The organism is Microtetraspora fusca, from assembly GCF_001570365.1.
Lineage (GTDB): Bacteria > Actinomycetota > Actinomycetes > Streptosporangiales > Streptosporangiaceae > Microtetraspora > Microtetraspora fusca.
This window is the reverse complement of sequence record NZ_BBYK01000043.1, coordinates 40,677-156,019: the sequence shown is the minus strand read 5'-3', so window position 1 is coordinate 156,019 and position 115,343 is coordinate 40,677. Positions and strand designations below refer to the sequence as shown.

The following is a 115,343-nucleotide window of genomic DNA, read 5'->3' as shown; positions in this document are numbered from 1 at the left end:
TACGACCGGGACCAGCACGACAGGGATCCGTATGACAGGGATCCGTATGACCAGGCGACGCGCTCCTACGACGCGCCGCCCCGGTCCGGGGACCCCTCCGGCGGCGGGTACGACCCGGGGGAGCCGGTGTACCAGTTCCCCTCGCCGGTGCCGGGCCGTCCGGCCTACCGGTTCGATCCCGAGCCCTACCCGCCGCAGGGCCAGCAGCAGCCGCAGCCGGGCCAGCCGCAGGCCGCCCCGCCCACCGGAGTGGACCCGAACGACCCGCTCGGCCTGGGCGCCCCGGCGTCGCGCCAGACCGACCCGTCGCTGACCCGGCCCTACATCCAGGACCCGATCTACAGCACCGGCGAGCAGGCGCGCCCCGAGCCGCGGGACGAGCGCGACTGGTGAGGGGGACCGCCCGGCGTCCGTGACGAGCGCGCGAGTACGCTCGACGATTGATGGACATCTCGACGGTCGCCGGGCTGGTCCTGCTGGCCGTCGGCGCGCTCGTGGTCGCCGGGATCGCCAGGAGACGGGACCTGTCGGCCCCCTTGCTGCTGGTGATCGTCGGACTGGTCCTGTCGTACGTGCCGGGCGTGCCCGAATATCGGCTGAACCCCGACGTCGTCCTGCTGGTCTTCCTCCCGCCCCTGCTGTACTCGGCGGCGCTGGACAGCTCCTATCTCCGGCTGCGGGACACGGCGCGCGCGGTGGGCCTGCTCTCGGTGGGCCTGGTGCTGTTCACCACCGTCGTGATCGGCATGGTCGCGCACCTGATGATCCCGAAGCTGCCGCTCGCGGCCGCCTTCGCGCTCGGAGCGATCGTGGCACCGCCGGACGCGGTCGCCGCGGTCGCCATCGGCCGCAGGCTCGGCCTGCCGCGGCGGCCGCTCACCATCCTGATCGGCGAGAGCCTGTTCAACGACGCCACCGCCCTCACCGCGTTCCGGGTGGCGGTCGGCGCGGTGGTCGGGACGGGCGTCGGCCTCGTCCAGGCGGGTGGGGAGTTCCTCTACGCCGCCGGTGTCGGGGTGGCGATCGGGCTGGCCATCGCGTACACGGCGGGGCTGGTGCTGCGCAGGTTCACCGACGCGCTCGTCACCAACGGGATGTCGCTGCTCCTGCCGTACGTCGCGTACCTGGCGGGGGAACTGACGCACGCCTCCGGCGTGATCGCCGTGGTGATCGTGGGCCTGTATCTGGGCTATCGGATGAGCCACTATTCCTACGGGACCCGCCTGCTGTCCAACGCGGTCTGGCAGGTGGCCGACTTCATCCTGGAGTCGATCGTCTTCATCCTCATCGGCCTGCAGCTCCGGCCGATCCTGCTCGGGCTGGAGGGGGAGAGCCCGGCCCGGATCCTGACGTACGCGCTGGTCCTGCTGCTGGTGGCGGTGGTGACACGGGTCGTCTGGGTGATCCCTGCGACGTACGTGCCGCGGATCCTGTCCAAGAGGATCAGGCGGCGCGAACCCGTCCGGCCGCCCTGGCGGTACGTGGTGGTCCTGAGCTGGGCGGGGATGCGGGGCGTGGTCTCGCTCGCCGCCGCGTTCGCCCTGCCGCGGAACTTTCCCGAGCGCAATCTGCTGCTGTTCGTGACGTTCGTCATCGTGATCGGCACGCTGGTCGTCCAGGGACTGTCCTTCCCCTGGCTGATCAGGAAGCTGGGCGTGTCCAACGAGCGTGAGCGTTACCAGGACGACCTGCACGAGGCCGCCGCGCAGCAGGCCGCCGCCGACGCCGCGCTGGCCCGGCTGGACGAGATGATCGCGGATGGCGTCCTGGACGTCCACGAGGAGGTCGTCGAGGTGCTGCGCGCCCGGACCGAGCGCAGGGCGATGCACGCCTGGGAGCGGCTGGGCGGCGGCACCGGACCGGAGGGGGAGGAGACGCCGGCGTCGCTCTACCGGCGGCTGCGCCGCGAGATGATCGACACGGAGCGAGATGTGATCATCCGGCTCCGCGACGAGCGCCGCATCGACGACGAGGTGCTGCGGCGGATGATGCAGGAGCTCGACTTCGAGGAGGCCACCCTCGTCCGCGACTGATCGCGGAGGCGCGACCTGAGGTCAGGCGAGGCCGCCGGGTGAGTCCATCAGGTTGTCGAGGTAGCACCAGCGCCAGTTCTCGCCGGGCTCGAACGATATGATCACCGGGTGCCCGGTCTCCCGGAAGTGCGCGGTGGCGTGCCGTCCGGGGGAGGAGTCGCAGCATCCGATGTGCCCGCAACGCAGGCACTTGCGTAGATGGACCCAGTGCATCCCCATAGCGAGGCACTCGGCGCAGCCCTCGGGCGTCACCGGCGCCGGGGAGTCGGCGCCCTCCAGGTGTTCACACGTCGCCATGGGTTCCTCCGATCTCTCCGCGTCCGCCGGTCGCCAGGCCTGTCCTGTCACCGCGGCCGTCCTCGGGTCTCCGGTTCCCGATGTCGCCGCTCGTCATCGGACACGCCCCGCGAAGGCCACTCGGGGTGGTGTGCTCCTCGTGCCCGCCAGGGATCTCGCTTTCCGGGGGTTTCCCTATTAAGTCCTCGGAAAAGCCGGGTCACGATCTCCGGCATGGATGTCGATCACACCTGTAACGGTGTCCTCGTTTCCGGCATTCCATCATAACTAAGGGGGAATGTCGCAAAATATCCTTCGCTTCATGGATGGGCATGAACCGGATCCGCGATTCACGCTGGCCAACGAGCGGACGTTCCTCACCTGGCTCAGCACCTCGCTCGCGATGAGCGCGGGCGGCATCGCGATGGCGGCGGTCCCGTCCCACATCTTCGTGGACTGGATCAAAACCCTGCTCGCCGTCGTGCTCGTGGTGCTGTCCGCCGTGACCGCCGTCATGGCCTACCCCCGGTGGAGGCGCGTCCAGCGGGCGCTGCGCCGTCAGGACCCGCTGCCCCCGCCCGCCCTCGCGCCCCTCTTCGGGTACGGCGTGGCCGGGGTGGCGGTCATCGCCCTCCTGCTGATCGTGCTGGCATGACGGACACCGAGGCGGGCGCCGACCCGACCTTGGCGAGCTGGGACCCGGGGCTCCAGAACGAGCGCACCCGGTTGGCGTGGGTCCGCACCGCCGTGGCCCTGTGCTCGCTCTCCCTCGTCGCCACGGGCGTCACCGTACGGCACGGCATGGGCGGGGTCGAGCTCGCCGCCTTCTCCTTCGGCGCGCTCTGCGGCACCGCGCTGCTCGTCCGTGTCGGCGCCCGTTTCCGCCGGTTGCAGCGGGCGCTGCACCTGGGGCACCCGCTGAACTTCATGACCGACGCGCTGCTCGCGTGGTGGGGCGTCCTGGCGGTCGTCGCGGGCGCCGCGATCTTCGTGCTCTCGCTGTGAGCGCGGCGCCCGCGACCGGCGGCGCGGGAGTCAGTCGGCGGCCATGGCGATGGTCTCGGCGACCTCCTCGTGGCGCTCGGCCTCCTCGCGGGCGAACCGCTCCGCGTCCAGCTTGTCGGCGATATCCTCGTCCTGCTTCATCAGCGCCTCGAGGCTCTGCCCCGCCATCTCCAGGACGCCCATGTCGGCGTAGGCCTGCTGCAGGCGCGGGCTCCACAGGCCGATGTCCTTGACGCACGGCACGATCCGGCTGAACAGCAGCGAGCGGAACAGGCGCAGGTAGTCCGACTCGTCGACGTAGCCCATCGCCTCGTCGACCTCCTGCTTGGACAGGTCGAGGGCCTCCCACGTCTCGCGCCCGCGCAGCCGGTCGCGCATCAGGTAGCAGCCCTCGATGACGAAGTCCTCGCGCTCGCGCCGCTCGGCCTCGGAGAGGTTCTTGTAGTAGTCGCGCAGCGCCATCCGGCCGAACGCGACGTGCCGCGCCTCGTCCTGCATCACGTACGCGAGGATCTGCTTGGGGAGCGGCTTGGTGGTGATGTCGCGCATCACACCGAACGCGGCCAGGGCCAGGCCCTCGATCAGCACCTGCATGCCGAGGTAGGGCATGTCCCAGCGGGAGTCGCTCAGCGTGCTGTCCAGCAGGGCCTTCAGATGCTCGTTGATCGGGTAGGCCAGCCCGACCTTCTCCTTCAGGAAGCGGGCGTAGGTCTCGGCGTGCCGTGCCTCGTCCATCGTCTGGGTCGCGGCGTAGAACTTCGAGTCCAGGTCGGGCACCGACTCCACGATGCGGGCCGAGCAGATCATCGCCCCCTGCTCGCCGTGCAGGAACTGGGAGAACTGCCAGGCCGCGCCGTGCAGCCGGACATCCTGGCGCTGCTTCTCGCCCATCCGCTCCCACAGGCGAGTCCCGTAGATCGCGATCGTGTTGTCGGGCAGGCCGAGCACGTTGTACGGGTCGACCTCGATGTCCCAGTCGATGCGCTTGACCGAGTCCCACTGCTTGTCCTTGCCCTTCTGGTAAAGGGCGAGCATCCGGTCCCGGCCGTCGTCGTATTCCCAAGTAAACCGGGCCGAACCGGCCATCTCCACATCCCATGTGGAGAGCTCGGCGGGGATGGTGTAAAGCTCGTGGGTCGACACCTTGACCTCCCGTCTACGTACACCGTACGTCCCGACCGTGTCACGTACGCTGTACGTCGTCAATGCCCTGGGGGAGAATCGCTGCCATGTCGACCCTGAACCGGGCGAGGATCGTCGCCGCCGCCGTGGAACTCATCGAGCGCGAGGGCGCGGACGCGATCTCCATGCGCCGGATCGCCGCCGAGCTCGGGGTCGGCGTCATGTCGCTCTACAACCACGTGCCGAACAAGTCCGCCCTGCTGGACGGCGTGGCCGAGGCGGTGCTCTCGGAGATCGAGTTCACCGACGACCCGTCCGCCCACTGGACCGACCGTGTCCGGATCCAGGCCCGGGCGTTCCGCCAGATCGCCCACCACTACCCGCGCTGCACGATGGTGGTGGTGAGCCGCCAGCTCAGCTCCCCGGCCGGGATGATCCCGGCCGAGCGCGCCCTGGCCACGCTGCGCGAGGCCGGGTTCGACGGCGAGGAGGCGGTGCGGATGCTGCGCATGTTCATCGCCTACATCGTCGGCTCGCTGCTCCGCGAGGTCGGGGTGACGCCCACGTTCGCGCCTGTGCGGCCGGACGTCCCGGTGGCCGTGGCCGACCCCGCCCTCTTCCCCGAGCTGTACGCCCGCACGTCGGAGCTCGCCGCCTGCGACCACGAGGCGGAGTTCGAGTTCGGGCTGGAGCTGCTTGTGCAGGCCATGGCCGTGCGGCTCGGCGAGCGCGGCCTGACCGGCCGCGAGCAGGCGTGACATCACCCGGAACGCCGGCGGGCGCCGCCTCCACGCGAACTCAACGGCGCTCACCGGGCCGCCGAGCGGCGACGGTTCCGCCCGTTGGGCGGAGCCGTCGCCGGTGAGACCTCGACGGACTTCAGTAGACGTCGAAGACGACGTCGACCCAGTAGTTGCTGGATTGATAGGTGTTGACCGGGAAGGTGTTCGTCGCGCTGTAGCTGTACACGCCGTTGCCGCCTTGCGCGCCGTCCGCGAGCCCGATGAGGGGCTCGTTCGTGTACTGCGTGGTGAAGTACGGGCGCGACACGGAGTAATAGCCGGACGTGGTGTGGTACGAGGCGATGTACGTCGTGTTGGCGGCGATGGGGACGGGTGAGTTGAAGAACACCTCCTGCCAGCCGGAGGCGGTCTCCCCGAGTGACGTCGTGCTGGCGAGCAGCTGGCCGTCGCTCGTCCAGAGGCTCACGGTGTGGGTCCCCGTGTTCAAGGGTCCCTTGTAGAACCGGATGCCCCGGATGCTGCCCTCGGTGAGGGACGAGAATTTGACGCCGAGTGCCACGGCCTGCGGGTCGGGTTGGCTCACGACGGCCGGGTCCGCCCCGTTGTCCCACAGGCTCGCCGACGGGGTGAACATCACGTCGACCCAGTAGTTGGTGGCCTGGTACGTGTTGCCGGGGAACGTGTTCGTCGAGCCGTAGGCGTATACGCCGTTGCCGCCCAGGTCGCCGTCCTGCGGGCTGACGAGCGGCCCGTTGGCGTAGGCGCCGGTGAAGTAGGAGTTGGTCGTCGAATAATGTCCTGATGGCGCGAGGTAGGACACCACATACGTGGTGTTGGCGACAATCGAGACCGGGGTCGAGAACGTCACCTGCTGCCACCCCGACGCCGTTTCGTTGGTGAACGTCGCGCTGGCGAGCAACTGCCCGCTGCTCGTCCACAGGCTTCCGATGTGGGTCCCCGTGTTCTGGGAGCCCTTGTAGAAGCGGACGCCGGTGACCATGCCGGTCGTGACCGCCTGGAACTTGACGCCGAGCGTGACGGCCTGGGAGTCCGGACTCGACACGACCGCGGGGATGAAGGTGTCGTCCCACAGGCTGCTCGTCGGGATGAAAATCACGTCCACCCAGTAATTAGTGGATTGGAAGGTATTGGTGGGGAACGAGCTGGTCGCGCCGTAACTGTAGACGCCGTTGCCGCCGCCAGCGCCGTCCGCCAGGGCTGTGAGCGGCCCGTTCTTGTGCGGGGTAGTGAAATACGGGCGTGTTACCGAATAGTGCCCCGACGGTGCGAAATACGAGGCGACATAGGTCGTGCCGGCGGTGATGGAGACAGGAGTGGCGAAGTCCACCTGCTGCCACCCGCTCGACGTCTCGTTGGTGAACGTCGCGCTCGCCAGGAGCTGGCCGCTCGAACTCCAGAGATTGCCGGTGTGCGTTCCCGTGTTGAGCGCGCCCTTGTAGAACCTCATGCCCCTGATGACGCCCGCCTGGCTCGCCTGGAACCTGACCCCGAGTTCCACCGAGCCGGCATCGGGGGACGAGTCCAGAGCGGGCACGTCGGTGGGGGAGAAGATCGTGCAGGCGTCGCACGCCGTGACGACGTTGACGTTCACCGTGGTCGGAGCCGTCTGGAGGTTGCCGATGTCGTCCACGGCTCGGACGCTGATCGTCGCGGGGCCGGCGGTCGTGGGCTCCCAGCGATACTGCCAGCTTGAGCGACCTGTCGCCGGATGCCACGTGGCGCCGCCGTCGACCGACACCTCGACACCCGCCACCACGCCGCCGCCGGTGTCGGAGGCCGTTCCCTGGATGACGGTGGTCGTCAGAGTGTCCACGATGCTGCCGCCCGCCGGGTTGGTGATGGTGGACGTCGGGGGGCTGGTGTCCGTCGACGCGGTGGCCGGGACGAGCCCGGGCTGGAGGCTGGCCGGCTGGGGTCCCATGTCGGCGAGAAGGTTGACCGTGGCCTGCTGCATGTTGACGTCGGTGGGCGACCCGGCCCTGTCGTGCACGGCGTCCAGTCCCCACGCCCACTGGGTGGTGCCCGCTCCGAAGGTCAGCGCGCCGTTCGAGGCCTTGTACAGCGTCAGAGCATGGGTCGCGGTGCCGGGGCCGTACGCGCTGCCGAAGTTGACCAGGTAGGTGCTCGTCACGGTGACGGACGTCCTCGAATACTTGACCGGGCCCGGGGGCTCCACCCCGTTGTCGGGCGTCACGTCCCATTCGTAGCCGAGCGTGCCCGCGGGGAAGACGGCGGTCTGACCCGGCGGCAACGACGCGATGGACGTGTTGCGCCACAGTCGCATGTCGCCGAACTCGGCGGGGACGGTCATCGAGTTGTTCGCCGTGCCGTTCACCCGGAACCACGTGCCGGTCACGGCGTTCTCCGGCCGTCCGCCGTCGGAGGGAGGCGAGAAACGGGGGTCGCGCCAGGTGCCGGTCCACTGCGGACTCGGGTCGATCTTGGCGTTGGCCGTCGTCTCCTTGTAGCAGACGAGCGTACGGAACGGCGTGGCCGAGCCGTCGATGCTGGTCTCCCACCTGGTCTTCCAGAACATCTCGTTCCCGGAGAAGAAGGCGAGGTCGACGCCCTGGTTCTGAGCGGCGACGACGTTGTTGCGCATCTCGTTGGACCAGTACTCGTCATGGCCGCTGGACATGTACATCTTGTGGCCGAGCAGCTGCGCCGGGCGCATGGCGGTGTCCACGTCGGTGGTGTAGCTGACGTTGTAGCCGTTGGCCTCGATCCATCGGATCATGGGGTACTCGGAGTCGAAGAAGTAGCCTTCCACCGATCCGTTGCAGCAACTGCTGCCCCGCGTGGTCACCGGCCGGTTGTAGCTGACCTTGTAGGCGCGCCCGGCGGAGGTCGGCGCCAGGTAGAGGCTCCCGCCGCCGAAGGTGTTGTACGCCTGCCACGTGGCGTCGGAGGTCTGCAGCAGGATGTCCGACCCGCGCTCGTCGTCCCGCACCACGAAGATGATCTGGCTCGCGCCGGTCGTGCCGTCCGTCCTGACCAGGTTGGCGAGATAGACGCCCGAGACCGCAGTGGAGGGCACCGCCCACGATGCCGAAACGGCCCAGTTCCCGCAGTCGTACAACCCGGTCGACGTGTCCGTGACGCAGGTCGGCTGGGTCTGCGGCAGGGTGGCCGAGGGGGTGATGGTCGTGATCTGCCGCGCGCCGTTGCCCCCGTAGTAGCCGACGCGGTAGATGTCGACGCGATAGGCGGTCGCGTTCGTGTTGACCTTGAACTGGATCGTCTGCCCGTGGTCGACGCTCATCTGGGTCGCGAAACCCTGGATGTTGCTGCTGCCCGCTCCCGGGACATCCCACTGGCTCGGCGGGGTGCCGGGCAGGCTGTTCTCGACGCAGATGACCGAGGTCGGCGGGTTGCAGGCCGCCTGGAGGGCGCGGGTCTGGGCGCCGGCGCTCTCGGCCGCCGCGCCTCGGGCCGCTTCCCGGCGCAGGGCCGTCGCGAAGCCGGTCCTGCGCGCCTCGTCGCGACTCCATGCCGCGGGGAGTGCGGTGCCGGCGCCGGCCACCGTACCCGTGTGGAGAACGGGCCCGCCCTGCGCGGCCGGCTCGGCGGAGGAGGACGAGCCCAGCAGAGTGATGACCACGATCAGGCCGAGACCGAAGGCGACCAGGAACGCCCGGAGCAGTCGCCGGTCGGATGACGCTTTTTTCGTAGATTCTGGCATGCGCATTTCCATTTCACTGCCCGGCGCGGCCAGGAGGTGAATGGAAATGAGCGGGGCCGGCGCCGGACGTATGGTTTATGCGAGAAACTCGGAGAGTTTCCCGCAATGGGGAGGGGACGGGGCCTTCTCCGGAAAGCCGTTTTTCCGGTTGACCGGACCGCGAAGAGCGGGCCGGGGGGACGTGGATGGGGATGCCGTGTAGCGGATCTCACGGCCCCCCGCATACGACCGGAGCGTCAGGTGATGTCGAATACCACGTCGACCCAGTAGTTGGTGGACTGGTAGGTGTTCGTGGGGAACGCGTTGGCGGCGCTGTAGGTGTAGACGCCGTTTCCGCCCTGGTCGCCGTCCTGGAAGGCGATCAGCGACCCGTTGCTGTATTGGGAGGTGAAGTAGGGGCGCGTCACCGAGTAGCTTCCGGACGGCGTGAAGTACGAGGCGACGTAAGGAGTGTTCGCGGTGATGGGGACGGGGGTGGGGAAGTTCGCCTGTTGCCAGCCGGAGGCGGTCTCGTTGGTGAAGGTCGCGGTGGCGAGTCGCTGGCCGTCGATGGTCCACAGAGTCGCCGTGTGAATGCCGGTGTTGAGCGGCCCCTTGTAGAACCGGATGCCCCTGATCGTGCCGGCGACGACGGCCTTGAACTTCACGCCCAGCACCACAGCCTGCGGATCGGCCTGCGTCGCGACCGCCGGGGTCGTGGAGTTGCTCCATAAGCCGGCCGACGAGACGAATACGACGTCGACCCAGTAGTTGGTGGACTGGAAGGTGTTCGTGGGGAACGTGTTGGTGGCGCTGTAGGCGTAGACGCCGTTCCCGCCCTGGTCGCCGTCGGCCAGTGCGATCAGCGGGTCATTGTTGCGGGCGGATGTGAAGTAGGAGCGGGTTACCGAATAGTCTCCGGAAGTCGTGTGGTAGGAGGCGACGTAGGCGGTGTTCGGGGTGATGGGGACGGGGGTGGGGAAGTTCACCTGTTGCCAGCCGGACCCGGTCTCGTTGCTGGAGGTCGCGGTGGCGAGTTGCCGGCCGTCGATGGTCCACAGGCTCGCGGTGTGAGTGCCGGTGTTGTTCGCTCCCTTGTAGAAGCGGATGCCGGTGACCGTTCCGGCCGTGGTGGCCTTGAACTTCACCCCGAGCACCACGGCCTGCGGATCATTGGTCGACGACACGGCAGGGGTTGCCACGCTGTCCCAGAGCGAGGCGGTCACCACCTGTGTGATCGGCGCCGACTTGCTGGGGGCGAAGTGGATGATCGCCTCGTTGTCGGGCGTGTTCCCGCCCAGATAGACGGCTGTGATCGAGTGCTGTCCCGCGGGGAGCGACGACGTGGTGTAGGTGACCGACCCGACGCTCTGGTCAAAGACGATCGCGAGCACGGTCGTGCCGTCCTTGAAGGCCACCTGGCCCGCGGGAACGACGGAGCCGCTGACCGCGCTGACGGTGGCGGTGAACGTCACCGGCTGCCCCTGCGCCGAGGGGTTCTGCGAGACGGTGAGCGTCGTGGTGGTCGGCGGGTTGTTCGGTACGGCGACGAGGGTGGGCGGCAGGTCGTTGTTCGTGCCCTGGATCTGGACGTCCGCGCTCAGGGCGAGGATCCGGCCGGAGATCGACGCGCCGAAGCCGAGCGCCGCGGTGCCCTGCGTGAGGACGTTGCCACGGAACGTGCAGTATTGGCCGAAGTTCGTGTTGCCGGTGAACTCCCAGAACACGTTGTTCTCCTGGGCGCCGTTGACCAGGTTGATGTTGCTGGTGTTCGCGGCGGCCAGTGTGCTGCCCCGGAAGATGAAGACCGCGTCCGGGTCGCTCTGCGCATCGAGCGTCAGGGTGCCCGTGATCGTGAAGTTGCCGCTCGACGTGGTGTAGAGCCCCGGGGTCTGGGTCGTGCCGCCGAGCTCCGCGTTCACGTTCGCGGCCCCGCTCCGCCCGGCGATGTCGTTGTAGGCGGCCGTGGCATCCGACCTGGCGTTCGCGGAGCTCGTGTCGTTGATGTGGATGGTGCCGGTGACGGTGCCCGGCGGGAATCCGGAGACCGATCCACCGGGGCTGACCCCGAGGTCTCCCGTGAGGCTGGTCTGGTTGACGTTCCTGACGAGGGTGGTGCCGAGGACGGCGTAGGTCGACGCGGAGCCGAGGGTCACCGGTGCCTGGACGGCCCCGGCCGCACCGGGCAGGATGACGATCGCGCCGAGCGCGAGGACCGCGGCGATCGCGGCCGCGAGCAGCGGGCGGCGGCCGCGGACGGCGCGCAGGAAGCGCGTTCTCGCGTGCGCGCGCTGTGCGGGCTCCGCCGCATCGGGGGGCGGGGGAGGGGCGTCGCGATGAGATGCGGACATACGAGTCAACTTCAATCTTTGCCATGCCGGCTCTTGCGGCCGGGCGCCGATGGCTGCAGAGATATGAAAATGCGGCATTTGCCGTTTTTGGCCACCGATGTTCGGTGGGGAAGCTCCTCCGTGCGCCGCCCGCGCGGCTTCGGGAGAAAAGCGGCGGGTCGCGGTTGACTCCGACATTACCTCCGGAAATTCCTGATCGCCAGAGGGTATGGTCATGATTAACTTCGCGTCGGGAATTACGAATTTTCCTGATATTTCGTAATTTGGGGTATCGCAATATGATCCGAGCGCGATTCATGACCTTGTAAACGGAATGATCACGGCAAGAACGTGATCGTGCAAGGGGGTTTCGGCGGCGGGTCCCGGGAAGCGCTGTGCGACTTCGCCATCGGGAGATGAAGCCGGCCGGGGGACGGCGGCGGAGCGGAAGCCTGGCCTCGGTGCGGGACGAGCCCGGTTCGGCGATGGGGGAGAAGTCCTGACGCGCCGCTCAATCACGCACGCGACGACGGTGAAAGTTCGAGGCTGTCCTCGGGAAGATCGAAACAGCCTCACGGAAAATCAAGGGGAAGCGCCCGAGCCGCGGCCCCGGGCGCTTCCCAAGGAGTGAGCCCTTCCCCTGGTCACTCCTCGGTTGTCAGAGGTTTCACATCACCTGAGCTTCATTACGCGTCGTGATGATCGGAACACTCAGTACCAGTTGTGGGACTGGAAGTGTCCCCATGCCCCGCACGGTGAGCCGTACCGGGTCCTGATGTATTTCAGCCCCCATCTGATCTGGGTCAGCGGATTGAACTGCCAGTCGAGGCCGGTCCCGCTCATCTTGTTGCCGGGCAACGCCTGCGGGATCCCGTACGCGCCGGAGTAGGGGTTCTCCGCCCGGTGGTTCCAGCCGCTCTCCCTCGTCCACAGGCTGTCCAGGCACTGGAACTGGGTGCCCGGCCATGACCGCCGAGCCACGAGCCGGAAGGCGTACGCCTTGTTGAGGATCGCCGGCGCCGTCACGCTCACCTTGGGCTTGACGGCCTGGGCGCTGGTCCTCCAGACGGCGGTGTGAACTGTCGTTATGCCGCTCACGGAGGCGGCGTCCGCCTGGCGTTCGGCCGCCTCTGCGGATCCCGTCAGCGCGGGTTCGGCGGCGGTGCTCCCCGCCGCGGATTTCCCCGCGGTCGCCTCCGCGGACGTCTCCGCGGAGGCCTTAACCGTGGCGGCGGCGGTCCGTCCGGTCTGCTGGGCTTGCTCGGCGCTGGCGGCGGTGCCGCTTCCCACGCCTCCGACCACCGAGACCGCGATCATCGCGACCGCAGTGTTCCGTACCAGAACTCTGTTGCTGACTCTGTTGCTGTCCAATTCGGTCCTTGTCGTCGGGTCGCGTGCGGAACGCGGGGCGCACGTGGGCGCCCCGTCCGGCGGTCCATCACCCATGGCGTGGGCACGGCCGTCCGCTCGGCCTCACCGGATCCAACGTGCACTCCCGGGCAGGCGCCGCGACGGGCTCTTCAGCCGGATTGAAGTAGCCGCCGCGGCCCGACTCGGTGAACTGCGACACGCTGGAGGAAGTTGTTTGCCGCTCGCCCGCCGACTTCTGGAGCTCCTGAGAGAACTCGCTGGACATGCGGTCGCGGGAGCGGGGACGGCGGTTCCGTAAGTTTGATCGTGGCTTGGGGTTTGCCGCTCGCACCCGCTCTGACCAGCGCATCCGCCACCCGCTCGACGGTGGCGTGACCGGGCCGCGGTGGAACTTTTACCCGCCTCCGTCGCGTCTCGCCGAACGGTGTTCTAGGTAAAGTCGGCGCCATGAGCATTCTCGAGATCCCGGTGCGGACCCTGGACGGGACGCAGACCACCCTCGGCGGCCTCCTCGGCGGCCGGGCGGCCCTGGTCGTCAACGTGGCGTCGAAGTGCGGGCTGACCCCGCAGTACGCCGGCCTGGTGCGCCTCCAGGAGACCTACGGCGGGCGCGGCTTCACGGTCGTGGGCGTGCCCTGCAACCAGTTCATGGGCCAGGAGCCCGGCTCGGCGGAGGAGATCCAGGAATTCTGCTCCACCACGTATGGCGTGGATTTCCCGCTGCTGGAGAAGATAGAGGTCAACGGCGACGGCAGGCACCCGCTGTACGCGTCGCTGACCCAGACGCCCGACGCGGAGGGCGCCGCGGGCGACATCCAGTGGAACTTCGAGAAGTTCCTGGTGGACGGCGCGGGCGAGGTGGTCGAGCGGTTCCGGCCGCGTACGGAGCCCGAGGCGCCCGAGGTCGTCGCGGCGATCGAGAAGACCGTCTCCGCCTGACACCCTCCGCCTGACATCGGCGGCGCCCGGCCCGCCGGGGGCGCACCTCTGGGTTACCCGTGTGCCTCCGGCGGGCGGCTCCCGACGCCCTCCACGGGCCGTCGCCGTAGGGCCCGGAGAAACGCGTCCATGATTTCCTCGCCGGAGTGTCGATCCGGCCAGACGCCGCTCGTATGAGAGGTAGAAGGCCGGGCGGGGACCGGCTTGGCCGACAGGATCGGTCGTACATCCGAGGAGGACAGTCAAATGGTGCAGTACCTGCTGAACGTGTACCAGCCGGACGCAGAGTTGCCGGCGCCCGAACTCGCGCGGGTGATGGAGAGGGTCACCGCCTGGGACAAGGAGGTCAAGAACGCCGGCGCGTGGGTCTTCACCGGCGGACTGCACCACGCGAGCACGGCCACCGTGGTGCGGGCGAAGGACGGCGACGCCCTGCTCACCGACGGGCCGTTCGTGGAGGGCAAGGAGCACATCGGCGGGTTCACCGTGATCCGCGCGACGGACCTGGACGCCGCGGTGGAGTGGGCCCGCAAGCTGTCCGAGGCGGCCGGACTACCGATCGAGGTCCGGCCGATGCAGACCGTGGACTGACCCATCCGATGGAGCCCGTTTCCATCGCCGAGATCGAGCGGGTCTTCCGCGCCGAGTACGGCCGCGCGGTGGCCGTTCTGGTCCGGGCCCTCGGCGACATCGATGTCGCCGAGGAGGCCGTGCAGGAGGCGTTCACCGCGGCGGCCGACCGGTGGCCGCGCGACGGCCTGCCGCCCAGCCCGGCCGGATGGATCATCACCACCGCGCGTAATCGGGCGATCGACCGCATGCGCCGGGAGTCCACCCGTGCCGAACGGCAGGCGCAGGCGGTCGCCCTGCTCACACCGGACGGTCCACCGCAGGAGAGCCCCGTGCGCGACGAACGGCTCCGGCTGATCTTCACCTGCTGCCACCCGGCGCTGGCCGTGGACGCGCGGGTCGCGCTCACCCTGCGCCTGCTGGGCGGGCTGACCACCGCGGAGATCGCCCACGCGTTCCTGGTTCCCGAGCCGACCCTGGCACAGCGGCTCGTACGCGCCAAGAACAAGATCAAGAGTGCCGGGATCCCCTACCGGGTGCCTCAGGGCGCGGACCTGCCGGAACGGCTGAAGTCGGTGCTCGCGGTCATTTACCTGATCTTCAATGAGGGCTACACGGCCAGCTCGGGTGAACGGCTGTCGCGTGCCCACCTGTGCGAGGAGGCCATCCGGCTCGGCCGCGGGCTGGTCGAGCTGATGCCGGACGAGCCGGAGGCGCAGGGCCTGCTCGCGCTCATGCTGCTGACCGAGTCCCGCCGCGCGGCCCGTACGAACGACGACGGCGACCTGGTGCCGCTCGCCGACCAGGATCGCGCCCGGTGGGACCGGGCCCTGATCGCCGAGGGTCAGGCACTGGTACGGCGGTGCCTGCGCCGCGGCCGGCCGGGGCCGTACCAGATCCAGGCGGCGATCAACGCGGTGCACAGCGACGCCGCCGAGCCGGCCGACACCGATTGGGGACAGATCCGGCAGTTGTACGACCAACTACTCGCGTACACCCCGACGCCGGTCGTCGCGCTGAACCGTGCCGTCGCGGTGGCCGAAGCGGACGGCCCGGCCACCGGCCTCGCCCTGGTCGACGATCTGGACGACTCCGGGCTGGAGCGGTTCCACCTCTATCACGCCATCCGCGCCGACCTGTTGCGCCGCCTCAGCCGGTGCGCGGAGGCGGTGGCCGCGTACGAGGCGGCGATCGCCCGCACGGACAGCGAGCCCCAACGCGCGTTCCTTCAGCGGCGACGGGCATTGACCGACCGGTGCCTCGGCGACCCCGTGGCCGGCCCGGAGGGAGGCGAGCGGTGACGGAGAGTCGCCGCGATGCGGGCGGCCGACGGCGGACATCGGTGAGGGCACTGGGCGGCGACGCCGTGGCGGGACGGCCCTGACACGCCGCCCCGGCGGAGACGGCGGCCCCCGATGGTTCCCGCGCCGTGATTCGAACCAGCCAGGGCCCGCTATGTCAGGGTCGGCCCGCACGGAGGAACCGCAGCAGCCGGTCGAGCGGCCAGGTGTTGATCACCTGATCGGGGGTGAGCCAGCCGCGCTGCGCGGTGGCCACGCCGTACCGCATGTTGGCCAGGTGGGGCACGGCGTGCGCGTCGCTGTCGACGGCGAAGAGGACGCCCTTGCCCGACGCCCGCCGGACCAGGTCGGCGGGGAGATCGAGACGCTCGGGGAAGGCGTCGATCTCCAGCGCCGTGCCGGTGCGGGCGCAGGCGATGAACACCGTGTCCCAGTCGGCGTCCACCGGCTCCCGCCTGCCGATCACGCGGGCGGTCGGATGGCCGATGATCTTGACGTGCGGGTTCTCGCAGGCCCGCAGCAACCGCCGGGTCGTGTCCTCGCGCGACTGGGTGAAGTAGGAGTGCAAGGAGGCCACACACAGGTCGAATCCGGCCAGGAACTCCGGCGGCCAGTCGACCTTCCCCTCCGGGTCGATGTTGAGCTCGGTGCCGTGCAGCAGCCGCATCCCGCCGTACGCGCCGTCCAGCTTCCGCACCTGCTCGCGCTGGGCCAGGGCCTTCTCGTCGGTCATCCGCTGCATGTAGAGCTCGGGCGCGTGATCGGTGATCGCGAAATAGGCGTATCCGCGCTCCGCCGCCGCGGCGACCATCTCCTCCAGTGGCGCCAGCCCGTCGGTCAGGTTCGTGTGCGTGTGCAGGTCGCCGCAGAGATCCGTCTCGGTCACGATCCGCGGAAGCTCACCGCGCAGCGCCGCCTCGATCTCGCCGCTGTCCTCGCGCAGCGTCGGCGGGATCCACGGCAGCCCGAGCATGCCGTACACGTCCGCCTCGTCGGTGGACGCGATCTTCTCCCCGGTCGTGACGTCGAACAGGCCGTACTCGGACAGCTTGAGCTTCTTGTGGACGGCGATCTCCCGCGTCCGGATGTTGTGCGGCTTCGATCCGGTGAAGTACTGCAGGGCCGCGCCCCAGGAGTCGGCGGGCACGACCCGCAGGTCCACCTGGAGGCCGGCGACGGTGCGGACCGAGGTCTTGGTGTCTCCGTGCGCGATCACCTCGCCGGTGGTGGGGAGCCGGGTGAACGCGTCCATGAGCGCCGCGGGCTCGCGCGAGGTGGCGAGGACGTCGATGTCACCGATGGTGTCCTTCATCCGGCGCAGCGACCCCGCGTACACGCATCGTTCGCATCCCGGCACCCGGCTCAGCGCCGCGACGATCTCCTCCGCGAGGCTCATCCCGACGCCGAGATCCACCCGTTCGCCCGCCTTGTGCATCAGTTCGATGCCGTGCAGGAGGTTCTCCTCCGTCTTGGCGCCGAACCCGTGCAGATCGTGCAGCATGCCTGCCCTGATCGCCCCCTCCAGGGACTCGATCGAGTCGATGCCCAGCTCGTGGTAGAGCATCATGGCCTTCTTCGGGCCGAGCGAGGGAATCACCGTGAGCCTGCGGACGCCCGCCGGGATCTTGCTACGCAGCTCCTCGAGCTGGTGGATCGCCCCGGTACGCAGGAACTCCTCGATCTTCGCCGCGATCGACGTGCCCACGTTGGGGATCCCGCGCAGCTCACCGGCGTCCATCTTGGAGATGTCGCGGGCGTAGCCGCCGACCGATCGGGCCGCCTTCTCGTACACCCTCACCTTGTAGGCGTCGCCGCCCGTGATGGCGATGAGGTCCGCGTACTCCTGCAGCAGGTTCGCGACCTGGTCATTCGAACGTTCCACGGCTGACACCCCCGCCGGGGTTCGACATGGCTTTTCTCCAGAATCGGCCGCCGAGAGCGGGGGCAGATAGGGCTGAAGGTCCCGTATGGGACGGCGTCCCGGAGCAGTGGGCGCATCCCGAAAAGCGGGGCGACTCGCCGCTGAGCTGGCTGTCTCGTGACCAGCCAGAGGCCATGGCCGATCCACGGCGGCCGACGGCCCCTACCGGCGCGGCCTCCTGGGACCGCAGCTCGCCCGGACGACCAGCTCGGACGGCAGCACGACCTCGCGTGGCCGGCGCCCCTGGCGGAGGACCAGCTCGGCCGAGCGGTACCCGATGTCCTGGGCCGGCTGCGCGATGACCGTGAGCGGGGGAGAGCACAGCTCGGCCCAGGGCACGTCGTCGAACATGATCAGCGAGACGTCGCGCGGCACGCGCACGTCCAGCTCCCTGGCGGCCAGCACCGCCGCCTCGCCCAGGATGTTGCCTCCGGCCAGTACGGCGGTGACGTCGGGGTGGCGCTGCAGCAGGCCCGCCGCGGCGGCGTAGGCCGAGTCGCGGCTCGCCCGCGCGTGGACGACGAGATCATCCTCCACCGGCACGCCGAGCGCCGCGAGCGCGCCGGTGAAGGCCGCCACCCGCTGGGACTGGCCGCGCCGGGCCAGGAACGCGATCTTCCGGTGGCCGAGGCCGGTCAGGTACTCCATGGCGGTGCGCACTCCGTCGCGGTCGTCGGCGAGCACGGCCGGCACGTCCGGTACGTCGGGGTCGGCCCGCCGGCCCGCGAAGACGACGTTCACCCCGGCCCGGAGCACGGGGTCCCACACGTCGCCGTCGCCGGACGGCACCGCGATCACGCGGTCCATGCTCTGCTCGATGAGCGTGCCGATCAACTCGCTCTCCCGCTCCGGGTCGTCGCCGGTGACGCCCACCGTGACCGGCTCGCCGTACGAGCGGGCGCAGGACAGCACGCCGTCGGCGAGGCGGGCGTAGAAGCTGTCGGTGATATCGGGAACGAGCAGGCCGACGCCACCCGTGCGGCGCCGGCGCAGGTTCCGGCCGAGCGCGCTCGGGTGGTAGTCGAGCCGCGCCGCCGCGGCCAGGACCCTCTCCCGTGCCCCGGCGCTCGCCGACCCGCCCGACAGCACCCGCGAGACGGTCGCGACGCCCACACCGGCCGCCTCCGCCACGTCCTTGATCGTCGTACGCCGCTGTCCCGAGCTCTCCATGGAAACGATTCCAGCATATTTCCATGATTATCGCGAGTCTCGGAACGATAACGAGCCCCGCGTGACAAGCAGATTGGGTTGACAGGTCCCGATCTGTCCGGTGTGATTCCTGAAAACGTATCCACTTCCTGCGGTCATCCCCAGGAGAAAGCCCAGCCCGCATCGGGGGGGACCCGCGACTGCAGGACGGGGCGGAATCGTCAGGAAGCGACGAAGGACTGAGATGGCTTCTATCGTTCTGAACGGCGTGGACAAGATCTACGCGGGTGGCGTCAAGGCTGTGAACGGCCTCAACCTGGAGATCAGGGACGGCGAGTTCATGGTGCTGGTCGGACCCTCCGGCTGTGGCAAGTCCACCGCCCTGCGCATGATCGCGGGCCTGGAGGACATCAGCGGCGGCGAGATCGTCATCGGTGACCGCGTGGTCAACCACCTGCCGCCCAAGGACCGCGACATCGCGATGGTCTTCCAGAACTACGCGCTCTACCCCCACATGACGGTCGAGGAGAACCTCGCCTTCGGCCTCAAGCTCCGCAAGATGCCCAAGGCCGAGATCTCCAAGCGCGTCAACGAGGCCGCCAAGATGCTGGGCCTGGAGCAGTACCTCAAGCGCAAGCCGGCCGCGCTCTCCGGCGGTCAGCGCCAGCGTGTCGCCATGGGCCGCGCCATCGTCCGCGAGCCGCAGGCCTTCCTGATGGACGAGCCGCTGTCCAACCTGGACGCCAAGCTCCGCGTCTCGATGCGCGCCTCGCTGAACCAGCTCCACGAGCGTCTCGGCGTCACCACCGTCTACGTCACCCACGACCAGGTCGAGGCCATGACGCTGGGCCACCGGGTCTGCGTCCTGCGCGACGGCCTGCTCCAGCAGGTCGACACCCCGCAGAACCTGTTCGACAACCCGGTCAACCTGTTCGTCGCCGGCTTCATGGGCTCGCCGTCGATGAACTTCGCCTACGCCGAGCTGGTCCGGGACGGCAGCGGCGCGGCCGTCGCGTTCGCCGGGTACAAGCTCCCGGTCCCGGACTCCACCTTCACCGAGAAGCCGGGCCTGGACGGCTACCTCGGCAAGAAGATCATCCTCGGCATCCGCCCGTCCGACTTCGAGGACGCGAGCGCCGCGAACGGCAACGCCGCCGGCTGGGCTCGCATCCCGGTCCGCGCCAACGTGACCGAGGAGCTGGGCTCGGAGATCAACGTGCTGTTCACGATCGACGCCCCGCCGGTCGAGCACAAGGACACCGTGGCCGCCCAGCACGACGGTGACGAGGAGGAGGCGGCGGCCCTGCCGCTCGCCGGCGACAAGTCGCTGTGGACCGCCCGCGTCAACGCCCGCAGCCACGTCCGCCCGGGCCAGAACGTCGAGCTGGTCGTCGACACCCACAACCTGCACTTCTTCGACGTCGACTCCGGCCTCGCCATCGGGCACGAGGCCAACGTCGGCCGCTGAGCCGTACGGCTCGCCTTCCCGGGGCCCTCGCCGCCTTCCCCTCTTGCGGCGAGGGCCCTTCGGCGTCTCCGGGCGCCCGGCTCACCAGGGCTGGTCGATCGGCACCCGGGGCGCCAGCCAGGGGAACACGACGTACCAGAGCAGGCCGGCGGCGATCCCGACGAGCGCCAGGAAGAGGAACAGCCGCACCGGCACGCCGCCGGGCAGCCGCCGCCAGAGGGATCCGTACATGTCAGGGACGCTCCTATGGTCACGCGGTGGGGTCAGGCTCGGCGCTTCTCGCGGTCGGCGAGCAGGCCGTGCACGATGAGCCGCTCGGCCGCGGAGTACTTCGGGTTGCACGTGGTCAGGGTGATCAGCGCTCGGGTGGGCCGTTCGGCGGGATGTCCCGGCACCGGCGCGACCACGTCGAGCCGGGTGGGGAGGACGACCTCCTTCTCGGTGACCCGGTAGGTGTACCGGGCCTCGCGGGTGTCCACCACGATCTCGTCGCCGCGATTCAGCTCGCCGATGCGATTGAACGGCGCCAGATACGTCGTCCGGTGGCCGGAGACCACGAAGTTCCCGATCTCGCCGGGCATCGCGGTGCCCGGATAGTGGCCGGGCCCCTCGCGCAGGTGCTCGGCGTCCACGCCCTCGACCACGGCGTACTTGTAGTCGGCGCCGAGCCGGGGGATCCGGATCAGCGCGACGGCGCCGCCGAGCTTGATCGCGCCGAGGGTCCGTTTCCCCTTGTGTTCGTGGACGCTCCGCTGGATCTCCTGCTCGAACTGCCGCTGCAGGACCCGTTGGTGCTCCTCCGTGTAGGAGCCGGTGCCCCAGAGCAGGTACGCGCAGAACATCAGCAGCACGACCCCGGCGGTGATGCCGAGTTCGCTGACGAATCGGATGGCGGCCCTCACGGCGCTGTCGGTTTCCGCTGATCACGCACGCGTCGAGTATCGCCGGGCGGGAGCGCCGAGAGGTGGCTCCGGCGGGGCGTTGGCTGATTCTTTAGCGACGCCGCCGCGTCGGTGACATGTCGCTTTCCGGGCATTTTGCGGCATTAATCCCCGGAGAAACCGCCGTGCATCGCGATAGGCCATGCGATAACCGACCTGTAGCTATAAAGCCCGCGAAAATGGACGAGGAGACCCGCCGGTAAAGGGGGTAGGGCGGGTTCTCCACGCGCCGACCGGTTCCGTGCCACCGCGAGAAGATGATCGTCAACAATTCGAGAACGCTCGGTGATCGCTGGGTAAGAACCCCGCGCCCGCCGGAGTGCTTCTCCGGCGGGCGCATATAAAGCTTACGTGGCGAGCCTGTCCCGGTATTCCGGGGGAAATCGCCCATCGCGTGACCTCTTATCCTCAGGGAGTCCTGAATGGCGCGAAAAAATGCAATACCTATTCTGTTGTCGATGATGGCCGCCGGGGCGCTGTCGTTCGGACCCATGGGGGTGGCGAGCGCAGAAGCCGCCCTGCCGGTGCCGAACGGCGTCGTGCTCGGGCAGCCGTACCCGCCGCTACCCAACCTGCACGCGAACGTGCACCAGACCATCCACCAGCAGCAGGCGCAGAGCCACCGGCAGCATGGCCGACAGCACCAGCGCAACCGGCAGAACAACCGGAACAGCAGCTGGTCGAGCAGCAGCGGCAACTGCAGCCCCAGCTGCGGGGGCTGCAGCGGTTGCCAGGCCAAGGGCGAACTGCCGATGACCGGCGCGCCCGTGGCGGCCCTGGCCACCGCGGGCGGGGGACTGCTGGCGGCCGCCGCGGCCGGGCTCGTCCTCACCGCGAGGCGTCGCCGATCCGCCCATGCGGGTCGTTAACCGTCGCCGGATCGCCGTCTTCGGCCTGACCCTTCCAGCCGCCGGCCTCGTGTTGGCCGGCGGCTGGTCGGCGTATCTCGGGCTGAGCGCGCGGGATCACCTGGAGGCCGCGAAGACCGCGCTGCTGCTGGCGCGCGACACTGACGACCCTCGGCAGATGGCCGGACCACTGGCGGACGCGCGGCGGCACGCGGCCGAGGCCCGGCAACTGACCAGCGGCCGCGACTGGTGGCTCATCGCGCACGCCCCCTTCGTGGGCGACGCGGCGGCCACCGTCGGCGGGCTGGCCGAGGCCGTCGCCGAGATCAGCGACGTGCTCGGCGGGGTCTACCAGGAGGCCGCGCCGTTCATGGCGGCGAAATCCCTGTCGGTGCACGACACGCGGCAGGTCCTCGACCGGCTCGCCGCCGCGTCCCCGACGCTGGACGACGGCGTCGCCCGGGTCGCCTGGGCGCGGGACCGCCTCGCCGCCACGCCGGCCGACACCGGGGTGGGCCAGTTGGACCAGGCCAGGGAAACGGTGCTGGAGGAGGCCGACCGGCTGCGCGACCGGCTCCGCTCAGCGGCGGACGCCGCCGCGCTGCTGCCGCCGATGCTGGGCCACGACGGCCCCCGCCGCTATTTCCTCGCATTCCAGACCAACGCGGAGTCGCGCGCGACCGGCGGGCTGATCGGCGCGTACGGCATCCTCAGCGCCGACCGGGGCAAGGTCGGCGTCACGCGCCTGTCCGCGGACAACGGGCTGGAGAGCCCCAAGCCGGTCATCGACCACGGGGCCGCGTACCGCGCACGCTACGGGCCGAGCGCGACCTCGATGCTGTCCGTCTCCAACCTCTCGCCGCACTTCCCGTACGCCGCGGCGACCTGGACGCGGCTCTGGGAGCGGCGGTTCGGCCAGCGGTTGGACGGCGCCATCGCCACCGATCCGATCGGCCTCTCCTACCTCCTGGAGCTGATCGGGCCCGTCACCCTGCCGGACGGCGAGGCGGTGACCGCGGGCAACGTCGTCGATCTGACCGAGCGGACGGCCTACGAGCGCTACCCGGACCGGGGGGACCGCAAGAAGTTCCTCATCACGGTCGCCGGCGCCGTCAGCGAACAGATCGGCAAAGCGCTCGCCGATCCCCAGCGGCTCCTGCCGGTCCTGTCCCGGCTCGTGGACGAGCGGAGGATCCAGGTCTGGAGCAGTGACGCCGCCGTGGAGCGACGGCTGGCCGCCACGCCGCTGGGCGGCGTGCTTCCGGGCCGGCCGGGTCCCTTCGCCGGGCTGGTGGTCAACAACTCGGCCGGAAGCAAGCTCGACTACTACCTCCAGCGGTCCGTCACCTACGACCTGGGCGCGTGCCAGGCCGACGGGACGCGCGCCACGACGGTGCGCGTCCGGCTGGACAACGACGTGCCGCGCGGGGCGTTGCCGGATTACGTCACCGCCCGGCTCGACTCGCCGCAGCAACGTCACGCCCCGGGCTCCAACCTGCTCTGGGTGTCGCTGTACGCCAGCCCGGGCGCGAGGCTGAGCGGGGTGCGGTTGGACGGCCGGAAGAGCGGCGTCATCGTCGAGGCGGAACGATCCCATCCGGTCTACTCCACCTTGCTGGAGTTCGCCCCCCGGCAGGCGCGGACGCTGGAGTTCAAGCTGGTGGAACCCGTCTCCGCCACGCCGCCGGCGGTTCCCGCGCAGCCGCTCGTCCAGCCCCAGCGCACCAGGATCACGGAGAACGACCAGGGGTGCCCGGCGCCGTCGTCGTGACGGGTGGCGATGCCGGAAAGGGTAAACCCCGGCGTGCCATGGAGAGCCGCCCGGCGACGACGATCTACCGTCGCGTTCATGGAGGGTACGCGCGAGTCCGGAGAAATCACCGATCCCGCGGGGAGGGCGCTGCTCAGGAGGCGCAGCATGTGCCGGGCGATCATCGGGTGCGGCGTCACCTGCCTGGTCCTCTCCGCGGGTACGCTCGCGGGCGGTCACGCGCTGCTCGGTTCGTACGTGCGGAGCGTCAAGGGCGGTCCTGAGGCGTTCACCCGGTTTCCCGCGGAGAGCGGGCGCTACAGCCGGACCGTCGCCCGGACGGAGGGGGAGGACACCGGCCCGAAAGCCGCCGGGATCGCCGCCGGCGAGGCCCTGCGGCGCAAGGCCGCGAAGAAGCACGACGAGCCGGTGGCGGACGGTCACGACGACGGGGAGAGCTGGTGGCGCCCGGTGGCTCCCCACCAGGAGTGCTCTCCGTTCCTACGGACGCACAGGATCCCGTGCCGGGACACGGCACGATGACGATCGACAGCGCTCGACGACCCGCGCGGCCGGGCGCTGCGGTTCCAGATGGGGGAGGCGGTGCCGCCGATGGCATCACAGGCCGACGTGGAAGCCGATGAGGGCTTCCACGTCCTTTTCGTGTGCACGGGCAACATCTGCCGCTCGCCGATGGCGGAGCGGCTGGCCCGGGCCGCCCTCGGAGCGGGCTCGCCGATCCGGGTGACCAGCGCGGGCACCCGCGCCGCGCCGGGGATGGAGATGCCCGAGCGTGCGCGGCAGGCGCTGGTCCGGCTCGGCGGCGATCCCGGCGGGTTCGCCTCCCGCCCGCTGACGGAGGAACTGGTCACCGGCTCCGATCTCGTGCTCGCGGCCACCGCCGAGCACCGGGCCGAGGTGGCGGCCCTGCATCCTCCCGCCGTCTCCCGGGTCTTCACCATCGCCGAGTTCGGCGTGCTGACCCGCAGCGTGCCGGCCGAGGCGATCACCCGTCACGAGGATCCCGTACAGCGGGCCCGCACGCTCGTGGCCGAGGCCGGAGCGCGCCGCGGGCTGGTCCGCGTGGACCAGCCCGATATCGCCGACCCCTTCGGTCGCTCCCGGCGCGCCTACCGTGTGGCGGGACGGACGATCGCCGACGCGTTGTCCGTCCCGCTCACGCTCCTCACGCGTTCACCGGCGTCTTGACGTCCGAGGAGTATCCGTATCCGTAGCCGTAGTACTGCCCGATCTTCGCCGGGGTGAAGTTCAGCACCGCGCCGACCAGCCGGGCGTTGACCGATGTCAGCAGCTCTCCGGCGCGGACCACGTTCTCGCGCCGGGTCTTGCCGTATCTCGCGACGAGCAGCGTGGCGTCGCAGACGGCCGCGAGCGCCGCGGCGTCGGTCACGGGCAGCAGCGGCGGCGCGTCGACGAGCACCATGTCGTAGTTCTGGGTGAGCTGGGTGAGCACCGTGAGCATGCCCTGTGAGCCGAGCAGCTCGCTGGGGTTGGGCGGGATCTTCCCGGAGGGCAGCACGGAGATGCCCGGGTCGCCCCACGTCTGGATGACGTCGCTCAGCCCCCTCTTGTCGATCAGCACGTCGGTGAGCCCGACGCCGCCCTCGATCCCGAGGTAGCTCGGGATCCGCGGCCGCCGCAGGTCGGCGTCCACCAGAACCACCCGCCAACCGGCCTGCGCCAGCGTGATCGCGAGGTTGACGGACGTCGAGGACTTGCCCTCACCGGGCAGGGAGCTGGTGATGAGGAGTGATTTCGGCGGCCGGTCGACCCCGATGAACTGAAGGTTCGTCCGCAAGGAGCGGAACGCCTCCGCCCTGGAGGAGTGGCCCGTCTCCCGGACGATGAGGGGATACCGCCCGGCGTCCCGCTCGTAGCCGATGATCCCGAGGATCGAGGTATGCGACGTTTCCTGCAGCATCTCGATGGTTTTGATCGTCGTGTCCAGCCGGTCGCGCAGGACGAGCACACCCAGTGCCAGGAGCAGCGCGAGCAGCAAGGCGACCGCCTGGTTGGCCAGCGGATTGGGACTGATCGGGACGTGGGGGACAGTCGCCCGGTCGACCACCGTGACCTTGACGGAGGGCCGGCTTCGCGGGGTGGGCCGTTCGATCTGATCGACCAGCCGAGGGAACCCGTCGCCGAGGGCATTGGCGGCCTGCGCGGCGCGCACGGGGTCGCTGTCGACCACGGTGGCGCGAAGGAAAACGGTTCCTGGGATGACCTCTGCCGTGACTGCCGACTGGAGACGGTCAACATCGGCCGGAGTGGTGATCTTGCTGATCATGCGCCGGCTCGTCAACAGGCTCGCATAGGACGTGATGCGCTGGGCGGACAGCGCCCCTGACTGGAACGCGTTAGACATGTCCGACTCCTTCACGGTGCCGGACGCCATCATCGTGATGGATGCCACGTACGTGGGCGGCGTTCTCGCCGTGAGCACCGCCGCGCTGACGCTCCCGAGGATCAAGGACAGCACGATGAGCGGCCAGCCCTTGCGGATAAGGCGTAGGTAATGGAGGAGTTCCACGGTCTAAGGTCGCCTTTCATATGTGACTTTAGGAGGTTGCTGGGGTCGCGAGTAGATGGGCACCCGCTGTGGCAGGGTGATGAGGACGAGGGCCGAGACGATGGCGGCGATCACCGCGACGATCGGCGAGATCCAGTGCAACGCGGTGGCCAGGCCCAGCGTCCCGCTCGCCCCCGCGACCGAGGCGAGCAGCAGCGCCGTCAGCCTGGCGCCGAACCCGAGCCGGCGTAGCCGGTGGGACACGTGGTCCGCCCCTCCCTGGAACACCGAACGGCCCGCCCTCTTGCGCGACAGCGTCACCACGCCGGTGTCGACGGTGGCGACGAAGGTCGGAAGCAGCACCCCGGCGATCACCGTGCCCGTTCCCTCGCCGGTGACCAGCAGGGCCGCCAGGCAGGCGGTGGTGAATCCGATGAACAGCGATCCCGCGTCCCCCATGAACACCTTCGCCGGCGCCCAGTTGTGCGGGAGGAAGCCGAAGCCGGAGGCCGCCAGGGTGACCAGGAGCAGCCCGGTCCCGTACTCGCCGCGCGCGAACGCCGTCACGGCGAGGGGCGCGGCGCCCGCCAGCATGATGGCGCCGAGAGCGCCGTCCATGTTGTCGAGCAGGTTGAAGGAGTTGGTGATGACGACGATCCACACGACGGTGATCGGCACGTCGAGCCAGGTCCCGGTGATCGACGCCACGACCCCGCTGAGCACGACCCCGGTCGCCGTCACGGATTCGACCACCAGTCGCGTGGTCTTGGGCAGCGGCGAGATGTCGTCGACGAGGCCGAGCAGGGCGATCGCGATCCCGCCGATCATGACGGCGGTCGTGCGTGGATCGGAGAAGCCGAGCAGCCCGAGCGCCGGCACGACCGTGCCCAGCATGATCGCGATGCCGCCGAGGTAGGGCACGGGCCGGACGTGCGTCTTGTAGCCCCCGGGCCGGTCGGTGATGCCCCAGCGCAGCGCCAGGCGTCCCAGCGCGTGGGTGCCACCGGTGGCCAGCAGGAACGCGACCGTCCCCGTGCCCGCGACGGTGACGCCGTTCACCGCTGGGATGCCTCGGCGCGGGCCTCGTCGATCGTCTCCCGCAGGATGTCGTCGAGCGTCCGCGTGGGAGCCCAGCCGGTGAGCGTCCGGAGCTTCGTCGTGTCCGGCACCCGCCGCGTCATGTCCTCGAACCCCCGCTCGTACGCCTCGGCATAGGGGATGAGGTCCACCCGGGACGTGCTGCCCGCCATCTCGCTGATCAGCTTGGCCAGTTCCAGGATGCTGACCTCGTCGCCGACGCCGATGTTGAAGGTCTGCCCCACCGCGTCGTCGTTGTCCAGGAGCAGCAGGAGCGCGCGGACGACGTCCTCGACGTGCGCGAAGCACCGGGTCTGCGTGCCGTCGCCGTGCACGGTGAGGGGAGCGCCGCTGACGGCCTGCCTGACGAGGCGCGGGATGACCATGCCGTACGCGGGGCTCTGTCGCGGCCCCACCGTGTTGAACAGGCGGACGATGATCGCCGGCAGGCCGCGCTCCTTGTGGTAGGCGTTGGCCAGGATCTCGTCCACAGCCTTGGCGGTGCTGTACGCCCAGCGGGCCACCGTCGGGCTGCCGAGGATCCGGTCGGCGGACTCGGCGAGCGCTCCGCCGGAGTTCTTGCCGTAGATCTCGCTCGTGCTGGTCACGAGGATCTTGCGGCGATAGCGGTGGGCCGCCTCGATCACGATCTCGGAGCCGCGGATGTTCGTCGTGAGCGAGCGCAGCGGCTGCTCGACGATCAACTTGACCCCGACGGCGGCCGCGAGATGGACGACCACGTCGCACTGATGGACGAGCTCGTCGACCACCAGTTCGTCCAGCACCGATCCCTGGACGAAACGCAGGTTCGGGTGCGGGGTGAGGTTTTCGAGCCGGCCTGTCGACAGGTTGTCGAGAACCACGACCGAGTCACCGCGGGCGAGAAGCGCGTCGCTCAGATGAGAGCCGACGAAACCGCTCCCTCCAGTAATCAGGTACGTGCTACTTGGTGATTTGGCCACTGAATTCTCCTGGGACATATTGCGATGAGAGGGTGAACAGATCGGCGGCGCGCGGGAATCAGGCGCGCCCGCCGGCGGTCTTCTCGAACCACTCCACGGTCAGGCGCAGCCCCTCCTCCAGCGGCACCGGCCGCACGTCGGGGAACAGGTCGAGCAACAGCCGGGGCGACGCCTGCGACTCGCGGATGTCGCCGACGCGCGGCGGCAGGAACGTCGCCTCGACCGGGTGGCCGAGCACCGCGGCGATGGCGTCCTTCAGGGACAGCAGCGAGATCCGGCTCCCGTACGCGAGGTTGACCGGGGTGTCGCTGCCCACCCGGCGGACGACCGCGTCGGTCAGCACCTGCGCCACCGTGCCGACGTAGGTGAAGTCGCGCGCCTGCGTGCCGTCGCCGTGGACGGGCAGCGGTTCGCCGGCGAGCGCGGCGGACACGAACGCGGGGATGACCGCCGCGTACGCGTGCCCGGCCGGCTGCATGGGGCCGTACACGTTGAAGAAGCGGAAGGGCAGCACCCGCAGGCCGAAGCTCTCCGCGAACGCCAGGGCGTAGGCCTCCGTGGCGAGCTTGCTGGCGCCGTACGGGCTGAGCGGCCGGGTGGCCAGGTTCTCGTGCTTGTACGGCTCCGAGCTGTTCCCGTAGACGGACGACGAGGACGCGAGGATCACGTGCGGCCGGGTGGCCCGGCACGCCTCCAGGACGTGGAGCGTGCCCGTCGCGTTGACCGTGTGCGAGGCCAGCGGATCCAGCAGCGACCTCGGCACGGAAGGCAGCGCGGCGAGGTGCACGACCGTGGTCACGGACGGGACGAGCTCCGCCAGCAGTCCCCGGTCCAGGATGCTGCCGGTCACCAGCTCCACCCCGATGTCCTCGACGTTCCGCCGGTCTCCGGTGCTGAGATCGTCGAGCACCGTGACGCTCTCGACCTCGGGCCGGTTGATGAGCGCACGGCACAGGTTCGCGCCGATGAACCCGGCGCCGCCCGTCACAAGGATCCTCATGTGTTGGTTCCCTCCGGTGTAAGGCGGTGCCGGGAGGCGCCGCGAAGTGATCGGTACAGGGCCTCCGTGTCGGCGACGAGGCGTTCGACGCCGAAGGCGCCCGTCGTCCAGTCGCGGGCCGTCGCGCCCATCTCGGCGGCGGTGTCGGGATCGGACAGCAGCCGCACGACGTGTCCGGCCAGCTCGGCGGTGTCGGGCGCGGCCAGCAGCCCGGTGTGCCCGTCGCGCACCACCTCCGCGACGCTGCCGACGCGGGTGGCGACGACCGGGGTCCCGGCCATGCCCGCCTCCACGAGCGTGAGCGGCGTGCCCTCGTTGTCGGAGGTCAGCAGCACGACGTCGGCCGCCGCGTAGACGGTCTCGACGTCCTTCCGCCAGCCCACCATGTGGAAGGAGTCCCGGTCGTGGGCGATCCCGTGCTCCACCTCCTCGCGCAGGTCGCCGTCGCCGCACATGACGAACCGGCAGCCGGGAACGTGGGCCAGCACCGCGCCCGCCACGTCGAGGAACCGGTCGGGCCGCTTGATCCGGGTGAGCCGGCCCACGTAGGCGACGACCGGCGCGTCGTGGGGGAGCCCCAGCTCCGCGCGGGCCTTCTCCCGGCTCGGCACCGGGCCCAGCCGTACGCCGGGCGGGATGACGAGGTACTGCTCCGGGCGGCCGATCCCGGCGGCGAGCAGTTCGTCGCGCACCTGGGTGCCGACGGTCACCAGCCGGTCCGTCATCGCGGCGAGCGCCTTCTCCGTCCGCACGTAGAGGCCCAGCTTGAGGGGGGAGAAGTACCCATGCAGCAGGTGGCCGTGGAAGACGTGCACCCGCGCCGCCCCCACGCCCGACAGCCGCGCCGCCGTACGGCCCAGGGCGCCGGCCTTGGCCGTACGCGTGTGGACGATGTGCGGACGGAACCGTCGCATGGCGCTGACCAACCGGAAGAGAGCGCGGATGTCGTCGCCGGGATTGATCGACCGGCCCAGCCCGCGCACCCGGTGCACCCGTACGGACGTGTCGCGCAGGCGCAGATGGTCGCCCTCGTCGCCGTCGACGTAGCCGGTGTAAAGACGGTGGTCGAATTCCTCCGGGTTCAACCCCTCCGACAGCCCCAGCACCTGCGTGGCAGGGCCGCCGACATTCATCCGGGCGATGATTTCCATGACACGAATCCGGCTGCCCGTCTTCATCGGACTCCTTGCTGACAAGCCTGCTTCACGCCGGAGAAGCTAACTTGGCCGCGAGGCTTCCCAACGGTGCGCTCACTGTGGCGGCGAAGAGTTTCCGAATTCGCTACCCGAACATGATGAGCGTCCCTGACCGGCGGGCCGACCTGGGCAACCGTGCACGTCGTACGCGTACGAACCGCGACGGCCGGCGTATGGATGGGCCGCCCGAGTTCGGCGGAAAGGAGAGGTCAAGGGGGCGTGTTTCGCTTGTCCCCGGCTCTCCCGACGATTTTGCTTTCCACGTCCCCCGGCGCGCACGGCACGTCGCCGCGATAGGTCTCCCGCACCGCGAACCGCGATTCCGGATGGCGCGGACAAAGGATCGGTAGGTGAAGTCATATGGGCTGTCATTCAAATTCCCGCTGTGGTCACGACGATGTGACGCGCCGGGCGGGCGCGCGGTGAGCGATCTGCGCGTGTGCGAAGTCGTGAAGACCCTGAACGTGGGAGGCGCGGAGGTGCTGCTGGTCGAGCGGCTCCTTGTGGCCCGGAAACGAGGGTTGAACTGCGGTGTGAGCTATACGGTGATCTGCCTGCGGGCGTCGACCGATGAGCTCATCGAGCGGTTGCGCTCAGCCGGGATAACAGTCATCGACCTGAGCGCGTGGCCGCGTTCGCTGGTCTACGCCAGGCTTGTCACCACGGTCCGCCGGATCGCGCCGCATGTGCTGAACGTGCATTCTCCGGCGCCCGCCATCGTGCTCCGTCCGTTCCTCAGGTTCGCCAAGGGCCGGCCCGCGCTCGTCTCGACCGTCCACAGCGAGTGGTGGCCCAAAACGATGTACCTCGACCGGCTCACCCGAGGGCTGGACGACCGCACCGTGGCCGTGTCACCGCAGGTGGCGCGGTCGCGCGCCGTCATCGGGGCCCGTCACGTGCTGACCCGCATGCACGGCGTCGACGTGGGGGAGCAGTCGCGATGGGCCGCCCGGGCGAGCGCCGTGCGGCGCGAGTTCGGCGTGGACGAGAACGCCTTCCTGTGCGCCTGCGTGGCCAACTTCCGGCCGCAGAAGAACCACAGCATGCTGCTCCAGGCGGCCGGCGAGGTGGTGCGGACCCGTCCGGACGCCGTCTTCCTGCTCGCCGGCGACGGACCGCTGCTGGACGACATCACTCGCGAAGTGGGGGAGCGGGGCCTCGGCGGTCACGTGCGCGTGCTCGGCCCGGTTCCCGACGCCAGAAGGCTGGTAGCCGCGGCCGACCTGCTGGTTCTCAGCTCCCACTATGAGGGCCTGCCCGTCGTGGTGATGGAGGCGCTCGCGGCGGGGGTGCCCGTGGTCTCCACGGAGGTCGGGGGACTGCCCGATCTGATCATCTCGGGCCGGAACGGGCTCCTGACCGAGCCGGGCTCGCCTGAAGCGCTCGCGAGAGCCGTGCTCCAGGCGATGGAGCCGCGGACGCACCGTGATTTGCGGGCCGGAGCCCTGGCCAGCGTGGACAGCGTCGACATGGCCGGCACCGCGGAGTGGTTCGAAGAGCTTTACCAGGACCTGGCCAGGAGCGTGAAAGCCTGATGTGCGGAATCGCGGGGATCGCATCGACGACGGCGCCCGATCCGGAGTTGGTCCGCCGGATGTGCGATGTGATCGCGCACCGCGGCCCCGATGGCGCGGGCTTCTACAACGACGACCGGGTGGCGCTGGGGATGCGCCGCCTGGCGATCATCGACGTGATGACCGGTGACCAGCCCGTCCACAGTGAGGACGGGCAGGTCGTCGCCGTCTTCAACGGCGAGCTGTACAACTTCGCCGAGCTGCGGCGGGATCTGGCCGACCGCGGGCACACGCTGCGCTCGACCGGCGACTCCGAATGCCTCGTGCACCTCTACGAGGAGTACGGCGCCGACATGGTCGATCGGCTGCGGGGGATGTTCGCCTTCGCGATCTGGGACCGGGCCCGGGGACGGCTCGTGCTCGCGCGGGACCGCGTCGGAAAGAAGCCGCTGTACTGGCGGTCGGACGGCGACACGATCTGGTTCGGTTCCGAGCTCAAGTCGCTGGAGCAGGATCCCGGCATGTGCCGTGAGACCGATCCGGTCGCCCTGCACCATTACCTCTCCTATCAGTACGTTCCGGCGCCGTGGTCGATCTACCAGGGAGCGCACAAGCTCCCGCCGGGCCACGTGCTCGTCTGGGAGCGGGGCCGCGTCACGCTGCACCGCTACTGGACGCTCGACCCGGCCACCCGCGAGGTGGCCGACGAGCGCGAGGAGGAGGAGCGGCTGCGCGAGCTGCTGCTGGAGGCCACCAGGATCCGCATGGTGAGCGAGCGCCCGGTCGGCGCCTTCCTGTCCGGCGGCATCGACTCGTCGGCGGTCGTCGCCGCCATGGCGATGCAGAGCCGCGAGCCGATCAAGACGTTCTGCATCGGGTTCGAGGAGGACAGGTACGACGAGCGCCACAAGGCGCGGATGGTGGCGGACCGGTACGGCACCGATCACCACGAGATGGTCGTCACGCAGGGCAAGCTCGACGTGCTGCCGCTCCTGGCCGCGCAGTTCGACGAGCCGTTCGCCGACTCCTCGGCGATCCCGAGCTTCTACGTCGCCCAGCTGAGCCGCAGGCACGTCACGGTCGCGCTCAACGGCGACGGCGGGGACGAGTCCTTCGGCGGTTACCAGCGCTACGCCCTCATGAACATGGCGCGGCGGATCCCCACGCTGCCGCGCTCCCTGGCCGCGGTGGGCGCGAGGCTCGGCGCCGCGATCGTGGAGCGGAGCGACTACGGCACGTTCCAACGTCGCCTCGGCCGTCTCGTCAAGTTCGCCGCCGAGCCGCCGTCACGCCGGTACGCGGGGCTGATGTGCTGCTGCACCGAGGACCAGAAGTGGCGGATCTACAGCGACGAACTGCGCGTCCTGCTGTCCGAGGTCGACAGCGGCGCCCTGGTAGAGGATCTCTTCCTGGGCTCGCGCGCCGGGACGGACCTCGGCCGCGCGCTCGACGTCGACGTCCTGACGTATCTCCCGGGAGATCTGCTGGTCAAGGTCGACACCACCACGATGGCCCACTCGCTGGAGGGCAGGTCCCCGTTGCTGGACCACCACCTGATGGAATGGGCCGCGGGTTTGCCCGCCTCACTGAAGGTCCGTAACCGCCAGACGAAGGTGCTGCTGAGGCGCGCGGTCGAGCCGTGGCTGCCGCCGGAGCTGCTGCGCTACCCCAAGCAGGGGTTCGGCGTCCCGCTCGCGGCCTGGCTGCGCGGCGAGTTGCGGGAACTCGCCTGGGAGGTGCTCACCGACGGCACCGCGCGCGGTCGGGGGCTGTTCCGGCCGCGGGCCGTGCGCGATCTGCTGCAGCGGCACATGGCGGGAGCGGACCACAGCGCCATCCTCTGGTCCCTGGTGCAGTTCGAGCTCTGGCACCGGGCGCGCGCCGTTCAGGGGAACCGGCTCGCCGCGGCGGGTGCGGGAGACGCGACCGGCTCGTGAGGGGCTGACAGCGAACGAATGAGGGGCACCGCGACGGCGGTGCCCCTCATTCGTGTCGTACGCGTCTCATATGCGTCGTGCGGAGTCACGCGGGTCATCCGGGATCTCGTAGACCGCGAAATCGCCGGAACGGAACCGGAAGGTCGCGTAGTTCGCGATGTCGTGCGCTCGACCGGCGTTCCGCTCGTCCGCGAAGAGCCAGCGCACGCCATAGTCTGCTCGCAGCCGCTGGATAGATTTGCGGGAGGGTGTGAGAAACGCCTCGTCATTCGATCGCAGTCGTGCCGTGTCCCAGAAACGCGTGCACTCCGGACCTTCCCCCGGCCGCAGACGGTCCCAGTTCGTCCTGGTGTACGCCCATCCTTCGACCAGCACGCGCCGCTCGGTCAGGGCACTCACCCAGGAATGGCGGAGATCGCAGGAATCCGGCGTTCCCCAACGGGAATGATCGTTCGTGGCGACAAGGTCATCCGGATTCGAATGATCGCGCAGCCATCGTCCAGCGGCCAGGGCGCCCTGTGGAATGGCCGCCTCCACCACTGGCCCTGGCGTTCCCGCCGCTCCGGCTACAGCGGGTGCGTGCAGCACCGACATGACGCGCGCGTGCGCCTCCGCCGGCAAACCTATCGCGGCGACCATCGACAACGTGAGGGCACAACCCGTACGGCCCCGTTTCACGATCAGGATGATCGCCGTCGGCGTGAGAAGCGCCAGGAGTACGACGTAGGGCAGATACACGAGCATGGCCGGCTGGCCCGGGCGTAGCGGTATCTCGACGCCGCAGAGGAAGGGGATCAGATAGGCGGCGGCGGCGCCGGCCCCGGCCGCGGAAGCCGCCGTGACGAGAGACACGCGCGACCTGCGAATGGCGACGACGATTCCGTACACCGAGGCTATGGCCATATAGGGGTACGTCGCCCGAAGGAAATAGAGCTGATTGAGGTGGAGGTTTCCGAGCAGGAGGGCCGCGCCGAGGCCGGCGGCACCCATGCCGGTCATGACGACGACGGCGGGACGCATGAGAAGACGGGGTCGGCTGAGCAGGCCCAGGACCCCGCACCAGGTGACCACCCAGCACATCAGATACACGAGTGTGAGGCCGGTCATGGCTGCGGGAGGCGCGTCGTCGGCCAATCCCGTGAAATCTCGCCAAAGGTGTGTGGTGATGGAGAAGGGGGAGACACTCACTCCCTGCCGGGCACCCTGGAACAGCACGACCTGCGCGTAGAGAAGGCATGCCGCGGTCATTCCCAACGCAATGAGCGGGGATCGTGGCAAGCCGCGCCTCCTCGCCGCCTCCACAGCCGTGACCGCCACCAGCCCCGATGCCAGCAGCGGAAGGTACGTCGCCTTCGCGCCCATCACCCCGACGAGGAATACGGCGAGCAGCAGCCATTTTCCGTAGCGTCGTGCGTCCCCTTCGAGGAGATCGATGAGCAGGAGGGCGACCGGCGCGAACAGGACGGCCCCGAATGTTTGGCTCGGGCTGATCCACGCCGCGTCCTGAATGCCGCCCCACGTGAATATCCCGTTGCTGCCGAGATAGAGGCTGGGAGCGGCCAGGAATATCGCCGCAAGGACGGCCAGGAGCGCCCCGGGTCGTGAATTCATGACACGGAGGGCGATCGCGCTCACCAGCACGATGAGTGCCGCCAGCATGGGCAGCATGGCGAGGCGGAGCAGCAGGATGACCGGCTCGATTCCGGTCGCCCAACTCGTCGCGGCCATTTCCGCGTGGACGAACCAGTGATAGAGAAGCGGCTCTCCGGCGACGGCCGGGACCGTGGGCGGCATGTGATGTTTCAGCTCACCGATCAACGAGAGGTGAAACGACGCGTCGACATTGGCCAGGCCGAGCGCCGGCCAGGTCACGGCGTTCGCTCTGAAGAAGGCCACCGCGCTCCAGGCGACCAGATAGCTGATCGTCAGCGCGATCGACCACGACCACCACACGGGGGCGCTGTGCCGGGCTGACCCTCTCCAGTGCCGGCGCAACCGGGGGACGGCGAGGAAAAGCGCGTACGTGGCAACGGGCCAGGCCAGGACGAGCAACGGCAGGCCGGCCGCGCGCGCGGGGATGTACGTCAGCAGTTCGAGCGTGTAACCGAGTGCCAATCCCAGCGCGATCTCCTCCGCCAGGGATCGGGCGCCGCCGTACAACGACCGGATCACCAGTACGCCGGGAATTGTCAGGCCCAGGGCGATATAGGTGACGAATACGGCGATGTCCGGGACGGAAACGCCGTAAAAACATAGCGCGGCCACGGTGAATGAGCCGAGAAAAGTCGCGGGCAGCCACCGCGACATCAGAATGCGTCGCGAAAAGCGGGCGGGACGTGGCCGCCGGGCCGAATGCGTATTCGGCCCGGTGGTTCCTGGGAATTCGCCGGATTTTGCCTTTGGAGCGTTTATGAGCGGGCCCGTGTCCATGGGCGGTACCGTAATGGTTCACGCCGGACCGGCGAGAGCGGACACGTTCTGTTGGTTTCTTCGTTGTTAAAGATTGTGCCGCCGGGGCCGAATGGCTACTTCACACCGCGCACGACGTATATGCCGCGATGGCGCTCGATGGAGACCTCGCTCAGCGCGAGATCCCTGGTCCACCGCTCGAGGCGGCGGCGCGTCTGCGGGCTCTCGTACCGGGGCGCGAGCCAGTCGAACGTGTCGAGCACGGACCAGTTCCGCAACATGCGCCGGTCCTTCAGGTTCAGGTAGCTGAGGTTGGCGACCGGCACCAGCCGGGCCAGGTACGGCCCCGCCTTCGGCACCGAGTGGAGCGCCATGGACAGCGGCAGCAGGCGCGGCGCCGTCTTCTGCACGAGGGAGTAGAGCGCGGCCGGAGGCATGCGCCGGGTGAACGGGCGCAGCAGGTGCCGCGGATGCGTGTAGGCCACCATCGCCGCGTACACGTCCACGCAGAACCGGCCGCCGGGACGCAGGTAGCGGAACATGGTCTTGAACGTCCGCTCGACGTCGGGGGTGTGCTGGATGACCCCGAAGCAGAGCAGGTAGTCGAAGGACTCCTCCGGGAACGGCATCTCGTAGATGCTCGCCTGCACCAGCCGCAGGTTGGGGAAGCGCCCGTTGGAGGCGGCGTTGGCGTGGACGGCGCTGGAGATGTCGAAGGACGTGACCTCGGCACCGGTCTCGCAGAGAACCTCGGTGAACCGTCCGGCGCCGCTGCCGCACTCGAGCACCCGCCGGCCGCGCAGTTCCCCGGCCGTCCACCGGCTGGACCGGAAGAGCCGGTCGCGGGATATCGGCAGACCGGAGTGCGAGTCGAGTTGGGTCAGCCGATGCTGGTTCCACTGGTATCCGAACCCGTTGGCGTAGTTGTCCGCGGGGACAAAGCGTGGCACCCCGCGGTCGACGGGGTACGTCGTCTGGCACGCGTCGCACCGCAGTCCGCCTTCGGCGCGGAGATCGCCATGACAGCGCGGGCAGCGAAGCTCGGACCACCATGCTCGCGGCGTGTCCAGGCCGGCGGAAGCGTGTTTCGAGAGAGTCATTGGACACCTATCGGTGAGACGGGAAGGACCGCGGTGGCGTCGCCGTCCGATCGCGAATTGTGAGGATCATCGTACGGAGCGTCACCTTCCGGGGGTGGGTGCTCAGCCGGTGTGTCTCGAGGTGAACCGCGTGATGGTCGCCCGGCCCGCGCGGCATGGATCCGATTCCCCAGGAGGGCACCTCGTCACACTCTCTGGAGGGGGCGAGCCGGCCGCTCCACCGGGGCGGGCGCCTCCGGCCGGGGGGCGGTGACGGGGCCCAGCATCGCGAGCCAGAAGCCACTCCCGAGGGCGGCGAGAGCCAGCGTCCCCGCCGCGAAATGGAGCGCGGTCGCCGCGGTGACGGATGCCGAGCCGGACGCCGACCAGTGCGCCAGGAGGAGGGCGGCGACGAGAAGGGCCGCCTCGGCAGTGAGATAGGTGAGCCGCCAACCCGGCTTCCCCACGCCGAGCGCGAGAGTGTTGGACCAGCACGCGATGCCTTTGACGCACGCGGCGCCGAGCAGCAGCATCGCCACCGCGCCCGCGTCCGCGTACTCCGCTCCGTACGCCATGGCGATGACGGTGCCGATCAGTGGGAACGCGACCAGGGCCGTCACCGCCCCGCTCACCGAGAGCAGCAGAGAGGTACGCCGGACGATTCGTTTGATGAACGCCGGCCCGGCCCCCTGCGCGACGGCCTGGGTGATCCGGGGGTACAGCATCGTCGTGACCGGGATGGTCAGGTTGGCGTAGAAGCGGCCGGGCGCCATCGCGATTTTCAGGACGGTCACGAGCGACGGCCCGCCGATGAAGCCCGCGATGGTGAGGATGCCCGTGTCGGAGACCCCGGCGACGGTGGTCCCCACCGACGTCTGGAAGGTGAACGGGATCAGCCCGGCCGGCAGCCGTGCGTTCCCCGTCACGGGCCCCAGTGCGGACACCGTCGCCCGCGTCGCGGTCAGGCAGATGACGGCGGCCATGGCCAGTGCGCCCACCGCCTGCCCCGCGAGGTAGAGCAGGGGACCGCCGACCCACAACCCCACGAGCGACAGGCCGAAGGACAGGAACGCGGCCAGCACGCGCAGCATGCCGAACCTCCGCAGCCGGTTCGCCAGCGCGAGCCCCGCGCCCGCCGTCGCGTACGGGACGATGGCGCCCCGTCCGACGACGGCGAGGGCGAGCATGAGCGCGAGACCGCCGGAGACGAGGCCGAGCAGCCGGGCGGCCAGGATCGCCACGAGGGCGACCACCGTCGCGGCGAGGCCGATGCCGGTGCTCCAGCGCAGCAGCAGGAGGAAGAGCGCCGACCCCCTGCCGCTGCGCTGCTGCTCCAGCGGGACGAACCGCTGCGTCGCGTCCTCGAGGCCCGGGTTGGACACGAGAAACCAGAGCCCGGCCACGGACTGGGTGAAGATGACCTGACCGGAGGTCTGCGCGCCGGTCATCCGGACCAGCGCGATCAGGCTGAGCGTGGGGAGCACGGCCTCGCCGAGCCCGGCCGAGCTCAGCGACGTGAAGGTCAGCAGCTGTCGTCCACCCGGGAGCCGGACGTGGCGCGCGGATCGACCGCGAGTGGTGACGGACATGCCGAAATCCCTTCAGGCCCGGACGGACAAGATCAGACGGCTGCGGCCTATCGCGGTGCCGGTCATCGCGCCGCCAGGACAGGCATCCGAGGCGTGGTGACCATCTCGTACCAGCGCTCGATCCGCGCGGCGACCAGCGGCCAGTCGAGGTCCTCGGCGGCGCGGACGCCTCGCTCGCCCAGCCGTCGGCGCGCCTCGTCGTCGTCCAGGAGAGCGTGGAGCCGGGCGACCAGGTCGGACGCGTCTCCTGACCGGAACGTCCGATAGGCGTCCCGGGGGACCACCGGGTCGAGCGTGGCCTCCGACGAGACGAGGACGGCGGTGCCGAGCGCCAGCGCTTCCAGCGCCGCGTTCGGGATCCCCTCGCCTATGCCGCGCAGCCGCTGGGAGGCGTGCACGAGGACCTCGGCTCGGTTCACCAGCGAATAGATGCGGTCGGGGGAGAGATGACCGGTGAACTCGATCCCCGGGCCGGTGGCGGCGAGTCGCCGCAGGCGGTCGCGTTCCGGTCCGTCTCCCGCGATGACGAGGCGGGCGTCCGGACGTACGGCCCGCACCCGGTGGAACGCCTCGATGGTCAGCTCGTGGTTCTTCACCTTCACCAGCGAGCCCACGCTGACGATCAGCCCGCGCTCGACCCGGCCGCTGTCACGGAATCCGGTGAGCCGGCCGACGTCCAGACCGGCCGACGTCATGCGGATGAGACGGTCCGGGACGCCGATGGCGTGCAGGTCCGCTTTGGGGCGGGTCCCCGCCACGATGAAGCCGCCGACATGGCGGAACGCCCAGGGCATGATCGGGCGGTGGCGCATGGTGAGGGCGCCGTGAATGTGGAGCATCAGCGGAATGCCGAGGCGCCGGGCGGCGGAGCCGAGCGCGAGCGCCTCCCGATGATCGCCGTGCAGGTGGATGACGTCGGGCGCGGGAACACGGGGGAGCGCCTCGGCGCACTCCATCGCGAAGGCGATCTCATCGAACTTCAGGGACACCGCCCGGCTGGCCCTGGTGCGCGCCACGGGCATCGGTTCCGCCCCTCGCGGAAGCTCGCCGCGCCGGTGCGCCACGATCACCTCGCGCCCGCGGAGCACCTGCGCCCGGATGAGTCGTTCAACATGGAGCTCCATGCCGCCGGGCTCCGGCGGCAGTCGATATCCGATGTGCAGAATTCTCATGGCGACTTCCTGTGATGCGTGTCAGGGACCAACAGCCGGCGCCGCCCACGTCGGCCGCGCAGCCGGTGGGGGGAGGTGGATCGCACGGGCGCCGGCGGATGTGACGACCTCGGCGGTACGGCCCGGGCCCGGCCTGAGAGCGATCTCTCCGGCCGGGCCGGCGGCCCTTGTGCGGGGCAGGGATCAAAGGCGCGCCGATGTTGTTTCCATGAGCGCAAGCCTGGTGATCCGATCCGCCCGAACGGGCTCAGGCGCAGCCTCTCGATCGTTTTCTTGCAAGTCCTTTGACAGGTGCTAAAGAGGAACCGGCCAGGCCGGGATCGGGCTGAGCGGCGCCTTACCCCACAGCGGTGCGGCGCCGTGCCGGTCCGGTGGCAGGCGGTGTGAGAGGGCCGGACGGGGCCTGGCCAGGGCGCTGCGGAGTCCGGGTCCAGGAGACCGCGGACAACAGACTCACGATCATGACGATCGGCAACCGCTGTCGGAAGATGAGACCGATGTTGGACATGCTCGTCGCGTACACCACCGTGCAGGGCACGATGAAGAGAAGCAGGAGCAGCAGGGCTCTTCGGTCCTGACCCCACAATTGTCGTGCTCCTCGCACCGCGCAGAAGAGCAGGTAGTACCAGATCAGTGTTTCGATTTTCGCGAGTTGCAGCACCATGCTTCCTCCCGTCCAAGGGAAGGGAGACAACAGGGTGTAGAAGAGTTTCGGCAGAAACGCGCTCCATGGGTTTCCGCCGTCGTCGAAGACGACCCCGGAGCCTGTGTCCGCGTTCGCGAGGCGGACCGCCTCCGACTGGCCGATTTCGAGCTGTGCCTGCATCGTTTCGACGGCAGCGTTCGGAGCAGCTTCCGGGAAGAACGCGAAGGATGCCAGCAGCCCGGCGACAAGGGCGAGGGTGCAGAAGGGGAGAGCGCGTCTGGCCCCGACGAAACCGAGGACGAGCGGTAGCGCGCACATGAACACCATGTAGGGGCGTACGTTCCACAGAGCCCACAGCAATGGTGCGAGCAACAGCACTTTCCGGATGTCGAATCTCTGCACGTTCGACGTGGCCAGCCCCAGGCACGCCACGACCAGGAACACATTGAAACCGTCTTTGAACGTGTCCGACGTGTGCAGCAGGAACGCCGGCATGAACGCCATGAGGACGAGGAGGCGGTAGGAGGAACGCTCGTCGGCGCCGATGAGCCTGGCGAACCTGTACATGACGATGCACAGAGCACACGCCATGAGCGCTATCACGGACGTGCAGGCCAGGAGAGCCGGGCCGCCGCACACATAGATGATGAGCGCGAAGACGTTGCAGGGCACCGCCACGGAGTAAAGGTTGGGGATCTGGTCGGAGGTGACGAACTGGAAGCCCTCACGTTCCCAGTACGCGACGATCTCCAGTGCCCTTTGCCCATAGGTGTAGTTATCGCCCCCATACGGCAGCAGGCTCCGCACGACCAGAACGTGGATGACCAATCGCGCGACGAAGGCCAGGAGCAGCACCCGTAAGGCCCGTCGTGCCACGTGTCCATGCAGGCAGGACTGCACGAGGAAGACGAGTATCGTCGCGGCCACCGCGACAATTATGTACTCCACAAATAATCACCCGAATGATGTTGTGGCGGGGACGTTCCGTGACGCCCGGCCACTGTAATCGGGGGAGTCTGAACGGTGCTGAACACATGCCCGCCTGATATTTTCAAGTCCCCGTAAAGAATCGAAAGCGCGTGCGGCGGGTAACGACGGCGCGGCGCTGGGGACACGTGAACGGTTCCTCGTCCGCAAAAACGGCCTCGATGACAATAAAGGCCTGGTAATGAAACGGTGGTCAGGCGGTGTCGGCACCGCTTCCCGGCATGCGTGTCGCCAGTCTTGCGGCCATGGAGACGATCTCGCCCGTTGACCCGGGCTCACCCACGCCTGCGCCGCTCGCGGACGCGGGCGGATCCGCGGACGGCGGACGGCTCGCCGGCCGACGCCGGGGGGCGGCCGCTTTCCTGACGTCCCGGTGGCGGCCCGCGATCGCGACGTCCGGGCTCAGCGTCGCGGTGCTCCTCCACTATGGCGTCTCCCTCCGCGACCTGGTCGTCTTCACCGCATACGTGCTCCTCTGCCTCACCGTCCCCGGCGTGCTCCTGATCCGAACTCTGTACAAGGGCCGCCGTACGCGCGTCGAAGAGATCGCCCTCGGGCTGGCCCTGGGCTACGCCGTCGAGATCTTCACCTACATCGCCGCCCGCGCGGTCGGCCTTCCCCTGCTGGTGCTGGCCTGGCCCGTCACCACCTATGCCGTCTTTCTCGCCGTCCCGCGCCTGCGCCGGCACTGCAGAGTCGGACGGCGCACCTACCTGACGACCCCCCTCTGGTTCTCCTGGTCGCTCGCGCTGCTGGTTCTCTATCTGATCGCGTGGGGTGCCGCCTCCTATTTCGCCGTGACGCCGCTCACCTGGCCCGCACTCGCCTCCTCCCCGCCGGACGTGGCGTTTCACCTGGCGCTGACCGGTGAACTGAAGCATCAGATGCCGCCGACCGTGCCGATGGTCGCGGGAGAGCCGCTCTCCTATCACTGGTTCGTTTACGCGCACTTCGCGGCGTCGAGCTGGATCACCGGCGTGGAGCCGCTCGTACTGGTGACCCGCATCGGCGTGCTGCCCATGCTGCCCGCTTTCGTCGTGCTGATCGGGATGACCGCGCGACGTGTCACGGGCTCGTGGGCCGCCGCACTGGTCGCCACGGTGGGTACGATCCTGGTCGGGATCCCGACCTTCTTTTTGGGGCCGAACGGGTCGTTCACCTGGGGAGGAGTGCCGGACCTCGCGTGGACGAGCCCCACGCAGACTTTCGGGGCGCTCCTGTTCGCCCCGGTCGTGCTCCTGCTGATCGACGTTCTGGAGCGGAGGAGCACCGCGAGCGCCTGGATCCTGCTCGCGATCTTCCTTCTGGCGGTGATGGGGGCCAAGGCCACCTACCTGCCCATGCTCGGCGCCGGGCTCGTGGCGATCATGATCGTCGAGGTTGTGAGACGCCGGACGTTGTCCCGGTCCGTGCTCGTCGCCCTGGTGATGACCGCCGCCTGTCTTCTCTATGCCCAGCTCGTGCTGTTCGGCGGCGCCCGCCAGGCCGTGCTCGTTGCACCGCTTTACTTCCTACGCACGTCCTGGGAGGAATGGCGCGGGCTGACCGAGGTGGCCGAACCTTCTGCGGGCGCACTGATCGGCGTCACGTTGGTGTTCTTGCTGTGCTGGGTGGCCATGTGGTCGGGAACTCTCGGACTGCTGAGCCGGCCGGGATCCCTCGCGCGCCGCAGCGTGATCCTCATGCTCGGCATTGGCGCCGTGGGGCTCGGCACGGCACTCATGCTCGGGCATCCCGGCCGCAGTCAGCTCTTCTTCATGTACGGTGCCTACCCCTACCTGGCGATCGTTTCGACGTACGGGCTTCTCATGCTGGTGCGACGGGCTGGGGTGCCGCGCAGGACGGCGATCTGCTCGGCCGCGGTCGGGATCGCCGTCGCCTACCTGCTCCCCGTCGTCTGCGGTGTCACGATTCCGTTGCGGCCTGAGCAGCCGGACAGCGTCCTCTACCGGCCCTACCTGGTGCTGCTGGCCGTTTCTGTGCTGGCGTTCGCCGTTCTGATGCGCGGCGGGGGAGCGCGCCGCGCGTGGGCTCTCGTGTCCATCGCGGCCATGGCGATCGGTCTGCAGACCGATGTGCAGGGCCACGTCCTGTCGGTGCTGCCTCGTGTGATGGCGGGAGGGTTCCACGAGGCGCGCGCGTCGGCCGAGTTTCAGGAGGCCCAGGCCGCTCTCAGCACGTCGGCGGCCCAGGGCGCCATGGCGGCGGGCCGATGGCTGCGTTCCCACTCGGATCCGCATGACCTTGTCGCCACGAATGTCCACTGCAGGACCGAGGTGCAGGCATCGTGCGACGCGCGCCGTTTCTGGGTCTCAGCGCTCGGTGAACGTCGGGTGCTGGTCGAAGGATGGGCCTTCACCGGGCCCAACATGAGCCGCTGGCGGCCAGGTCAGTTGCAGGATTACTTCCCCTTCTGGGATCGGGACCGACTCCGCGTGAACGATCTGGCCTTCACCGCGCCGTCCCATGAGGCGATCGAGCGGCTGCGCGACCGATACGGCGTGCGCTGGCTGTTCGCCGACGAGCGCTTCGCCAGCCCGCGACTCGGCGCGTTCGCGACGCTGCGGTTCCGCTCTCCCGGGTGCGCGATCTACGAGGTGCCGCGCGCCACGCAAGGCGTTCGCAATAGTCACCCTGTCCCTTCAGGGGACGCCACGCGGGCGTGAAAATGGGGTCGCGGTGCTCGCCGACGCCGGTCGCCTTCAACGCGATCATCGAGCTGGCCGATCAGCTGGCCGCCCAGGAGGTCGAGAAGGTGACGATCGAATCGACCTCCGATTACTGGTGGATCTGGCTCTACATTCTGGAAGCGCATGGACTGGATGTGCAGCTAGTCAACGCGCGGGAGGCCAAGCACGCGCCCGGCCGCCCGAAGACTGACAAGCTGGACAGCATCTGGCCGGCCAAACTGACGGAGAAGGGGCTGCTGCGGCCCTCGTTCGTGCCGCCCCATGAGATCCGGTGCTGCGGGACTACACCCGCATGCGCACTGACCCGGGAGCGGACCCGGTACTGGTCACGGCTGGAGAAGCTCCTGGAGGACTCGCTGATCAAGGTGTCGGTGGTTGGGGCCGAACTGGCCCGTTTGCTGCTGGATCAGGTCGATGCGCTCAGCGCGCAAATCGACCGGCTCTGCAGGGGTTCGCTGCCGCGCTCTGCTTGCGGTGGCTATTTTCCGGTCAGGGTTTCGCAATAGCTCGGGCAATGAAACGGTGGTCACGCTGCGTCGGAGCCACTTCCCGGCACGCGTGTCGCCAGTCTTGCGGTCATGGACACGATCTCACCCGTTCACGGTTCCACGTCGGGCTCGCCCACGCCTGCGCCGCTCGCGGACGCGGGCGGGTCCGCGGACGGCGGACGGCCCGCCGGCCGACGCCGGGGGGCGGCCGCTTTCCTGACATCCCGGTGGCTGCCCGCGATCGCGACGTCCGGGCTCAGCGTCGCGGTGCTCCTCCACTACGGCGTATCCCCTCGCGACCTGGTCGTCTTCAGCGCATACCTGCTCCTCTGCGTCACCGTCCCCGGCGTGCTTCTGATCCGAGCCCTGTACAAGGGCCGCCGTACGCGCGTCGAAGAGATCGCTCTCGGGCTGGCCCTGGGCTACGCCGTCGAGATCTTCACCTACATCGCCGCCCGCGCGATCGGCCTTCCCCTGCTGGTGCTGGCCTGGCCGGTCACCACCTATGCCGTCTTTCTCGCCGTCCCGCGCCTGCGTCGGCACTGGAGGGGCGGGCGGCACACAGGCACGACCCCTCTCTGGTACTCCTGGTCACTCGTGCTTCTCATCGCGTACCTACTCGGATGGGGGGCCGCTTCCTATTTCGCGGTGACTCCGCTCGACTGGCCGGGGCTTGCCTCCTCCCCGCCGGACGTGCCGTTTCATCTGGCCCTGACCGGCGAGCTGAAGCATCAGATGCCGCCGATGGCGCCGATGGTCGCGGGCGAGCCCCTCTCGTACCACTGGTTCGTCTACGCGCATTTCGCGGCGTCGAGCTGGGTCACCGGCGTGGAGCCGCTGGTTCTGGTGAACCGCATCGGCGTGCTCCCCATGCTGCCCGCGTTCGTCGTGCTGATCGGAATGACCGCGCGACGCGTCACGCGCTCCTGGCCCGCGGCGCTGCTCGCTACGGCAGGAACGATCACGGTCGCGATTCCGAGCTTCTTCATCGGCCAGAACGGGCCGTTCAGCTGGGGAGGAGTGCCGGATCTCGCGTGGACGAGCCCCACGCAGACTTTCGGGGCGCTCCTGTTCGCCCCGGTCGTGCTCATTCTGATCGATCTTCTGGAGCACAGGCACACCCGCACCGCCTGGGTCCTACTGGCGATCTTCCTTCTGGCGGTGATGGGCGCCAAGGCCACCTACCTGCCCATGCTCGGTGCGGGGCTCGTGGCGATCACCCTGGTCGAGGCCCTCAGACATCGGAGGTTGCACCGGCCCGTGCTCGGTGCCCTGGGGATGACCGTCGCCTGCCTTCTGTACGCGCAGTTCGTGCTGTTCGGCGGGGCCCGGTCCGCCATCGTGGTCGTGCCGCTGTTCTTCATGCGCACCTGCTGGCAGGCATGGAGGGGGCTCAGCGCGGCGGTCGAGCCTTCCACGGGCGCTCTGGTCGGTGTCACGTTGGTGTTCCTGCTGAGCTGGGTGGTCATGTGGTCCGGAATCCTCGGCCTGCTGAGCCGGGCGCGGTCACTCACGCGCCACAGCGTGCTCCTCATGCTCGGCATCGGCGTGATCGGGCTCGGCACGGCACTCATGCTCGGCCACCCTGGTCGCAGCCAGCTCTTCTTCATGTACGGCGCCTACCCTTACCTGGTGATCCTGTCGGTGTACGGGCTTCTCGTACTGGTGCGGCGGGCGCGTGTTCCACGCAGGGCGGCGATCTGGGCGGCCATGGCCGGAATCGCCGTCGCGTACCTGATCCCCTTGATCTGCGGCGTCACGATTCCGCTGAGCCAGGGGCAGGACGACAGTGTCCTGTACCGGCCCTATCTGGTGCTCGTGGCCGTTTCCGCCTTGGCGGGGATGTTCCTCCTGCGTACTTGGGGCGGGTACCGCGCGTGGGCGCTGATGTCCGTCGCTTCCGCGGCGATCGCCCTGCAGGCGGACGTGCAGGGTCACGTCCTGTCGGTGCTGCCCCGCGTGATCGGGTCCGGGCTGCACGAGGCGGTCGGGTCCACCGAGTTCCAGGAGTCCCAAGCCATCCAGAGCACCCTGACGGCCCCCGGCCTCATGGCGGCCGGCCGATGGCTGCGTTCCCACTCGGACCCGGACGACCTCGTCGCCACGAACGCTCATTGCCGGCCCGATGGGCAGGTCGCGTGTGATGAACGCCATTTCTGGGTCACCGCGTTGAGCGAACGGCGCGTACTGGTCGAAGGATGGGCCTTCACCGGCACGAACATGAGCCACTGGCGGCCGGGCGAGTTCCCGGAGTATCTACCGTTCTGGGACCGGGAGCGGTTGCGCGCGAACGATGTGGCCTTCACCTCGCCGTCCCGCGAGGCGATGGCACGGCTGCGCGACCGGTACGGCGTGCGCTGGTTGTTCGTCGACGAGCGAGACGCGAGCCCACGGATCGGCGCGTTCGCGACGCTGCGATTCCGATCTCCCGGCTGCGCGATTTACGAAATGCCGCGTGCTGCGTAAGGCTTTCGCAATGGCTCGCCAAGCGGCTGCGGCGCGGCAGGAGGCGGTGTGGTCGCCCGTTGTTCACTGCACTCGTGACAACAGCCGACACTGTTCCCTTCAACCGACCGCACGTCTCTCGGAACGAGCTTGAGTATCTCGCCGAGGCGGTACGTAGCGGATTCACGTCCGGCGACGGACCGTTCACAGCGCGGGCCACCCGGCTGCTGACAGAGATCACGACGTCCCGCGACGCGTTGCTGACCACGTCCTGCACGCACGCGTTGGAGATGTCGGCGCTTCTGCTGGACCTGCGGCCCGGCGACGAGGTGATCATGCCGTCCTTCACCTTCGTGTCGACCGCCAACGCGTACGCCCTCCGGGGCGCGGTGCCGGTGTTCGTCGACTCTCGGCCGGACACCCTGAACGTCGACGAACAGCTCATCGAGGCCGCGATCACGGATCGCACGCGGGCGGTCGTCGTCGTCCACTACGCGGGGGTCGCCTGCGAGATGGAGACGATCGGCAAGCTCTGTGAGCGGTACGGCCTCGCCTTGATCGAGGACAACGCCCACGGCCTGGGCGGTTTCTACCGCGGCCGGCCGCTCGGCTCCTTCGGCGCGTTGACGGCGCAGAGCTTCCACTCGACGAAGAACGTGCAGTGCGGCGAGGGCGGGGCCCTGCTGCTGAACGACCCGGAACTCACCGCGCGGGCGGAGATCATCAGGGAGAAGGGCACCGACAGGAGCCGATTCTTCCGGGGACAGGTGGACAAGTACCGCTGGGTCGACATCGGCTCCAGCTACCTGCCCTCCGACATCCTCGCCGCGATGCTCACCGCGCAGTTCGAGTCCTTCGACGCGATCCAGTCGTTGCGGCACGCCGTCTGGGCCGGGTACCACGAGGAACTGGCCGGCTGGGCGGAGGAGAACGGGGTCCGCCGCCCGATCGTCCCCGACGGCTGCGAGCACCCGGCGCACCTCTACTACCTGCTCCTCCCGGACCTTGAGAGCCGGCAGGCGTTCATCGCCCACCTCGCCGCGCACGGCGTGCAGGCGGCCTTCCACTACCAGGCGCTGCACTCCGCCCCGGCGGGCGTCCGGTACGGGCGGCCGGCGTCCGGCGGATGCCCGGTCACCGAGGAGATGGCCGATCGTCTGGTGAGGCTGCCGCTTTACGCCGATCTGGACGAGGACGCCGTGACCCGCGTGATCGACGCCGTACGCTCCTTCACGGTGACCTGATGGGCTGGCATGAGGTGATGGAGGCGGAGGCCGTGCGCGCCGCGGCGTCGCCGCTGGAGTCCGCCAGGTTCGGCCGCTCCGTCGAGCGCCTCACCGTCTCCGCGGAGGCGGCCGCTGAGCTCTCCGACGTGCGCGCGGCGATCCTGGCCTCGGACGCCGACATCATCGTCCTGCGCTACCCGGCCGAGCGCGTCGGCTGGTTCGCCGGGCTCACCACGCTGGGCCGCACGGCCATCCCCGCCGACTCACTCGTGTACTGGCGATTGGGTGTGGGGAAGGGGAGGGCGCCGGATCCCGTACCCGGGATGTGGCCGGGGGGCACGCCCGCCGCCGACGAAGTGCGGCGGCTGGTGCGCGACATCTTCGCCGCGTACGGCAACCACTACCTGGCGAACCCGCTGTTCGAGGCGGGCGCCGCGCTCGACGGCTACGAGGAGTGGGCGCTGAGGTCCGCGGCGCAGGGGGGATGTGTAACGGTGTCGGACCAGGCCGGCGTGCTGGCGCTCGCCACGCTGGAGGACGACGCCACGCGCATCGAGATCCTGCTCGCCGGCGTGGTGCCCCAGGCCCGGGGGCGGAGTGTCTACGCGCACCTGCTCCGGGCGGTCGAGGACCGCGCGGCGTCACGTGGGGCGGCCGAGGTGGTCATCTCCACTCAGGGACACAACACAGGGGCGCAGCGAGCGTGGGCGAGGTACGGCTTCGAGCCGGTGCAGACGGTGCTGACGGTCCATCTGATCCGGGACCGGCTCCTCGTTTGAGGAGTCCCGACCGGTCGGGCTTCCGGCGTACCTGATCTCCGGGATCCACGTTCCTGGGCCGGTCGTCACCCGTCATAAAAGGACCGGCAAGAACACCGCCTTCCGCGAGTGTCCGAGAAGCCGCCGACGCACGGTGTCGCCAGGCTTTCGCGCATGAGTGAAGCTCCGTCCCTCCTGAGTTCCGCACCGAAGGCGGCCGGGGGAGAGGCCTACGAGAACAGACTGCCCGCTCAAGTGCGGAAGGCGGCGAGGTGGCTACCGGCGCTGTCCGTGACCGTGCTGGCCGTAGGAGTCGTGCTCCACTTCGGGGTCAGCGTCAAGGATGTCGCCATTTTCGCGGCGTACGTCGGCCTGCTGATCGCGTTGCCGGGTGTGCTCGTGCTCCGAGCCGTGTACAGCGGCTCCCGCACGCTCGCGGAGGAGATCGCCCTCGGCGTGGCGCTGGGCTACACGATTGAGATATTCGCCTATATCGGCGCGCGGGCTGCGGGAATGCCCCGGCTCGTGGTGATCTGGCCGATCACTACGTACGTCCTCTTCCTCGCGGTCCCTCGGCTGCGCCGCCATTGGAACAGCCGGCGGAGCCGCACCACGGCCCCTCTCTGGTACTCCTGGTCACTCGCCCTCGCCTTCGCCTGTCCGGTGGTCTGGGGAGCCGTCACCTATCTCAGACAGACGGTGTTGACCTGGCCGGGGCTCGCGAATTCCGAGGCCGACGTCTTCTACCATCTGGCCCTGATCGGCGAACTGAAGCACCACATGCCGCCCACCGTCCCGATGGTCGCCGGCGAGTCGCTGTTCTATCACTGGTTCGTTTACGCCCACCTCGCCGCGACGAGCTGGGTCACCGGCTTGGAACCGTTGGTGCTGCTGGCTCGGCTGGCGGTGCTCCCCATGCTGGCGGCCCTCGTCATCTTGATCGGGATGACGGCCAGGCGCGTTCTCGGCCTGTGGGCCGGCGCGTCGCTCGCCGTCGCCGCGGCGATGCTGACCGCGATCCCGAACCTGTACATCGGGAGCAACCTGTCGTTCAGCGGGAAAGGCATTCCCGATCTCGCGTGGACGAGCCCGACGCAGGCCTTCGGCGCCCTTCTGTTCGCCGCCGCCGTGCTCGTGCTGATCGACATCCGTCGTCATCGAGGGAACGCCGCCGCCCGCGAGTCGCTTTTGCTGGGCGTTCTGCTCCTCGGGGTCATGGGTGCGAAGGCGACCTATCTGCCGATGCTCATCGTGGGTCTGCTGGGGATCGCATTGGTGGAGATCGTGAGGTGGCGCCGGCTGACCCGGCCCACGATCACGACGCTGACGCTCGCCGCAGGGTGTTTTCTCTATGCGCAATTCGTCTTGTTCGGTGGCGTCCGGCAGGCCATGGTCGTCGCTCCGCTCTACTTCATCGGGACAACCTGGAGGGAGCTCACGGGATCGAGCGGTTCCGGGGGGCCGTCGCCGGGTTTGTTCGTCGCCTTGGCCATGGTGTGGGTGCCGGCCTGGCTACTTTCCTGGTCCGGGGTACTGGGCCTGCTGACCCGGCCGCGCTCGTTCCTTCGTGCCCCGGTGACCCTCGTGCTGGGCATCGGCGCGGCAGGTCTCGGTGGGGCGCTGCTCTTGGGCCAGTCCGGCGGAAGTCAGTTCTTCTTCCTCTGCGGTGTCTATCCCTATCTGGCGATCGTGGCGGCCTACGGGATCATCGCCGTCGCCCGGCGCGCGAGGCTGACCCGGCCGGCGGTGATCGCCGCGCTCTGTGCCGGACTGGCCGCCGCCTATGTGATCCCCGTCCTCTGCCGAGTCCGGGTGCCACTCGCCCCAGGCCAGCCGGATGACCTGCTGATCCGTCCCTACGTCGTGCTGCTGGTCGTCATGGTGCTGGTGACGGCCGCACTGATCGCGGTGTGGGGACGCCTGCGCGCGGCGGCCATGGCGATCGTCGTCTTCTCGACCGTCGGCCTGCTCGCCGACGCTCACGCGTACGTCCTCGCCTCCCCGCACCTGCTCGGCGGGATCGGCCCCGCCGGGTCGAATCCGGTCACACAGCCCCTGACGGTCCCGCAAGGAGCCATGGACGCCGGGCGCTGGCTGCGCGCGCACTCGAGCCCCGACGATCTCGTCGCCACGAACGAGCATTGTCTCCCCGGACAGGGAGACCGCTGCGACAGCCGTCACTTCTGGGTGTCCGGACTGTCCGAACGGCGCATGCTGGTCGAGGGGTGGGCGTTCACGTCGACCAATCAGGACCGATGGCGGCCAGGACAATTGGTGGAGTACTTCCCGTTCTGGGACGGCTCGCGACTGGAGGCGAACGACGCGGCCTTTTCCGCACCTTCCGCGGCGTCGATGCGGCTCCTGGCCGAACGCTATGGAGTGCGCTGGCTCTTCGCCGATGAGCGGCTGACGGGGCCGGGATCTCGGATCGGTGAATTCGCCACTCCCAGGTTCCATTCCGGCGACTACACCGTTTACGAGCTGCGGACGGCTCCTGAACACGGGAGGGACGAGGAGACCGGCCCCGATGAGAGCCGACGGGCCGATCGCGGCGCAAGGGTTTCGTAATGACTCGATAAGAGGTGACGGCGCACCCGCTGCCACTTCGCATGCCGTGCTTCACTGCGGCATCGGAGAAGCTCGGCGAGGTCGGGCGGGCCGCCCATCGAGCGCGGGAGAGCAGCGTGTTGACCGGCGTTCACCCGGCGCGGGCCGACCGTGAAGAAAGGGAGAGCGTACGTGGCTGATCGGATCGCGGTCAACGACCTCCGCAGGCATGCGATCTCGACGGAAACGGCCGTGCGCACTTCGGTCGAGCGCGTCCTGAACAGCGGCTGGTATGTCCTGGGCCAGGAGGTCGAGGCCTTCGAGCGGGAGTTCTCCGATTACTGCGGCGTGGGCCACTGCGTCGGCGTCGCCAGCGGAACGGACGCCATCGAGCTCGGGCTGCGCGCCCTCGGCGTGGGCCGGGGAAGCCGGGTGGCCACGGTCGCGAACGCCGGCTGCTACACGACGACGGCCCTGATGGCGCTCGGCGCGGAACCGGTCTTCGTCGACGTGGACCGTGACGCGAAGCTGATGGACCTCGGCCACCTCAAGCAGATCCTCTCGGAGGCCGCCCTCGACGCGGTCGTGGTCACCCATCTCTTCGGGCTACTGCACGACATGGAGGCGATCCTGGATCTCACGGCCCGGGCCGGTGTCCCCGTGTTCGAGGACTGTGCGCAGGCCCACGGCGCGCGCCGTGGCGGCCGGCACGCCGGCTCGTTCGGAGCCGCGGCGGGCTTCAGCTTCTATCCCACGAAGAACCTGGGCGCGGTCGGCGACGGCGGCGCCGTGGTGACCGGCAGCGCGGACGTCGCCGGGCAGGTCAGGCGCCTGCGGCAGTACGGGTGGGAGTCGCGGTATCGCGTCGGGGTCAGCGGCGGGCGCAACAGCCGCCTCGACGAGGTGCAGGCCGCGGTTCTGCGGGCCAAGCTGCCGCTTCTCGACGGCTGGAACCGGCGTCGCCGCGACATCGCGGCGCGGTACACGCGGGAGATCCACGATCCGCGAGTCCGCTGCCCCGCGGTCCACGGAGAGGAGTACGTCGCCCACCTGTACGTCGTCGTGACCGAGGACAGAGAGGCGCTCCGCGCCCATCTCGCCGAGGCGGCCGTCATGACGGACGTGCACTATCCGGTCCCGGACCATCGCCAGCCCGTGCTGACCGGGGCCGGAGGCCCGGTCGCCGCACTCCCGGTGACCGACGAGCTGTCGGCCTCGATCGTGACCCTGCCGTGCTATCCCGAACTGTCGGATGAGGAGGTCACCCGAGTGATCTCCCACGTCAACGCCTGGTGACGCCGTGTTCTCCGTGATCGTCCCCGTCTACCGGAACGCGGAGTTCGTGCCGCAGCTGATCGCGGAGTTCAGCGCCGTCAGCGCGATCGTCGCGGAACGCTACGGCATGGCGATGGAGTACGTCTTCGTCGTCGACGCGAGCCCCGACGACAGCTACGAGCTGCTCGCGGAGGCACTGCCGCGCGCGCCGTTCCGGTCGCAACTGCTCCTGCACGCGCGCAACTTCGGCTCGTTCGCGGCCATCCGCACCGGTCTTCGCGCCGCCCAGGGCGACTACTTCGGCGTGATCGCCGCGGACCTCCAGGAGCCGCCCGACCTGCTGCTCAGGTTTCTCGACCGGCTCGTGTTCGGCGACGCCGACATCACGGTCGGGGTGCGCGAGGGCCGGGACGATCCGGGGATGTCGCGGCTGTCGGCCAACCTTTTCTGGCGCTTCTACCGGCGCTTCGTCGTTCGCGACATCCCGTCCGGCGGCGTCGACGTCTTCGGGTGCAACCGGCGGATCAGGGACGAGCTCCTGCGGCTGGAGGAGGCGAACAGCTCCCTCGTCGGCCTCGTCTACTGGCTCGGCTTCCGGCGGTGCGAGGTGCCGTACCGGCGGCGCGCGCGGGCGTACGGCAGGAGCGCCTGGACGGTCGGCAAGAAGATCAACTATCTGCTGGACAGCGTGTTCGCGTTCACGGACCTGCCGATCCGCATCCTCACGATCCTGGGAGCACTCGGGTTCGTCGTCGCCGGCTGTCTCGCCATCCTGGTCATCGTCATGCGGCTGATCGGCCAGATCCCGCTGGCGGGATACACGACGACGATCCTCGTCATCACCTTCTTCGGAGCGCTGAACACTCTGGGGCTCGGCTTCATCGGTTCGTACGCGTGGCGGAGCTACGAGAACACCAAGAAGCGGCCCCTGGCCCTGGTGCGCACCGTCCGCACCTTCGACGGCGCTCCGGAATCCAGGTCCCACCTTCTCTCCAGCGGCAGGCGCGCATGAAAGAGATCTTCGTCCACCCGCAGGCCCTCTGTGAGAGCGCGTACGTCGGAGCGGGCAGTCGCGTGTGGGCGTTCGCGCACGTGCTGCCGGGGGCGCGCATCGGGGCCGAGTGCAACATCTGCGACGGCGTCTTCGTCGAGAACGACGTGGTACTGGGCGATCGTGTGACCGTCAAATGCGGCGTCCAGATCTGGGACGGGGTCACGATCGAGGACGACGTCTTCATCGGTCCCAACGCGACGTTCACGAACGACCGCTTCCCACGCAGCAAGGCCTACCCGGAGCGCTTCGCCCGAACGGTGGTCCGCGCGGGCGCCTCCGTCGGCGCGAACAGCACGATCCTGCCGGGTGTGGAGATCGGCACCGGCGCGATGGTGGGGGCGGGCGCGGTCGTGACGCGTTCGGTGCCGCCCAACGCGATCGTGGTCGGCAACCCGGCGCGCATCAAGGGCTACGTGGCGGGCGGGGAGCATCCCAGCGCCCCCCTCCTGGACGCCGACGCCAGGGCCGGGAAGGCCGGGCTCGGCGTCGGGGCCGCCAGCCTGCACGAGCTGCGCGTCACGAAGGACCTGCGCGGAGAGCTCTCCGTCGGAGAGTTCGAACGCGAGCTGCCCTTCGTCCCCAAGCGGTACTTCCTGGTTTTCAACGTGCCGAGCAGGGAGGTACGGGGCGAGCACGCCCACCGGCGCTGCGAGCAGTTCCTCATCTGCGTGCGCGGCTCCTGCGGCGTCCTGCTGGACGACGGCCGCAACCGCCGCGAGGTGACCCTGGACCGCCCCAGCCGCGGCGTCTACATGCCGGCCATGATCTGGGGCACGCAGTACCGGTACTCGCCCGACGCCGTGCTCCTCGTGTTCGCCTCCGACTACTACGACCCGGACGACTACATCCGCTCGTACGACGAGTTCCAGCGGATCGTGTCCAGGGAGCCGGCGCGCGCGTGAGGGGTTCGTCGTTCGCCCGGTTTCTCGTGGCAGGGGGCGTCAACAGCGGCGCGACGTACGGACTGTTCGTTGTCCTGTCGTGGTGGATGCCGCCGTCGGTCGCCTATTCGCTGGTCTTCCTGTCCGGCATCGCCCTCTCGTACGTCCTCAACACGGCCTTCGTGTTCCGCACCAGGGCGTCGATCGGGTCCGCGGTCCGGTTCCCGGGTGTCTACCTGGTCCAGTACCTCACCGGTCTGGCTCTCCTGACGCTGCTGGTCCGCTGGGGGGTCGACAGCAGGGTGGCGATGCCGCTGACGATGTGCGTCACCGTCCCGCTCACGTTCGTGCTGAGCCGGCGCGTCCTCCGGAGCCCTGCCCGCCGGGCCGAGTCCGCGCCGGCGCCCGACCGCCTTCCCGTTTAGGTACGACCGCGCCGCGGCTTTCTCACCGACCACCCGATCCGTAGCCGACTCCTATGGGAGCGTCGAGGTCATCTGACAGCCGCCCGGCGGTGCGGTCGTCCGCCGTCTCGGCCCGCTCGCGTACGACATAGGTCGGGCGGCCCATCCCCTCGCCGTGGATCCGGCCGACGTACTCGCCGAGCACCCCGATCGATATGAGCTGCGCCGCCGAGAAGAGCGCGACCATCGAGGCGATCGTGGTGAACCCCGCCACTGTGGTGTCACCCGCGACGAACCTCCACAGCACGGTCGCGCCGAGCAGCAGGCCGACGATCCCCGCGAGGAATCCCAGGTAGCTGGCCGCTCTCAGGGGAGCCGTGCTGTAGCCGATCAGCATGGTCACGGCGTGCCGTACGAGGAGGCGGGGGGTGTAGTTGGACCGGCCGTGGCTGCGCTCGCTCATGTGCACCGGGACGGAGCCGACGCGGGTCGTGGCCCACGAGAGCGCCACGTCGATGATGGCGTGCGGCCCGGTCAGGCCGTCGAAGCCGTCGCGCAGCCGGGTGCGGAACGCGCGGAACGCGCTGATCGACCGCGCGGCGCGGATGCCGAGCGCGGCCGCCATCCCCGCCTTCACCGAGCGGGACGCGAGACTGCGGAGGAAACCGTGCTCCTCCTCGTACGGGACGCCGTAGACCAGGTCGAGACGCTCGCCCTCCAGCGCGGCCAGCAGGAGGGGGATCTGCTCCGGCGGGTGCTGGAGGTCGTCGTCCATCGTGACGACGATGTCGCAGCCGGCTTCCCTGATTCCCGCCACCAAGGCGTTGTGCTGACCGTAGTTGCGGGAGAGGTGGAGGGCACGCACGCCCTCGACCCGGCGGGCCAGATCGGAGGCGACGGCCCACGTGTCGTCCGGGCTCCCGTCGACGACGAGGATCACCTCGTGACAGGGGGAGACGCCGCGCAGCACGGGCATGAGCCTGGCGAGCAGCCGCGGAAGGGTCCGCGCTGATCCGTAACACGGAATTACCACCGACACCGACATGGATCCTCCGATTCTTTCTCGCCGCCGATTACACTCCCTCTGATCGGCGTCCACGGCAGATCCGGAGTGACCCTAATATGCTCGAACTCAAAAGCCGGAGTGCCCGGGAAAACCCTGATGCGCGGCGGATCGCGATCCCGGCTGTCCTTGGCCAGCGCATCACATATCTGCTGGCCGGTGCCATGACGGCCGGGGTGTATTACGTTCTTCTTGGCCTAGGATTGCTGGTCGCCAAGAATTCGGTGCCCTATCTTTTCCTCGTCGTGGTCAGTCACTTCGTCACCACGATGCTCGTCTATCCGGCGTACAGGCTGGTGGTCTTCAAGACCTCCGGCGTGGGGTGGTTGCCCGGTTACCTGCGCTTCTACGCCGTCGGGTTGAGCTTCCTCGGCATGTCGGTCATCGGTCTGCCCATTCTGGTGGAGTTCGCCGGGATTCCCATCATGGTGGCGCAGGGCCTGATAATCCTGCTGAGCCCGCCGCTCAGTTACGCGATACACCGGGCCTGGACCTTCCGGGAGGGGGACGGCGTCCGCAACGTCTAGCCCTGGCAACATGTGCAACACCGTTCGGCAAATGCGGCCTGCGGTGCGACGTTCTCGATTCGAGTCCCCGGTAATTTCGACCGGTCAGATGGTCGCTGCGGCCATGCGTTCTTCAAAGAGGGATCCAAAGCATGGAAGGACTCGAAGAGCGGTGAAGGCACTCGTTCTGGCGGGCGGCAAGGGGACCAGATTGCGCCCGCTGACCCACACGTCGGCGAAACAACTGGTTCCGGTCGCGAACAAACCGGTGCTCTTTTACGGGCTCGAGGCGATCCGAGAGGCGGGGATCACCAGCGTCGGCATCATCGTCGGTGACACGGCCCACGAGATCCGCGAGGCCGTCGGCGACGGTTCGGCTTTCGGGCTCGACGTCACCTACATCGAGCAGGAGGCACCGCTCGGCCTCGCGCACTGTGTCCTGATCGCCAGGGAGTTCCTCGGCGACGACCCCTTCGTGATGTACCTCGGGGACAACTTCCTGATCGACGGCATCACCGGCCTGGTCGACGCCTTCCACGCGGCCGACTGCGACGCCCGCATCCTGCTCACCCGGGTCGCGGAGCCGCAGTTCTACGGCGTCGCGGAGCTCGGGCCGGATGGAGAGATCGTCGCGCTCGAAGAGAAGCCGGAGGACCCGCGAAGCGATCTCGCGATCGTCGGGGTCTACACGTTCTCACCCGCCATCCACGAGGCCGTACGCGCGATCAGGCCGTCCGCCCGCGGGGAGCTGGAGATCACCGACGCCATCAAGTGGCTCATCGACGCGGGCCACCGGGTCCAGTCGCACCTCGTCACCGGCTACTGGAAGGACACCGGGCGGCTGGAGGACATGCTGGAGTGCAACCGGATCGTGCTGGAGGCGATCGAGCACGACTGCAGGGGCACGGTGGACGGGCTCTCCGAGATCACCGGGCGGGTCGTCATCGGCCCCGGCGCCGTCGTGGAGAACTCCGTGATACGCGGGCCCGCGGTCATCGGCGCCAACACCAAGATCGACCGGTCGTACGTCGGTCCCTACACGTCCATCGGGGACGGCTGCACGGTGGAGGAGGCCGAGGTGGAGTACAGCATCGTCCTGGGCGAGTCGGCCATCAGAGGCGTCGGCGGGCTCAGCCGCTCTCTCATCGGCCGTAATGTCGAGGTCACTAAGGCGGCCGGAGTGCCGAACGCCTGTCAGCTCATGGTGGGCGACCACAGCAAGGTGCAGGTGCGGGCATGAGGATCCTGGTCTCGGGGGGCGCCGGGTTCATCGGCTCCCACTACGTGCGGTCGATGCTCTCCGGCGCGTACGCCGGCTACGAGGACGCCCGTGTCACGGTCCTCGACAAGCTCACGTACGCGGGCAACCTGGCGAACCTGGCGCCGGTCGAGGCGACCGGCCGTCTCACCTTCGTCCGGGGGGACATCACCGACGCCGCCCTTCTCGACGAGCTCATGCCCGGCCACGACATCGTCGTCAACTTCGCCGCGGAGACGCATGTGGACCGCTCCATCAGCGGTGCGGCGGACTTCGTGGTCACGAACGTGCAGGGCACGCAGCGTCTGCTGCAGGCCGCGCTCGACCACGATGTACGCACAGTCGTGCAGGTCTCGACCGACGAGGTGTACGGGTCGATCGACGAGGGCTCGTGGACCGAGTGTGAGCCGTTGCTGCCCAACTCGCCCTACTCCGCCGCGAAGGCGGGCGCCGACCTGCTCTGCCGGGCCTACCACCGCACCTATGGGCTGGACGTACGTGTCACCAGGTGTTCGAACAACTACGGCCCCTATCAGTACCCCGAGAAGGTCGTTCCGCTGTTCATCACCAATCTGATCGACGGCAGACCTGTCCCGCTGTACGGCCATGGCCGCAACGTGCGTGAGTGGCTGCATATCGACGACCACTGCCGGGGCATCCAGCTCGTGCTCGACAAGGGCTCCGCCGGCGAGATCTACAACATCGGCGGCGGCGTCGAGCTGACGAACCTGGAGTTGACGGAACGGCTGCTCGACGCCTTCGGCGTCGGCTGGGAGATGGTCGAGCGGGTCCCGGACCGGCTCGGGCACGACCTACGCTACTCCGTCGACTCCTCCAAGATCCGCTCGATCGGATACGCGCCGCTGGTCGACTTCGACAAGGGACTCGACGAGGTCGTGCGGTGGTACCGCGACCACGAGGACTGGTGGCGCGGGCTCAGGGCGACGACCTCCTGATCATCAGGGCGATTGTGGTCGTCCGCCATGCGGACGACCACACGGAGGACCGTTCACGGAATTCACGGCCTGGGGCACTGCCACGGCGGGCCGCCGGGCGTCGTGGGCTGACGACGCGGAGCGCTCAGCGTCCACGCAATTACGAACCCGATTCCCAGGGAGCAAAGAATGCGGATTGTCCTGTTCTGTAATGACCGGACCGGTCTTGAGATCGCGACTTGGCTGCATGGCAGGCCTGACGCGGAGGTCGCCGCGGTCGTCCTCAACGGTCCCGGGCAGCAGCGTCGGGCAGACGAGATCAGGAGTCTCTTCCCCGACCTGGAGCGGGCGGGCCTGATCCTCACCGGGGACATGCTCAAGAACGGGGAGACCGTGCGCCGCATCGCGGGGCTCGGAGCGGAGTTGGGCATGTCCCTGTATTTCGGGCACATATTCACGTCAGAGCTCATCAACGCGTTTCCGCGCGGGATCGTCAACCTCCATCCGTCTTTGCTCCCGTACAACCGGGGGCGGCGGACGGCGATCTGGTCGATCATCGACGGCACACCGGCCGGTGCGACCTTGCACTTGGTCGACGAAGGAGTCGACACGGGGCCGGTGCTCGCGCAGGAGGAGGTTCCCGTCCACCCGCACGACACAGGCGGTTCGCTCTATCGAAAGGTAGAGGATGCCGCCATCGAACTGGTCCGGCGCTCGTGGCCGCTGCTGTGCGCGAACGCGCTCACTCCGAAAGAGCAGGATCACGACAAGGCCACCGCACACACGACCAGCGAGTTCGAGGAACTGGCGTACCTCGACCCGGACCAGATCATGTCGGTCGGACGAATGGTGGACATCGTCCGGGGCCGGTGCTTCAACCGGGACAACTGCGTGCGGCTCCGCACGCTCGACGGCACCGTGATCCGCCTCTTTGTGGAGCTGATCCCGGAGTGACTGCCGGACGCGTGCGGTGGGGGCTCTTCGAAGTCAAGCGGGGTTGAGGCATCCGCGCCTTCGCATGTGAGTGGATCGTAGTCGGCCAATGCGAAACAACCGGGGGATTTAATGTCCGTGTCGGTGGTCATCCCGTGTTACCGCTCGGCGGGAACCCTGCCGTCGCTGCTGGCGAGGCTCGTTCCGGTTCTGCGGGATCTTTCGGTGCCGTACGAGGTCATCCTTGTCGTCGATGGAAGCCCCGATGACACGTGGGACGTGGCCTCCGGCCTGGCCCGGGAGATCGTCGCCGTCCGTGCGATCCATCTGTCCCGCAATTACGGGCAGCACAACGCGCTGATCGCCGGCATCAGGGAGGCGCGCTTCGACGTGATCGTCACCATGGACGACGACCTGCAACACCCACCGGAGCAGATTCCGCTGATGCTGGCCGCGCTCGAAGGGGACCGCCTCGACCTGGTGTACGGCGTCGCGCACGAGGAGGAGCACGGGGCGATCCGCAACCTCGGCTCGCGGGCGCTGAAGACCTGCATCTCCGGAATGCTGGGTGTGCGCAGCGCCCGCGTGATCAGCGCGTTCCGCGCTTTCCGGACCCGCTTGCGTGAGGGGTTCGAGGAACTGTCCGGGCCGCACTTCTCCGTGGACGTGGCCTTGTCGTGGACGACGACTCAGACCGGCTTCGTCCACGTGCACATGGACCGGCGTCGTCACGGGCGGTCCAACTACACCCCGAGCTTGCTGATCCGGCACGCGGTCAGCCTGTTGCTCGGCTACAGCACCGCACCGCTCAGAGTGGCGAGCTATCTGGGATTCCTCGTCGGGATCTTCGGGCTCCTGCTGGGCGCGTCCGTTCTATGGCGTTTCGCCACTGGAGAGACCACGGTCGCGGGATTCACCACCATCGCCTCGATGGTGGCGCTCTTTTCCGCCGCCCAGCTCATCGCCGTCGGGGTTTTGGGGGAGTACATCGGCCGCATCCACAGCAGCGGGACGGGACGGCCGACCTACCTTGTGCGGGAGCGTGCCGAGCAGGCCGGTTCGGTCGCTGTCGCGGCCTCCGCTGTCGGCGTCGGGGCGCACGCGGGAGGCGGATCGGGCGATCGGTGATCGGTCGCAACCCGCGCGCGGTGTCGGTTGGGTGAAGAGAGCAAGGGGCCGCGCGGCCGCGACTCCGGCAAGACTCGATTTCGACCAGCGATCAAGACAGGGCAGCTGTAGATCGTCAGGTGCCGCGGCAGAGGTCGTGCAATCGAGGCCGCCGTGACCCTCGCTCCACCGCCGATGGCAGGCCTGCGCTCGATATCGATGGCGACGTCGCCAAGGTGCTGCGCTGGTCCGGGCGAGACCCCACCACGCCCGCGCCCGGATCAGCCATGGCCGGCGGCAGGCCGTTCACGAGACGTGATCGAGAACTACCACCGGAGTGCTGCTCTCGATCTACAGCCGCTGCATCAAGATCATGAAAGATCTGGGTCAGGCGGGCGCGTGCGGTAGCGCAGGCTGGAGTGACGACGCCTCACCGGGCCCTGCGGCGGCGGACTTCAGATATCTCCTGGCGTCCGGCCCCGTGCTGAAGATGAGATCGACGACGCTCACGTGATGGTCGAAGGGCGGGTGGAGTTGCGGATACTCGGGATAGCCCGAGTAATCGAACCATTGAACCTCGATTCCCGCATTTTTGAAGAGGGTTTCGTCGAGGTAGGCTCGGGCGGCCGGGCCGGTAACGTATCCGGTCGCTCCCGACTTCCGGCACAGGTCGATGAGACGCTCGGTCTTGGATCCCATTGCGTCGTAGTCGGTGGATTGACGCAGGTTGGCCTGAACGCCGAGGATCGAACAGAGCCCTTCGAGGAAGTGTCTGTTGATGTCGGACAGCCTGTCTCCTGGGCATTCGCGGTACATTTTTTCCATGATCGTGGCGTACTCGTCGAAGTAGGGGGCCCTCCGGTAGGCGTGCGTGAGTGCTCGCCAGTGCTTGACACACCAGGACTGGTCGGTGGCGGTCGCCTCGTTGATCAGCTGGCTCCGGCTTCCGTGCCTGATGGGAATCGAGAGCCATATGGGTCCCGTGGCCGTCTTTATGCGGTTGCGATTACGCCAATCTCTGTTGGTGTATTGTACGTCGTCGAGCAGGATGAACTCGTCGACATGGGCGATGAGATCGATATATCCCTTCCAGGGGATATAATTCGATTGCACTATCGCAACTCGCTTCATTCGTTTCGCGCTTTCGTATTGTTCGGCGTGATCTGTGTCCGGCGAGAGCACGGCGATCCTGTGACCCCCTCGCTGCGGCGGGGCGCCGACCGGCGACATCGGCCGTGACGGGCGCCACCTGTGGGGACACATCGGCTGCCTCGCCTGAAGGGGGCGACGGGAACCTGCGGGTGCAGCGACCAGGTAACCGTTCGAATTTACGGCGAAGCCGATCAACGGTCCCGCGCGCCCCATGGTTTTTTGCCGAAGAGCGTCAGGTGAGTTGCCGGGAATTTACCCGTGATCGGAAGACGCCTCGGCTGTGGCCGGCGAGGCCCTCGGAGGCCCGTGTGCCGGCGGAAAGCTGCACCACCGCGGGGCCGTGGAAACGAACGATGTCGCCGGGGAAAAGTCGTGGCATCTCGGCACCGGGGCAGGTATCGGCGAACTGCGGCGGCGATCGGATGCTGACCGATGAGAAGAGCCGGGACGGTGAACGCGAAGAGTATTTTCCTCTTTCGCCAAGCAGCCCTTTCGTTCGAAAGTCGACCGCGACTGTAAGCGGGGCGACATTACGACGACGGGCCGCCCCGACGCCGGGCTTGGAAGGCGACACGCCGAATCCGCCTTCGGCGGTTCGGGATGTCCCGACTTCTAGAGTCGGGACATCTGATCCGGAAATGACGGGGGTTCTGGGAAGTGGGAGAGAAGCTGGTCGTTATCGGCCAGGGATACGTCGGCCTGCCGCTCGCGATGCGGGCGGTCGAGGCCGGGTTCGACGTCGTGGGGATCGACCTCGACGAATGGCGGGTGAAGCGCCTCAACGCCGCCGAGAGCTACGTCGAGGACATCGGCGACGACGTGCTGGCCGCCGCGCACGACTCCGGCAGGTACCGCGCGGCGGTGGACTACGCGGAGGCCGAGGGGTTCGACGTCTGCGTCATCACGGTGCCGACGCCCCTTAGCGAGGGCGCGCCCGACCTCCGCCACATCGCCTCCGCCGGGCAGGCGATCGCCCCGCACCTGCGGCGCGGCGCCACCGTGATCCTGGAGTCCACCACCTATCCCGGGACGACGGAGGAGTACCTGCGCCCGATCCTGGAGGAGGGGTCCGGGCTGCGCGCCCCGGAGGACTTCTTCCTCGGCTACAGCCCCGAGCGCATCGACCCGGGCAACCCGCGCTGGCGGCTGGAGAACACGCCGAAGGTCGTGTCCGGTCTCGACGCCGCCTCGCTCGCCCGGACCGCCGACTTCTACGGCGCCGTCGTCGAGCAGGTCGTTCCGGTGTCGTCGCTCCAGGTGGCCGAGCTGTGCAAGCTGCTGGAGAACACGTTCCGGCACGTCAACATCGCGCTGGTGAACGAGCTGTCGATCTTCGCGCAGCAGCTCGGGATCGACGTCTGGGAGGCCATCGAGGCGGCCTCGACGAAGCCGTTCGGCTACATGCGCTTCACCCCGGGCCCGGGCGTCGGGGGGCACTGCCTCCCGATCGATCCGTCATACCTGTCGTGGAAGGTCAAGCGCAGCCTGGGGCACAGCTTCCGGTTCGTCGAGCTGGCCAACGACGTCAACGACCACATGCCCGAGCACGTCGTCCACCGGCTGACGCTCGCGCTCAACCAGCGGTTCAAGCCGGTCAAGGGCAGCCGGCTGCTCCTGCTCGGCCTCGCGTACAAGAAGAATACGGGCGACTGCCGTGAGTCCCCGGCGATCGAGGTGGCCCGCGAGCTGTCCAAGCTCGGTGCGGAGGTGCGGGCCGCCGACCCGTACGTCGATCTCGGCCTGCTGCCGGCGGGGATCGAGATCGCCGAGGCGTCGTACCACGAGCTGGCGCGGGCGGACGCGGTCGTGGTCCTCACCGACCACGACTGCTTCGACTACGACCTGGTCCAGCGGGCCGCCGGGTTCGTCTTCGACACCCGGAACCGCTGCCGGGGCTTCAACGTCGAGCTGCTCTGATCCGCGCCGTTCTTCGGCGCGCGCCGCAAGCAGGGCAGATCTGATCGCGTTCCGGTCCGGCGGCGGACCGGGACGCGATGACGGCGTTCAGCGTGCGGTGGGTGGCGCTCCCCGGCAGGCGGGTGAAGTGCTGGCAAAGACGGCGGCGCGGCGGCGGGCCCGCCGCCAGACTCTCCGCATGGTCAGGACCATCGCGGCGGGCCCGTCCACAGGCGGGGGAAGGCGCGCCGGACGGCATCGCAGATCCCGCCTGGCCCGGTGGGCGCCCGGGGCGCTCGCCCTCGTCTTCACCGCCGCTGTGTTACGGCTCAACGGTGTGTCGTCCCGTGACCTCGTCGCCTTCGGGCTCTATTTGTCGCTGGGCCTCGCCCTCCCCGGCGTCCTGTTGCTCCGGGCGCTGCTGGGGGCGGTACCGCGCGCCCAGCAGGTCGCCGTGGGAGGCGACGCCGGCCGACGAGGAGGCCGTGCCCTGCGGAGAGCCGGCGCGGACAGACCCGGTCCGGACGGCTCACGCTTGGACGCACCGGTTGAGGGCCGCGGCCCGGACCGCCTCGGCTCGGACGGCCGCGCCCCGGACCGCCTCGATGCGGACGGCTCCCGGGCGGTCCGCACGCCGGGGGAGGAGCTCGCCCTCGGCGTCGCGCTCGGATACGCGATCGAGGTGCCCGCCTACATCGCGGCCCGCGCCGTCGGAGAGCCGCTGCTCGTCCTCACCTGGCCGGCCGCGGTCTACCTCGCCTTCCTGGCCGTCCCTCGGCTGCGTCGCCACTGGAGGCGACCGCCGTCCGGAGGAGCCGCCGCCCCGCGCTGGTGGTCGTGCTTCCTCGCGCTCCTGATGGCGTACCTGACCGTGTGGAGCGCGGTGAGCTTCTTCGCCGCCAACGGGCTGACCTGGCCCCAGGCCGGGACGTCCCTCTTCGACATGCCGTTCCACCTGGCCCTGATCGGTGAGCTGCGGCACCACATGCCGCCGCAGGTGCCCATGGTCGCCGGGGAGCCGCTGCTCTCCCACTGGTTCGTGTACGCCCACCTCGCGTCGGCGAGCTGGGTCACCGGCGTCGAGCCGATGGTGTTGCTGTATCGCCTGGCCGTGCTGCCGATGCTGGCCGGGTTCGCCGTGCTCACCGGGACGATCGGCCACCGTGTCACCGGCTCGCGGGTCGCCGCGGCGCTGGCCGTCGCCGGGACGCTCCTCGTTTCCATGCCGAGCCTGTACGGCAACACGAACGGGCTGCTGCTGTGGGACGGCCTCCAGCCGAGCGGGTGGGGAAGCCCGTCGCAGATGTTCGGGGCGCTGCTGTCGGCGGCCGTCGTCCTTGTGCTCGCGGAACTGCTGGAGGGGCGCGGCGGTCGGGGCGCTTGGGTGCTGCTGGCGGTCCTGCTCGCCGCCGTCATGGGGGCCAAGGCCACCCCCCTGCCGCTGCTGCTGGGCGGGCTGGTCGTGGTGGCCGCGGTGCGAGCCGTCCGGGACCGCCGCCCGCCGTGGGCCGCGCTCGGCGCGCTCGCCATGACCGCCGCGTTCATGGCGTTCGCCCAGTTCGTCCTGTACGGCGGCACGCGGCAGGGGATGATGGTCGCGCCGCTGTCGATCGCGCGTACGACGTGGGTGATGGTGGCCGGGCTGGGCCACGCGGTGGAGCCCGGCGCCGCCTCGCTCGCCGGGATGACCGCCGTCTACCTGCTGTGCTGGGCCGTCACCTGGTGCGGCGCCGCCGGACTGCTGGGCCGGCCCCGGCTGCTCGCGCGGCCGTCCGTCGCCCTCATGGCCGGCATGTGCGCGGCGGGCGTCGGCGCGGTGCTGCTGCTCGGCAGCAGCTACCTGGACGAGGGGTACTTCCTCCAGTCGGTCTATCCGTACCTGGCGATCCTGTCGGCGTACGGGTTCCTCACGGTGATGAGGAGAGAGCGGCCGTCGCGCCTCGCGATCGCGGGCGCGGTCGCCGCCGGGCTGCTGGCCGCGTATCTGATCCGGGTGCTGTGCGGCGTCACGGTGCCGCTCGGCCCGGGGCGGCCCGAGGCCGCGCTGTACCTGCCGTTCGCCGTAGCGCTCGCCGTCGCCGCGCTCGTGGCGGGTGCCGCGCTGGTGCTGCGCCGCCGCGGGGTCCGCGCCTGGTCGCTGGCGCTGTCCGTGGTCGCGGCCATGGGCATGCCCGGAGCGTGGCAGGCGCGCGTCCTCGCACTCGGCGACGCCGGTGGGACCGACCCGGCCGCGCGGCGGGTGGTCAACCCGGACCGGGAGAAGGTGCCGCGCGGCGCGCTCGCCGCCGGGCGGTGGCTGCGCGCCCACTCCCGGCCGGACGACCTCGTCGCCACCAACGCGCACTGCGTCTGGGGGCGGGAGGACCCGTGCGACAGCCGGCACTTCTGGGTGACCGCGCTGTCGGAACGGCGCGCGCTGGTGGAGGGCTGGGCGTACACGCCGACGAACATGGACCTGTGGGGGCCGGGCGAGTCGGTGCCGCGGCTGCCGTTCTGGGACGCCGAGCGGCTCCGGCTCAACGACGCGGCCTTCCGCCGCCCGTCGCCGGCGGCCTTCCAGTACCTGCGCGACCGCTTCGGGGTGCGCTGGCTGGTCGTCGAGGAGCGCCGGTCGCCGCCGATCGGGGACGCGGCGAACCTGCGGTTCCGCTCCGGCGACTACGCCGTCTACCGGATACCCGCGCGGCTGCCCGGGTGACCGGCAGGGGCAGCGGCAGGGTCAGCGGCGCCCGAGGCGGCCCGACACCTGCCCGACCAGGTTCCGCGGGACGAGCTTGCCCACCGACACGATCGCCTTGTAGAGCGCCGAGGGGACGCTGACCCGCCGGCCGCGGGCGAGGTCGCGCATCGCCTCGTCCACCACGCGGTCGGCCGACAGCCACAGGAAACCCGGGATGCCGGAGGTGTCCATCGAGGCCCGCTGGTGGAACTCGGTGCGGACGAATCCGGGGCACAGGGCCATGACGCGCACGTTCGGCTCGGGGATCTCGGCGGCGGCCGACTCGCTGAAGTTGACCACCCACGCCTTGGATGCGCTGTAGGTGCCTCGGGTGAAGAACGCGGCCACCGACGCCACGTTGATCACGTAGCCCCGGCCGCGCGAGCGCATCCCCGGCAGCGCGGCCAGGGTGAGGCGCAGCACGGCCTCGCAGTGGACCCGCAGCATGGTCACCTCGTCGGCGACCGGGACCTCGAGGAACGCGCCCGGGTGCCCGAAGCCGGCGTTGTTGACCAGCAGGTCGACGCCGCGCTCCAGCCGCTCCTCGACCCGGCGTACGCCCTCGTCGAGGGAGAGGTCGGCGGGCAGCACCTCGACGGCGACGCCATACCGCTTGCGCAGCTCCGCGGCGGACGCGGTCAGCCGGGCCTGGTCGCGGGCGACCAGCACGAGGGTGAAGCCGTCTGCGGCGAGGCGGCGGGCGAAGGCCGCGCCGATGCCGGCGGTCGCGCCGGTGATGAGAGCGGTGGGCATGACGGCAGACTAGTCCCAAAGTCACAAGGCCGCGGCCCCGGCCGGACCGCGACTCCTGTCGAGAGCGCGGGCCGGCCGGGGCCGTGATCGTTTCGCCTCAGGCGGTGAACCGGAGGCAGTTGAAGGCTTCGGCCAGCGGCTCTCCGCACTGGACGCCGCGAACGGCGGCGAGGCCGCGGAGCGCCTCCTCCGAACGCGTGTGGGGGTGCGTCCGCCACTGGCTCGCGTAGAGGCGAAGGCCCTCCATCTTCTGGTCGAGGTCGGTCGGCTCGATGCCGACGTAGAAGTTCCGCGGGGAGATGCTCTCGCCGCTCCAGCCGTCGGCCACCTCCTCGTACATGAGGATCATGTGCGGTTGGTGGCGCTCGTTCCGCGGGCTCGGCCGCAGCGCGGTGATCCCCGCGTGCGCGACGGCCTTGTGGTCCTGGTTGTAGCTGGTGATCTCCGGCAGCAGGACCGCGGAGGGGTGGATCTCGGCGAGTGAGAGCGGGCAGTCGCGCTCGATCAGGTCGATCAGCCGCTGCCGTGGCAGATGATCGAGTCGCAGGTGGTACTCGCTGCCCGAAAGCGCGATGTGGTGGCCGTCCAAGCCGAAGTGCTTGACGACCTCCTCGATCTCGCGCTCGCGCTCAGAGGCGGTGGAGTGTCCTGTCTGCGAGTAGTCCCGCGTGTCGCCGACGGTGACGAAGAGGACGTATACCTGCCCTCCGGAGCGCTTCACCATGTTGATGAGGCCACCGCAGCCCAGCAGCTCGTCGTCCGGATGCGGGGCGACCACCAGAAGTCGCTGTTCTGACCAGTTGATCACGGTGTCTCCTTGGATCTGTACGGGATGCGGCGCCGCTCAGGACGACTTCGTGGCCACCACCGCGACCATCTCCTTGGACACCGGCATCGCCCCGCTCGGCGGGCAGTACGCCTTCAGATCGTCGAGTGAGAGGCCCTCGCGCTCGGCGATCTCCTCGTACAGCAGCGTCGAGCAGAAGTAGCGGAGGAACTCCTCGCTGTTCGGGAAGGTGAGCACGGAGTTGATCACCTCCCCCTGGACGGAGCCGAACATGCCCAGAGCGAGCGGCAGGAACTCCTTGACGATCCTTTCCGACCGGCGCAGTGTCTTCTCGTCCGCTTTTCTCCCGGTCACCTTCTCGTTGAATTCGTAGAGCTCCGCCACATTGTTGGCGGTGGGGCCTATCATGACGAGCTCGCCGTTTTTGCCGAGAACTCGGTGCAGTTCGCGAAGTGTGTACTCGGCGTCTTTCGCGTTGTAGATGGCGAACGTCACCATGCAGAGATCGAACGCGCCGTCCTCGAAGGGGAGTTTCTCGTCCATCGAGCCGACGCGCAGGGTCAGGTTCTTCGCGTCGGAATAGCGGCTCCTGGCGCGATCGATCAGCGCCGCGTCCCGGTCGGCACCGGTGACCGTGCCCGTTTCGCCGACATGTCGCAGGTAGAGGTCGATGTGGTTCCCGTCGCCGCATCCGAGGTCGAGGATGTTCGTCCGGGGACGGCGGCCGACGAAATCGTCGATCCAGTCGGTGATGTCGAAGTTTCCGAACATCTTGTGTGCGCGTATGCGATTTGTCAGGCGATCCTGGGTTTCGTGGTAGCTGATATCCATCGAGGTGACCTCCTGGGATCGGTGATCGCGCATCGTCGTGCGCCTGTCCCGCATTCGATCGCCCCGGTGCTTTTCAGTCAAGGAGGCGAGGGGTGTCGCCCGGCGGCAGTGGCGGTTTCCGCGGCGGGTAATTTGCTGCATCGACCGGATAAAGGCGGAGATCGTCACATCATCCGGTTTCTGAAAGGAAATGCGGCCGTGAACCGGTACGGCATGCCGGGCGGACCCGCCGACGTCCGGCGGGCGGATCGGGCGGAAAGGGGATCAGCCGCTGGTGGACCGCTCGATCAGCTCCTCGACCTGCGCGTTGAGGCGGGTGCCGCGCGGCCAGCCGGCGTAGTGGGTCAGGAAGACGACGACCTCGCGCAGCTCGGTGGGGGTCAGCTCCCCGGTGCGCAACGCGGTGTCGAGCTGGACGCGCAGGGCGTCGTCGAGGCCTTCGCCGACGAGCAACCCGAGCAGCAGCAGCCGCCGGTCCCTGACCGACAGCACGTCGCGTGCCCAGATCTCGGCGAACAGATGCTCCACCGTGATGCCGAAGAACTCGCCGGGCGCCTCGCCGGGCGCCTCGCCGGGATGGTCCCACCCGTTCACGCGCTTCATGATCTCCAGTCCGCGAGCCCAACGGTCAAGGTCGTCCACGCTGTCGCTCATCGAAGTGCTCCAAGTCCGTCGGCAGTGCGTCTGCGGGCGAGTCCGGCGGGCGGCACCCCCGACCCCTCTATCCTTGGTCACTTCGCGCGCTGGCGATAGGTGGATTTTCGCCGGGCTCCCCGATGGACAGCACTATCTCACGCGATCAGTCATCGGGAGTTACGTGATCAAGTCATCGTTTTCCCGGCATGGCATTCGATAACAGGTGAAGCCGCGATATGGGAAATATTCGGGCACTTTTTCGCGGATGATCGCCGGTCATCACGAGATGGATAACAGCGAAACCGGGCACTACTACCGAAAGCGGGCGCTGGTACCTCGTACACCCGCAAGTGGAGGTTGGGCCCTGGTGGAAAATCGGCGGGTTTGGTGTGGAATGGTGGCGTTGACGACAGCCTCCGCAGTGGTCGCGGGGCTGTCGGGATGCGCGGGCACCGCGTACACGTACGTGCGCGACGACACCGGGGCGACGTACTTCAAGGTGCCCTCGGCGTGGCGCAAGGTCGACCAGGGCTCGCTCGACGGCAAGTTGTTCGGCGACCCGCAGTCGGAGACCGTGCGGTTGCAGAAGAAGCTCACCTGGACGGTCGGGTTCGACGCCCACGCCACGCCCTCCGCCGACCATCTCCTGATTCCCGGCTCCGTCGCCGAGGACCGGCCGTTCGTGATGGCGAAGGTCCAGACGCTCACCCCGGCCCAGCGCGACGAGGCGTCGCTCAACACGTTGCGCAACTCCTCCGGGCTCCCCGTCGCGGTGAGCGAGGAGGCGCGGCAGCAGTTCGAATCGTCGGCGGCCTCGCCGTTCAAGGGCTTCGAGGTACTCAGCGACCAGGTGCTGCCGATGCGGGACGGCATACGCGGGATACGGACGGTCTTCAACTACCGGTTGCTCGGCGGGCCGGTCCAGACGTTCGACGAGACGGCCTACCTGTCCGCCGACGGAAGCCACGTGTCCACGCTGCTGATCCGCTGCACGGCCGCCTGCTACAAGCAGCGGGCCAAGGAGATCGACCTGGTCGCACGGTCCTTCAAGGTCGGGCGCGTCACCTCATGAAGGAGCCCCTCAGATGAACACGGCACATCGGCCCGAGGGGCTGCGCGAACCCGGCTCGGGCCCCGTCGACCGCGACCCGCTCACCAGGAAGCGGCTCCCGCTGTGGGACCGGGTGAAGTTCCTGCTGCTGCTGGCGGTCCTGTTCGGCGTCCTCGTCCTGAACACCGTCGGCGCCTTCCGCGAGATCATCACGGTCCCGGAGGCGATCGCCGTCACCGCCCGCGAGTCCGCCTGGATCCTGTGGCTGGCCGGGCTGGAGGCGGTCAGGCAACTTCACTTCCTGATCAGCGAGCGCTCCGCGGCGTACCACCGGTTCTGGACGGAGAAGGTCTTCGGCGGGTGGAACCGGTGGACCCGCCGCCGGTTCGGCGACTGGACCCGCTACCGGCTGGCCCGCGCGGTGAAGTGGGCGATCTGGATCGGGGTCGTCGCCGTCGTGCTGGGCAGGCTGGGGGACGTCTCGCCCCTCGAGGCGCTGATCCAGGCTCCGGCGCAGGCGATCGGGTACCTCCCGACGGTCCTGCAGGTTGTCCTCTACATGCTGCTCGCCGTCGGCCAGTTCGCCGCGATCTTCTGGTTCCTGTCGCGCGGCGGCGTGGACGTCTACTTCCCCGACGACATCAAGACGCGGTTCTCCGACGTGTGGGGCCAGGACCACGTGGTCGAGCGGGTCAAGGAGAACATCGTCTTCCTCGAACGACCCGACGAGATCGAGGCCCGGGGCGGGTACGTGCCGAGCGGCATCCTGCTGTGGGGCCCTCCGGGCACCGGCAAGACCCTCATGGCCGAGGCGGTCGCCGGCTCGACCGGCAAGCCGTACGTCTTCGTGGACCCCGGCGCGTTCATCAACATGTTCTTCGGCGTCGGCGTGCTGAAGGTGAAGTCGCTGTTCCGCAAGCTGCGCAAGCTGGCGCTCCGCTACGGCGGCGTCATCGTCTTCTTCGACGAGGCCGACTCCCTCGGCAACCGCGGCGCGCTCGCGCAGGGCGGCCCCGGCGGGGGGTGGGGCCGGACCGCTCCCGCGCCCTTCGAGAACGCGGGATGCAACGGCTTCGCCTACCTGGACCAGGAGACCCGGTGGCTGCTCGGCCGCGGCGCGCTCGGCGGCGGCCGGGAGCGGGCCGCGGCGGACGCCCCCAGGTCCAGGACCGGCGCCTTCGTCAGCCGCCTCGTGTACGGCGCGGGCATGGGCGGCGGTGGCGGCATGGGCACGCTGCAGGCGCTGCTCACCGAGATCTCCGGCCTGAAGAAGCCGCGCGGTTTCGTCAACCGGTACGTGCGGCGGCTGCTCGGGATGCGCCCCAAGCCGCCGCCGAAGTACCGGATCCTGATCATGATGGCGACCAACCTGCCGGAGGCGCTGGACGAGGCGCTGCTGCGCCCCGGCCGCATCGACCGCATCTACAAGGTCGGCTACCCCTCCAAGGACGGCCGGATCCGCACCTACCAGGGCTACTTCGGCAAGGTGCGGCACGAGCTGACCGACGAGCAGATCGACAAGCTGGCCACGATCACTCCGTACGCCACCGGCGCGACGATCAAGGACCTGGTCAACGAGTCGCTGATCACCGCGATCAGGGACGGCAGGGACATGATCACCTGGTCCGACGTGATGCGGGCCAAGCGGCTCAAGCAGCTCGGCCCCCCGGAGGACGTGGAGTACATCGAGCGGGAACGGCACGCGGTGGCCGTGCACGAGGCGTGCCACGCCGTCGTCGCGTACCGCACGCGGCACCACCTGGAGATCGACCTCGCCACGATCGAGAAGGGCGCCGACTATCTGGGCATGGTGTCCAGCATCAAGCCGGAGGACCAGTTCACCCGCTGGAAGTCCGAGTACGAGGCGGACATCATGGTCTCTCTCGCCTCGCTCGCGGGCGAGCGGATGTTCTTCGGCGAGGACAACTCCTCGGGCGTCTCCAGCGACCTCCAGTCGGCGACGCTGCTGACCGGGCTGATGGAGGCGCACTGGGGCATGGGCGTCGGCGTCGCGTCGCTGCCCGCCCTGCAGGACCTCGGCATCAGGGAGGGACGGGCGCAGAAGGCCCCGGGCCAGGGCGGCGGGATCGGCTTCACCGGCACGCCGCGGTCGCAGGGGAAGGAGCTCACACCCGACATGCTCCCGGAGCGGATCGAGTTCAACCTCAACCAGCTCCTGGAGAAGACCGCCGCGCTGCTGCGCGAGAACCGGCGCGAGGTGCTCAGCGTCGCGCACGCCCTGGAGCACCACAAGACGCTGAACGGCGACGACGTGGTCGCGGTGATCGAGCGGACCCGCGGGCCGCTCGTGGACGGCACCGTCTACGGCTCGGACGAGTTCTACGAGGAGATCGAGGCGTACCATGCGGCCGCGGCGGAGGCCCACCGCAGTCACAGCGCCGTCCAGGTGGACCTGCCCTCGCCGGATCTGATGCCGGAGCTGCAGCCCTCGGCCGTCCTCGCGGCCGCCCGGCCGTACTCGCCGGGACCGTCGGATCCTGATATGTCGGGGATGCCGGGCGCGCCGACCTTCGCGCCTCCGTGGGGCGAGCAGTCGTACGAACCTCAGGAGACATCGCCCGGCGTGCCGGCCGTGGTGCCTCCCGCGATGCCGGCCGCGGTGCCGGTTTCGACGCCGGTGAACGGTCATGGCGCCGGCTACGGGGATATTCCGGACTTTCCGTACTGGAACGGCTCCAGTCCCGCCGCCCATCCGGCCGGGCAGGGACGCGGCGGGGCACACGGCCTGCTGTGGGCGCTCATCGGCGGCGTCATCGCGCTCGTCGTGCTCACGCTGCTCGGCGTGGCCTTCTTCCTGCAGGGCGGCGCCGCCGTGGCGACGGAGGACAGAGCCGAAGGCGTCCCGTCGGGGACCGCGCTGATCCTGTTCCTCGTACTCCTCGGCGTCGTCGGCCTGATCGTGGCCGCCGTCGCGGTGGTGCGCGCCCAGCAGGCCGCCCGCAGGCGGGCGGAGGAGGCGAGGGACCGGGCGGCCGAACGCGCCCAGTTGCTCGCGGCCGCCATGGACCCGGAGATCGCGATGCGGGTGCTCGGATACGACGGCCGCCACGGTCCCGACGCCACGCCCTGACGTCCCGGCCGCATGCCGGGACGGCCCCGGACTCCGCGGAAGGAGTCCGGGGCCGCGCCGGGATCAGAGGCGGAAGGCCAGGTCGGGGGTGATGTCGGCGACGTCCATCTGCGCCTTCTGCAGGCGGCCGGAGTAGTCCCAGTTCATCGCCTGCCAGCGGGTGAACTGATCGAGCACCCACACGCCGCTCTGCCGGCTGCCGTTGCCGGACTTGCCGTTCCCACCGAACGGCAGGTGCGCCTCGGCGCCCGACGTCGAGTTGTTGACGCTGACCATGCCCGCCGAGACGCCCTCGCGGAACCGGAACGCGGCCTTCGGGTCGGTGGTGTAGATCGACGACGACAGCCCGTAGCCCGGCCGGTTGGCCAGCTCGATCGCCTCGTCGAGCGTTTCGAACGTGGCCACGCCGACGATCGGGCCGAACGTCTCCTCAAGGAAGAGCCGGTCGTCCGGGCGCACGCCGTCCACGATCACCGGGTGGTAGAAGAGGCCCTCGCCCTCCATCCGCCCCGTCGGCCCGGGCAGCACCCTGTGGTGCGGCTCGATCCAGGTCAGGTACTCCTCGTACCGCTCGGCGAACTTGCGGTCGAGCAGCGGCCCGTAGAGCACGTCGCCGTTCGGGTCGCCGATCTTCGCCGCCTGCACCGCCTGGACGTACGCCCGCACGAACGCGTCGTGGACGTCGCGATGGACGATGACCGTGCCGAGCGAGGTGCAGCGCTGGCCGGCCGTGCCGAAGCCGGAGAACAGCGCCCCCTCGACCGCGAGGTCGAGGTCGGCGTCCGGCATGACGACCATCGGGTTCTTGCCGCCGAGCTCCAGGCAGGGCGACTGCAGGTGACGTCCGCACAGCTCGCCGACGCTCCGGCCGACCGCGCTGGACCCGGTGAAGCCCACCTTCTGCACGGTGCCCTCGGACAGCGCCAGGTCCAGCCCCTCATACGTGGCGGCACCGTCGGCGAAGACGACGTTCAGCACGCCGTCCGGCAGGCCGGCGGCCGCGAACAGCCGGTACAGCGCGTGCGCGGACGCCGCCGCGTACTCGGCGGGCTTCCACACCACGGCGTTACCGCACAGCAGCGCGGGCACCAGGTACCACGAGGGGACGGCCACCGGGAAGTTCCCCGCGGTGATCACCGCGGCGACGCCCACCGGGACCCGGAAGGTGAACAGGTTCTTGTCCGGCATCTCCGACGGCACGGTCTGCCCGTACAAGCGGCGCCCCTCGCCCAGGAAGAAGTCGCAGGTGTCCACGATCTCGCGGACCTCGCCCAGCGCCTCGGCGTACGGTTTGCCGATCTCCTCGGTCACGAGGTGGGCCAGCGCCTCGGTGTTCGCCTCGACCAGCCGGCCGACGGAGGCGATCACCCGGCCGCGCACCGGGGCGGGCACCCGGGACCATTCCTTCTGCGCGTCGGCCGCGCTGCGGCAGGCGCGGGCGAACGTCGCCGCGTCGGCGAGCGGGACGGCGGCCACGACCTCGGACGGCCGGGCCGGGTTCGTGGACGTGTAGGGAGAGCCGGTGGGCTCGTTCTTTCCACCGATGACGGAAGCGATCTGGCGGGTCACCGTTGACCTCCTCTTTCGGGGCTACCGTCGCATTGTTACAAGCGGGCGCGACGGGGTGAAGCGCCGATCGGCGGTGTGGCGCATCACCCTCCGGCGGCAGCCCGGCGCCCGTGCGCGACGGCCGCCGCCTGGGTGCGGCTCGCCACGCCGAGCTTGGCCAGGATGTTGGACACGTGCACGCTCACGGTCTTCTGCGAGATGTACAGCAGAGAGCCGATCTCGCGGTTGGACAGGCCGGCCGCCACGTGTTCGAGCACCTCGCGCTCGCGGGCCGTCAACGCCTCGAGGCCGCCTTCTGCGTCGGCGTCGGCGGCGGCCGGCCGTGACGGCTCGGTGAACCCGGCCCGCCGGCCCAGCGTCTCCAGCGCCTCACGCAGCGGGGCGGCGGCGAGCCGCTCGGCCGTCTCCACGGCGTGGGACCACTCGGCCCGTGCGGCCTCGCGCTCGCCCGCGTCCAGCAGCGACTCGGCGAGCCGCCACCGGCACCGCGCCTCCTCGTAGACGAACCCGAACCCGAAGGCCTCCGCGGCCTCCCGCCACACGCGCGGCTCCGCCGTCCCCCGGACGCGGTGCCACTCGGCCTCGGCGCGCCGCAGCCAGGCGACGCCCTCGGGACCCAGCTCCTCGCGCGGGCCGTACGGGCCGTTCGCGGCGGCCCACCGCGCCCGCTCGATCAGGTCGTCGGCGCGCTCGTGCGCGTCGTCCGGCGCCGCGCCCTCCGCCAGCGCCCACAGGCCGGTCGCGCAGATCCGGATCAGTCCCGGGTCGAAGGGGTCGAGCGCGTCCGTCACCGCCGTCACGTGGCGCAGCGCCGTCTCCGGATCGCCGCGCCAGAGCGCCTGCTCGGCGGCGAGCCCGCCCGCCATGTAGGTCACCAGGGAGTCGGCCGCGCCGCCGCGCTCGTCCGGCCGCCAGAACGGCCGCAGCCACGACAGCCGCTCGTCGGCCGCGTCGCTGCCCCGCCCGACCTCGATGAAGAGCGCGAACGAGGACAGGTGCGCCGCGGCGAGCGTGCCGACGCGCACGCCGAACCCGGCCGCGATCCGCTCGGCCTCGTCCCAGTCGCCGGCCGCGTACCGGATGAGGAAGCTGAGGAAGCGCAGGTCCGTGCCGTACGTGCTCCAGGTGAGGCCGCTGCGGGCGGCCAGCTCGTTGCCGGCGCCCGCCAGGCGCGCGGCGGCCTCGAGCTCGCCGTGCTCGTAGCGCACCCGGGCCGTGTGGAAGGTGGCGCGCAGGTGGACCGACAGGTCGTCCGACCCCGTCGCGGCGGCCAGGTCGAGCAGTTCCACCACCCGCTCGATCGTGCCCGTCGCCTCCTCCACGATCGCCAGCGAGATCAGCGCGCTGACCTCGGCGTCGCGCGCCCCCACCGCCCGAGCCACGTCGAGCGCCCGCGTCGCCAGGTCGCGTACGGCGGTGGCGGAGGTGGTGAACATGGTCCGGGCGTGCGTCGCGAGCGCGCGGGCGAGCAAGGGGGTCGGCTCGTCCGCCGGCAGCGCGTCCACGGCCGCGCGGGCCGCCTCCACCATGCCGGAGCCGAGATCGGAGTCGCTCAGATAGTAGGCGAGCCGCTCGTTGGCCTCGGAGATCAGCAGCGGGTCGCCGAGCGCCGGGAGCAGCCGCCGGATCTGGGCGACCGCCCGGCGGTACTCCCCGGCGTCCGCGGCCGCCGCGGCGCTGGAGAGGGCGACACGGACGGCGCTCGTGCCGGTCAGCCGCTCGGCGTCGGGCACGTGCTCCCAGATCTCCAGCGCCCGGTCCAGGTGCCGGTGCGCCTCGGCGGGCGCGCCGACGCCCGCGGCGATCCGGCCCGCCTCGACCGAGGCGCGCAGCGCGCCGGGCAGGTCGTGTCCCGCCTGGTAGTGGTGGGCCAGCTCGGCGGCCGGGGCGCCGCGCGCGGCGAGCAGCCGGGCGAAGGCGCCGTGCAGCCGGGTCCGCTCGCCGGGGAGCAGGTCGTCGTACACGGTCTCCTGGAGCAGCGCGTGCCGGAACGCGTAGCCGTACCTGCCCGCGGTCAGCAGCCCGCGCGAGACGATCTCGCGCAGCGCGTCGTCGAGCGCGACCTCACCGAGCCCGGCGGCGTCCGCGAGCATGTCGTGGTCGACGCTGTGGCCCGCCACCGCCGCGACCCGCAGGACATGGCGCGCCTGGTCGGACAGCGCCTCGACCCGGGAGAGCAGCAGGTCGGACAGGCTGCCGGGAACGCCGCCACAGGTGGCGGCGGCGGTGAGCAGCTCCTCGGCGAAGAAGGGGTTGCCACCGGCCCGCTCCACGACCTGGCCGATCACGTCGTCCGTCACACTGACGGGCTGACGGGAGGCCCCGTCCACGTCGGCGAGATGGCGGGCCAGATCGTCGTCCCCGAGCGGGGGCAGCTCGATCGTGCCGACCAGCGGCAGGCGCTGCAACTCGGCGAGGACCGGGCGCAGCGGGTGCCTGCGGTGCAGGTCGTCGGTCCGGTAGGTGCCGATCAGGGCGACCCGCTCCCGCTGCAGCATCCGGGTGAGGAAGACCAGCAGGTCGCGGGTCGAGCGGTCGGCCCAGTGCAGGTCCTCGAACACCAGCAGGACCGGGCGGCGCTCCGCGAGGCACGCCAGGAGACCGAGCACGGAGCCGAAGAGCTGCTGCTGGGCGAGCGCGCCCGTCGCCGCGCCCGCGGCGTCCGGGGCGGCGCCGGGAAGCAGCCGCCGCAGCGCGGGCCAGGCGGCGAGCGCGTCGCCGCCGGACGCGTCCGGCTCGGCCAGCCCGCGCAGCGCGTCCACGAGCGGCAGGTACGGCAGGGCGTCGCCGAGCTCCGCGCACTGCCCGGCGAGCACGGTGAACCCGCGTTCCTCGGCGAGGTCCCTGACCTCGTTGACGAGGCGCGTCTTGCCGATCCCCGCGTCGCCGCCCACCAGCGCGACCCCGGCCAGCCCGCCCTCGGCCGCGTCCAGCACGCTCAGCAGCCGGCCGAGCTCGCCGGAACGGCCCATGAGCGCGGTTCGTACGGTTCTCGGAGTCACGGCGCGAGTATGACACGCTGGGCGGAAGCCTCCGTTATGTCGGAACTCTGGGTATGCGACCGTGAGGTCCCATCAGTCCTGGTCGCCGCGCTGACCTGGGACGATAGGCGAGCGGGACGCGGGGACCCGGTTTTGTCGGGGGCGCTGGCTACTGTGCGGCGCGTGATCGAACGGTGGAGCCGCGATCAGGTGCTTGCCCTGGCACCGGACGCGGCGTCGCAGAAGGGCGCCACGGGCGTGAGCTCGCCCGCGAAGTGGTCCGCCCACGGGGTGACCCCCGAGGTGCTGTGGGGCGAGTGCAAGGGCAGCGGGTCCAAGCCGTACCGCGCGTGCGTGGACCTCTCCGAGCCCGCGTACCGGTGCAGTTGCCCGAGCCGCAAGTTCCCCTGCAAGCACGCGCTGGGACTGCTCCTGCTCTGGTCGGCCGACGGGGTGCCGGCCGCGGACGAGCCCGCCGACTGGGCCGCCGAGTGGATGGACCAGCGCAGGGACCGCGCCGAGAAGCAGTCGTCGCGGCTCGCCGCGGCGCAGGAGAAGGCGGCGCGGGCGGCCACCCCGGAGGGCGTCGAGCCGCAGACCGGGGCCGCGCCGGACCGGCGCTCGGCGCAGCGGGAGCAGCGGGTCACGGCGGGCCTGTCCGAGCTGGAGCGGTGGCTGGCCGACCAGATCGCGCAGGGCATCGCCGACGCCCGGCGCACCGGCCCGGCCGAGTGGGACGCCCTCGCCAAACGCATGGTCGACGCGCAGGTCCCCGGGATGGCGGGCACGTTCACCCGGCTGTCCGGCGTGCTGCGCGACGAGGACTGGCCCGGCCGCCTCCTCGGGGAGTACGCGCTGGTCCACCTGCTCGCCGTGGCGCACCGCCGCACGGCCGGGCTGCCACACGCGCTCGGCGAGACGGTCCGATCCAGGGTCGGGTTCCCGGTGGCGCGCGAGGACGTGCTCGCGTCGCCCGCCGTACGGGACCGGTGGGACGTGATCGGCAGCCGGGACGAGGAGCAGGACCGGCTGGTCGCCCGCCGCGTCTGGCTGCGGGGCAGGGAGACCGGGCGGGCCGCGCTCGTGCTGTCGTTCGCCCCGGTGGGGCAGGCGCTCGACGCGTCACTGGTCAACGGGACGACGGTCGACGCGGAGCTGGCGTTCTATCCGGGCGCCGCGCCGCTGCGGGCGCTGGTGGCCCGGCGGCACGGCGGGCTCCATGCCGGACCGCCGCCCGGCCTGAGCGCCGCCGAGACGCCCGGCCTGCTGGCGGGTGTGCTGGCCGAGGACCCCTGGACCGACTCGTGGCCCGTCGTCCTTTCGGGAGTGGTGCCGGCGAACGACGGCGGCTGGCTTCTCGCCGATCCCGGACTCCAGGACTCCGGCTCCGATGACGAGGACGGTTCCGAGGTGAGCGGGATGCGGCTCGACCCGGCGGTCGGCACGCCGTGGCGGCTGCTCGCGGTGTCGGGCGGCCATCCGGTCACGGTCGCCTGCGAATGGACGCCGCGGGGGCTGTGGCCGCTGAAGACGTGGGACGAGGAAGGCCAGGTGGTGGTGCTGTGATCGCGACCCGTGACGGCGACGGCTCCGTCGCCGAGGCGACGCGGAACCCGGCGGACGCCGTTCCCGACTCCGGTCCGGGGGACCGGAGGCACGATGGTCCATCCATGTCGGACGTTCCAGAACGATCGGCTCGGGCCGGCGGGGTTCGGGCGCGGAAGGACCAGGGGAGCGGTGTCCCCGGGCACACGATGCCCGACCTGACGTGGACGACGTCATGGGAGGACCTCGTGTCGGCCGCGCTGGTCGGCACGGACCGGCGACCGGTGCCGGGCGGCCGGCCGCCGGGCGGGGCGGACACGCCGGTCGCGCCTCCGGTCGAGCTGCTGGAGCAGGCGGCCGTACAGGTGATCCGGGCACGGGCGGGGCAGCGGCCGCAGAGGGGCCGGCCGCTGCCTCCCGCCCCGCAGGAGATCCGGCCACTGGTCGGCCGTGCCGCGGCCGTCCGGCTGGAGCGGATCCTCGCCGGAGAGCAGGGGCGCCTGCTGCCGGAGTGGCTGGAGATCGCCGCGGAGAGGGGCGCGCGCGTCCCGGCGCGGCTCATCCCGAAGCTGCTCGACCTGGGAGCCAGGGACCAGTCGATCCGGGTCCACCTGGGGGTGCTGACCGGAACACGTGGCCGGTGGCTCGCCGGGCTCAACTCCGCCTGGTCCTACCTGCGGGACGAGCCGACCGGCGGGGCCGGGGCCGCCGAGATGTGGGAGTTCGGCACCAGCGGGGACCGCAGGGCCCACCTGGCCGCGCTCCGCGCCCGCGATCCCGAGGCGGCGAGGGAGCTACTGGCGGTGGGGTGGGACAAGGAGACGCCCGAAGACCGGGCGGTCTTCACCCGCATCCTCGCCGACGGGCTGACGATGGCCGACGAGCCGTTCCTCGAGGCGGCGCTCGACGACCGCCGCCGCGAGGTGCGGCAGGCCGCCGCCGACCTGCTCACCCGCCTGCCGGAGTCGCGGCTCGGGACGCGGATGACCGAGCGCGCGGGACGCCTGCTCGTCCGCGACGGCGATCGGCTTCAAGCCCGGCCGCCCAAGGCGTGCGACAGCCGGATGGAGCGCGACGGCGTGCGGGCCCGGCCACCCGCCGGGAGCGGGCAGCGGGGCTGGTGGCTGCAGCAGGTCGTCGCGCACACGCCGCTCACCTTCTGGCCGGAGCACTTCGGGCTCTCTCCGGCCGAGATCACGGCCATGGAGGTGGGCGACTGGGCCAGGGAGGTCCGCATGGGCTGGACCCGCGCGGCCATCCTCCAGCGCGACGCCGTATGGGCGCGGGCGCTGGTCGAGGTCGAGCCGCTGACCGACCTGCTCGCGATCCTGCCTCCGGCGGAGCAGTCCCGGATCGCGGCGGAGTACGTCCGGCGGCATCCGGTGGACGGCCAGATGATCATGATGCTCGGCGGCATCCCCCGGCCGTGGGGCATGCCCTTGGCCAGGGCCGTACTGGACAAGATCGCCGGTGTGGCGACGGCCCAGCCGTGGAACGCGGGCGAGCTGGCGCGGCTGGCCGGCGAGCGGTTCGACGCGTCGGCCCACGGCCAGGTGGCGCGGCTGTCGGACCTCCCCGAGGTCCACGAGGTGACCGCGACGCTCCGGTTCCGCCACGAGATGGCGCGAGAGCTGCTGGGCGACGCCCCTGAGAAGAGACGGACAGACGACGGACACGGCACCGCCGGCGAGACCGGCGGGCCGCTAGGCGAGGAGGACAAGTGACGGTTCTGCGCCCGCACGCGGAAGACCAGTACGCCGACGAGCTGGCGATCCTGGCCAAGCACGACGATCGGCCGCGGCCGCCCGGCTGGCGGCTCTCGCCCTGGGCGGTGACGACCTACCTGCTCGGTGACCCCGACCACCCGGGAGGCGTCATCACGCCCAAGTACATCGGCCCGAGAAGGATCGTCGAGGTCGCGGTCGCCACCCTGGCCACGGACCGGGCGCTGCTGCTGCTCGGCGTGCCGGGGACGGCCAAGACCTGGCTCTCCGAGCATCTGGCCGCCGCCGTCTGCGGCGACTCGACCCTGCTCGTGCAGGGCACGGCGGGCACCGCGGAGGAGGCCGTCCGCTACGGGTGGAACTACGCCCGGCTGCTGGCCGAGGGCCCGTCCCGGGAGGCGCTGACCCCGAGCCCCGTCATGCGGGCGATGGCCGAGGGGCGGCTGGCCCGGGTGGAGGAGCTGACCCGCATGCCGTCCGACGTCCAGGACGCGCTGATCACCGTCCTCTCGGAGAAGACGCTTCCGATCCCCGAGCTGAACGAGGAGGTGCAGGCGGCCAAGGGGTTCAACGTGATCGCGACCGCCAACGACCGGGACCGCGGGGTGAACGAGCTGTCCAGCGCCCTGCGCAGGCGGTTCAACACCGTCGTGCTGCCGGTGCCCGCGAGCGCCGAGGAGGAGGTGGACATCGTCTCCCGCCGCGTCGCGCAGCTCGGCCGCTCTCTGGAGCTGCCCGAGACCCCGGCCGGACTGGAGGAGATCCGCCGGGTCGTCACGGTGTTCCGCGAGCTGCGTTCGGGCGTGACCATCGACGGCCGCACCAAGGTCAAGTCGCCGAGCGGCACGCTCAGCACGGCCGAGGCGATCTCGGTCGTGACCAGCGGCCTCGCCCTCGCCGCGCACTTCGGCGACGGGGTGCTGCGCCCCTCCGACGTGGCGGCCGGGATCGTCGGCGCGGTCGTCCAGGACCCGGTGTCCGACCGGGTGGTCTGGCGGGAATACCTGGAGGCCGTCGTCCGCGAGCGCGAGGACTGGCGTGACTTCTACCGGGCCTGCCGCGATGTGGTCTGAGCGGGTGATGGGGTGACGACCACGATTCTGGGCGTCCGGCACCACGGTCCGGGCTCCGCCCGCGCCGTGCGCTCCGCCCTGGAGCGGTTGAAGCCGGACGTCGTGCTCATCGAGGGACCGCCGGAGGCGGACGCGCTGGTGCCGCTCGCCGCCGACCCCGGCATGGAGCCGCCCGTCGCGCTGCTCGCGTACGTGCCGGGCGATCGGGCGAAGGCGGCGTTCTGGCCGTTCGCCGTGTTCTCGCCGGAGTGGCAGGCGATCCGCTACGCCGTCGAGGCCGGCGTGGAGGTGCGGTTCTGCGACCTGCCCGCGGCGCACTCCCTCGCCGCCGGTGAGGGAGGGGCCCCCGAGGAGGAGCGGGCCGTCCGGGTCGATCCGATCGGGGCGCTGGCCGAGGCGGCGGGCTACGACGATCCGGAGCGGTGGTGGGAGGACGCCGTCGAGCACCGGCTCGACCATCCGATCGACCATCCGGCGGACCACCCGATGGGGAACGGCGGCGAGCGCCCGAGCGGGCCGCGTACCGGGCATCCGGGTGGGCGGCGGGGCGAGACCGGGACGGGCGGCGCGGCCGGGCCCGAGACGGTCTTCGAGGCGATCGCGGAGGCCATGGCCGCTGTGCGCGAGGGGTACACGCCCGATCCGCACGAGGCCCGCCGCGAGGCGTACATGCGCAGGTCGCTCCGGCAGGCGGTCAAGGACGGCTTCCGCGAGATCGCGGTCGTGTGCGGGGCCTGGCACGTCCCCGCGCTGGCGGCGCCCTCGCGGGCGTCGGACGACGACCGGCTGCTCAGAGGCATGCCCAAGGCCCGGGTCGAGACGACCTGGGTGCCCTGGACGCACGGCCGGCTCGCCGCCTGGAGCGGTTACGGCGCGGGCGTCACCTCCCCGGGGTGGTACCACCACCTGTTCACCGCGCCGGACCGGCCGGTCGAGCGGTGGCTGGCGCGGGCGGCCGAGGTGCTCCGCGAGGAGGACCTGCCCGTCTCGTCCGCGCACGTCATCGAGGCCGTACGGCTCGCGCAGAGCCTGGCCACGCTGCGGGACCGGCCGCTCGCCGGTCTGAACGAGGTGAGCGAGGCGGTCAGGGCGGTCCTGTGCGAGGGGGACGAGTTGCCCGCGGAGCTGGTGCGGCGCCGCATGGTGCTCGGAGAGCGGCTCGGCCGGGTGCCCGACTCGACCCCGATGGTGCCGTTGCAGCGGCACCTGCGGGAGGAGCAGCGGCGTGTACGGCTCAAGCCGGAGGCGCTCGGCCGGGACCACGACCTCGACCTCCGCAAGGCGCTCGACCTCGATCGCAGTCGGCTGCTGCACCGGCTGCGGCTGATCGGAGTCCCGTGGGGCGAACCGCGCGACAGCAGGGGGAAGGGCACGTTCAAGGAGTCGTGGACGCTGGAATGGCGGCCCGAGTTCGACGTCGCCCTGATCGAGGCGGCGGTCTGGGGGATCACCGTCGAGGCGGCGGCCACCGCCCGGGTGCGCGAGCTGGCCGCCTACCCGGAGGCGCCGCTCGCCGACCTGACCGCCCTGGTCGAACGGTGCCTGCTCGCCGACCTGCCGGAGGCGCTGCCGTACGTGCTGCGGGCGATCGGGGACCGGGCGGCGCTGGACAGCGACGTCGGGCACCTGATGGCGGCGCTTCCCGCGCTAATCCGGGCCCAGCGGTACGGCGACGTGCGCGGCACGCCCTCCACCGGGCTGGCCGCGATCGTGGACTCGCTGCTGACGCGCGTCTGCGCCGGGCTGCCGTCCGCGGTCACCGGGTTGGACGACGAACCGGCCCGGCAGCTCGTCGCCCAGATCGACGCCGTCCACGCCGCCGTGGCCCTGCTGGACGACACACCGCGACAAACCGACCACGACGAGCCGAACGCCGGAACGGGTGATGGCGACCACGGCGAGTCGGACAACGGTGCCGAAACTGTGCGTGACCAGGATGCCGGAGCGGGTGGCAGCGGTCACAGCCGGCCGGACGGCCAAGCCGAGGTGGCTGGCGACCAGGACGGCGAGGCACATGGCGGCGATCGCGCCCGGCCGGAGGGCGGCCTCGGCGGGCCGGGAGAGGATGACCGGGGCGCCGAACCGGGAGAGAAGGGCCGCCCGGAGGCCGGTCAGGCGCCGCGCGACCGCTGGCTCGCGACCCTGCGCGGCGTGGCGGACCGGAGCGACCTGCCCGGCGTGATCGAGGGCCGCCTGGTACGCATCCTGTTCGACGCGCGGATGGCGGACGACGTCCAGGTACGGATGTCCAGGGCGATGTCCCTCGGCCACCCGCCCGCGCGGGCCGCCGCCTGGGTGGAGGGCTTCCTGTCGGGTGGCGGCCTGCTGCTCGTCCACGACCCCCGGTTGCTCGCGGCGGTGGACGGCTGGCTGACCGGGCTGTCCCCGGAGGCGTTCGTGGATGTGCTCCCGCTGCTGCGGCGCACGTTCGGCGCCTTCGACGCGCCCGAGCGCCGTGCGATCGGCGAGCGGGTCAGGTCCGGCCCGTCCGTCGTACGCGACGGCGGGGGAGCGGGCGCCGGGGCGGATCACGATGACGAGCGGGCGGCGCCGGCCGTCCGTACCGTGCTGGAAATCCTGGGGAGGGCGTGATGGAGGAGCGGTTGCGCCGCTGGCGGCTGGTCCTCGGCGGTGACGCGGACGGCACGGGCTGCGCGCTCGGCGGCGCCGACGCGGGTATGGACGCGGCGCTGGCCGCGCTGTACGACGCCGGAACGGGAACGACCGGGCGCGAGCGCGGTGCGGGGCTCGGGGCGTCCGCGCCCCGGGTGGCGCGCTGGCTGGGCGACATCCGCGCCTACTTCCCTTCGACGGTCGTGCAGGTGATGCAGAAGGACGCCATCGAACGGCTCGACCTCAGCCGCCTCCTGCTGGAGCCCGAGATGCTGGAGGCGGTCGAGCCCGACGTCCACCTGGTCGGCACCCTGCTCTCGCTGAGCCGGGTCATGCCGGAGAAGGCGCGCGAGTCGGCCCGCGCGGTGGTGCGCAAGGTCGTGGCGGAGCTGGAGGCCAAGCTCGCGCAGCGGACCAGGGCGGCCGTCACCGGAGCGCTCGACCGGTCGGCGCGTACGCACCGGCCGCGGCGGGTGGCCGACATCGACTGGGACCGCACGATCCGGGCGAACCTGAAGAACTACCTGCCCGAGCGGAACACGGTCGTGCCGTCCCGGCTGGTCGGGTACGCCCGCAGGCAGCAGGCCGTCCAGCGCGAGGTGGTCCTGTGCATCGACCAGAGCGGGTCGATGGCCGCGTCGGTCGTCTACTCCAGCGTCTTCGGCGCGGTCCTCGCGTCGATGAGGTCGCTGCGGACCAGCCTCGTCGTGTTCGACACCGCCGTGGTGGACCTGACCGACCGGCTGCACGACCCGGTCGAGCTGCTGTTCGGCACCCAGCTCGGCGGTGGCACCGACATCAACCGGGCGATCGCCTACGGCCAGGGCCTGATCACCAGGCCGACGGACTCGATCTTCATTTTGATCAGCGACCTCTATGAGGGTGGCGTCCGCGAGGAGATGCTGCGCCGGGTCGCCGCGATGACGGCGGCCGGCGTCCAGGTGATCGTGCTGCTGGCCCTGTCGGACGAGGGCGCGCCGTCCTACGACCGCGAGAACGCGGCGGCGCTCGCGGCGCTCGGGGTGCCCGCGTTCGCCTGCACGCCGGACGCGTTCCCCGGCATGATGGCCGCCGCCATCGAGCGCCGGGACATCGGGCAGTGGGTCGAGCGCAACATCTCCGTCGAACGCAATATGGCCTAGGTCCAATGGCCGATTTCGGACACGATACGGCCGTCTGTAACGTCCGTGACGTGAATTCGGTAATGACGGCACCGCCGGTCTTCTCGCAGCGTTACAGGGCTCTCGGCATCGGCATGGTGGCGATCATCATGCTGATCGCGTTCGAGTACCTCGCGGTCGCCACCGCGATGCCCGTCGTCGCCGAACGACTCGACGGCATGGCGCTGTACGGCCTGGCCTTCAACGCGAGCCTGGTCGCCAGCGTGATGGCGACTCTGGTCGGCGGGAGGTGGAGCGACACGCGCGGCCCGCTGGCGCCGCTGTGGACCGGCCTGGTCGGTTTCGGCGGCGGCCTGCTTCTCGCCGGGACCGCCCAGAACATGGAGGTCTTCGTCGCCGGACGGTTCCTGCAGGGGCTCGGCGGCGGCATGTTCTCCGTCGCGCTGTACGTGCTGATCGACCGGGTCTATCCCGCCGAGATGCATCCCAGGGTGTTCTCCCTGCTGTCGGCGGCGTGGGTGGTGCCGTCACTGGTGGGCCCGGCCATCACGGGCGTGGTCGTGGAGCACGTGGGCTGGCGCTGGGTCTTCCTGGGGGTGCCGCTGCTCGCCGCCCCCGCGGCGGTCTTCCTGTGGCGCGGGCTGGCGGATCACCGTCGTACGCGGACCACGTCGGCCGCCGTCGGCCCTGACCTCGGCGACGACTCCGGGGCCGCGGCCGTCGGGGATGCCGAGGCCGCCGGAACGGGGACGCGGAAGTTCGCGATCAAGCTGGTCTGGGGTGTGGTCGTGGCCACCGGAGCCGCGCTCATGCAGTACGGCAGCGGCTCCGGGGCGATGCCGCTCCTGATCACCGGGGTCGCCGTCCTCGCGGTCGCCCTGCCCCGGCTGCTGCCCAAGGGGACGTTGCGGGTGGCGCGCGGCGTCCCCGCCGTGGTCGCTCTCCGCGGCCTCGCGGCGGGCGCGTTCTTCGCGGCCGAGGTGTTCGTGCCGCTCCTGCTCACCACCGGTCGCGGCCTGAGCCCGACGGAGGCCGGCCTCGCGCTCACCGGCGGCGCGCTCTTCTGGTCCACCGGCTCGTGGATCCAGGGACGCAAGCCGCGCGACCGCCGGTTGATCCTGCGTACGGGCACCACCCTGATCGCGACGGCGATCCTGCTGACTGCGCTGATGGTGTTCCCGTCGGTGCCGGTGCTCGTCGGGTTCCTCGGATGGTGCGTGGGCGGGCTCGGCATGGGCCTGACGTATCCGACGCTGTCCGTGCTGATCCTGGAGCTGTCGTCGCCCGCCGAGAAGGGGGCCAACAGCGCCTCGCTCGCCATCGGCGAGTCGGTCTACTCCGTCGTCGCCGTCGCGGTGACCGGGGCGATCTCCACCGCCGCTCATCGGTCGGTGGCCAGCTACGTGGTGTGCTTCGGCCTGCTCGCCCTCATGGTCGGCGTCGCGGCCGTCTCCTCCGGACGTTTCGAGCACCCCCGCGCAGCGGGCACCATGGAGGTCTAACGGAGGGGGTTGTCACTTGCCGCGTGTCCGGGAGCTCGAACTCTTCAGGCTGACCCTGCCCTACGGCAGGCGGCCAGAGAGCATCCTGGTGAGGATCACCGACTACGGCGGGATGGTCGGCTGGGGAGAGGTCGTCCGGCCCCCGGCCGCGCTGCCCGGCGAGCGGCCCGACGATCTGGAGGACGGGCACGAGAAGCTGTGGGCCTCCCTGGAGGAGTCCCTGCCCGCCGCCCTGATCGGCGTCGACTGGGAGCACCCCTCGGAGCTGGGCCGCGTTCCCGGAGGCTCGGCAGCCGACATGGCCTGCTGGGACCTGTGGGCCCGGATGAAGGGCGTCCCGCTGTCCCACGCCCTCGGCGGCAGCCGTACCTCCCTGATGGCGACCGTGCGGCTGGGCGCGGAGCGCTCGCTCGAAAGCATGGTGGCCCGGGTCAACCGGCACGTCTGCGCCGGATACGCCCACGTGACGATGGACGTCCACCCCGGATGGGACGTCGAGCCGCTGCGCGCGGTCCGCGCCGCCTATCCCGGCCTGGCCATCGCCGTCGACGGGCACCGCGCGTACACCGAGATCTCCCAGCTCGAGGCGCTCGACGCGTACGGGCTGGTGGCGATCGAGCGGCCGTTCTCCGATCTGGCGGCGAGCGCCGACCTGCAGGAGCGCGTCTCCGCGGCCGTCGTCGTCGAGGCGCGTTCGGTCGAGGAACTGGACGAGGCGGTGGCCGCGCGGGCGGGCCGGGCGCTGCTGCTGCGCCCCGCGCGGTTCGGCTCCCTGTCCGCCGTACGGCTCGCGCACGACACGGCGGTGGCCGCTGGATGGGAGGTCACCTGCGCGGGCGGGCTCGGGGTCGGCCTGGCCCGGGCGGCCACGGTGGCGGTGGCGAGCCTGCCCGGGTGCACGCTGCCGAGCGACGTCGCGGAGCCGCCGCGCAGCGCCCAGATCGTCACGCCGCCGGTCGGCGCGTCCGGCGGGGTCGTCGCGGTGCCGCTCACCCAGCCGGGCCTCGGGCACACGATCGACGAGGAGAAGGTCCGCCGCATGGCCAAGGACACCTTCCGCGTCTGAAGGGTTCGCTTGCTGCACCCGCACAGTTCTGCTGCGGAAGGAATCGCTCGCCGTCACGAAGCCCAGGTCCCGCGGGCGGCGCTGCCGTAGACCTGCGCCGGGGATCGCGACGTGGACCGCTTCCTGGTGGTGCCGGATGTCGTCACCGGTGAGGTCGTACGAGGTGAGCGTCGCCCCGGTGGAACCGAACGACGAAGGCTGGGCGCAGAACGTGGCGTCCTTGTCGAACAGCGCCGAGCCTCAAGGCTCCAGTGGATCGGCCGCCGCCGCCTTCGGTCGGGGCAACCCGTCCACCCTGTGCTCGGACTCGATCAAGACCAGCGTGCCGGCCCCGCCTCTCACCGCGGATGCCGTGTCAGGAGACCGTCCAGGGGAAAGTGAACCGGCCCATCGGGTGACACCCCATGATGACATCCCCTCATGGGCCCGGAGATCGGGCCCGGAGACCGAGCCCGAGACGGGCCTGAAGCGGGGCGGTCAGACGGCGGTGCACCCTTCGCCGATCGGGCTCGGCGCACCCGGAGTCACCGGCGCGCGCTTGGCACCCCGTCGCTTGGGAGCGGAGGACTTCTGGATCGCGTTGGCGGTGAGGAGCCGGATCTGCGCCCAGTCGGGAGCGCTCGTGCTGATCAGCGGCGGCATGAACTGCACGCTGGTGACGCGGGCGTTCTTGGCCTTCACGGCCAGCGGGACGAGCTCCTCCAGCATCGATCGCGGGATGTCGGTGCGGAGTATCTTCCGGGTCGCCGCGGCGATCTGGGTGAACCGGGAGAGCACGGTCGCCGGGTTGGCCTGGTTGAGCAGGGCGCTGTAGACGCACCGCTGGCGGCGCATCCGGGTGTAGTCGTCGGTGTTGGTGCGCGACCGCGCGAACCACAGCGCGTCGGCGCCGCTCAGCCTGCGCGTGCCCGCCGGGATCAGGCCCTCGTTGTACTTCCCGTACACGATGTCGCTGTCCACGGTCAGGACGAGGCCGCCGAGAGCGTCGATGATCTTCGCGAAGCCCCAGATGTTGACCAGGGTGTACCAGTCGATCCGGAGGCCCAGGATGTAGCCGACGGTCTGCTTCAGCGTCTCGGCGCCCATGTGCCGACGCCCGCCGAAGAGCTCCGGGTGGTCCTCGGCGTACTGCCAGACGCCGAACAGGAGGTCATCGCGCCAGCCGGGGCGCGACTCCGGCAGCGTGAACCCCGTCGGGAACCGGCGCGCCATGGGGCTGCCCGGCGGGAACGGCACGTGCTCCAGGTTCCTCGGCAGGCCGAGCAGCACGGTGTTGCCGGTGTGGACGTCCACGCTCGCCACGTTGACGCTGTCGGTGCGCATGCCGGTGCGGTCGTTGCCCCAGTCGCCGCCGAGGAGCAGCACGTTGATCCGGTCACGGCCGCCCCAGGGGTCGCTGGCGGCGAGCCGTCCGCCGGGCACGACGGGGAACAGCGGCCCCGCGGGCGCGGCGAAAATCTTGTCGATGGTCCGCTCGGACTCCGAAACGAACTGCGCGGCCATCGCGAACGGAAGCGCGACCGCGACCGACAGCGTCCCCGCGACCACGCCGGTGGCGATCTGCGCCGCCCTGGGGAGGCCCTGCGGCCGCAGCACCACGAACGAGTGGATCACCAGGGCGAACCAGGCGACCCCGGCGGCCGCGGTGACGAAGGTGATCAGGCCGAGCCAGTTGAGGGCCCGGCCTGCCAGGTGCGCGTCCGCGTTCACCGCGACCGCTCCCACGACGGCCAGGACCACCGCGTACGCGCCGAGCAGCGCGTATCCGGTGCGCTTCCATCCGGCGCGCAGATGCGCCGCCCCGGGCAGTACGACGGACAGCGCCGTCCAGCCGATCAGCGCCGCCGCGCCGACGGGCGTTCTCGGCTGCTCCTGCTCACGGACGCGGTCAAATATCGGACGGGCGAAGGGCACGTGCTCACCCCAAGGGACGTATCCGCACAGAACTGAATAAAGTTCGGCTCATGGCTTTCGACGGGATCGAGAACCGCGCGGCCGGGAATGCGGCCGTGATCACACTGACTCCGGCGGCGCGTCGTCGCGGGGGAGCCCCCGCGCGCCGTGGCGAGTCGATACGGGTATTTGACCTGGTCAATGCGGATCACGCCCGCACGGACCGGGAGCGTTACCCAGGTTTGCAGCCGGAGAGATCCGGTGTCCCACCGCGACCCGTGGAGTCGCGATGACCCCCCTCCCCGACATCCTCGGCACGGACTACGAGGCCCTCGTTCTGCCCATGGGCCACGACGCCGAGGGCGAGGTCGTCGCCACGCTCGTACGGCGCCGCGTGCCCGGGGCCCGCCGGGCCGTCCTGCACATCCACGGCTTCACGGACTATTTCTTCCAGACGCACGTGGCTGACCACTTCGCCGCCCAGGGCGTCGGCTTCTACGCGCTCGACCTGCGCAAGTACGGCCGCTCCCTGTTGCCCCACCAGACCAGGGGCCTGGTCGGCAGCGTCACGGAACACTTCCCCGAGATCGACGAGGCCGTTCGGATCATCCGGGCCGACCACGACGAGGTGGTGATCAGCGCCCACTCGACCGGCGGCCTGATCGCCGCCGTGTGGGCCGACCGGGTGCGCGGCCGCGGTCTCGTGGACGCCCTCGTCCTCAACAGCCCGTTCTTCGACCTCAACGTGCCCGCCCCGCTCAGGGGCGCCGCCGACGCGCTCGGCGGCATCCTGGCCAGGCTCCCCGCGACGACCGTGCTGCCCCTCGGCGCCGCCACCGCGTACGGCGCGAGCCTGCACCGCGACCACAGCGGCGAGTGGGACTACGACCTGGAGTGGAAGCCGCTGGGCGGCTTTCCGGTCCACGCGGTGTGGCTGGCGGCGATCCGGCGGGCGCACCGGCGGCTGCGGGCCGGGCTCCGCGTCGACGTCCCGGTGCTGGTGCTCTGCTCCGACCGCAGCCTGCGGGTGCGGGACTTCGTCCCCGACGCGCACGCGGCCGACGTCGTGCTCGACCCCGAGCACATCGCCCGATGGTCCACCAGGATCGGGCCGCACGTCACGTGCCTGCGGATCCCGGGAGGGATGCACGACCTGCTGCTGTCACCCGCGCCGGTGCGCGAGCGGGCGTTGGCCGAGATCGACCGCTGGCTCGCCTACGCGTGCCCGCCCGAGCGCGCGGGAGGCGTCGTCCGGGAGAACGGTCACCAGGGGAACGCGAACAGCCCGAAGTAGGCGGCGGTGAGCAGCAGCAGCCCGGTGCCGCCGAGCACGCACGCCAGCGTGAACGACTGCCAGCGGGTGGGCTCCCACCCGTCGCGCAGGGCGCCGATCACGGCCGCGACCGTGGAGACCTCCTGGGCGAGCATCAGCACGATCAGCAGCCGCACGACCAGCCACCCGGACTGCACCGCGGGCCAGGCCCCGGCCTGGTTCACCGAGAACAGCACGATCAGCGTGATGAACGCGAGGACCGCGGCCAGCATGCCGAGCCCGGTCCAGGCCATCCGCCTGATCCTGCGCCGGATCCCGGCCCAGGCGTGCGCGTTGGTGGCCAGCCTCAGGTCGCGCCCGCGGAGCCGGACGACCATCTCGGTGACCGGGGCCGTGACGTAGCCGACGGCGGCCAGGCAGATCGTGAGCCACAGGAAGGTCGTGCCGCCGTACCAGGGGGCCGCGGGGACGTCGCTGGCCTCGAACCGCTGGACCGGCGTCGCGCCCGCGATCGGCGGCTTCTGCCCGGCGGTGCCGGGAAGGCCCTTGATCCAGTTCGCGAGTGTCGGCAGGTAGTCGGAGACGAACCGTCCGCCGTTGATCCGCATCGCGTGGTCGGCCCCGGCGAGGAACCGGATCGTGTAGTCGTCGTTGCCGGCCGCGCGGAGCGCCGAGGTGAGGGTCTGGGTGCTCGCGACGAACGGGATCGAGGGGTCCATGGTTCCGTACAGCGCGAGGACCGGCTGCCGCACCTTCGACAGCGCCGGGACGCCGTCGTAGCGGAGGAAGTCGAAGCCGACGCCGCCCATCGCGCGGGTCAGCAGGTCACGCGCGCCCGTCGGCGCGTGCAGTCGCAGGAGCTGCTCGTTCAGCGCCCAGGCGACCTGCCGGAGCGGCGAGACGTTCGGCGAGGACACCAGCACCATGTATCGCACGTCGGCGCTGCGGGCCGCCGCGATGGGCACCACCCAGCCGCCCTCGCTGACGCCCCACAGCCCGGTGCGCGCCAGATCGACGTCCGGCCTGGCCCGCAGGAGCTCGATCATCCGCAGCGCGTCGTCGGCCAGCAGCCCGAAGTCACGGTCGCGGAACGAGTACCCCACCGTGCGCTTGTCGTACGCGACGGTCACGATGCCGCGCTCGGCCAGCCACCTCGCCTGGGAGGTGAACTCGCTGCCGGTGCCCGACCCCGAGCCCTGGACGAACACCATCGCGGGATGCCGCCCCGGGGAGAGGGGCGCCCGGATCGTGGCCGTCAGCACCTCTCCCTCCGCCTGCACGCTGACCTTTTCCGTGGAGAACGCGTACTCCGCCGGAATCGGTTGGGACTCGGCGACCGGCTGGGCCGGAAGCGAGTGGAACTCCTCGGACGCGCGCAGCGGCGCCGGGTCGAACGACGGAGGTGAGAGCACGTACCCGACCATGGCGAGCGCGACCGCCACCACGGTGGCGGTCGCGGCCAGCGTTCCTCGGCCGATGTTCATGACACCGCTCCCCGAATGACGGAACCTTACGCAGCCGCGCCCTGCTTTTTACCTTTGCCCACTGATCGCCAGGCTAAGTCATCACGTGATTTACCTGAGGTGCGAACGGGACGCATTTGTCACAGGAGGCTGTAGATCGCACAGGCCGGCTCAAGGGGGAGCGGATGCCGGCGTTGCTCTAGACCACGCCGACTCATGGGGTTCTGGCTGTGAGGTGGGTCACATGGCGTCACAGCCGAGCGGAGCGTCCCGTCTTAAGAGGGCATGACGAACTCGGAACAGACCTCGGTGCTGATCACCGGAGGCAACAAGGGACTCGGTTTTGAGGCGGCCCGGCGGCTCGGGGAACTGGGGTGGACGATCTTCCTCGGCTCGCGCGACGAAGGTCGAGGACAGGCGGCCGCCGACAAGCTGACCGACGGGGGCGCGAACGTGGTCATGGTCCCGCTTGACGTGACCTCGGACGAGTCGGTGGCCGACGCTGTACGGCTCGTCCGCCGGCACACCGACCGGCTGGATGTGCTGATCAACAACGCCGGAGCGCCAGGAAAGATCGTCGCGCCGGCGGACGCGACGGCTGACGAGATTCATTCCGTCTACGACACCAACGTGTACGGACCGGTCAGGGTCACGCACGCGTTCCTTCCCCTGCTGCAGGCGGCGGACCATCCACGCGTGGTGATGGTCTCCAGCGGAGGCGGTTCCTTCGCCGTCGTGACCGATCCGGGCCAGCCCGTCGCGAAGATGCACGAGCTCGCCTACAGCTCGTCGAAGGCGGCGCTGAACATGATCACCGTTCGGTACGCCCAGGCGCTTCCGGAGATCAAGTTCAACGTCGCCACTCCTGGAGAAGTCGCGAACCGCAAATTCGCCGCCACCGACATGAACAATCACACCGGCCAGTTGACGGTGACCGAGGGCACCGACTCGATCCTGAGGCTCGCGATGATCGACGCCGACGGGCCGACCGGGACCTTCATCGATCGCCTCGGCCCCATCGGGTGGTGACCGCCGCGCGACCGATCCGCGGTCGAACCGGAGATCCGGCAAGGGCCTGAGGTGTCACATCTGAAGCCATGGACACGGTGGTCGGCGCAGTGCGCGTACGGCCGGCGGCCGCGGCACGGGCGGGCCGGGCGCCTCGGATACCCTGCCGAACGTCCTCGAATGGGAAGGCGAGAAGGTGAGCCGCGGTACGCGAGTCGGCGGAAGGGATTCCCTGCCCGGGGCGGCGGATGCGACGGGCGCGACCGGGTACCGGCCGCTGCTGTTCTCCATCGCCTACGGAATGACCGGATCCGTGGGTGACGCCGAGGACATCGTGCAGGACGCGTTCCTCGGCCTGACCCGGGCGCGCCAGGCGGGAACCACGATCGCCGATCTGAAGGCGTACCTGACGACGGCGGTGACGCGGCTGGGCATCGACCACCTGCGTTCGGCGCGGGTGCGGAGGGAGACGTACGTGGGCGACTGGCTGCCCGAGCCGGTCGTCGTGCCCGCCGACGGGCCGGGGCCGGCCGAGCACGCAGAACTGGCCGACTCGCTGTCGATGGCGTTCCTCGTGCTGCTGGAGTCCCTTTCGCCGGTGGAGCGGGCGGTGTTCATGCTGCGTGAGGTGTTCGGGTACGGCTACCCGGATGTCGCGAGGATCACCGGCAAGACCGAGGCGAACTGTCGGCAGATCTTCGCCCGCGCCAGGCAGCGCATCCCCGCTGGGGGGCAGGTGCGCGACAGCCCGCCGCCCCCGGCGCGGCGGGCGCGAGGCCAGGAGCTCACCCGCAGGTTCTTCGAGGCCGCCGCAGGCGGCGACATGGACGCCCTGCTCGGCATGCTCGCGCCCGACGCGGTGCTCCACGGGGACGGCGGCGGCAACGCGCAGGCGATCGGGAAGCCGGCGACCGAGGCGCCGCGCGTGGCACGGATGCTCGTCGCCGGGCTCCGCCGGGTCCGGATGCTCGGCGTCTCCCTCCGGCCGGCCTGGGTCAACGGACGGCCGGGCGCTGTGATGTACGACGCCGAGGGGCGTGTGGCCGGCGTGGTCGAACTCGACATCGCCGATGGCGTGGTCCAGGCGATCCACTCGGTGGTCAATCCCGACAAGCTTCGCCATCTCGGACCGGTATCCGATGTGGCGCGACTGCCGGGGAAATGATCCACCCTCACCGCGCCTTTCGTCCGCCGGTACCTCCACGTCCGCTGGGGAAGATGCAGGACATGGGCACCGCGTTGCGAGAGATCCGGCGGCTCGCGGAGCAGACGCCGCCGTCGCGGGAGCGGTTCATCGACCTGCTGCGAGCCGTGTCGATCGTCGCGGTGGTCCTCGGGCACTGGCTGGCGACGGTGGTCGGCTATGACGAGCACGGCGAGCTGATCGGCCGGTCGGCGCTGCCGGACCTGCCGTGGGCGCAGCCGCTCACCTGGGTGGTCCAGGTGATGCCCGTGTTCTTCTTCGTCGGCGGGTACGCCAACGCCGTCTCCCTGGCGGCGGAGCGACGCCGTGGAGGGAAGGCCGTGGAGTGGCTGATCAGGCGGAGCGGCCGGCTGATCCCGCCGACCACGGCCCTGGTGCTGGTGCTGGGAGGCGGCGCGTTGGCAGCTCGCCTGTTCGACGCCGACCCCGCCCGGGTTCGCACGGTGGTCTGGCTCGCCTCGATCCCGTTGTGGTTCCTCGTGGTCTACCTGATCATGGTCGCGCTGACCCCGCCGATGTACGCCCTCCACCGCCGGTACGGACTCGCCGTCCCGCCGGTGCTGGTGGGACTCGTCGCCGCCGGCGATGTGGCCCGCCTCCTCGGCAATGACTTCTGGGGTAACGGCAACTTCCTGTTCGGCTGGCTGGCAGTCCACCAGATGGGTTTCGCCTGGCGGGACGGGCTGCTGCCGGCCCGCCCTCGCGTCGCCGTGCCGCTTCTGCTCGCCGGGACCGGCGCACTGCTCCTGCTCACCCTCGCCGGCCCGTACCCGATCAGCATGATCAATGTGCCGGGCGAGCGGCTGCACAACATGTCTCCACCCAGCCTGGCTCTGCTGGCGGTCGCCACCGCGCAGTTCGGGATGGCGCTGCTGCTGCGGGACCGGGCCGAGCGATGGTTGCGGCGCACCCGACGGTGGACGGCCGTGGTCGCCGTCAACTCCGTGATCATGACGATCTTCCTCTGGCACATCTCCGCCGCGATCCTGCTCGCCGCCGCGCTGCACGTGGCGGGTGTGCTCCCGACTCCGGAGGCCGGATCGGCCGCGTGGCTGGCTTGGCGGATCCCGTTGCTGGTCATGTTCAGCGTCGTCCTCACGCTCCTCGTCGCGATCTTCGGTCCGATCGAGGTGCGCGGCGCCCGACGGCCCCGCCGGCTCTCGCTCGCGTCGCCGGCCGGCCCGGCCCGCATGGCGTCCTGTCAGGTTCTCCGGCTGTGGCTGGCCATGGCGGGATTCGCAGGAGTCGCCTTCGCCCTGCTCGCCAACAGCCTGTGGCCGAGCACCGCTCCGACCGTTTCCGGAATGCCGGCGGTCGCGCTGATCACCTACCTCGCCTGTGCGGCGGTCCTGCGGCTGCTGCGCTCGACGCCTCCTGCCATGCAGGTCGAATCGCGCCCCAACCCCCACGCGAGTCCTCCATCCGGCCTGGTCTGACCGCTCGAACACGGGACCTGGGCCGAGCCACTCGTTTCGGTACTCATGACACGTTTCTCACTGGCACCCCGACTACCGCCCTGCGTGCTGTCGCCGGCTGCCGAGTGAGACTGGTCTTCCTTGTTCATTCCGCGGCGATGACCTCGCTGACCGCGGTCCGGGCCGCGGACTCATCGACAATGGTCTTGCCGGTGATGAAGGTGGCCGGCAGGGCCCGAACGGCCAGGCTGTTGATCGCGCGGGGATAACCGCGGCGGCCCGTGTGGATCAAGTTCGCCTCGTCCTCCGTGAGCAGAGGAGGAGAGCAGACCCGAACTGCACGGGTCAGGTCCGATCCAGCCGCAAGGACTTAATACGACCCAACACAATCAACGATAACCAACGGTGCCTTTGGGAATCTGTTAGCTTCGTGCGACATGCGGGTCCTGCACACCTCCGACTGGCACTTGGGCCGCTCCTTCCATCGCGAGAGCCTTTTGGCAGCTCAAGGGGCGTTCGTCGACCACCTCGTGGAGACGGTGCGCGCCGAGAACGTGGACGTCGTGGTCATCTCGGGCGACGTCTACGACCGCGCCCTGCCGCCGGTGGACGCCGTCGCGCTCTTCGACGACGCGCTGCGCCGGCTCGCCGCGCTGGGCGCGCACACCGTGGTGATCAGCGGCAACCACGACTCGGCCGTACGCCTCGGGTTCGGCGCCGACCTGATGGAGCGGGTGCACCTGCGTACGGACCCGGCCCGCGCCTGGGAGCCGGTGCTGGTAGGCGACACCGCGTTCTACGGCGTTCCGTACCTTGAGCCTGAGCTGGTCAGGGGGCCGTGGGAGCTGCCGGAGCGCAGCCACGGCGCGGCGATGGGCCACGCGATGACCGCGATCAGGGCCGACGCGGCCACGCGGGGCGGGCACTCCGTCGTGCTGGCGCACGCCTTCGTCACCGGCGGGCAGGCCAGCGACAGCGAACGCGACATCACCGTGGGCGGCGTCGCGCACGTCCCGCTCAGCGCCTTCGACGGCGTGGACTACGTCGCGCTCGGCCACCTGCACGGGCGGCAGACCATGAGCGAGACCGTCCGATACTCCGGGTCTCCGCTGGCGTACTCGTTCTCCGAGGCCGATCACGTCAAGGGGTGCTGGCTGGTCGATCTGGAGCCGGGAGGGGTGCGCGCCGAGTTCGTGCAGGCGCCGGTGCCGCGGCGGCTCGCCCGCCTGCGCGGCCGCATCGACGACCTGCTCACCGCAGATCGGTACGCCGACCGCGTGGACCACTGGCTGCAGATCACGCTGACCGATCCGGTGCGGCCCAAGGAGGCGATGGAGCGGCTGCGCGCGCGCTTCCCCCACACGCTCGCGCTGGCCTTCGAGCCGGACGGCACGGCCGGGGCGGCGGCCGCCCCGCGTCAGATCGCCGGACGCGCCGAGATCGAGGTGGCGCTCGACTTCGTCCGCGACGTGCGCGGCGAGCCCGCCGACGACGAGGAGAGACGGCTGCTGGAGCGGGCCGTGGAGGACTGCCGGATCAGGGAGGTCTCGTGAGGCTGCACCGGCTGAGGTTGACCGCCTTCGGCTCCTTCCCCGGCGAGGAGGAGGTCGACTTCGACGCGCTCGGCGAGGCCGGGCTGTTCCTCATCCACGGTCCGACCGGCGCGGGCAAGACCACGCTGCTCGACGCCGTCTGCTACGCGCTGTACGGCCGGGTGCCCGGGCAACGTGACAGCGCCCGCAGCCTGCGCTGCGACCACGCGCCGGCCGGGCGGGGCCCGGCGGTGACGCTGGAGGCGACGATCAGGAACCGGCGGTTCCGGATCACCCGGTCGCCCGCCTGGATGCGGCCCAAGCTCCGCGGCTCCGGCCTGGTGGAGGAGAAGGCCAAGGCCCTGGTCGAGGAGCTGGACGCGGCATCCGGCGTCTGGACGCCGCGCAGCACCCGCAGCGACGAGGCCGGTCACCTGGTCGGCGAGCTCCTCGGGATGAACGCCGACCAGTTCTGGCAGGTCGCGATGCTCCCCCAGGGGGATTTCGCCCGCTTCCTGCGCGCGGACGGCGACGACCGGCGCAAACTCCTCGAACGGCTCTTCTCGGTCAAGGTCTACACCGAGGTCGAAAAGTGGCTCGCCGAGCATCGCACGCGTACCGGGCGGGAGCAGCAGGAGCTCCGCCAGGAGGTCGACTCCGTCGTGAACCGGATGCGCGGCGCCGCCGGTCCCGTCCTGCCGGACGAGGCTCCCGACGCGGGGGAGGACCCGCTCGGCTGGTCCGGCGCCCTGCTGGCGGCCGCCGCCGGCGTCGTCGAGCGGAGCGGGGAGGAGCAGGCGCTCGCCGCCGCCGTGCTGGCCTCCGCCCGCGGCCGGATGGACGAGGGCCGGGCGCTGGCCGACCGCCGCAGGCGCCACGCCTCCGCCCTGGTACGGCGCGAGGAGCTGGCGCTGGCCGCGGACGAGCGCTCCGACCTGGAGAGCGTGCTCGACGAGGCGGCGCGGGCCGAGCGGGTGCTGCCGCTCATCCGCCAGGCGGACCAGCGGGTGGAGACCGCCGCCAAGGCGCGGCGGCTCGCGGCGGACGCCGTGGCCCGGGCGCTGGCCCTCACCTTCTCCGACCCCGCGTCCGGCACCATGACGGAATCCGGCTTCGGCACGACGCCCGGCTCCCTCGCCGAGGACGCGTGGCCGGGCGTGGCCGGGCTGCGTGAGCGGGAGCGCGAGCGCCGCGACGAGGTGGCCCGCCTGGAGCAGCTCGTCCCTGAGGAGGCCCGGCTGGCACAGGTTCGCGCCGACCTCGCCCAGGCGGACGGGCGGCTGGCCGAGCTGGCGGTCCTGCGGGACGGGCTTCGTGAGCGCCTCGCCGTACTGCCCGGGGAGCTGGCCTCGGCCGAGGAGCGGCTGGAGGCGGCACGGCTGGCCGTCGCGCGCCTCCCCGGTCTGCGGGGCGCCCGGGACGCGGCCGAGCGTGATCTGGCCGCGGTGCGCCGCCGGGACACGCTCGCCGCCGAGCTGGCCGACGCCAGGCGGGCGCGGGCCGCTGCCCTCGAGGCGCTGCCCGACGCCCCCGACCTCCGGCCGGTACGGCTGACGCCGGGTGGCATGCCGTCCGGCGAGGCGTGGCACGGGGACGCGGCGCCGGACGAAGCCGTGCCGCTGGAGGCGGAGCGGGCCTGGCACGACGAGCTGGCCCGGCTGGAGCGCGAGCGGCGGGACGAGCAGGCCAGGCTGGAGCTGCTGGCGGACGAGGAGGAGCGGCTGGCCGGGGTCGTGGCCCGGCTGGCCGAGGTGCGCGCGGAGATCGAGGAGGCCGCCGAACGGGAGGCCGCCGCGCTCGCGGATCTCGCCTCGCTCCCGGCCGCGCTCGCCGAGGCGGACGAGCGGCTGGCCGTGGCGCGGGCCGCCGCCGCGCGGATCCCGGTGCGTGAGGCCGCCGCCGCGGCGGCCCGCGACCTGCACGCCGCCGCCGTACGACGAGACGCGCTGGCCGCCGAGCTGGACGAGGCCGAGCGGGAGCGCCGGGCGGCGGTGGACCGGGCGCAGGAGGCGCGCGACCTGCTCCAGGGTGTGCGGCTCGCCCGCATCGACGGCATGGCCGCCGAGCTGGCGCGGTCGCTCGTGCCCGGAGAGCCCTGCGCGGTGTGCGGCTCCGCCGAGCATCCCGCGCCGGCCGCGCCGTCGGCCGCCGCGCCGACCGTGGACGACGAGCAGGCCGCGGAGGACGCGTTCGAGGCCGCCAGGCAGGGCCGGGAGGACGCCGAGAGCCGGGTCGCCGTGCTGGCCTCCCAGCTTGACGAGGCCGCCCGGCGGGCGGAGGAGCTGTCCGTCGAGGACGCGCTGGCCCGGCTCGCCGCCGCGGAGGCCGAGCTGGCCGAGGCCCGGGACGCGGCGGCCGTCGAGCCGGAGGCCGCCGCCGAGGTCGAGCGGCTCGCCGCGGAGTCGGAGGCGCTGCGCGACCGGGTCGACGAGGCGGGCCGCGCGCTGGCCGGTCACCGTACCGGCGAGGCGGAGCTGCTGGCCGAGCGGGACCGCCTCGCGGCCCGCCTCGGTGAGGCGAGGGGAGAGGACGACAGCGTCCGGGCCAGGCGTGACCGGTTCGCGGCGGAGGCGCTGTCCCTCGCCGCCGCCGCCCGCGCCGTCGCCGGGGCGGTGGAGGCGCGTGTCGCGTACGAGAAGGCCCGGGCCGAGGTCGCCGAGATCATGACGCACGGGGATGCCGAGCCCAGTCAGGAGGCGGTGGCGGCGGTCCTCGCGGCGGCGGAGCGGACGCTGCGCGAGGCGAGCGACACGGCGGCGGCCGAGCCCGCCCTCCAGGAGGAGACCGGCCGGCTCGCCGCCGAACTCGCCGAGGCCGGGGAGCGTTCCCGCTCCCTCGATCTGGAGGCCGCGGAGACCCGGACCCGGCGCGACCAGCTCGCCGAGCAGCGGGAGAGGCTGGCCGCCCTGCTCGACGAGGCGCGCGGCGGCGACCCCTCACTGGAGGCCCGGCTGGAACGGCTCGCGACGGAGGCCGCGCTGCTCCACGACGCCGCCGAGGCGGTCGGCGCGTCCGCGACGGCCGAGCGGGAGCGGGAGGTGGCCCGTGCGCAGGCGTCGTCGGCCGCGTCCGAGGCCGGGTTCGCCACCCTCGACGACGCCCGGGCGGCGGTGCGCGGCGCGGCCGAGCGCGAGGAGATGGCCGAGCGGCTCCGGCGCTTCGCGGACGAGCAGGCCGCCGTGGAGGCGTTGCTCGCCGATCCGGAACTGGTCGCGGCGGCGGCCGCGCCCGAGCCGGACCTCGTGACACTGGAGGCGGAGCACGGGCGGGCCGAGCAGGAGGCCACCGACCGGACGTCGGCCCGTGATCACGCCCGGAGCAGGCTGGCGCAGCTCACCGGGCTCGCCGCCGAGCTGGAGGGCGCGCACCGGCGGTACGGCCCGGCGGCCGAGCGGCACCGGCGCGCCCGGAAGCTGGCCGAGCTCGCGGGCGGGACGTCGGCGGACAACCCCCTGCACATCCGGCTGTCGGCGTACGTGCTGGGGGAGCGGCTCCGCCAGGTGGTGGCCGCCGCGAACGACCGGCTCGACCGCATGTCCGGCGGGCGGTACCTGCTCCAGCACAACCTGAGGCAGGCGGCGGGCGACCGCGGCCGGTCCGGCGGCGGCCTGGGGCTGCGGGTGCTCGACGGCTGGACCGGTGTGGACCGCGACCCGGTGACCCTGTCCGGCGGTGAGAGCTTCATCACGTCGCTGGCGCTGGCCCTCGGCCTGGCCGACGTCGTGACGGCGGAGGCGGGCGGCCCCGAGATCGGCACCCTTTTCGTGGACGAGGGGTTCGGCACGCTCGACGAGGACACCCTCGACGACGTCCTGGACATCCTGGACGGCCTGCGCGAGGGCGGCCGGGCGGTCGGCATCGTCAGTCACGTTGCCGAGCTGCGGACCCGCATCCCCGCCCAGATCCGGGTACGCAAGGGACGCGGCGGCTCCACACTCTCCATGGCCTGATCCACGACCCGGGGGTGTGGTCAGGGGATGGGGTCGGCCTGGAGTGCTTGGAGGGCCAGCCAGGCGATGACCCGGTCCTCGGTGACGCCCACCGAGAGCCCGGTCAGCTCCTCGACCCGTCCCATCCGCTGGCGGAGGGTGTGCCGGTGGATGCCGAGCTGCGAGGAGGCCGCCTCCCAGTTGTTGTTCTCGCTGAGGAAGACCCGCAGCGAGCGGAGCAGGATCCGGGTGGAGTCGTTCTCCAGGAGCGGCCGCAGGGGTGAGGTGAGCGCGGCGCGCGCGGCCGGGTCGAGATGCTGGAGGATCAGCCGCTGGGTCGGCAGCTCGGCGAACTCGACGACCGGGCGGGCGTCGGCGACCGCCACCTCCAGCGCCTGCTCCGCCTGACGGCGGCTGAGCAGGGACGCGGACGGCGGCTGCGTGGTGCCCACCCCGCAGCGGGCGGGGACGCCCTCGCGTTCGACGGCCTCGCACACCCGGGCGCTCCACCGGCCCAGCTCGTCCTCCGGCAGGATGACCGTGACCAGCGACGACTCGGAGCTGACGAGCGGCGGGAGGTCAAGCTCCGCGCACCACTCCAGCACGTTCTCCTCCAGCGGCACGGCCCGGGACCGGGAGCGCAGCAGCGCGACGGCGACGTTCCCGGCGAGGAGGTTCCACCGGGCCGAGACCCGCTGGACGAGCCCCTGGTCGCCGGACATCAGGGCGTCCACGGCGTCGGCCCGGGCCAGCCCCCAGGTGTCGCCGCCGCTCAGCGGGTTGAGCGCCAGGTCGAGCAGCAGGGCGGCGTGCTGGGCCAGCTCGCGGGTGAGGCTGATCCGGTCCGGACGCGGCGCCACGACGAGATGGGCGCGCGGGCGCACCGGGTCGCCGACGCCGTACACGGTGAGGCCGGGGTGCCGGATGCGGGAACGCTGGCCGAGCGCGGCGGCGCGGGCGTCGTCGAGGTGGACCCGGGCGGCGCCGACCGCGGCGTGCGTCCTCCCGCGCCGGTCCATCAGCACCGCCCAGCTGTCGATCCGGGCGGAGAGGGTGGCGACGATCCCCTCCGGCCCGGCGCTGCGGGCCACCTTGGTCATGCTGGAGACCCCCTCGGCGATCAGCCGCGACTCGGCGGCTCCGGTGCGCAGCAGGTCGCCGTTGAGCTGGTAGGTGATGTCCTGGAACGGGATGCCCGAGGGGATCTCCAGCACCGCGAGGCCGTGCTCGGCCGCGGCGGCCACCAGGGGCTCGGGGACGGAGGTGTGCCGGACGCCGACGCCGAAGCCGAGGGCGGCGACCCTCGCCTCGGCCAGCCGCCGGATGTAGGCCGCGAACGCCTCGCGCGGGGCCAGCCGGTCGATCTGGAGGCCCAGAGTGAGCAACAGCTCACCGCCGCGCAGCCACGGCGTGGGGTCGGGCAGCTCCGAGATGTGCGTCCACCGGATGGGGCGGTCCAGGCCGGTCGGTCCGGTCGGCACGCGCAATCGGAACCGTTGCGCGACATCGCCCACTGTTTCCAGCACGGCGCAGCACTCCTTCTCTGTTGGCGCTCCACTTCCCGGCCGTCCGCGAGCCCCGAGATCGGCGGGCCACGGGAGCCGGGCCGTCATACGGAGGAGCCGGGCCGTACGCGGATCAACGTTGGGTCACCGTGACACGGGGCCGGGCGCGGGGGGAAATATCGGATCGGAGTCCCTGCCGCAGCTCAATGGACATTTGGCTACATGCGGGAAGAAAACCGGCAAACCTACCCTGTACCCCGTTCCACTAACACCGGGTGACGGCAGCGCTGTTCCCCGGACGAGGGAAAGGGGCGGTATGCGCGCCGCGGTTTTCGAATCACCCGACAAGCCCGTGACGATCGAGCAGGTCGAGCTGGCTCCCCCCGGGCCCGGCGAGGTCCGCGTCAAGATCGCCGCGGCCGGGGTCTGCGGTTCGGACCTGCACGTACGCCGCGGTGAGTGGGACGTGCCGCTGCCGCTCGTCATGGGTCACGAGGGCTCGGGTGTCGTGACCGCGCTCGGCCCGGGGGTCACCAGCCTCGCCGAGGGCGACCACGTCGTCCTCTCCTGGGTCGCCCCCTGCGGCCAGTGTCGCTACTGCCGCAGCGGTCACGAGGCCCGCTGCCAGGTCGCCGCCACCGTCGTCGCGCCCGGCGGCGTCCTCCAGGACGGCACCAGCCGGCTCAGCCGCGGCGGCGAGTCGCTCTACCACTACCTCGGCGTGTCGTCCTTCGCCGAGGAGGCCGTGGTCCCCGCCTCGGGCGCGATCAAGATCCGCGAGGACGCGCCGCTCGACACCGTGGCGCTGGTCGGCTGCGCCGTCGCCACCGGCGTGGGCGCGGTGACGAACACCGCCGCCGTCCTGCCCGGCAGCACGGTCGCGGTCATCGGCTGCGGCGGCGTCGGGCTGTCCGTCGTCCAGGGCGCCAAGCTCGCCGGAGCCGAGCGGATCATCGCCATCGACACCCGCGCGGAGAAGACCGCGCTCGCCGCGACGCTCGGCGCGACCGACCAGATCTCCGGCGCCGGGATCGACGTGTCCGAGGCGCTGCGCGACCTGCTGCCCGACGGCGTGGACTACGCCTTCGACGCGGTCGGGCACCAGGCCACGCTCGAATCGGCCGTGCGGATGCTCGGCCTGGGCGGCGCCGCCGTCGCGGTGGGTCTCCCGCCCAAGGGCACTCTCGCCCGGTTCGACCCCCTCGTGCTCGCCGAGGCCGACCAGCGGATCCTCGGCTCGAACTACGGCAGCGTGCGCCCCGCCATCGACATCCCCGCGCTGGTCGACCGCTACATGGACGGTCACCTCCAGCTCGACCAGCTCGTCAGCCGCCGCACCTCCCTCGACGAGGCCGGACCCGCCCTGGACGCCCTGGCCAGCGGCGAGGCGCTGCGCACCCTCCTGATCCCCTAAGGACCTCCCCAATGACCCAGACCAGCGTTCCCACCTCGTCGGCCGAGCACGGCCTACGGCGAGGGGCGATGTCCGGTGGCGAGGTCGTCGCCCAGGCCATCGCCAACATCGCCCCCAGCGCCGTCATCGCGTTCTCCGTGGCCGGGATCTTCGCCACCTCCGGGAACGCCTCGTGGCTGTCGTTCGCCCTCGCGACGATCGTGATCCTCGCGGTGGGCTACTGCATCTCCCAGTTCGCCAAGCGCCGCGCCTCGGCCGGCTCCCTCTACAACTACGCGGCCCAGGGCCTCGGCCCCCTCGGCGCGTACGTGACCGGCATCACGCTGATCATCGGCTGCTTCGGCATCGCCTCCGGCTCCCTCGGCGGCGCCGTCTACCACTTCAACGCCTTCCTGTCCTCCATCGGGCTGACGATCCAGAACACGGCGTGGAACGTCTTCCTCGCGCTGGTGATCGGCGGGCTGGCCATCCTGTTCACCGTGTGGGGCATCCGGATGTCCGCGCGGATCTCGCTGATCCTCGAAGTGATCTCCATCTCGATCATCACGATCATGCTGGTGATCGTGCTGGTCGCCGGAGACGGCCCCGTCTTCGACGCCGACCAGTTCTCGCTCAGCGGCGCGACGCCGCACGGCATCGCGGTCGGCATGGTGCTGGCCATCCTCGGCTTCGTCGGCTTCTCCAGCTCGGACGCGCTCGGCCGTGAGGCGCGCAACCCGTTCAAGGCGATCCCGCGGGCGATCATGTGGAGCGCGGCCGGCGTCGGCGTGCTCTACATCTTCTCGTCCTACGTCCAGGTGTCCGGCTACCGGGCGCTCGGCGACCTCGGCGCGAGCGGCAACCCCCTCGACGAGCTGGCGGTGGCCGTCGGCATGCCCGGCTGGTTCCGTCCGGTGCTCAGCCTCGGCATCACGGCCTCGTTCTTCGCCGTGGTGGTCGCGCCGGTCAACGTGCTCGGGCGCATCGCCTTCGTGATGGGCAAGGAGGGCGTGCTGCCCGCCTCGCTCGGCCGTACGCACCGGACCCAGCAGACCCCGCACCGCGCCATCCTCGCGATCGCGCCGCTCGCGGTGCTGCTGACCGCGCTGCTGTTCGCCCTCAACGTGGACGGCATGGAGATCACCGTGCTCGTCGACACGTACGGCACCTTCGGCTACATGGTGGCCTACGCCGTCGTCGCGCTCGCCGCGCCGATCTTCCTGCGCCGCGAGGGCGTGAAGGTCCCGCTGATCTGGCCGTGCGTGGTCGTCTCGGTGGTCGGCATGGCGTACGTCTTCTACGTCAACGTCGTGCCGTGGCCGGACTGGCCGCTGAACTTCGTGATCTGCGCGTTCCTCGTCACCTTCGCCGTGGCCCTCGGATGGTACGGCTACCTCAGGGCGGCCCGGCCTTCGGTGGCGCACACGATCGGCACCACCGAGACCGACTTCGCGGAGATGTCCTGACCTCGCGCCGCCGCCCGCCGCGACCGCCCCGCCCGGCGGTCACGGCGCGGCGGCGGCCGCGTCGTCGGGGCTCGGCGCCGGGACGGCTCGCGGGCGGGCCACCCACTCCGCGAGCATGCGCACCCGCTCGGCGTGCCGGTCGTGCCCCACGATGACCGGCGGCTCGTTGTACGGCATGGCGTCGGAGGAGCGGCGCAGCTTCACGTACTGCCCGCAGGCGTCGATGGCGTAGGGCTCCATGTCGTCCTGCAGGGCGCCGATGACCGTGATGCCGTGCATCTCGCCGATCCGGCGGAACAGCGCGACGGCCTCCCGGCGGTGCTCCTTGCCGAGGTTGCGGCCGAGCTCGTCGAGCACGAGCGTCAGGTGGCCGCCCCCGGATGAGGCGATCGCGGCGGCGCAGACGAGCTTGACCGCCTTCTCGTCCATCAGTGCCGTGTTGGCCCGCCGGTTGTACGGCACGAACCCCTGGCCGTCGCCGCGCCGCCACTTGGGCACGACCCGCCACGACCAGCGCTGCTCGGGGTCGGCGGGGGCGGCCGGCACGGGGAAGTCCAGCGTCGCGCCGTACCCGCCGTAGCCCACGTCGAGCTTCTCGAACTCCTCGGCGACCCGGGCCAGCCGGGCTCTGATCGCCTCGGTGAGGGCCGCGCGGTGCACGGCCGTGGACTGCGCCGCGTCCTCCGCGCCCCGGGTCGCGGTCTCCAGGTCGCGGCGGCGCGAGGAGAGCTGGGTCTCGATCTGCTGGCGGCGGTGCCGTTCGTACTCCTCCTGGCCGCGCAGATAGGCGCCGAGCGCCGCGCACACCGCAGGGAACGTCGCCAGCTCCTCGGCAGCCCGTCCGCCGCGCCGCTCGTTGACGAGGAAGGCGAGCTCCTCGGGCATCTCGTCACCGGTCTCGGCAGTGTCGCCGAAGCCGCCGCGCAGGGCGGCGTCGAGGTGCCGCTCGGCGCCGCGCCACCACTCGTCGGCGGTCAGCGACTCCTCATCGGCGAGCCACGCGCGCGCCTCCTCGACCGCGCCGCCCCACTCCTCGCCGAGCCCGTCGAGGTCGAGCGCCCGCCGCTCGGTGGCCGTACGGGCGGCCTGCTCGCGGGCCCGGTCGCGGTCGGCCTCGAAGCTCGACCGGCGGCCCTCCAGCCGCTCGATCTCCATGTCCCGGGTGCGCGCCCGGAAGTCGAGCGCGCTCACGCGCTCCTCGGACGCGTCGAGCGCCGGGGTCAGCTCGTCGGCCGCGGTGTGCAGTGCGGCCAGCAGCTCGCGCTGGGACTCCAGCCGGGTGCGGATCTCGTCGAGACGCACCGCGGCCCGGGCGCCCTCGGCGCGGCCGGCCGCCTCGGCCATCTCGGCCTCCGCCCGCCGCACCGCCGCGGCGGCCCGGTCCTGCGCGTCGCGGGCCCGGTTCAGCCGCTGCTCGGCGGCCTTGACCCGGGCCTCCCGTCCGGTCACCGCGCTCTCGAACGCGCCGACGACCGTCACGCCCGTGGAGCTGACCAGCACCGAACCCGGCAGATCGGCCAGCGCCTCCGCCGCCGCGGCCAGGTCGGCGCCGTCCACGATCACCGCGTGCTCGTGCGGCCAGGACCCGGCGGCGACCAGACCGGCGGCGGACGCGTCCCGCGCCTGCTCGGCCACGTCGATCGCGTCGAGGAGGCCGGCGGCGGCGACGCCTCGCGCGGCCAGCGCGGCGAGCTGGGCGGCGGCGGGGCCGTTCTCCGCGTCGTCGAGCGCCGCCTGGGCGGTCTCGACCTCGCGGTCGGCCACGCCGAGCGCCTTGAGCGCCGCGTCCACCCGGGCGCGCGCCTCGGACATCTCCCGTTCGGCGGCGGCGACGTCCCGGCCGTCGGCCTGGCGTCGCAGCTCCTCAAGCGCGGGCATCTGCGCCCTGAGCCGGTCGGCGGTGCTCTGGGCCACCGCCCGGTCGGCCTCCAGCTTGGCCGCCCGCGCCTGGATCCCGGCCAGCTCGCGCCGGGCCGAGGCGAGGGCGCGGTCGAGCGAGTCGTCCTTGAGCGCGGCGATCTCCTCACGCAGCTCGGCGATCGCCTCGGACGCCGACTCGGCGGCCTCCTGGCAGGTGGCCAGCTCGGCTTCCAGGGCCTCGTCCCGCGTGGCGGCGTCCACGAGCCGCCGGGCGAGCCGCCCGCGCCAGCAGCGCAGCGCGCTCGCCAGCTCGACGCGCGCCCGGTCGCGCCGGTCGAACGCGGCGATCAGCCTCTCGGACTCGATCTCGAACTCGCGCAGCCGGTCGGCCGCCTCGGCCGCCCTGACCCGCTTGGCGTGCTCGTCCCGCCTGGCCTCGCGCTCCTGGTCCAGCTCGGCGTCCAGACCGGTGAGCGCCGCGATCGCCTCGAAGATGCGCTCGGGGGAGATCTCGTTCAGCGGCTGGGACAGCAGGTTCGTGGCGACCTTGCTCCGGACCGACGTGGACAGGAACGACACGCACCGGACGCGGTCGCCGTACAGGACCCGGGTGAGGTCGCGGGCCACGATGTCGCGCCGCCCGGCGCCGCGCGGGAGCTGCGCCCACACCTCGTCGGACCGGGTGACCCGCTCGGCCTCCGACGCGCCCGCCGCCAGGCGCACCCCGTCGGTCCACCTGATCTCCAGGTACGGCGCCTCGCGGTTGACCCGCAGCCACACCGTCATCGGCAGCCCGGTCGACGGCACGTCGAACACGCCGATGATGTAACCATGGTCGGCGCTGGCCCACTGCTGGTCGCCGTGCGCGGCGAGCTCGGCGTTGAACAGCAGCTCGGAGACGGCCTTCGCCCCGGACGCGAACCGCCACTGCTCGTCGCCGAGCAGCGCGGTGATCGCCGCGATGAACGACGACTTGCCCGCGCCGTTGGAGTCCTTGGGACCCGCGCCCGCGACCACGATCAGCGTCCCCGGCACGGTCGGCACCGGATGCGTCGACAGCCGGGAGATGTTGATCGCCTGCACGGCGACCAGCACCCGGTCTCCGACGACGTTGTCGGTCTGCGTCAAGCCGCTGCTTCCTTTCCTCGCTCGTGTTTCCCCGTCACGCCCGCCGCGCCCTGATCGCGGTGGCGAGCGGCGTCTGCGGTCCGGCGGCCAGGATCAGCTCCTCCTGGAGGCGACGGCGGGCCGCCGCGGTGAGCCGGTGGAACTGCGGGCCGGGGACGTACCCGCCGGGCGCCTCCTCCGAGACGGCCTTGACCTGGGTCAGCAGGCCGGCCTGGCGCAGCGTCCGCAGCGCCGACTCCAGCTCGCCGATCGGCAGCAGGGTGCGCCGGCGCAGCTCCTCGACCGCCACCGGGTACGGCGAGAGCCAGGTGTCCTCCGACAGCAGGCCGTCGGCGCGGGGGATGGCCACCGAGTGGACCAGCACCAGGGTGAGGACCGCCCGCTCGCCCTCCGACAGCCCGGGCCGGGTGCCGGCGCCCGGCGCGCCGGCGACACGGGCGGCCACGTCGTCGTCGTATCCGGAGGTCCACGTGTCGCGCCGCTGGATCAGGGTGCGGCCGCGCCGCGCCAGCATCTCCGCGAGCGTACGGCGCAGCGCGGGATCGCGCAGGGCGGCGAACCGCGCCTCGTGGACCGGCTCGGCGGCGTGCTCGACCGCCATGAACGCCGCCACCAGCTCGGCCCGGCGGCGCTCGTCGTAGGCGGAGAGCAGCTTGTCGAGATCCGAGGCGGTCTCGTCCCGCCCGGCGCCCCCCGGCCGCACGTCGGCCGGCGCGGCCGCCGGTTCACCGTGGCCCGAGTGCGCCGCATCGGAGGAAGCGGCGGGCGTCTCGGAGGGAGTGGGCTGGTCGAGCGGGGCGGACGCGTCCAGGGGAAGCGTCACCGGGCCCGCCGCCGCCTGCGGCCCGGGCAGCCGGCGGACCAGCTCGCGCAGTACGGAGTGCGACTCCGGCGGCCAAGTCGCGCACCGCGGGCCGAGCCGTACGACGTCGCCCGACCTGATGATCCACCCGGTGTCGGCCAGGCGGCGCAGCGCGCCGACGGCCCGGCTGCGCGTCATGTCGTCGCCGCGCCCGATGAGGGCGCGGTAGCAGGCCAGCACGTCCGCGACGGAGGCGGGCACGCCCGGCCACGGCTCCGCGGACAGGTCGCTCCAGCACGCGCGCAGGCACGCGGCGAGCACCCGCCGGGTCTCGCCGGAGCGTTCCACCGGCACGGGCGCGGTGCCGTACTCGTCGAGGATCGACGGGGTGGCGCCGTCCGGCCAGGCGGGCAGCGCGATCACGGGCGACGTCGCCGGGCCGCCCGTGGCCGGGGCCGCGTCCCCGGCGGTCGTCGGTGCGCTGGTCACGGCGTCGCCGAGGGAGAGCCGGACGAAGCCGGGAGCGGCGGGCTCGGTGAGCCCCAGCGCGAGCGGCCCGTACGCGCGGGCCCGCGCGTGAGCCGGCGCGGCCGCGAGCGCCGGGTCGGCGCCCTCGCCGGGATCGGCGGGCGTGGTGATAAGGCGCACGGTGGAGGTCTCGGCGGCGTCCGTGTTCTTGGCGGTGTCCGTGGTGGGGGTCTCAGTCATCGGTCGGCACCCGTTCCAGCGTGCCGTCGGACCGCCAGCTCGGCTGCCCGCCGGGGTCGGCGGCGACGGCGTCGGACCAGCGCAGCCGGTAGGGCAGCTCGGGGCGCAGGTCCGCCGACGCGAGATCGGCGAGCACCCGCCGCATGGCGGCCCAGTCGCCGGTCAGCACCTCGTCCAGCGGAACCGAGGCCCGGCCGCCGAGCGTGGACTCGGCCACGGCGGCCAGCCGGTCGAGCCCGGCCACGCCGCCGTCGGCGGACTCGACCGGCCCGGCGTCCGGGAGCGGCGAGCGCGGGGGAGCGGGCCGGACCGGCGCCGGGCGCGGCGCCTCGTCCACGGCCGTGGCGATGGCGGCCGGATCGTGCCAGGGGGCGGGCGAGTCGAACACGAAACCGTCGAGCACGGCGGCCAGCCGTTCCTTCGAGGCGGTCTGGGCGAAGGTGCGCCAGGTCTCGGCGGGCAGCAGCGTCAGGTTGCGGGTCGTCCCCGCGGAGTCGGCGAGGCGACCGGCCGCGCGGCGCGAGGCGTCGCTGTACGCGTAGATCGCGGCGCGCAGCTCGGTGCAGGTGCGGTCGAGGTCCGGCCACCTGCGCAGGATCGTCCCGTGCAGGCTCTGCGCCCGCCGCGCGATCTCCTCGGTGCCCCAGAGCTTGGGCGCCTGCTCGCGCAGCTCCTCGATCGTGCCGTTCGTCAGGGTGATGAGCTCCAGGGCCCACAGCCGGAAGGCGCGGGCCAGGTTGCCCGCCGACTGGCGGGCCTCCTCCATGGTCGTGCGCGGGTCGGCGGCGTTGAGGTCCTCGAGCGCGAGCAGCCGGTGCATCTCGGACTGGCCGCCGTCGTCCATCATGCGCCGGATGAACATCAGCCCGACCACGCTGGTGAACGACGCCCGGTAACGGAGCTGGTTGGGCTTGGGGAAGACCTCGCGGATCGCGCCGAGCCCCCTGAGCACGCGCAGCCGGCTCTCGAACCGATCCGTGGGGTGGGCCCGGCAGGCGTGCCGCATCTGCTCGTGGGTGAGCCACTCCTCCCCGGCCTCCGCGAACGCGTCGAACAGCGTCTCGGCGATGTCGACCAGGGCGGGGTCGTCCACGACCGCGCCGCTGTCGCGCGCCAGCGCGGCGAACATCCGCCGGTACGTCGCGAGCACGGCCTCGTCGGTGAGCGCGGCGTCCAGCGTCTCGGGCAACGCCTCCGGGCCGGGGTCGCGACCGGTGTCCCGCCGGTGGGCGGGCCGCGGCGGCGCGGGTCGTCTCTCTCGTGAGGTCTGCTGAGGCACGCGCAATACCGTACGGCTTGGCGGCGACATTCCCCGCCTCGACGCCGGAACGACCCAGTTCAGGCGGGGGCGAAGACGGAGGGGAGCAGGGCGGGGAGGTCGACGAGCAGCCAGGCACCGGCGGCCAGCGCGGCCACGGAGACCAGCAGGAAGACGACGACCCAGAACGTGCCAGGGACGTGGGTGAGCCTCGCCAACTGGTCGGCGTCGGAGTCCGGCGCCCGGCCGCGTCGCCGCTTGCTCTGCAGCTCGACGATCGGCCGTACGCCGCCGAGCAGGAGGAACCAGACCGCGGCGTAGGCGACGACCGCCTGGACCTCCGGCTTGGTGAAGGACGAGATCGCGAAGACGGCCCCGCCCGTGACGAGCAGCGAGATCGCGCCGAAGACGTTCCGGATCATCAGCAGCATGCAGGCGAGCAGCGCGAGCACGCTCCACAGCAGCAGCGTGATGTGGCCGGTCGAGGTGAGCCAGGCCGCGCCGAACCCGAGCAGCGACGGCGCCACATAACCGGAGCCCGCCGTGATGATCATGCCGAGGCCGCGCGGGTTCCCCCGGGTGAGCGTGACCCCGGAGGTGTCGGAGTGCAGCCGGATGCCGTGGAGCCTGCGCCGGGTCAGCACGGCCGCCAGCGCGTGGCCGCCCTCGTGGGCGATGGTGATCAGGCCGCGAGACACGTGCCACGACGGGGGATAGGCGACGACGGCGAGCGCGGCGAGCCCGGCCAGGGCGATCAGCCACATCGGCGGCGCGTCCTGCGTCGCGATCAGATGGTTCCAGAGTGCGTTCAGGGGGGCCACCTCCGGGAGACAGCGTACGGCCGGGGAGATCCACACGATGTAAACCCGCTGCGGCCTCGTGACCGACCGGCCGCCGCCCGAGAAGCCGCGAGGCGGCCCGGCGCGCGGGGAGCGGGAGGAGGCGCCCGGCAAACCCGGGGCGGACACCGCCGCGACCTGCTGACACTCAGGCGACGGCTGTGCCAGGAGGGGCCAGCGGGATAAGGCGGATTGTCGGTGTGCTGCGAAAAGGTTCTACGGTCTATATGTGGCTGAGCGTCGAATGCGCGGTTTGCGGGGACTGGTTCGAGCGAAGCGGGACGCCGCTCCCGAGGAGTCGATGGATCCCCGGTCCGCCGAGGCACCGACCGTGGAGTGGCCCGCGCGGGGCAGCGTCGTCGACAACGCGATCTACGTGGACGGCAAGCGGGTCGACTCGCCGGTGTCCCTGGCCGAGGCGATCACCTCCCTGCGCTCCCGGCCCGGGGCCATGGCGTGGATAGGGCTCTACCGTCCGGGAGCGGGGGAGCTGACCGCCGCCGCCGAGGAGTTCGGCCTGCACACCCTGGCCGTCGAGGACGCGATCGTCGCCCACCAGCGGCCGAAGGCGGACCGCTACGACGACACGCTCTTCGTCGTGCTCCGCGCCGCGCAGTACATCGACAAGGCGGAGAAGGTCGCCTTCGGCGAGCTGCACGTCTTCGTCGGCCCCGATTTCGTCCTCACCGTACGGCACAGCGAGGCGCCGGACCTGTCGAAGGTCCGCGGCCGGATGGAGTCCGACCCCGAGCTGCTCAGGGAGGGCCCGCAGGCCGTGCTGTACGCGATACTCGACGCGGTCGTGGACGGCTACGCGCCGGTCGTCGCGGGCCTGCAGAACGACATCGACGAGATCGAGGTGCAGGTCTTCGGCGGCGACCCGGCGGCGCCGCGGCGCATCTACGCGCTGTCCCGCGAGGTGATCGAGTTCCAGCGGGCGACCACGCCACTGGTCGCCATGCTCGACGGCTTCATCGCGGCGTCCCCCAAGTACGGCGTGGACGAGGAGCTGCAGCGCTACCTGCGGGACGTGGCCGACCACGCGATCACGGTCACCGAACGCGTCGCGGGCTTCCGGCAGATGCTCCAGGACATCCTCATCGTCAACTCGACCCTGGTCAGCCAGGCCCAGAACGAGGAGATGACCAAGCTCACCGCGGCCAGCATCGCGCAGGGCGACGAGGTGAAGAAGATCTCCGCCTGGGCGGCCATCCTGTTCGCGCCCACGCTGGTCGGCACGATCTACGGCATGAACTTCGACCACATGCCCGAGCTGCACTGGCTGTTCGGCTACCCGTTCGCGGTGGCCCTGATGGCCATGGTCTGCGTCACCCTCTATCTGGTCTTCAAGCGCCGCGACTGGCTCTGAATCCGGCCCTGCCCCTGACGCCAGGACACCGTGGGAAGACAGCGGCGGCCCGGGGCGTCACCGCCCCGGGC

At 70.8% G+C, this 115,343-nt stretch carries 86 protein-coding genes and 4 pseudogenes (1 of these 90 only partly in view); 53 read left to right on the top strand and 37 right to left on the bottom strand.

The window, feature by feature from the left end; genetic code table 11:
- Both AWQ68_RS11675 and AWQ68_RS11670 read left to right on the top strand, forming a co-directional pair.
- A protein-coding gene (locus AWQ68_RS11675; RefSeq protein WP_157545168.1) for a chromosomal replication initiator protein DnaA crosses the window boundary here: on the top strand, positions 1-393 show its 3' portion. Its footprint begins 1,038 nt before the window's first position; only the last 393 of its 1,431 coding nucleotides appear in the window; the start codon falls outside the window, past its left edge; its stop codon occupies positions 391-393.
- 50 nt (positions 394-443) lie between these two features.
- The gene (locus tag AWQ68_RS11670; protein WP_066939013.1) at positions 444-2,033 is read left to right on the top strand and encodes a Na+/H+ antiporter; all 1,590 of its coding nucleotides are present in this window, start codon (positions 444-446) and stop codon (positions 2,031-2,033) included.
- Positions 2,034-2,054: 21 nt separating this feature from the next.
- Here AWQ68_RS11670 and AWQ68_RS11665 read toward each other — a convergent pair whose 3' ends face one another.
- Positions 2,055-2,330, bottom strand: a complete 276-nt coding sequence (locus AWQ68_RS11665; RefSeq protein WP_066939011.1) for a ubiquitin carboxyl-terminal hydrolase 14 — start codon at positions 2,328-2,330, stop codon at positions 2,055-2,057.
- A 301-nt stretch (positions 2,331-2,631) separates the two neighbouring features.
- Here AWQ68_RS11665 and AWQ68_RS11660 point away from each other — a divergent pair, with 301 nt between their 5' ends.
- Both AWQ68_RS11660 and AWQ68_RS11655 read left to right on the top strand, forming a co-directional pair.
- Positions 2,632-2,964 carry a YidH family protein gene (locus AWQ68_RS11660; RefSeq protein ID WP_066939008.1) on the top strand — a complete coding sequence of 111 codons (333 nt, stop codon included), beginning with the start codon at positions 2,632-2,634 and terminating at the stop codon, positions 2,962-2,964.
- Positions 2,961-3,314: a DUF202 domain-containing protein gene (locus AWQ68_RS11655; protein ID WP_066939005.1), complete on the top strand. Its 354-nt coding sequence runs from the start codon at positions 2,961-2,963 to the stop codon at positions 3,312-3,314. The genes AWQ68_RS11660 and AWQ68_RS11655 overlap by 4 nt, the downstream gene beginning before the upstream one ends.
- Positions 3,315-3,344: 30 nt before the next feature.
- On the opposite strand, the gene AWQ68_RS11650 is transcribed toward AWQ68_RS11655, so the two are convergent.
- Complete coding sequence (locus AWQ68_RS11650) at positions 3,345-4,457, bottom strand: ferritin-like domain-containing protein (protein ID WP_066939483.1); 1,113 nt, start codon at positions 4,455-4,457, stop codon at positions 3,345-3,347.
- A gap of 86 nt (positions 4,458-4,543) precedes the next feature.
- On the opposite strand from AWQ68_RS11650, the gene AWQ68_RS11645 reads away from it, so the two are divergent.
- Positions 4,544-5,194: a TetR/AcrR family transcriptional regulator C-terminal domain-containing protein gene (locus AWQ68_RS11645; protein ID WP_084463883.1), complete on the top strand. Its 651-nt coding sequence runs from the start codon at positions 4,544-4,546 to the stop codon at positions 5,192-5,194.
- 121 nt (positions 5,195-5,315) lie between these two features.
- On the opposite strand, the gene AWQ68_RS11640 is transcribed toward AWQ68_RS11645, so the two are convergent.
- From AWQ68_RS11640 to AWQ68_RS44850, 3 genes are all read right to left on the bottom strand, one after another.
- Positions 5,316-8,882 carry a DUF4082 domain-containing protein gene (locus AWQ68_RS11640; RefSeq protein ID WP_066939002.1) on the bottom strand — a complete coding sequence of 1,189 codons (3,567 nt, stop codon included), beginning with the start codon at positions 8,880-8,882 and terminating at the stop codon, positions 5,316-5,318.
- Positions 8,883-9,118: 236 nt separating this feature from the next.
- Positions 9,119-11,212 (bottom strand): DUF4082 domain-containing protein, encoded by a 2,094-nt coding sequence (locus tag AWQ68_RS11635; RefSeq protein WP_066938998.1) that lies wholly within the window; start codon positions 11,210-11,212, stop codon positions 9,119-9,121.
- A gap of 690 nt (positions 11,213-11,902) precedes the next feature.
- Positions 11,903-12,562 (bottom strand): aggregation-promoting factor C-terminal-like domain-containing protein, encoded by a 660-nt coding sequence (locus AWQ68_RS44850; RefSeq protein ID WP_245655867.1) that lies wholly within the window; start codon positions 12,560-12,562, stop codon positions 11,903-11,905.
- A 447-nt stretch (positions 12,563-13,009) separates the two neighbouring features.
- On the opposite strand from AWQ68_RS44850, the gene AWQ68_RS11625 reads away from it, so the two are divergent.
- The 3 genes from AWQ68_RS11625 to AWQ68_RS11615 all read left to right on the top strand — a co-directional run bounded on the left by AWQ68_RS11625 (position 13,010) and on the right by AWQ68_RS11615 (position 15,372).
- A complete protein-coding gene (locus AWQ68_RS11625; protein WP_066938995.1) occupies positions 13,010-13,501 on the top strand; it encodes a glutathione peroxidase in 492 nt (163 codons plus the stop codon).
- Positions 13,502-13,747: 246 nt separating this feature from the next.
- Entirely contained in the window at positions 13,748-14,092 is a 345-nt protein-coding gene (locus tag AWQ68_RS11620) for a YciI family protein (RefSeq protein ID WP_066938992.1), read from the top strand.
- A gap of 8 nt (positions 14,093-14,100) precedes the next feature.
- On the top strand, positions 14,101-15,372 hold the full coding sequence (locus AWQ68_RS11615) for an RNA polymerase sigma factor (RefSeq protein WP_066938988.1): 1,272 nt from the start codon (positions 14,101-14,103) through the stop codon (positions 15,370-15,372).
- Between the two features lie 157 nt (positions 15,373-15,529).
- Here the strand turns inward: AWQ68_RS11615 and polX are convergent, their stop codons facing one another.
- Both polX and AWQ68_RS11605 read right to left on the bottom strand, forming a co-directional pair.
- Positions 15,530-17,254, bottom strand: a complete 1,725-nt coding sequence (gene polX, locus AWQ68_RS11610; RefSeq protein WP_066939475.1) for a DNA polymerase/3'-5' exonuclease PolX — start codon at positions 17,252-17,254, stop codon at positions 15,530-15,532.
- Between the two features lie 201 nt (positions 17,255-17,455).
- Positions 17,456-18,463: a LacI family DNA-binding transcriptional regulator gene (locus AWQ68_RS11605; RefSeq protein ID WP_066938985.1), complete on the bottom strand. Its 1,008-nt coding sequence runs from the start codon at positions 18,461-18,463 to the stop codon at positions 17,456-17,458.
- 223 nt (positions 18,464-18,686) lie between these two features.
- On the opposite strand from AWQ68_RS11605, the gene AWQ68_RS11600 reads away from it, so the two are divergent.
- On the top strand, positions 18,687-19,910 hold the full coding sequence (locus AWQ68_RS11600) for an ABC transporter ATP-binding protein (protein ID WP_066938982.1): 1,224 nt from the start codon (positions 18,687-18,689) through the stop codon (positions 19,908-19,910).
- An 81-nt stretch (positions 19,911-19,991) separates the two neighbouring features.
- On the opposite strand, the gene AWQ68_RS43515 is transcribed toward AWQ68_RS11600, so the two are convergent.
- Positions 19,992-20,141 carry a hypothetical protein gene (locus AWQ68_RS43515; RefSeq protein ID WP_169808899.1) on the bottom strand — a complete coding sequence of 50 codons (150 nt, stop codon included), beginning with the start codon at positions 20,139-20,141 and terminating at the stop codon, positions 19,992-19,994.
- A 32-nt stretch (positions 20,142-20,173) separates the two neighbouring features.
- Positions 20,174-20,812 (bottom strand): class E sortase, encoded by a 639-nt coding sequence (locus tag AWQ68_RS11595; RefSeq protein ID WP_157545166.1) that lies wholly within the window; start codon positions 20,810-20,812, stop codon positions 20,174-20,176.
- 461 nt (positions 20,813-21,273) lie between these two features.
- Between AWQ68_RS11595 and AWQ68_RS11590 the strand changes: the two genes are divergently transcribed.
- The 4 genes from AWQ68_RS11590 to AWQ68_RS11575 all read left to right on the top strand — a co-directional run bounded on the left by AWQ68_RS11590 (position 21,274) and on the right by AWQ68_RS11575 (position 24,658).
- Positions 21,274-21,720, top strand: coding sequence for an LPXTG cell wall anchor domain-containing protein (locus AWQ68_RS11590; protein WP_157545163.1), 447 nt, complete (start codon positions 21,274-21,276; stop codon positions 21,718-21,720).
- Positions 21,707-23,470, top strand: coding sequence for a DUF4012 domain-containing protein (locus AWQ68_RS11585; RefSeq protein ID WP_066938976.1), 1,764 nt, complete (start codon positions 21,707-21,709; stop codon positions 23,468-23,470). The genes AWQ68_RS11590 and AWQ68_RS11585 overlap by 14 nt, the downstream gene beginning before the upstream one ends.
- 78 nt (positions 23,471-23,548) lie before the next feature.
- On the top strand, positions 23,549-23,992 hold the full coding sequence (locus tag AWQ68_RS11580; protein WP_157545160.1) for a hypothetical protein: 444 nt from the start codon (positions 23,549-23,551) through the stop codon (positions 23,990-23,992).
- Between the two features lie 69 nt (positions 23,993-24,061).
- Complete coding sequence (locus AWQ68_RS11575) at positions 24,062-24,658, top strand: arsenate reductase/protein-tyrosine-phosphatase family protein (protein ID WP_066939470.1); 597 nt, start codon at positions 24,062-24,064, stop codon at positions 24,656-24,658.
- Here the strand turns inward: AWQ68_RS11575 and AWQ68_RS11570 are convergent.
- Positions 24,636-25,835 carry a tyrosine-protein kinase domain-containing protein gene (locus AWQ68_RS11570; protein WP_169808898.1) on the bottom strand — a complete coding sequence of 400 codons (1,200 nt, stop codon included), beginning with the start codon at positions 25,833-25,835 and terminating at the stop codon, positions 24,636-24,638. The two genes, AWQ68_RS11575 and AWQ68_RS11570, sit on opposite strands and share 23 nt — an antisense overlap.
- Between AWQ68_RS11570 and AWQ68_RS43510 the strand changes: the two genes are divergently transcribed.
- The gene (locus tag AWQ68_RS43510; RefSeq protein WP_169808897.1) at positions 25,834-25,986 is read left to right on the top strand and encodes a hypothetical protein; all 153 of its coding nucleotides are present in this window, start codon (positions 25,834-25,836) and stop codon (positions 25,984-25,986) included. The genes AWQ68_RS11570 and AWQ68_RS43510 overlap by 2 nt on opposite strands.
- Before the next feature lie 17 nt (positions 25,987-26,003).
- Here the strand turns inward: AWQ68_RS43510 and AWQ68_RS11565 are convergent, their stop codons facing one another.
- From AWQ68_RS11565 to AWQ68_RS11550, 4 genes are read right to left on the bottom strand one after another with little or no spacing between them, the layout of a single operon-like run.
- Entirely contained in the window at positions 26,004-27,038 is a 1,035-nt protein-coding gene (locus AWQ68_RS11565; RefSeq protein WP_066938968.1) for a glycosyltransferase family 4 protein, read from the bottom strand.
- Positions 27,035-28,018, bottom strand: a complete 984-nt coding sequence (locus AWQ68_RS11560; RefSeq protein WP_245655866.1) for an NAD-dependent epimerase/dehydratase family protein — start codon at positions 28,016-28,018, stop codon at positions 27,035-27,037. Before AWQ68_RS11560 ends, AWQ68_RS11565 begins: the two co-directional genes overlap by 4 nt.
- Before the next feature lie 58 nt (positions 28,019-28,076).
- Complete coding sequence (locus AWQ68_RS11555) at positions 28,077-29,018, bottom strand: NAD-dependent epimerase/dehydratase family protein (protein WP_066938962.1); 942 nt, start codon at positions 29,016-29,018, stop codon at positions 28,077-28,079.
- The gene (locus AWQ68_RS11550) at positions 29,015-30,196 is read right to left on the bottom strand and encodes a glycosyltransferase (RefSeq protein WP_066938958.1); all 1,182 of its coding nucleotides are present in this window, start codon (positions 30,194-30,196) and stop codon (positions 29,015-29,017) included. Before AWQ68_RS11550 ends, AWQ68_RS11555 begins: the two co-directional genes overlap by 4 nt.
- 440 nt (positions 30,197-30,636) lie before the next feature.
- Here AWQ68_RS11550 and AWQ68_RS11545 point away from each other — a divergent pair, with 440 nt between their 5' ends.
- Positions 30,637-31,749 (top strand): glycosyltransferase, encoded by a 1,113-nt coding sequence (locus AWQ68_RS11545; protein WP_066938954.1) that lies wholly within the window; start codon positions 30,637-30,639, stop codon positions 31,747-31,749.
- On the top strand, positions 31,749-33,665 hold the full coding sequence (gene asnB / locus AWQ68_RS11540) for an asparagine synthase (glutamine-hydrolyzing) (RefSeq protein WP_066938951.1): 1,917 nt from the start codon (positions 31,749-31,751) through the stop codon (positions 33,663-33,665). Before AWQ68_RS11545 ends, asnB begins: the two co-directional genes overlap by 1 nt.
- Before the next feature lie 66 nt (positions 33,666-33,731).
- Here asnB and AWQ68_RS11535 read toward each other — a convergent pair whose 3' ends face one another.
- The 6 genes and pseudogenes from AWQ68_RS11535 to AWQ68_RS11515 all read right to left on the bottom strand — a co-directional run bounded on the left by AWQ68_RS11535 (position 33,732) and on the right by AWQ68_RS11515 (position 41,487).
- Entirely contained in the window at positions 33,732-36,095 is a 2,364-nt protein-coding gene (locus tag AWQ68_RS11535; RefSeq protein WP_157545157.1) for a hypothetical protein, read from the bottom strand.
- 95 nt (positions 36,096-36,190) lie between these two features.
- On the bottom strand, positions 36,191-37,024 hold the full coding sequence (locus AWQ68_RS11530) for a class I SAM-dependent methyltransferase (protein ID WP_066938945.1): 834 nt from the start codon (positions 37,022-37,024) through the stop codon (positions 36,191-36,193).
- A gap of 12 nt (positions 37,025-37,036) precedes the next feature.
- Positions 37,037-37,174: pseudogene (locus AWQ68_RS46130) on the bottom strand (Trm112 family protein); the annotation flags it as partial.
- Positions 37,175-37,359: 185 nt separating this feature from the next.
- The gene (locus AWQ68_RS11525) at positions 37,360-38,742 is read right to left on the bottom strand and encodes a lipopolysaccharide biosynthesis protein (RefSeq protein ID WP_066938944.1); all 1,383 of its coding nucleotides are present in this window, start codon (positions 38,740-38,742) and stop codon (positions 37,360-37,362) included.
- A gap of 62 nt (positions 38,743-38,804) precedes the next feature.
- Entirely contained in the window at positions 38,805-39,914 is a 1,110-nt protein-coding gene (locus tag AWQ68_RS11520; RefSeq protein ID WP_066938941.1) for a glycosyltransferase family 4 protein, read from the bottom strand.
- 337 nt (positions 39,915-40,251) lie between these two features.
- Positions 40,252-41,487 (bottom strand): hypothetical protein, encoded by a 1,236-nt coding sequence (locus AWQ68_RS11515; RefSeq protein WP_157545154.1) that lies wholly within the window; start codon positions 41,485-41,487, stop codon positions 40,252-40,254.
- 305 nt (positions 41,488-41,792) lie between these two features.
- Here AWQ68_RS11515 and AWQ68_RS11510 point away from each other — a divergent pair, with 305 nt between their 5' ends.
- The 12 genes and pseudogenes from AWQ68_RS11510 (at position 41,793) to AWQ68_RS11465 (ending at position 55,336) form a co-directional block, all read left to right on the top strand.
- Positions 41,793-44,213: a hypothetical protein gene (locus AWQ68_RS11510; protein ID WP_157545151.1), complete on the top strand. Its 2,421-nt coding sequence runs from the start codon at positions 41,793-41,795 to the stop codon at positions 44,211-44,213.
- Between the two features lie 2 nt (positions 44,214-44,215).
- Positions 44,216-44,743 (top strand): IS110 family transposase, encoded by a 528-nt coding sequence (locus AWQ68_RS42275; RefSeq protein ID WP_245655889.1) that lies wholly within the window; start codon positions 44,216-44,218, stop codon positions 44,741-44,743.
- A 72-nt stretch (positions 44,744-44,815) separates the two neighbouring features.
- Positions 44,816-47,191: a hypothetical protein gene (locus tag AWQ68_RS44845; protein ID WP_066938932.1), complete on the top strand. Its 2,376-nt coding sequence runs from the start codon at positions 44,816-44,818 to the stop codon at positions 47,189-47,191.
- A gap of 74 nt (positions 47,192-47,265) precedes the next feature.
- A complete protein-coding gene (rffA, locus tag AWQ68_RS11495) occupies positions 47,266-48,414 on the top strand; it encodes a dTDP-4-amino-4,6-dideoxygalactose transaminase (protein WP_066938929.1) in 1,149 nt (382 codons plus the stop codon).
- A complete protein-coding gene (locus AWQ68_RS44840) occupies positions 48,414-49,175 on the top strand; it encodes a GNAT family N-acetyltransferase (RefSeq protein ID WP_066938926.1) in 762 nt (253 codons plus the stop codon). The genes rffA and AWQ68_RS44840 overlap by 1 nt, the downstream gene beginning before the upstream one ends.
- Before the next feature lie 435 nt (positions 49,176-49,610).
- Complete coding sequence (locus AWQ68_RS11485) at positions 49,611-51,722, top strand: hypothetical protein (RefSeq protein ID WP_157545145.1); 2,112 nt, start codon at positions 49,611-49,613, stop codon at positions 51,720-51,722.
- Positions 51,723-51,893: 171 nt separating this feature from the next.
- Positions 51,894-52,997, top strand: coding sequence for a DegT/DnrJ/EryC1/StrS family aminotransferase (locus AWQ68_RS11480; RefSeq protein ID WP_218006841.1), 1,104 nt, complete (start codon positions 51,894-51,896; stop codon positions 52,995-52,997).
- 4 nt (positions 52,998-53,001) lie between these two features.
- Positions 53,002-53,988, top strand: coding sequence for a glycosyltransferase (locus AWQ68_RS11475; RefSeq protein ID WP_066938921.1), 987 nt, complete (start codon positions 53,002-53,004; stop codon positions 53,986-53,988).
- A pseudogene (locus AWQ68_RS46125) lies at positions 53,985-54,224 on the top strand (LbetaH domain-containing protein); the annotation flags it as partial. The gene AWQ68_RS11475 and the pseudogene AWQ68_RS46125, both read left to right, overlap by 4 nt.
- A 63-nt stretch (positions 54,225-54,287) precedes the next feature.
- Positions 54,288-54,443: pseudogene (locus AWQ68_RS46120) on the top strand (DapH/DapD/GlmU-related protein); the annotation flags it as partial.
- Complete coding sequence (locus tag AWQ68_RS46115; protein ID WP_245655888.1) at positions 54,444-54,932, top strand: sugar 3,4-ketoisomerase; 489 nt, start codon at positions 54,444-54,446, stop codon at positions 54,930-54,932. It begins immediately after the preceding pseudogene.
- Positions 54,929-55,336 (top strand): GtrA family protein, encoded by a 408-nt coding sequence (locus tag AWQ68_RS11465; RefSeq protein ID WP_066938916.1) that lies wholly within the window; start codon positions 54,929-54,931, stop codon positions 55,334-55,336. The genes AWQ68_RS46115 and AWQ68_RS11465 overlap by 4 nt, the downstream gene beginning before the upstream one ends.
- A 22-nt stretch (positions 55,337-55,358) precedes the next feature.
- Here AWQ68_RS11465 and AWQ68_RS11460 read toward each other — a convergent pair whose 3' ends face one another.
- Positions 55,359-56,360: a glycosyltransferase family 2 protein gene (locus AWQ68_RS11460; protein WP_084463878.1), complete on the bottom strand. Its 1,002-nt coding sequence runs from the start codon at positions 56,358-56,360 to the stop codon at positions 55,359-55,361.
- 77 nt (positions 56,361-56,437) lie between these two features.
- On the opposite strand from AWQ68_RS11460, the gene AWQ68_RS11455 reads away from it, so the two are divergent.
- The 5 genes from AWQ68_RS11455 to AWQ68_RS11435 all read left to right on the top strand — a co-directional run bounded on the left by AWQ68_RS11455 (position 56,438) and on the right by AWQ68_RS11435 (position 61,138).
- Positions 56,438-56,905, top strand: coding sequence for a GtrA family protein (locus AWQ68_RS11455; protein WP_066938914.1), 468 nt, complete (start codon positions 56,438-56,440; stop codon positions 56,903-56,905).
- A 151-nt stretch (positions 56,906-57,056) separates the two neighbouring features.
- Positions 57,057-58,124, top strand: a complete 1,068-nt coding sequence (locus AWQ68_RS11450; protein ID WP_066938911.1) for a glucose-1-phosphate thymidylyltransferase — start codon at positions 57,057-57,059, stop codon at positions 58,122-58,124.
- Positions 58,121-59,098 (top strand): dTDP-glucose 4,6-dehydratase, encoded by a 978-nt coding sequence (rfbB, locus tag AWQ68_RS11445; RefSeq protein ID WP_066938908.1) that lies wholly within the window; start codon positions 58,121-58,123, stop codon positions 59,096-59,098. Before AWQ68_RS11450 ends, rfbB begins: the two co-directional genes overlap by 4 nt.
- Before the next feature lie 168 nt (positions 59,099-59,266).
- Positions 59,267-60,031 (top strand): methionyl-tRNA formyltransferase, encoded by a 765-nt coding sequence (locus AWQ68_RS11440; RefSeq protein ID WP_066938906.1) that lies wholly within the window; start codon positions 59,267-59,269, stop codon positions 60,029-60,031.
- Between the two features lie 111 nt (positions 60,032-60,142).
- Positions 60,143-61,138, top strand: a complete 996-nt coding sequence (locus AWQ68_RS11435; RefSeq protein WP_066938903.1) for a glycosyltransferase family 2 protein — start codon at positions 60,143-60,145, stop codon at positions 61,136-61,138.
- Positions 61,139-61,504: 366 nt separating this feature from the next.
- On the opposite strand, the gene AWQ68_RS11430 is transcribed toward AWQ68_RS11435, so the two are convergent.
- Entirely contained in the window at positions 61,505-62,299 is a 795-nt protein-coding gene (locus AWQ68_RS11430) for a WbqC family protein (protein WP_218006840.1), read from the bottom strand.
- Between the two features lie 627 nt (positions 62,300-62,926).
- Between AWQ68_RS11430 and AWQ68_RS11425 the strand changes: the two genes are divergently transcribed.
- Together AWQ68_RS11425 and AWQ68_RS11420 are read left to right on the top strand one after the other, a co-directional pair.
- The gene (locus tag AWQ68_RS11425; RefSeq protein ID WP_084463877.1) at positions 62,927-64,186 is read left to right on the top strand and encodes a nucleotide sugar dehydrogenase; all 1,260 of its coding nucleotides are present in this window, start codon (positions 62,927-62,929) and stop codon (positions 64,184-64,186) included.
- A gap of 178 nt (positions 64,187-64,364) precedes the next feature.
- Positions 64,365-66,863: a hypothetical protein gene (locus tag AWQ68_RS11420; protein ID WP_157545142.1), complete on the top strand. Its 2,499-nt coding sequence runs from the start codon at positions 64,365-64,367 to the stop codon at positions 66,861-66,863.
- 21 nt (positions 66,864-66,884) lie between these two features.
- On the opposite strand, the gene AWQ68_RS11415 is transcribed toward AWQ68_RS11420, so the two are convergent.
- The 4 genes from AWQ68_RS11415 to AWQ68_RS11400 all read right to left on the bottom strand — a co-directional run bounded on the left by AWQ68_RS11415 (position 66,885) and on the right by AWQ68_RS11400 (position 69,909).
- Positions 66,885-67,637, bottom strand: a complete 753-nt coding sequence (locus AWQ68_RS11415; RefSeq protein ID WP_066938894.1) for an SDR family NAD(P)-dependent oxidoreductase — start codon at positions 67,635-67,637, stop codon at positions 66,885-66,887.
- A 97-nt stretch (positions 67,638-67,734) separates the two neighbouring features.
- On the bottom strand, positions 67,735-68,445 hold the full coding sequence (locus AWQ68_RS11410; RefSeq protein WP_066938891.1) for a PIG-L deacetylase family protein: 711 nt from the start codon (positions 68,443-68,445) through the stop codon (positions 67,735-67,737).
- 36 nt (positions 68,446-68,481) lie between these two features.
- A complete protein-coding gene (locus AWQ68_RS11405) occupies positions 68,482-69,423 on the bottom strand; it encodes a class I SAM-dependent methyltransferase (protein ID WP_157545139.1) in 942 nt (313 codons plus the stop codon).
- A 96-nt stretch (positions 69,424-69,519) separates the two neighbouring features.
- A complete protein-coding gene (locus AWQ68_RS11400; protein ID WP_157545136.1) occupies positions 69,520-69,909 on the bottom strand; it encodes a carboxymuconolactone decarboxylase family protein in 390 nt (129 codons plus the stop codon).
- A gap of 385 nt (positions 69,910-70,294) precedes the next feature.
- Here AWQ68_RS11400 and AWQ68_RS11395 point away from each other — a divergent pair, with 385 nt between their 5' ends.
- Both AWQ68_RS11395 and AWQ68_RS11390 read left to right on the top strand, forming a co-directional pair.
- Positions 70,295-70,963 carry a hypothetical protein gene (locus tag AWQ68_RS11395; RefSeq protein WP_157545133.1) on the top strand — a complete coding sequence of 223 codons (669 nt, stop codon included), beginning with the start codon at positions 70,295-70,297 and terminating at the stop codon, positions 70,961-70,963.
- A 13-nt stretch (positions 70,964-70,976) separates the two neighbouring features.
- On the top strand, positions 70,977-74,033 hold the full coding sequence (locus AWQ68_RS11390) for an AAA family ATPase (protein ID WP_066938884.1): 3,057 nt from the start codon (positions 70,977-70,979) through the stop codon (positions 74,031-74,033).
- A 63-nt stretch (positions 74,034-74,096) separates the two neighbouring features.
- On the opposite strand, the gene AWQ68_RS11385 is transcribed toward AWQ68_RS11390, so the two are convergent.
- Positions 74,097-75,602 carry an aldehyde dehydrogenase family protein gene (locus AWQ68_RS11385; RefSeq protein WP_066938882.1) on the bottom strand — a complete coding sequence of 502 codons (1,506 nt, stop codon included), beginning with the start codon at positions 75,600-75,602 and terminating at the stop codon, positions 74,097-74,099.
- Between the two features lie 83 nt (positions 75,603-75,685).
- Positions 75,686-78,604 carry a helix-turn-helix transcriptional regulator gene (locus AWQ68_RS45680; RefSeq protein WP_281217617.1) on the bottom strand — a complete coding sequence of 973 codons (2,919 nt, stop codon included), beginning with the start codon at positions 78,602-78,604 and terminating at the stop codon, positions 75,686-75,688.
- Between the two features lie 162 nt (positions 78,605-78,766).
- On the opposite strand from AWQ68_RS45680, the gene AWQ68_RS11375 reads away from it, so the two are divergent.
- From AWQ68_RS11375 to AWQ68_RS11345, 7 genes are all read left to right on the top strand, one after another.
- Positions 78,767-80,149 carry an SWIM zinc finger family protein gene (locus tag AWQ68_RS11375; RefSeq protein ID WP_066939460.1) on the top strand — a complete coding sequence of 461 codons (1,383 nt, stop codon included), beginning with the start codon at positions 78,767-78,769 and terminating at the stop codon, positions 80,147-80,149.
- Positions 80,150-80,253: 104 nt separating this feature from the next.
- On the top strand, positions 80,254-81,852 hold the full coding sequence (locus AWQ68_RS11370; protein WP_174554098.1) for a DUF5691 domain-containing protein: 1,599 nt from the start codon (positions 80,254-80,256) through the stop codon (positions 81,850-81,852).
- Positions 81,849-82,925 carry an ATP-binding protein gene (locus AWQ68_RS11365; RefSeq protein ID WP_066938874.1) on the top strand — a complete coding sequence of 359 codons (1,077 nt, stop codon included), beginning with the start codon at positions 81,849-81,851 and terminating at the stop codon, positions 82,923-82,925. Before AWQ68_RS11370 ends, AWQ68_RS11365 begins: the two co-directional genes overlap by 4 nt.
- A gap of 12 nt (positions 82,926-82,937) precedes the next feature.
- A complete protein-coding gene (locus tag AWQ68_RS11360) occupies positions 82,938-85,517 on the top strand; it encodes a DUF5682 family protein (protein ID WP_066938871.1) in 2,580 nt (859 codons plus the stop codon).
- Positions 85,517-86,680, top strand: a complete 1,164-nt coding sequence (locus AWQ68_RS11355; RefSeq protein ID WP_066938869.1) for a VWA domain-containing protein — start codon at positions 85,517-85,519, stop codon at positions 86,678-86,680. Before AWQ68_RS11360 ends, AWQ68_RS11355 begins: the two co-directional genes overlap by 1 nt.
- Before the next feature lie 50 nt (positions 86,681-86,730).
- Positions 86,731-88,161: an MFS transporter gene (locus AWQ68_RS11350; protein WP_245655865.1), complete on the top strand. Its 1,431-nt coding sequence runs from the start codon at positions 86,731-86,733 to the stop codon at positions 88,159-88,161.
- A gap of 16 nt (positions 88,162-88,177) precedes the next feature.
- Positions 88,178-89,227, top strand: coding sequence for an enolase C-terminal domain-like protein (locus tag AWQ68_RS11345; RefSeq protein ID WP_066938865.1), 1,050 nt, complete (start codon positions 88,178-88,180; stop codon positions 89,225-89,227).
- Between the two features lie 108 nt (positions 89,228-89,335).
- On the opposite strand, the pseudogene AWQ68_RS46110 reads toward AWQ68_RS11345, so the two are convergent.
- A pseudogene (locus AWQ68_RS46110) lies at positions 89,336-89,458 on the bottom strand (AbfB domain-containing protein); the annotation flags it as partial.
- Between the two features lie 246 nt (positions 89,459-89,704).
- A complete protein-coding gene (locus AWQ68_RS11340; RefSeq protein ID WP_066938862.1) occupies positions 89,705-91,141 on the bottom strand; it encodes an LCP family protein in 1,437 nt (478 codons plus the stop codon).
- A 268-nt stretch (positions 91,142-91,409) separates the two neighbouring features.
- On the opposite strand from AWQ68_RS11340, the gene AWQ68_RS11335 reads away from it, so the two are divergent.
- The gene (locus tag AWQ68_RS11335) at positions 91,410-92,414 is read left to right on the top strand and encodes an alpha/beta hydrolase (protein ID WP_066938860.1); all 1,005 of its coding nucleotides are present in this window, start codon (positions 91,410-91,412) and stop codon (positions 92,412-92,414) included.
- On the opposite strand, the gene AWQ68_RS11330 is transcribed toward AWQ68_RS11335, so the two are convergent.
- On the bottom strand, positions 92,384-93,877 hold the full coding sequence (locus AWQ68_RS11330; RefSeq protein ID WP_066938858.1) for an alpha/beta hydrolase family protein: 1,494 nt from the start codon (positions 93,875-93,877) through the stop codon (positions 92,384-92,386). The two genes, AWQ68_RS11335 and AWQ68_RS11330, sit on opposite strands and share 31 nt — an antisense overlap.
- A gap of 264 nt (positions 93,878-94,141) precedes the next feature.
- Here AWQ68_RS11330 and AWQ68_RS11325 point away from each other — a divergent pair, with 264 nt between their 5' ends.
- The 3 genes from AWQ68_RS11325 (at position 94,142) to AWQ68_RS11315 (ending at position 97,504) form a co-directional block, all read left to right on the top strand.
- Complete coding sequence (locus tag AWQ68_RS11325) at positions 94,142-94,885, top strand: SDR family oxidoreductase (protein ID WP_066938855.1); 744 nt, start codon at positions 94,142-94,144, stop codon at positions 94,883-94,885.
- Positions 94,886-95,060: 175 nt separating this feature from the next.
- Complete coding sequence (gene sigJ, locus AWQ68_RS11320) at positions 95,061-96,029, top strand: RNA polymerase sigma factor SigJ (protein WP_245655864.1); 969 nt, start codon at positions 95,061-95,063, stop codon at positions 96,027-96,029.
- Positions 96,030-96,091: 62 nt separating this feature from the next.
- Positions 96,092-97,504, top strand: a complete 1,413-nt coding sequence (locus tag AWQ68_RS11315; RefSeq protein WP_084463907.1) for an acyltransferase family protein — start codon at positions 96,092-96,094, stop codon at positions 97,502-97,504.
- 124 nt (positions 97,505-97,628) lie between these two features.
- Here the strand turns inward: AWQ68_RS11315 and AWQ68_RS42270 are convergent, their stop codons facing one another.
- Complete coding sequence (locus AWQ68_RS42270) at positions 97,629-97,775, bottom strand: hypothetical protein (protein ID WP_157545130.1); 147 nt, start codon at positions 97,773-97,775, stop codon at positions 97,629-97,631.
- Between the two features lie 145 nt (positions 97,776-97,920).
- Here AWQ68_RS42270 and AWQ68_RS11310 point away from each other — a divergent pair, with 145 nt between their 5' ends.
- Together AWQ68_RS11310 and AWQ68_RS11305 are read left to right on the top strand one after the other, a co-directional pair.
- Entirely contained in the window at positions 97,921-99,036 is a 1,116-nt protein-coding gene (locus tag AWQ68_RS11310; protein WP_066938852.1) for an exonuclease SbcCD subunit D, read from the top strand.
- Positions 99,033-102,965: an AAA family ATPase gene (locus AWQ68_RS11305; RefSeq protein ID WP_066938849.1), complete on the top strand. Its 3,933-nt coding sequence runs from the start codon at positions 99,033-99,035 to the stop codon at positions 102,963-102,965. Before AWQ68_RS11310 ends, AWQ68_RS11305 begins: the two co-directional genes overlap by 4 nt.
- Before the next feature lie 20 nt (positions 102,966-102,985).
- On the opposite strand, the gene AWQ68_RS11300 is transcribed toward AWQ68_RS11305, so the two are convergent.
- The gene (locus AWQ68_RS11300; protein ID WP_169808896.1) at positions 102,986-104,470 is read right to left on the bottom strand and encodes a PucR family transcriptional regulator; all 1,485 of its coding nucleotides are present in this window, start codon (positions 104,468-104,470) and stop codon (positions 102,986-102,988) included.
- 295 nt (positions 104,471-104,765) lie between these two features.
- Between AWQ68_RS11300 and AWQ68_RS11295 the strand changes: the two genes are divergently transcribed.
- Together AWQ68_RS11295 and AWQ68_RS11290 are read left to right on the top strand one after the other, a co-directional pair.
- On the top strand, positions 104,766-105,863 hold the full coding sequence (locus AWQ68_RS11295; protein WP_066938844.1) for an alcohol dehydrogenase catalytic domain-containing protein: 1,098 nt from the start codon (positions 104,766-104,768) through the stop codon (positions 105,861-105,863).
- A gap of 11 nt (positions 105,864-105,874) precedes the next feature.
- Positions 105,875-107,308: an APC family permease gene (locus tag AWQ68_RS11290; RefSeq protein WP_066938841.1), complete on the top strand. Its 1,434-nt coding sequence runs from the start codon at positions 105,875-105,877 to the stop codon at positions 107,306-107,308.
- 39 nt (positions 107,309-107,347) lie between these two features.
- Here AWQ68_RS11290 and AWQ68_RS11285 read toward each other — a convergent pair whose 3' ends face one another.
- From AWQ68_RS11285 to AWQ68_RS11270, 4 genes are read right to left on the bottom strand one after another with little or no spacing between them, the layout of a single operon-like run.
- Positions 107,348-110,296, bottom strand: coding sequence for a coiled-coil domain-containing protein (locus AWQ68_RS11285; RefSeq protein WP_066938840.1), 2,949 nt, complete (start codon positions 110,294-110,296; stop codon positions 107,348-107,350).
- A 34-nt stretch (positions 110,297-110,330) separates the two neighbouring features.
- Complete coding sequence (locus tag AWQ68_RS44815; RefSeq protein WP_245655863.1) at positions 110,331-111,806, bottom strand: hypothetical protein; 1,476 nt, start codon at positions 111,804-111,806, stop codon at positions 110,331-110,333.
- On the bottom strand, positions 111,799-113,085 hold the full coding sequence (locus AWQ68_RS11275) for a hypothetical protein (protein WP_245655862.1): 1,287 nt from the start codon (positions 113,083-113,085) through the stop codon (positions 111,799-111,801). Before AWQ68_RS11275 ends, AWQ68_RS44815 begins: the two co-directional genes overlap by 8 nt.
- Before the next feature lie 59 nt (positions 113,086-113,144).
- On the bottom strand, positions 113,145-113,828 hold the full coding sequence (locus AWQ68_RS11270; RefSeq protein WP_084463906.1) for a M50 family metallopeptidase: 684 nt from the start codon (positions 113,826-113,828) through the stop codon (positions 113,145-113,147).
- A 376-nt stretch (positions 113,829-114,204) separates the two neighbouring features.
- Between AWQ68_RS11270 and AWQ68_RS11265 the strand changes: the two genes are divergently transcribed.
- Complete coding sequence (locus AWQ68_RS11265; RefSeq protein WP_066938835.1) at positions 114,205-115,272, top strand: magnesium and cobalt transport protein CorA; 1,068 nt, start codon at positions 114,205-114,207, stop codon at positions 115,270-115,272.
- Positions 115,273-115,343: the final 71 nt, after the last annotated feature.

Excerpts from the sequence above, each read along its gene's own strand:
- AWQ68_RS11670 (WP_066939013.1), top strand. The coding sequence starts at position 444 with ATGGACATCTCGACGGTCGCCGGGCTGGTCCTGCTGGCCGTCGGCGCG.
- AWQ68_RS11665 (WP_066939011.1), bottom strand. The coding sequence starts at position 2,330 with ATGGCGACGTGTGAACACCTGGAGGGCGCCGACTCCCCGGCGCCGGTG.
- AWQ68_RS11660 (WP_066939008.1), top strand. The coding sequence starts at position 2,632 with ATGGATGGGCATGAACCGGATCCGCGATTCACGCTGGCCAACGAGCGG.
- AWQ68_RS11655 (WP_066939005.1), top strand. The coding sequence starts at position 2,961 with ATGACGGACACCGAGGCGGGCGCCGACCCGACCTTGGCGAGCTGGGAC.
- AWQ68_RS11645 (WP_084463883.1), top strand. The coding sequence starts at position 4,544 with ATGTCGACCCTGAACCGGGCGAGGATCGTCGCCGCCGCCGTGGAACTC.
- AWQ68_RS11640 (WP_066939002.1), bottom strand. The coding sequence starts at position 8,882 with ATGCCAGAATCTACGAAAAAAGCGTCATCCGACCGGCGACTGCTCCGG.
- AWQ68_RS11635 (WP_066938998.1), bottom strand. The coding sequence starts at position 11,212 with ATGTCCGCATCTCATCGCGACGCCCCTCCCCCGCCCCCCGATGCGGCG.
- AWQ68_RS11625 (WP_066938995.1), top strand. The coding sequence starts at position 13,010 with ATGAGCATTCTCGAGATCCCGGTGCGGACCCTGGACGGGACGCAGACC.
- AWQ68_RS11620 (WP_066938992.1), top strand. The coding sequence starts at position 13,748 with ATGGTGCAGTACCTGCTGAACGTGTACCAGCCGGACGCAGAGTTGCCG.
- AWQ68_RS11615 (WP_066938988.1), top strand. The coding sequence starts at position 14,101 with ATGGAGCCCGTTTCCATCGCCGAGATCGAGCGGGTCTTCCGCGCCGAG.
- AWQ68_RS11605 (WP_066938985.1), bottom strand. The coding sequence starts at position 18,463 with ATGGAGAGCTCGGGACAGCGGCGTACGACGATCAAGGACGTGGCGGAG.
- AWQ68_RS11600 (WP_066938982.1), top strand. The coding sequence starts at position 18,687 with ATGGCTTCTATCGTTCTGAACGGCGTGGACAAGATCTACGCGGGTGGC.
- AWQ68_RS43515 (WP_169808899.1), bottom strand. The coding sequence starts at position 20,141 with ATGTACGGATCCCTCTGGCGGCGGCTGCCCGGCGGCGTGCCGGTGCGG.
- AWQ68_RS11590 (WP_157545163.1), top strand. The coding sequence starts at position 21,274 with ATGGCGCGAAAAAATGCAATACCTATTCTGTTGTCGATGATGGCCGCC.
- AWQ68_RS11585 (WP_066938976.1), top strand. The coding sequence starts at position 21,707 with ATGCGGGTCGTTAACCGTCGCCGGATCGCCGTCTTCGGCCTGACCCTT.
- AWQ68_RS11580 (WP_157545160.1), top strand. The coding sequence starts at position 23,549 with ATGGAGGGTACGCGCGAGTCCGGAGAAATCACCGATCCCGCGGGGAGG.
- AWQ68_RS11575 (WP_066939470.1), top strand. The coding sequence starts at position 24,062 with ATGGCATCACAGGCCGACGTGGAAGCCGATGAGGGCTTCCACGTCCTT.
- AWQ68_RS43510 (WP_169808897.1), top strand. The coding sequence starts at position 25,834 with ATGTCCGACTCCTTCACGGTGCCGGACGCCATCATCGTGATGGATGCC.
- AWQ68_RS11570 (WP_169808898.1), bottom strand. The coding sequence starts at position 25,835 with ATGTCTAACGCGTTCCAGTCAGGGGCGCTGTCCGCCCAGCGCATCACG.
- AWQ68_RS11555 (WP_066938962.1), bottom strand. The coding sequence starts at position 29,018 with ATGAGGATCCTTGTGACGGGCGGCGCCGGGTTCATCGGCGCGAACCTG.
- AWQ68_RS11550 (WP_066938958.1), bottom strand. The coding sequence starts at position 30,196 with ATGAAGACGGGCAGCCGGATTCGTGTCATGGAAATCATCGCCCGGATG.
- asnB (WP_066938951.1), top strand. The coding sequence starts at position 31,749 with ATGTGCGGAATCGCGGGGATCGCATCGACGACGGCGCCCGATCCGGAG.
- AWQ68_RS11535 (WP_157545157.1), bottom strand. The coding sequence starts at position 36,095 with ATGGACACGGGCCCGCTCATAAACGCTCCAAAGGCAAAATCCGGCGAA.
- AWQ68_RS11525 (WP_066938944.1), bottom strand. The coding sequence starts at position 38,742 with ATGTCCGTCACCACTCGCGGTCGATCCGCGCGCCACGTCCGGCTCCCG.
- AWQ68_RS11520 (WP_066938941.1), bottom strand. The coding sequence starts at position 39,914 with ATGAGAATTCTGCACATCGGATATCGACTGCCGCCGGAGCCCGGCGGC.
- AWQ68_RS11510 (WP_157545151.1), top strand. The coding sequence starts at position 41,793 with ATGGAGACGATCTCGCCCGTTGACCCGGGCTCACCCACGCCTGCGCCG.
- AWQ68_RS42275 (WP_245655889.1), top strand. The coding sequence starts at position 44,216 with ATGGGGTCGCGGTGCTCGCCGACGCCGGTCGCCTTCAACGCGATCATC.
- AWQ68_RS44845 (WP_066938932.1), top strand. The coding sequence starts at position 44,816 with ATGGACACGATCTCACCCGTTCACGGTTCCACGTCGGGCTCGCCCACG.
- AWQ68_RS44840 (WP_066938926.1), top strand. The coding sequence starts at position 48,414 with ATGGGCTGGCATGAGGTGATGGAGGCGGAGGCCGTGCGCGCCGCGGCG.
- AWQ68_RS11460 (WP_084463878.1), bottom strand. The coding sequence starts at position 56,360 with ATGTCGGTGTCGGTGGTAATTCCGTGTTACGGATCAGCGCGGACCCTT.
- AWQ68_RS11455 (WP_066938914.1), top strand. The coding sequence starts at position 56,438 with ATGCTCGAACTCAAAAGCCGGAGTGCCCGGGAAAACCCTGATGCGCGG.
- rfbB (WP_066938908.1), top strand. The coding sequence starts at position 58,121 with ATGAGGATCCTGGTCTCGGGGGGCGCCGGGTTCATCGGCTCCCACTAC.
- AWQ68_RS11440 (WP_066938906.1), top strand. The coding sequence starts at position 59,267 with ATGCGGATTGTCCTGTTCTGTAATGACCGGACCGGTCTTGAGATCGCG.
- AWQ68_RS11435 (WP_066938903.1), top strand. The coding sequence starts at position 60,143 with ATGTCCGTGTCGGTGGTCATCCCGTGTTACCGCTCGGCGGGAACCCTG.
- AWQ68_RS11420 (WP_157545142.1), top strand. The coding sequence starts at position 64,365 with ATGGTCAGGACCATCGCGGCGGGCCCGTCCACAGGCGGGGGAAGGCGC.
- AWQ68_RS11415 (WP_066938894.1), bottom strand. The coding sequence starts at position 67,637 with ATGCCCACCGCTCTCATCACCGGCGCGACCGCCGGCATCGGCGCGGCC.
- AWQ68_RS11400 (WP_157545136.1), bottom strand. The coding sequence starts at position 69,909 with ATGAGCGACAGCGTGGACGACCTTGACCGTTGGGCTCGCGGACTGGAG.
- AWQ68_RS11390 (WP_066938884.1), top strand. The coding sequence starts at position 70,977 with ATGAACACGGCACATCGGCCCGAGGGGCTGCGCGAACCCGGCTCGGGC.
- AWQ68_RS11370 (WP_174554098.1), top strand. The coding sequence starts at position 80,254 with ATGTCGGACGTTCCAGAACGATCGGCTCGGGCCGGCGGGGTTCGGGCG.
- AWQ68_RS11355 (WP_066938869.1), top strand. The coding sequence starts at position 85,517 with ATGGAGGAGCGGTTGCGCCGCTGGCGGCTGGTCCTCGGCGGTGACGCG.
- AWQ68_RS11335 (WP_066938860.1), top strand. The coding sequence starts at position 91,410 with ATGACCCCCCTCCCCGACATCCTCGGCACGGACTACGAGGCCCTCGTT.
- AWQ68_RS11330 (WP_066938858.1), bottom strand. The coding sequence starts at position 93,877 with ATGAACATCGGCCGAGGAACGCTGGCCGCGACCGCCACCGTGGTGGCG.
- AWQ68_RS11325 (WP_066938855.1), top strand. The coding sequence starts at position 94,142 with ATGACGAACTCGGAACAGACCTCGGTGCTGATCACCGGAGGCAACAAG.
- AWQ68_RS11315 (WP_084463907.1), top strand. The coding sequence starts at position 96,092 with ATGGGCACCGCGTTGCGAGAGATCCGGCGGCTCGCGGAGCAGACGCCG.
- AWQ68_RS11310 (WP_066938852.1), top strand. The coding sequence starts at position 97,921 with ATGCGGGTCCTGCACACCTCCGACTGGCACTTGGGCCGCTCCTTCCAT.
- AWQ68_RS11295 (WP_066938844.1), top strand. The coding sequence starts at position 104,766 with ATGCGCGCCGCGGTTTTCGAATCACCCGACAAGCCCGTGACGATCGAG.
- AWQ68_RS11290 (WP_066938841.1), top strand. The coding sequence starts at position 105,875 with ATGACCCAGACCAGCGTTCCCACCTCGTCGGCCGAGCACGGCCTACGG.
- AWQ68_RS44815 (WP_245655863.1), bottom strand. The coding sequence starts at position 111,806 with ATGACTGAGACCCCCACCACGGACACCGCCAAGAACACGGACGCCGCC.
- AWQ68_RS11270 (WP_084463906.1), bottom strand. The coding sequence starts at position 113,828 with ATGTGGCTGATCGCCCTGGCCGGGCTCGCCGCGCTCGCCGTCGTCGCC.
- AWQ68_RS11265 (WP_066938835.1), top strand. The coding sequence starts at position 114,205 with ATGGATCCCCGGTCCGCCGAGGCACCGACCGTGGAGTGGCCCGCGCGG.